At 62.6% G+C, this 91,484-nt stretch carries 80 protein-coding genes, 2 tRNA genes and 2 pseudogenes (1 of these 84 cut by a window edge); 45 read left to right on the top strand and 39 right to left on the bottom strand.

What is annotated here, in order from left to right:
- Positions 1–267: 267 nt before the first annotated feature.
- On the top strand, positions 268–1,452 hold the full coding sequence (gene pobA / locus G7026_RS15390; protein ID WP_181071793.1) for a 4-hydroxybenzoate 3-monooxygenase: 1,185 nt from the start codon (positions 268–270) through the stop codon (positions 1,450–1,452).
- On the opposite strand, the gene G7026_RS15385 is transcribed toward pobA, so the two are convergent.
- The 7 genes from G7026_RS15385 to G7026_RS15355 form a co-directional block, all read right to left on the bottom strand.
- Complete coding sequence (locus G7026_RS15385) at positions 1,434–2,324, bottom strand: helix-turn-helix domain-containing protein (RefSeq protein WP_181071792.1); 891 nt, start codon at positions 2,322–2,324, stop codon at positions 1,434–1,436. The two genes, pobA and G7026_RS15385, sit on opposite strands and share 19 nt — an antisense overlap.
- A gap of 13 nt (positions 2,325–2,337) precedes the next feature.
- Positions 2,338–2,730: a 4-carboxymuconolactone decarboxylase gene (pcaC, locus tag G7026_RS15380; protein WP_181071791.1), complete on the bottom strand. Its 393-nt coding sequence runs from the start codon at positions 2,728–2,730 to the stop codon at positions 2,338–2,340.
- 17 nt (positions 2,731–2,747) lie between these two features.
- Complete coding sequence (gene pcaD / locus G7026_RS15375; RefSeq protein ID WP_181071790.1) at positions 2,748–3,536, bottom strand: 3-oxoadipate enol-lactonase; 789 nt, start codon at positions 3,534–3,536, stop codon at positions 2,748–2,750.
- A 10-nt stretch (positions 3,537–3,546) separates the two neighbouring features.
- Positions 3,547–4,908: a 3-carboxy-cis,cis-muconate cycloisomerase gene (locus tag G7026_RS15370; protein ID WP_181071789.1), complete on the bottom strand. Its 1,362-nt coding sequence runs from the start codon at positions 4,906–4,908 to the stop codon at positions 3,547–3,549.
- A 75-nt stretch (positions 4,909–4,983) separates the two neighbouring features.
- Complete coding sequence (pcaF, locus tag G7026_RS15365) at positions 4,984–6,189, bottom strand: 3-oxoadipyl-CoA thiolase (RefSeq protein ID WP_181071788.1); 1,206 nt, start codon at positions 6,187–6,189, stop codon at positions 4,984–4,986.
- A complete protein-coding gene (locus G7026_RS15360; protein WP_181071787.1) occupies positions 6,186–6,968 on the bottom strand; it encodes a CoA-transferase subunit beta in 783 nt (260 codons plus the stop codon). The genes pcaF and G7026_RS15360 overlap by 4 nt, the downstream gene beginning before the upstream one ends.
- Positions 6,968–7,825 carry a CoA transferase subunit A gene (locus G7026_RS15355; protein ID WP_181071786.1) on the bottom strand — a complete coding sequence of 286 codons (858 nt, stop codon included), beginning with the start codon at positions 7,823–7,825 and terminating at the stop codon, positions 6,968–6,970. The genes G7026_RS15360 and G7026_RS15355 overlap by 1 nt, the downstream gene beginning before the upstream one ends.
- A 387-nt stretch (positions 7,826–8,212) precedes the next feature.
- On the opposite strand from G7026_RS15355, the gene aroQ reads away from it, so the two are divergent.
- On the top strand, positions 8,213–8,653 hold the full coding sequence (aroQ, locus tag G7026_RS15350) for a type II 3-dehydroquinate dehydratase (RefSeq protein ID WP_181071785.1): 441 nt from the start codon (positions 8,213–8,215) through the stop codon (positions 8,651–8,653).
- 2 nt (positions 8,654–8,655) lie between these two features.
- Positions 8,656–9,501: a shikimate dehydrogenase gene (locus G7026_RS15345; protein WP_181071784.1), complete on the top strand. Its 846-nt coding sequence runs from the start codon at positions 8,656–8,658 to the stop codon at positions 9,499–9,501.
- Positions 9,502–9,586: 85 nt separating this feature from the next.
- Here the strand turns inward: G7026_RS15345 and G7026_RS15340 are convergent, their stop codons facing one another.
- The 3 genes from G7026_RS15340 to G7026_RS15330 all read right to left on the bottom strand — a co-directional run bounded on the left by G7026_RS15340 (position 9,587) and on the right by G7026_RS15330 (position 13,300).
- Positions 9,587–10,267 carry a TetR/AcrR family transcriptional regulator gene (locus tag G7026_RS15340; protein ID WP_181071783.1) on the bottom strand — a complete coding sequence of 227 codons (681 nt, stop codon included), beginning with the start codon at positions 10,265–10,267 and terminating at the stop codon, positions 9,587–9,589.
- A gap of 65 nt (positions 10,268–10,332) precedes the next feature.
- Positions 10,333–12,249 (bottom strand): 3-dehydroshikimate dehydratase QuiC, encoded by a 1,917-nt coding sequence (gene quiC / locus G7026_RS15335; RefSeq protein ID WP_181071782.1) that lies wholly within the window; start codon positions 12,247–12,249, stop codon positions 10,333–10,335.
- Positions 12,250–12,415: 166 nt separating this feature from the next.
- A complete protein-coding gene (locus tag G7026_RS15330) occupies positions 12,416–13,300 on the bottom strand; it encodes a DMT family transporter (RefSeq protein WP_181071781.1) in 885 nt (294 codons plus the stop codon).
- Positions 13,301–13,981: 681 nt separating this feature from the next.
- Here G7026_RS15330 and G7026_RS15325 point away from each other — a divergent pair.
- From G7026_RS15325 to G7026_RS15315, 3 genes are read left to right on the top strand one after another with little or no spacing between them, the layout of a single operon-like run.
- Positions 13,982–14,491: a tripartite tricarboxylate transporter TctB family protein gene (locus G7026_RS15325; protein WP_181071780.1), complete on the top strand. Its 510-nt coding sequence runs from the start codon at positions 13,982–13,984 to the stop codon at positions 14,489–14,491.
- Positions 14,492–14,503: 12 nt separating this feature from the next.
- Positions 14,504–16,009: a tripartite tricarboxylate transporter permease gene (locus G7026_RS15320; protein WP_181071779.1), complete on the top strand. Its 1,506-nt coding sequence runs from the start codon at positions 14,504–14,506 to the stop codon at positions 16,007–16,009.
- A 26-nt stretch (positions 16,010–16,035) separates the two neighbouring features.
- Entirely contained in the window at positions 16,036–17,031 is a 996-nt protein-coding gene (locus G7026_RS15315) for a tripartite tricarboxylate transporter substrate binding protein (protein WP_181071778.1), read from the top strand.
- Positions 17,032–17,106: 75 nt separating this feature from the next.
- Here G7026_RS15315 and G7026_RS15310 read toward each other — a convergent pair whose 3' ends face one another.
- The 4 genes and pseudogenes from G7026_RS15310 to G7026_RS22655 form a co-directional block, all read right to left on the bottom strand.
- Positions 17,107–17,940 (bottom strand): IclR family transcriptional regulator, encoded by an 834-nt coding sequence (locus G7026_RS15310; RefSeq protein WP_181071777.1) that lies wholly within the window; start codon positions 17,938–17,940, stop codon positions 17,107–17,109.
- A 147-nt stretch (positions 17,941–18,087) separates the two neighbouring features.
- Positions 18,088–19,668 carry an aldehyde dehydrogenase (NADP(+)) gene (locus tag G7026_RS15305; RefSeq protein WP_181071776.1) on the bottom strand — a complete coding sequence of 527 codons (1,581 nt, stop codon included), beginning with the start codon at positions 19,666–19,668 and terminating at the stop codon, positions 18,088–18,090.
- A gap of 87 nt (positions 19,669–19,755) precedes the next feature.
- The gene (gene araD1, locus G7026_RS15300; protein ID WP_181071775.1) at positions 19,756–20,754 is read right to left on the bottom strand and encodes an AraD1 family protein; all 999 of its coding nucleotides are present in this window, start codon (positions 20,752–20,754) and stop codon (positions 19,756–19,758) included.
- A gap of 532 nt (positions 20,755–21,286) precedes the next feature.
- Positions 21,287–21,408 (bottom strand): annotated as a pseudogene (locus tag G7026_RS22655) (oxidoreductase); the annotation flags it as partial.
- 286 nt (positions 21,409–21,694) lie between these two features.
- Here G7026_RS22655 and G7026_RS15295 point away from each other — a divergent pair.
- The 4 genes from G7026_RS15295 to tal all read left to right on the top strand — a co-directional run bounded on the left by G7026_RS15295 (position 21,695) and on the right by tal (position 25,564).
- Positions 21,695–22,570, top strand: coding sequence for an SAM-dependent methyltransferase (locus G7026_RS15295; protein ID WP_219858454.1), 876 nt, complete (start codon positions 21,695–21,697; stop codon positions 22,568–22,570).
- Positions 22,571–22,729: 159 nt separating this feature from the next.
- Positions 22,730–23,047, top strand: coding sequence for a hypothetical protein (locus G7026_RS22555; RefSeq protein ID WP_219858453.1), 318 nt, complete (start codon positions 22,730–22,732; stop codon positions 23,045–23,047).
- Between the two features lie 425 nt (positions 23,048–23,472).
- On the top strand, positions 23,473–24,498 hold the full coding sequence (gene dusA / locus G7026_RS15290; RefSeq protein ID WP_181071774.1) for a tRNA dihydrouridine(20/20a) synthase DusA: 1,026 nt from the start codon (positions 23,473–23,475) through the stop codon (positions 24,496–24,498).
- A 139-nt stretch (positions 24,499–24,637) separates the two neighbouring features.
- Positions 24,638–25,564: a transaldolase gene (gene tal, locus G7026_RS15285; protein WP_181071773.1), complete on the top strand. Its 927-nt coding sequence runs from the start codon at positions 24,638–24,640 to the stop codon at positions 25,562–25,564.
- Here the strand turns inward: tal and rssC are convergent, their stop codons facing one another.
- Both rssC and rssB read right to left on the bottom strand, forming a co-directional pair.
- Entirely contained in the window at positions 25,565–26,047 is a 483-nt protein-coding gene (gene rssC / locus G7026_RS15280) for an anti-sigma factor antagonist RssC (RefSeq protein WP_178078479.1), read from the bottom strand. It abuts the gene before it with no gap.
- The gene (gene rssB / locus G7026_RS15275; RefSeq protein ID WP_181071772.1) at positions 26,044–27,228 is read right to left on the bottom strand and encodes a two-component system response regulator RssB; all 1,185 of its coding nucleotides are present in this window, start codon (positions 27,226–27,228) and stop codon (positions 26,044–26,046) included. The genes rssC and rssB overlap by 4 nt, the downstream gene beginning before the upstream one ends.
- A gap of 206 nt (positions 27,229–27,434) precedes the next feature.
- Between rssB and G7026_RS15270 the strand changes: the two genes are divergently transcribed.
- Positions 27,435–27,734, top strand: coding sequence for a PilZ domain-containing protein (locus G7026_RS15270; protein ID WP_181071771.1), 300 nt, complete (start codon positions 27,435–27,437; stop codon positions 27,732–27,734).
- A 60-nt stretch (positions 27,735–27,794) separates the two neighbouring features.
- Here the strand turns inward: G7026_RS15270 and G7026_RS15265 are convergent, their stop codons facing one another.
- Positions 27,795–28,493 (bottom strand): MlaA family lipoprotein, encoded by a 699-nt coding sequence (locus tag G7026_RS15265; RefSeq protein ID WP_181071770.1) that lies wholly within the window; start codon positions 28,491–28,493, stop codon positions 27,795–27,797.
- Between the two features lie 273 nt (positions 28,494–28,766).
- On the opposite strand from G7026_RS15265, the gene G7026_RS15260 reads away from it, so the two are divergent.
- Complete coding sequence (locus G7026_RS15260; RefSeq protein ID WP_181071769.1) at positions 28,767–29,036, top strand: DUF4404 family protein; 270 nt, start codon at positions 28,767–28,769, stop codon at positions 29,034–29,036.
- Positions 29,037–29,073: 37 nt separating this feature from the next.
- Here G7026_RS15260 and queF read toward each other — a convergent pair whose 3' ends face one another.
- The 3 genes from queF to G7026_RS15245 form a co-directional block, all read right to left on the bottom strand.
- On the bottom strand, positions 29,074–29,904 hold the full coding sequence (gene queF, locus G7026_RS15255; protein ID WP_181071768.1) for an NADPH-dependent 7-cyano-7-deazaguanine reductase QueF: 831 nt from the start codon (positions 29,902–29,904) through the stop codon (positions 29,074–29,076).
- Between the two features lie 167 nt (positions 29,905–30,071).
- Positions 30,072–30,851, bottom strand: a complete 780-nt coding sequence (locus G7026_RS15250) for an ABC transporter permease (protein ID WP_181071767.1) — start codon at positions 30,849–30,851, stop codon at positions 30,072–30,074.
- The gene (locus G7026_RS15245; protein WP_181071766.1) at positions 30,848–31,780 is read right to left on the bottom strand and encodes an ABC transporter ATP-binding protein; all 933 of its coding nucleotides are present in this window, start codon (positions 31,778–31,780) and stop codon (positions 30,848–30,850) included. The genes G7026_RS15250 and G7026_RS15245 overlap by 4 nt, the downstream gene beginning before the upstream one ends.
- 244 nt (positions 31,781–32,024) lie before the next feature.
- Here G7026_RS15245 and G7026_RS15240 point away from each other — a divergent pair, with 244 nt between their 5' ends.
- Both G7026_RS15240 and G7026_RS15235 read left to right on the top strand, forming a co-directional pair.
- Positions 32,025–34,472, top strand: coding sequence for an acyl-CoA dehydrogenase (locus G7026_RS15240; protein WP_181071765.1), 2,448 nt, complete (start codon positions 32,025–32,027; stop codon positions 34,470–34,472).
- A gap of 64 nt (positions 34,473–34,536) precedes the next feature.
- Positions 34,537–34,944: a PA2817 family protein gene (locus G7026_RS15235; RefSeq protein ID WP_181071764.1), complete on the top strand. Its 408-nt coding sequence runs from the start codon at positions 34,537–34,539 to the stop codon at positions 34,942–34,944.
- 137 nt (positions 34,945–35,081) lie between these two features.
- On the opposite strand, the gene G7026_RS15230 is transcribed toward G7026_RS15235, so the two are convergent.
- Genes G7026_RS15230 through G7026_RS15220 form a run of 3 tightly spaced genes read right to left on the bottom strand, consistent with a single transcriptional unit; the run spans position 35,082 to position 38,193 of the window.
- Positions 35,082–35,873, bottom strand: coding sequence for an SDR family oxidoreductase (locus tag G7026_RS15230; protein WP_181071763.1), 792 nt, complete (start codon positions 35,871–35,873; stop codon positions 35,082–35,084).
- An 11-nt stretch (positions 35,874–35,884) separates the two neighbouring features.
- Positions 35,885–37,210: an MFS transporter gene (locus G7026_RS15225; RefSeq protein WP_181071762.1), complete on the bottom strand. Its 1,326-nt coding sequence runs from the start codon at positions 37,208–37,210 to the stop codon at positions 35,885–35,887.
- Positions 37,211–37,254: 44 nt separating this feature from the next.
- Positions 37,255–38,193 (bottom strand): BKACE family enzyme, encoded by a 939-nt coding sequence (locus G7026_RS15220; protein WP_181071761.1) that lies wholly within the window; start codon positions 38,191–38,193, stop codon positions 37,255–37,257.
- Here G7026_RS15220 and G7026_RS22550 point away from each other — a divergent pair.
- Positions 38,141–38,317, top strand: coding sequence for a hypothetical protein (locus G7026_RS22550; RefSeq protein ID WP_219858463.1), 177 nt, complete (start codon positions 38,141–38,143; stop codon positions 38,315–38,317). The genes G7026_RS15220 and G7026_RS22550 overlap by 53 nt on opposite strands.
- A gap of 35 nt (positions 38,318–38,352) precedes the next feature.
- Positions 38,353–39,381, top strand: a complete 1,029-nt coding sequence (locus G7026_RS15215) for an AraC family transcriptional regulator (RefSeq protein WP_181071760.1) — start codon at positions 38,353–38,355, stop codon at positions 39,379–39,381.
- A gap of 221 nt (positions 39,382–39,602) precedes the next feature.
- On the opposite strand, the gene G7026_RS15210 is transcribed toward G7026_RS15215, so the two are convergent.
- Positions 39,603–40,790 (bottom strand): XylR family transcriptional regulator, encoded by a 1,188-nt coding sequence (locus G7026_RS15210; RefSeq protein WP_181071759.1) that lies wholly within the window; start codon positions 40,788–40,790, stop codon positions 39,603–39,605.
- A gap of 166 nt (positions 40,791–40,956) precedes the next feature.
- Here G7026_RS15210 and xylA point away from each other — a divergent pair, with 166 nt between their 5' ends.
- The 4 genes from xylA to G7026_RS15190 all read left to right on the top strand — a co-directional run bounded on the left by xylA (position 40,957) and on the right by G7026_RS15190 (position 46,239).
- Complete coding sequence (gene xylA, locus G7026_RS15205; RefSeq protein ID WP_181071758.1) at positions 40,957–42,273, top strand: xylose isomerase; 1,317 nt, start codon at positions 40,957–40,959, stop codon at positions 42,271–42,273.
- A 167-nt stretch (positions 42,274–42,440) separates the two neighbouring features.
- Entirely contained in the window at positions 42,441–43,442 is a 1,002-nt protein-coding gene (gene xylF, locus G7026_RS15200) for a D-xylose ABC transporter substrate-binding protein (protein WP_181071757.1), read from the top strand.
- Positions 43,443–43,545: 103 nt separating this feature from the next.
- Positions 43,546–45,102, top strand: a complete 1,557-nt coding sequence (xylG, locus tag G7026_RS15195) for a D-xylose ABC transporter ATP-binding protein (protein ID WP_181071756.1) — start codon at positions 43,546–43,548, stop codon at positions 45,100–45,102.
- Positions 45,103–46,239: a sugar ABC transporter permease gene (locus G7026_RS15190; RefSeq protein ID WP_181071755.1), complete on the top strand. Its 1,137-nt coding sequence runs from the start codon at positions 45,103–45,105 to the stop codon at positions 46,237–46,239.
- A 202-nt stretch (positions 46,240–46,441) separates the two neighbouring features.
- Here the strand turns inward: G7026_RS15190 and G7026_RS15185 are convergent.
- Both G7026_RS15185 and G7026_RS15180 read right to left on the bottom strand, forming a co-directional pair.
- A tRNA-Gly gene (locus tag G7026_RS15185) sits at positions 46,442–46,517 on the bottom strand.
- Between the two features lie 4 nt (positions 46,518–46,521).
- Positions 46,522–46,597 (bottom strand) — tRNA-Glu (locus tag G7026_RS15180).
- A gap of 215 nt (positions 46,598–46,812) precedes the next feature.
- Here G7026_RS15180 and G7026_RS15175 point away from each other — a divergent pair.
- Positions 46,813–47,583 (top strand): hypothetical protein, encoded by a 771-nt coding sequence (locus G7026_RS15175; protein ID WP_181071754.1) that lies wholly within the window; start codon positions 46,813–46,815, stop codon positions 47,581–47,583.
- A 57-nt stretch (positions 47,584–47,640) separates the two neighbouring features.
- A complete protein-coding gene (locus G7026_RS15170) occupies positions 47,641–48,315 on the top strand; it encodes a glutathione S-transferase family protein (RefSeq protein ID WP_181071753.1) in 675 nt (224 codons plus the stop codon).
- A 13-nt stretch (positions 48,316–48,328) separates the two neighbouring features.
- Here G7026_RS15170 and G7026_RS15165 read toward each other — a convergent pair whose 3' ends face one another.
- Positions 48,329–49,219, bottom strand: a complete 891-nt coding sequence (locus tag G7026_RS15165; RefSeq protein WP_181071752.1) for an ATP-binding protein — start codon at positions 49,217–49,219, stop codon at positions 48,329–48,331.
- Between the two features lie 101 nt (positions 49,220–49,320).
- On the opposite strand from G7026_RS15165, the gene G7026_RS15160 reads away from it, so the two are divergent.
- Positions 49,321–51,243 (top strand): ATP-binding protein, encoded by a 1,923-nt coding sequence (locus G7026_RS15160; protein ID WP_181071751.1) that lies wholly within the window; start codon positions 49,321–49,323, stop codon positions 51,241–51,243.
- A 6-nt stretch (positions 51,244–51,249) separates the two neighbouring features.
- On the opposite strand, the gene G7026_RS15155 is transcribed toward G7026_RS15160, so the two are convergent.
- Together G7026_RS15155 and msrB are read right to left on the bottom strand one after the other, a co-directional pair.
- Complete coding sequence (locus tag G7026_RS15155) at positions 51,250–51,738, bottom strand: glutathione peroxidase (RefSeq protein ID WP_181071750.1); 489 nt, start codon at positions 51,736–51,738, stop codon at positions 51,250–51,252.
- Between the two features lie 24 nt (positions 51,739–51,762).
- Positions 51,763–52,161 (bottom strand): peptide-methionine (R)-S-oxide reductase MsrB, encoded by a 399-nt coding sequence (gene msrB / locus G7026_RS15150; RefSeq protein ID WP_181071749.1) that lies wholly within the window; start codon positions 52,159–52,161, stop codon positions 51,763–51,765.
- 190 nt (positions 52,162–52,351) lie between these two features.
- Between msrB and G7026_RS15145 the strand changes: the two genes are divergently transcribed.
- From G7026_RS15145 to G7026_RS15130, 4 genes are all read left to right on the top strand, one after another.
- Entirely contained in the window at positions 52,352–53,563 is a 1,212-nt protein-coding gene (locus G7026_RS15145) for a pyridoxal phosphate-dependent aminotransferase (protein WP_181071748.1), read from the top strand.
- 7 nt (positions 53,564–53,570) lie between these two features.
- Complete coding sequence (locus tag G7026_RS15140; RefSeq protein WP_181071747.1) at positions 53,571–54,026, top strand: hypothetical protein; 456 nt, start codon at positions 53,571–53,573, stop codon at positions 54,024–54,026.
- A gap of 100 nt (positions 54,027–54,126) precedes the next feature.
- Positions 54,127–55,014, top strand: coding sequence for a protease HtpX (gene htpX / locus G7026_RS15135; protein WP_181071746.1), 888 nt, complete (start codon positions 54,127–54,129; stop codon positions 55,012–55,014).
- 87 nt (positions 55,015–55,101) lie between these two features.
- A complete protein-coding gene (locus G7026_RS15130; RefSeq protein WP_181071745.1) occupies positions 55,102–55,749 on the top strand; it encodes a DUF2959 domain-containing protein in 648 nt (215 codons plus the stop codon).
- On the opposite strand, the gene G7026_RS15125 is transcribed toward G7026_RS15130, so the two are convergent.
- Positions 55,746–56,399: a thiopurine S-methyltransferase gene (locus G7026_RS15125; protein WP_181071744.1), complete on the bottom strand. Its 654-nt coding sequence runs from the start codon at positions 56,397–56,399 to the stop codon at positions 55,746–55,748. The two genes, G7026_RS15130 and G7026_RS15125, sit on opposite strands and share 4 nt — an antisense overlap.
- 150 nt (positions 56,400–56,549) lie before the next feature.
- On the opposite strand from G7026_RS15125, the gene G7026_RS15120 reads away from it, so the two are divergent.
- From G7026_RS15120 to G7026_RS15075, 10 genes are all read left to right on the top strand, one after another.
- Positions 56,550–57,758, top strand: a complete 1,209-nt coding sequence (locus G7026_RS15120; RefSeq protein WP_181071743.1) for a CmpA/NrtA family ABC transporter substrate-binding protein — start codon at positions 56,550–56,552, stop codon at positions 57,756–57,758.
- Between the two features lie 16 nt (positions 57,759–57,774).
- Positions 57,775–58,353, top strand: a complete 579-nt coding sequence (locus G7026_RS15115; RefSeq protein WP_181071742.1) for an ANTAR domain-containing response regulator — start codon at positions 57,775–57,777, stop codon at positions 58,351–58,353.
- Between the two features lie 695 nt (positions 58,354–59,048).
- Positions 59,049–60,422: a CmpA/NrtA family ABC transporter substrate-binding protein gene (locus G7026_RS15110; RefSeq protein WP_181071741.1), complete on the top strand. Its 1,374-nt coding sequence runs from the start codon at positions 59,049–59,051 to the stop codon at positions 60,420–60,422.
- Positions 60,423–60,661: 239 nt separating this feature from the next.
- Complete coding sequence (locus tag G7026_RS15105) at positions 60,662–61,651, top strand: ABC transporter permease (protein WP_181071740.1); 990 nt, start codon at positions 60,662–60,664, stop codon at positions 61,649–61,651.
- Positions 61,652–61,661: 10 nt separating this feature from the next.
- Positions 61,662–62,456 carry an ABC transporter ATP-binding protein gene (locus G7026_RS15100; protein ID WP_181071739.1) on the top strand — a complete coding sequence of 265 codons (795 nt, stop codon included), beginning with the start codon at positions 61,662–61,664 and terminating at the stop codon, positions 62,454–62,456.
- A 38-nt stretch (positions 62,457–62,494) separates the two neighbouring features.
- Positions 62,495–63,616: a methyl-accepting chemotaxis protein gene (locus G7026_RS15095; RefSeq protein ID WP_219858451.1), complete on the top strand. Its 1,122-nt coding sequence runs from the start codon at positions 62,495–62,497 to the stop codon at positions 63,614–63,616.
- A 2-nt stretch (positions 63,617–63,618) separates the two neighbouring features.
- A complete protein-coding gene (locus G7026_RS15090; RefSeq protein WP_258190294.1) occupies positions 63,619–64,314 on the top strand; it encodes a hypothetical protein in 696 nt (231 codons plus the stop codon).
- Between the two features lie 224 nt (positions 64,315–64,538).
- On the top strand, positions 64,539–64,982 hold the full coding sequence (locus G7026_RS15085; protein WP_181071737.1) for a thioesterase family protein: 444 nt from the start codon (positions 64,539–64,541) through the stop codon (positions 64,980–64,982).
- A 331-nt stretch (positions 64,983–65,313) separates the two neighbouring features.
- Positions 65,314–66,525, top strand: coding sequence for a nitrate/nitrite transporter (locus G7026_RS15080; protein ID WP_181071736.1), 1,212 nt, complete (start codon positions 65,314–65,316; stop codon positions 66,523–66,525).
- Positions 66,526–66,576: 51 nt separating this feature from the next.
- Entirely contained in the window at positions 66,577–68,250 is a 1,674-nt protein-coding gene (locus tag G7026_RS15075; protein WP_181071735.1) for a bifunctional protein-serine/threonine kinase/phosphatase, read from the top strand.
- Between the two features lie 6 nt (positions 68,251–68,256).
- Here the strand turns inward: G7026_RS15075 and G7026_RS15070 are convergent, their stop codons facing one another.
- The gene (locus G7026_RS15070; protein WP_181071734.1) at positions 68,257–68,562 is read right to left on the bottom strand and encodes a class I SAM-dependent methyltransferase; all 306 of its coding nucleotides are present in this window, start codon (positions 68,560–68,562) and stop codon (positions 68,257–68,259) included.
- A 484-nt stretch (positions 68,563–69,046) separates the two neighbouring features.
- Here G7026_RS15070 and nirB point away from each other — a divergent pair.
- From nirB to cobA, 4 genes and pseudogenes are all read left to right on the top strand, one after another.
- A pseudogene (gene nirB, locus G7026_RS15065) lies at positions 69,047–71,496 on the top strand (nitrite reductase large subunit NirB).
- Between the two features lie 34 nt (positions 71,497–71,530).
- Positions 71,531–71,857: a nitrite reductase small subunit NirD gene (nirD, locus tag G7026_RS15060; protein ID WP_181071733.1), complete on the top strand. Its 327-nt coding sequence runs from the start codon at positions 71,531–71,533 to the stop codon at positions 71,855–71,857.
- Between the two features lie 61 nt (positions 71,858–71,918).
- The gene (locus G7026_RS15055; RefSeq protein ID WP_181071732.1) at positions 71,919–74,618 is read left to right on the top strand and encodes a nitrate reductase; all 2,700 of its coding nucleotides are present in this window, start codon (positions 71,919–71,921) and stop codon (positions 74,616–74,618) included.
- Between the two features lie 46 nt (positions 74,619–74,664).
- Positions 74,665–75,402, top strand: a complete 738-nt coding sequence (cobA, locus tag G7026_RS15050; protein ID WP_181071731.1) for a uroporphyrinogen-III C-methyltransferase — start codon at positions 74,665–74,667, stop codon at positions 75,400–75,402.
- A 118-nt stretch (positions 75,403–75,520) separates the two neighbouring features.
- On the opposite strand, the gene rpsA is transcribed toward cobA, so the two are convergent.
- From rpsA to mtnA, 8 genes are all read right to left on the bottom strand, one after another.
- Entirely contained in the window at positions 75,521–77,203 is a 1,683-nt protein-coding gene (gene rpsA / locus G7026_RS15045; RefSeq protein WP_138409244.1) for a 30S ribosomal protein S1, read from the bottom strand.
- Between the two features lie 172 nt (positions 77,204–77,375).
- The gene (gene cmk, locus G7026_RS15040) at positions 77,376–78,062 is read right to left on the bottom strand and encodes a (d)CMP kinase (protein WP_181071730.1); all 687 of its coding nucleotides are present in this window, start codon (positions 78,060–78,062) and stop codon (positions 77,376–77,378) included.
- A complete protein-coding gene (locus G7026_RS15035) occupies positions 78,059–80,290 on the bottom strand; it encodes a bifunctional prephenate dehydrogenase/3-phosphoshikimate 1-carboxyvinyltransferase (protein ID WP_219858450.1) in 2,232 nt (743 codons plus the stop codon). Before G7026_RS15035 ends, cmk begins: the two co-directional genes overlap by 4 nt.
- Before the next feature lie 8 nt (positions 80,291–80,298).
- Entirely contained in the window at positions 80,299–81,408 is a 1,110-nt protein-coding gene (gene hisC / locus G7026_RS15030) for a histidinol-phosphate transaminase (RefSeq protein ID WP_181071728.1), read from the bottom strand.
- 105 nt (positions 81,409–81,513) lie between these two features.
- Entirely contained in the window at positions 81,514–82,611 is a 1,098-nt protein-coding gene (gene pheA / locus G7026_RS15025) for a prephenate dehydratase (RefSeq protein ID WP_181071727.1), read from the bottom strand.
- Complete coding sequence (serC, locus tag G7026_RS15020; protein WP_181071726.1) at positions 82,611–83,696, bottom strand: 3-phosphoserine/phosphohydroxythreonine transaminase; 1,086 nt, start codon at positions 83,694–83,696, stop codon at positions 82,611–82,613. The genes pheA and serC overlap by 1 nt, the downstream gene beginning before the upstream one ends.
- 120 nt (positions 83,697–83,816) lie before the next feature.
- Entirely contained in the window at positions 83,817–86,639 is a 2,823-nt protein-coding gene (gene gyrA / locus G7026_RS15015; RefSeq protein ID WP_181071725.1) for a DNA gyrase subunit A, read from the bottom strand.
- 133 nt (positions 86,640–86,772) lie between these two features.
- Entirely contained in the window at positions 86,773–87,849 is a 1,077-nt protein-coding gene (mtnA, locus tag G7026_RS15010; RefSeq protein WP_181071724.1) for an S-methyl-5-thioribose-1-phosphate isomerase, read from the bottom strand.
- 154 nt (positions 87,850–88,003) lie between these two features.
- Here mtnA and G7026_RS15005 point away from each other — a divergent pair, with 154 nt between their 5' ends.
- From G7026_RS15005 to G7026_RS14990, 4 genes are all read left to right on the top strand, one after another.
- Complete coding sequence (locus G7026_RS15005; protein WP_181071723.1) at positions 88,004–89,338, top strand: TRZ/ATZ family hydrolase; 1,335 nt, start codon at positions 88,004–88,006, stop codon at positions 89,336–89,338.
- Between the two features lie 112 nt (positions 89,339–89,450).
- On the top strand, positions 89,451–90,149 hold the full coding sequence (gene ubiG / locus G7026_RS15000; protein WP_181071722.1) for a bifunctional 2-polyprenyl-6-hydroxyphenol methylase/3-demethylubiquinol 3-O-methyltransferase UbiG: 699 nt from the start codon (positions 89,451–89,453) through the stop codon (positions 90,147–90,149).
- Positions 90,149–90,820, top strand: coding sequence for an N-acetylmuramic acid 6-phosphate phosphatase MupP (gene mupP, locus G7026_RS14995; protein WP_181071721.1), 672 nt, complete (start codon positions 90,149–90,151; stop codon positions 90,818–90,820). Before ubiG ends, mupP begins: the two co-directional genes overlap by 1 nt.
- A 49-nt stretch (positions 90,821–90,869) precedes the next feature.
- On the top strand, positions 90,870–91,484 hold the 5' portion of the coding sequence (locus tag G7026_RS14990) for a YciK family oxidoreductase (RefSeq protein WP_181071720.1). Its footprint extends 126 nt past the window's final position; 615 of the gene's 741 nt are visible here — the first part of the coding sequence; the start codon lies at positions 90,870–90,872; its stop codon lies off the right edge, out of view.

Here is a 91,484-nt window from a genome sequence, read left to right as displayed (position 1 = left end):
CAACAACGAGTTCGACGAGAACCGCCTGATCTTCAACTACCCGTTGTCGATCCTGTAACACCGCTTCACCCGTTTGCTCCTGTTACGGCATTTCTTTAGCCCGTCCTCGTGACGGGCTTTTTTATGCGGCACAGCTGGCTGGCCGTTAATCGCACCGAATCATCAAAAGTCCAGATCTGCTTCGTAAAACTCCCTTCTTGCCCCGCCATTCGGCAGCGAAAAATACAGGCCAACGGCGGTACAGCCGCTCTAGCCGAGATAACAACAATGAAAACCCAGGTAGCGATCATCGGTGCCGGTCCGTCCGGCTTACTGCTAGGCCAGTTGCTGCACAAGGCTGGCATCGACACCGTGATACTCGAACGGCAAACACCGGAATACGTGCTGGGCCGGATTCGCGCGGGCGTCCTCGAACAGGGCATGGTGGACCTGCTGCGCGAAGCCGGCGTGAGCGAGCGCATGGACAGGGAGGGGCTCGTTCACGAAGGGGTCGAACTGGTCTTCGCAGGTCGACGCCAGCGGCTCGATCTCAAGGCCCACAGCGGCGGCAAAACGGTCATGGTCTACGGCCAGACCGAGGTGACCCGCGACTTGATGCAAGCACGTCAGGCCAGCGCCGCGCCGACCGTTTACGAGGCGAGCGACGTCTGGGTACACGATGCAAAAAGTGACGCGCCCTACCTCACCTACCGCAAGGATGGCGAAGCACTCCGGCTCGACTGCGACTACATCGCCGGCTGCGACGGCTTCCACGGCGTCGCCCGCCAGTCGATCCCCGATGGCGTGCTGCAGACCTTCGAACGGGTCTACCCGTTCGGCTGGCTGGGCCTGCTCAGCGACACGCCGCCGGTCAATCATGAACTGATTTACGCCCACCACGAGCGCGGCTTCGTGCTCTGTAGCCAGCGTTCGGAGACCCGCAGCCGCTATTACCTGCAGGTGCCGCTGGATGAGAAGGTCGAAGACTGGCCGGACGAGCGTTTCTGGCAGGAATTGAAAATCCGCTTGCCGCGGGACATCGCTGACAGGCTGGTCACCGGCCCTTCCCTGGAAAAGAGCATCGCCCCGCTGCGCAGCTTCGTCGTCGAGCCCATGCAGTACGGTCGGCTGTTCCTGCTTGGGGATGCCGCGCATATCGTGCCGCCGACCGGTGCCAAGGGGCTCAACCTCGCGGCGAGCGATGTCAGCACGCTCTATCGCATCCTGCTCAAGGTGTATCGAGAGGGCCGCGCCGACTTACTCGAACGCTACTCGCAGATCTGCCTGAGACGAATCTGGAAGGCCGAGCGGTTCTCCTGGTGGATGACCCAACTGCTGCATAAATTTCCGGAAAAGGACGGCTTCGACCGGCGCCTGCAAGAGACCGAACGCGATTACTTCCTCAACTCCGAAGCCGGCCGCATGACCATCGCCGAGAACTATGTGGGCCTGCCCTACGAACCGATCGACTGACCCGGCATGGCGACTTTGCGAAAGGCATTGGGGCTCTGTCCGGTCAGCCGCCGGAAGTAGCGAGAAAAATAGGCAGGCTCGGAAAACCCCAGGTAATCGGAAATCTGGTTGACCGTCATCGCGGTGTAGATGAGGTCGCGCTTGGCCTCGAGCAGCAGGCGCTGGTGGACCACCTGCAAGGCACTCTGCCCGGCCAGGCGACGGCACAGGCCATTGAGGTGCGCGGCGGAAATGTCCAGCTCGCGCGCATACCGCTCGATACCCCAATGCTCGCGGTAATGGGCTTCGACCAGGGCGCCGAACTGTGCCAGCAACCCGTGTCCGCGCGGCAGGGTTCCACGCCGGCCCGCAGGCTCGGACACACCCTGGCGCGCGACCCAGACCATCAGCAGCGTCACCAGCGAGCGCAGCGACAGATCCCGCCCGGGCGCACGCTGCTGGTACTCGCGCTGCAGCGCGGCCAGCAGCAAATCGAGTTGCACCTGGTCGTCGCCCAGCAGATGACAGGCCGGTTGCGACGCGAACCCCATTGCGCCGTCCAGCGATCCTCGCAACGACTCGAGCAATGGCGCGGACAGCGTGACCACGTAGCCCTGTATGTCGGCCGAAAAGCGAAACCCGTGGATGGCCAGCGGCGGCACGACCTGCAACGCGGGACGCTCGATGCGGTGCCTACGCCCTTCGATTTCCACATTGGCCTGCCCCTGCTGCACATAGAGCAGCTGCAGCAGATCGCCATGCCGATGGGGCTTGATCTCCCAACCGTGCTGGCTGCTGCGCTGGGGAATCGACTCGCAATGCAGCAGGTCTTCGGTCGGCCAGTCCAGTTGCTCGCCGTACAACTTGAAGACCGGCACACCTTGCGAGGCCATGACTATGGCCGGGTCACTCGAGCGACTCGACGCCCATCTCGTCCCACACCTGCTCGGCGAGATGGAAGGTCGCGTTGGCCGCCGGGATGCCGCAGTAGATCGCGCTCTGCATCAGCACTTCCTTGATCTCGTCCCGCGTCACGCCGTTGTTCTTGGCCGCCTTCAGATGCAGCTTGAGCTCGCCCTCGCGGTTCATGCCGATGAGCATGGCGATGGTGATCAGGCTGCGGGTGTGCCGTGGCAGACCCGGTCGCGTCCAGATGTCACCCCAGGCGTGGCGGGTGATCATTTCCTGGAATTCCTGGTTGAACGGCGTGATGTTCTCCAGGCTGCGGTCGACATGAGCATCGCCCAGTACCGCACGGCGTACCTGCATGCCAGCCTCGTAACGCTGTTTTTCGTCCATCGTCGATCCTTTGAAAGTCAGTGGCCCAGGAACGCCAGCACCCGGGTGGTGAAGGCATCGCCCGCTTCCACGTTGGACAGATGCGCCGCGGGGAACTCGACCAACTCGGCGCCGGCGATGCGTTCCTGCATGAAGCGGCCGTGTTCGGGAGTGGTCACCGCGTCCGCGCTGCCGCAAACGATCAGCGTCGGCACGGTGATGCGCCCCAGTTGCTCGCGATAGTCGGCATCGCGCACCGCCGCGCAATTGGCGGCATATCCCTCGGGCGAGGTCTGCGCGAGCATCTCGACGATCGGCTCGACTTTCTGCGGTTCGACGCTGGCGAAGGCTGGGGTAAACCAGCGTCCGATCGAGGCGTCTCGCAGATCGCGCATGGCCTGTTGGCCGCCGGCCAGAACGGTGTCGATGCGGCCGTTCCAGACCTCGTCGGAGCCTATTTTCGCTCCGGTGTTGCACAGCACCAGCCTCTCGAGCCGATCGCCGGCGTTTATGCCAAGCCACTGACCAATCAGGCCGCCCATCGACAGGCCGCAAAAGCTCACCTTGGCGATGTCCAGCGCGTCGAGCAGCGCCAGTGCATCCTGCCCCAGCTGCTCTATGGTGTAAGGACCGGGCGTGACCAGCGAAGCGCCGTGGCCGCGGGTATCGAAGCGCAGCACCCGAAAATGCTGGGCGAAGGCGCCAAGCTGGGCATCCCACATGCGCAGGTCGGTGCCCAGCGAGTTGGACAGCATCAGCACTGGGGCGTCGTCCGGGCCGTCGAGCCGGTAGTTCAGGTCGCCATCGGCGAGCGTTACGAAAGGCATTGCAGAATCCTCAACGAGACAGGGCGTGATGGTCGGCCAGCGCGCGCTCGACCCAGCGGCGCGCCTGGCCCAGGTAATTAGCCGGGTCCAGCAGGCGGTCCAGCGCCTCGGGCGAAAGCTCGGCACTGACTTGCAGGTCGTCCCCAAGCACCTCGCGCAGGTGACGCCCCTCGGCGACGGCGCGCTTGCAGCATTGTTCGACCAGATGATGCGCGGCGTCGCGGCCGATGCGCTGGGCCAGGACGATGCTGACCGCTTCGGCCAGCACCAGGCCCTGGGTCAGTTCCAGATTGCTGCGCATCCGCGCGGCATCGACTTCGAGTTCCGGGACGACCTGGAGTGCCTGCTGCAGCGCACCGCCGACCAGACAGCACAGCTCGGGCAGCGTGTCCCATTCGGCGTGCCAGAGGCCGAGGCTGCGCTCGTGCTCCTGAGGCATCGCCGACAGCATGGTGGAGACCAGGCCCGGTGCGCGGGTCGCTGCGGCGATCAGCACCGCGGCGCTGACCGGGTTGCGCTTGTGGGGCATGGTCGAAGAACCGCCGCGCCCCTGCCCCGCAGGCTCGAACACCTCGCCGGCCTCGGTCTGCATCAATAGCGACAGGTCACGGCCGATCTTGCCCAGGCTGCCGGCAATCAGCCCCAGCAGCGTGCCGAACTCAGCCAGACGATCACGCTGGGTATGCCAGGGCTGATCCGGCAGAGCCAGCCCGAGCTCCTCGGCCAGCGCCTGGCTGACCGGCCAGGCCTGCTCGCCCAGTGCGGCCAGGGTGCCGGACGCGCCGCCGAATTGCAGCGCCAGCAGGCGAGGCTTGAGCTCCTCGAGACGCTGGCGATGGCGGTTGAGCGCGCCAAGCCAACCGGCGAGCTTCATGCCGAGCGTGACGGGCGTGGCGTGCTGCAGCCAGGTCCGGCCGGTCATCGGCGTATCGGCGTGGCGCTGGGCCTGATCGGCAAGCGCGCCACCCAACTGTGCAAGATCCCGTTCCAGCAGGCCGACGGCGCGCCGCAGCTGAAGGACCAGCCCCGTGTCCATCACGTCCTGGCTGGTGGCGCCCAGGTGGACACTGCGCTCGGCCTCGGGGTCGCCCTGCGCGACACGTTTGCCCAGCGCCTTGACGAGTGGAATCGCCGAGTTACCGGACTTGAGGATCGCCTGCTGCAGCGCATCCAGATCGTAGAGTTCGACCTGGCAGGCCGCTTCGATCGGCTGCACCGCTTGAGCTGGAATCACCCCGACCCGCGCCTCGGCGCGCGCCAGGGCGGCTTCGAAATCGAGCATGCCCTGTAGCCGACCGTGATCGGAAAACACCTCACGCATGGCTGCGCCGGTGAAATAGGCATCGAATAACTGGTGGGACGAACGTTGCACCTGCGTTCTCCATGGTTGAACAGAGCACACCCCTGCCGGCTGCGAGTCTAGCCGCAAGCAGGGGTGACAGGCGGGTCAGACCCGTTCGATGGCCATGGCGACGCCCTGGCCGACACCGACACACATGGTCGCCAACCCCAGGCGCCCGCCGTTCTTTTCCAGCCAGTGCACGGTGGTCATGACGATGCGCGTGCCGCTCATGCCCAGCGGATGACCCAGGGCGATACCCCCGCCCTGCGGATTGACCTTCTCGCTGTCGTCCGGCAGGCCGAACTCACGCACGCAGGCCAACGCCTGGCTGGCGAAGGCTTCGTTGAGCTCCACCACGTCGAAGTCCTCGACGCGTTTGTCCAGCCGCGCCAGCAATTTGCGCACCGCCGGCACCGGGCCAACGCCCATGATGCGCGGAGAAACGCCGGAGGCGGCCATCCCGAGCACCCGAGCGCGCGGCGTGAGGCCGTACTTCTCCACCGCCTCGCGCGAGGCCAGGATCATCGCCGCAGCGCCATCGTTGACGCCCGAGGCGTTGCCGGCGGTGATGGTCTTGTCCGGGCCGTTCACCGGCTTGAGCTTGGCCAGGGTTTCAGCCGTGGTGTCTGGGCGCAGGTGTTCGTCGCGATCGACGACGGTTTCGCCCTTCTTGGTCTTGATCACCACCGGCACGATCTCTTCGGCGAAGAAGCCCGCTTCCTGGGCCGCAGCGGCGCGCTGCTGGCTACGCAAGGCGAAGGCGTCCTGATCGGCTCGGCTGACGTTGTACTCGTCGGCCACGTTGTCGGCGGTCTCGGGCATCGAGTCGACACCGTACTGCTGTTTGATCAGCGGATTGATGAAGCGCCAGCCGATGGTGGTGTCTTCGAGCTTCATGTTGCGGGAAAAGGCGGTATCGGCCTTGCCCATGACGAAGGGCGCGCGGGACATGGATTCCACCCCGCCGGCAATCGCCAGGTCGATCTCACCGGCGGCGATCGAACGGAACGCCGCGCCAACGGCGTCCATACCCGAGGCGCAGAGGCGGTTGAGGGTCAGCGCCGGGACGTTGTCCGGCAGGCCCGCCAGCAGCGCCGCCATGCGGGCGACGTTGCGGTTGTCCTCGCCGGCCTGGTTGGCGCAGCCCATATAGACTTCGTCGATCTCGTCCGGCTTCAGCCCCGGGTTGCGCTCGAGCAGCGCCCGTAGCGGGATGGCGGCAAGATCGTCGGCACGTACCGCCGACAGAGCGCCGCCGAAGCGGCCAATAGGTGTACGTACGGCATCGCAGATAAAGACTTCACGACTCATTCATCACTCCCCTTCTGCCCATGAGCGGCAGCGGTACGGGCCTCCAGATCACGCAGCGCCACGAGCTCCGCCTCGGTCGGCTCGGCGGTGGTCTGCACGTTGTCGGCAAAACGGATGGCCCAACCGGTGGCCTCGATTACTTGCTCGCGGGTGATACCCGGGTGCAGCGAGGTCACCACGAATTCGTTGGACCCGGCTTCCGGCTCCATGATGCACAGGTCGGTGATGATCCCCACCGGGCCGGCGCCCGGCAGCCCGAGGCGCTTACGCGCATCGCCGCCCTCGGCGTGTCCCACCGAGGTGATGAACGCCAGCTTGTCGACAAAGGTGCGGTGCGACTGCTTGAGGATGATCAGGACCTGCTTGGCCGAACCGGCAATTTCCGGCGCGCCGCCGGCCCCTGGCAAGCGGACTTTCGGTTGGTGATAATCGCCGATTACCGTGGTGTTGATGTTGCCGAACTTGTCGACCTGGGCCGCGCCGAGGAAACCGACGTCGATGCGTCCGCCCTGCAGCCAGTAGCGGAAGATCTCGCCGGTAGGCACTACGGTGTCCGCGGTTTCGGCCAACTCGCCATCGCCGATCGACAGCGGCAACACGCTGGGCTTGGCGCCGATCGGACCCGATTCGTAGATCAGCACCACGTCCGGGGCGTGGGTCAGGCGAGCCAGGTTGGCGGCCTTGGATGGCAGGCCTATGCCGACGAAGCAGACGCTGCCATTGCCCAGGCGGCGGGAGGCGGCGACGGTCATCATTTCATTGGTGGAATAGCTGCCCATCATTTGGCCTCCTGTGCTGCGGCCAGCTTCTGCTGGAACTCGTTGAAGTCGCTCGTGCCACGGATGTATTCATCGATCCAGGCATTGAAGCTTTCACGGTCGCGAGCGATCGGGTCCCAATCCTGATAGAAGCGGTTGTCGCGCTCGTAATAACCGTGGGCGTAGGACGGATGCGCGCCGCGCGGCACCTCGCAGACAGCCGTGACCGCCCAAGTCGGCAACACGCAGGCGTTCATTGGGGCCTGGAGGTCGTCGACGATCTCCTCGACCGTGACGATGCTGCGCCTGGCCGCCAACGCCGCCTCCTTCTGTACGCCGAGGATGCCCTGGATCAACACGTTGCCTTTGCGGTCCGCCTTCTGCGCGTGGATCACGGTGACGTCAGGGCGTACCGAAGGGACCGCCGCCAGGCGCTCGCCGGTGAAGGGGCAGTCGATGAACTTGATCAGCGGATTGACCTTCGGCAGGTCCGAACCGAGGTACGCACGCAGCACGGCAAAGGGCAGACCCGAGGCGCCGGCGACGTACGCGTTGGCGAGGTCCGCATGGCTGTGTTCCTCGATCTCCAATGGCTGCGGCCATCCCTTCTCGACCGCGTCGCGCAAGCGATGCAGCGAACCGACCCCCGGATTGCCACCCCAGGAAAAGATCAGCTTCTTGGCACAGCCGGCACCGATCATGAGGTCATAGACCAGATCCGGCGTCATGCGCACGAGCGTGAGGTCTTTCTTGCCCTGACGGATGATTTCGTGGGATGCGGCAGTCGGGATCAGATGGGTGAAACCTTCGAGGGCGACGGTGTCGCCATCGTTGACGAAGCGCTGCACCGCTTCGCGCAGGGAAATCAGTTCGGCCATTGTTGGGTACCCGTCTATTTATTCGATCCTCGCTGGGAGCGAGGCGGTAACCAAAAGTACGGCGATGAGCTCGTCAGAACAATCCGATAATCGACTATTCGGTCGATTATCGAACGATTCCGATGAGTTTCATCGGGGTACGCATATTCGCCCGATACGCGCCCCGCCGTGACGTGCTGCGTTCGATTAACGAACGGTATTTCGCTCCCTATAAGCGGGTAGTCAGACCGTGAATATTCTGCGCAACCGCCCGGCCTCCCTGGATCGTGGAGCCTGACGGGGTACTCAGCTCGCTTGGTATATATCGTCAGGGGCTGGGCACTCAATTGACGTAACTAACTAGTTGGTACATTTTCTGGCCAGCCAATAAAACAATGAGAAATGCCTATGCCTCATACCCTTCTGGTGCTCAACGGGCCGAATCTGAACATGCTCGGCACCCGTGAGCCGGCCACCTATGGCCACGAGACCCTTGCCGACATCGCCGAGCTGTGTCGCCGTACCGGCGAACTGCTCGGCCTCTCGATCGAATTTCAGCAGACCAACCATGAAGGCCAGCTGATCGAGTGGATTCACCAGGCGCGCGGCCGTTGCGCCGGTATCGTCATCAATCCAGCTGCCTGGACCCACACCTCCGTTGCGATTCGCGATGCGCTGGCGGCCGCGGAGCTGCCGGTCATCGAGGTGCATCTGTCCAACGTGCACAAACGCGAGGCCTTCCGGCATCACTCCTACGTCTCACCGGTCGCGGTCGGTGTGCTGTGCGGTTTCGGCAGCCACGGTTATCGGCTGGCCATCGAACACTTCGCCCACCTCCTGGAAGGCTGAACATGACTCAACGCAGCATTCTTGCCGGCCTGATTGGCAAAGGTATCCAGGCTTCCCGAACGCCGGCGATGCACGAGCGCGAAGGGGACGCTCAGGGCTTGCGCTATCTCTACCGGCTGATCGATCTGGACGCCCTCGGGCTCGATACCGACGCCCTCCCCGAGCTGCTCACCGCCGCCGAGCGCATGGGCTACACGGGGCTGAACATCACCTTTCCCTGCAAGCAGCTGATCATCCCGCTGCTCGACGAGCTGTCGCCCGAAGCGAGCGGTATCGGCGCGGTGAACACCGTGGTGCTCAAGGATGGCAAGCGCATCGGCCACAACACTGATGCCCTGGGCTTCGCCGAAGGCTTCCGGCGCAACCTGGACGACGCGCCTCGCCGCCGCGTGGTGCAGATGGGCGCCGGCGGTGCCGGGGCCGCCGTCGCCCATGCGCTGCTCAGCGAAGGGGTGGAAACGCTGAGCATTTTCGATGTGGAAACGGATCGGGCCAAAGCCCTGGTCGACAGCCTCAACGAGAGCTTCGCCGCCGAGCGCGCGCGCCCGGGTACGGACCTGACAGCAGCCATGGCCGAGGCCGACGGGCTGGTCAACACCACCCCGGTCGGAATGGACAAGCTGCCAGGCACGCCGCTGCCGCCCGAATTGCTGCGCCCTGAGCTTTGGGTAGCCGAGATCATCTACTTCCCGCTGGAGACCGAACTGCTCCGGCATGCCCGCGCGCTGGGCTGCCGTACCCTCGACGGCGGCAACATGGCAGTTTTTCAGGCGGTCAAGGCGTTCGAGTTGTTCAGCGGCAAGCAACCGGACGCCGAGCGCATGCTCGCCCATTTCGCAAGTTTCTAGAGCGCTGACGCAGACGCCCGGTCATGCGGCGTCTGCGCCGACCTGCATAGGCTGCGCGGACAAACAAAGCTGACGATGACGCTCGCTACTCGGGCTCGACGGTCACGTAACGCAGCACCACGTCGCAGATCATCTGCTTGTGGCGTTCGCGATTGGCCGCCGCGGCGAGATCGATATCGAAAATCCAGCCGAAGGTATGCCGGTTCGATACCCGGTAGAAGCAGAACGAGCTGATCAGCATGTGTACGTCCAGCGCGCTCAATCCCTCGCGAATCACACCTTGCGCCCGACCTCGCTGCAAGACGTCGTCGATGATCTCCAGAATCGCGCTGCTCTGGGAGCGAATCACCTGGGATTCGGAAACGAACTGCCCGTAGTTGATGTTCTCGATGCTGACGATGCGTACGAAGTCGACGTTGTGGTCGTGGTGATCGAAGGTGAACTCCGCCAGCCGGCGCATCGCGTCGAGCGGCTCCAGCTCCCTCAGGTGCAGCGTACGTTCGGTGCCACGGATGTCGCCGTAGAGCTTTTCCAACACCGCCAGATAGAGCTGCTCCTTGCTGCTGAAGTAGTAGTAGATCATCCGCTTCGAGGTTTTCGTACGCTCGGCGATGGAATCGACCCTCGCGCCGGACAACCCTTGCTGGACGAACTCGCTGATGGCCGCCTGAAGGATGTTTTCCCGTGTCTGTTCCGGATTGTTCTTGCGGCCTTTGCGAGGCGCCTCGGCTGACTCGTTGGTAGGTGAAAGCACAGGCTCGTTCATGACTGTTCTTCTTGTGGTTCAAGACAGGCGGCGCCCGAGGCGCCGCCGTGACGCAGAGGTTGACGCTAGATACGCGGAGCGCGAGCGCTAGCCGCCGCGCTGCGCGCCTTGGCCATCGCTGCCAGGCGCACCGCTACGTTGGCCGCACCGTAGCCGATATAACCATTCTTGCGTTGCAGGACTTCGAAGAAGAAGCGGTCCTCGAATGCCTCGGTATAGACGTGGAAGAGCTCTCCGCCCTGGTTGTCGCGGTCGTAGAGCACGTTGTAGTAGGCCAGCTCGCTCAGGAATTCATCGTCGAAATCGAAGCGTGCGGCCAGGTCGTCATAGTAGTTCAGCGGGATTTCCAGCAGCGGAACGCCGGCCTCCTTGGCCCGCGCCACCTCAGCGAAGATGTTCTCGCAGCTAAAGGCGATGTGGTGCACACCCGAGCCACGGTAGTTGGACAACGCGTGGGAAATCGCGGTGTTGCGGTTCTCCGAGATGTTCAGCGGCAGGCGGATCGAACCGCAATGGCTGCGGATGGCGCGGCTCTTCACCAGACCGTAAGGATCGGGCAGCACCACTTCGTCGTCGGCTTCGAAGTCGAGCAGGGATTTGTAGAACAGCACCCAGCTGTCGAGGCTGTCGGCGGGCAGCGCCATCGCCATGTGGTCGATCCGTTGCAGATTGCCGGTGGCCTTCGCGCCCGTATCCAGATGGAAGTCCGTGTCATAGATGGTCTGCTGCGAATCGCCCTGTTCCACCAGATAGATCAGACTGCCATCGGGTGCGCGCACAGCCGGGATCTCACGCTCGTTCGGCCCGACCAAACCGCGGTACGGTTGGCCACCGAAGGCCTGGGCGCGATCAAGCGCGCTGCCGGCATCGCGTACGCGCAGCGCCGTGGCACACAGCGAGGCGCCATGGGCTTCGAGGAAGTTGTGCGCGAATGAGTATGGCTCGGCGTTGAGCACGATGTTTATCTCGCCCTGACGCATCAGCCTCACGCCTTTGGAACGATGCTGGCCGGCGCGTGCAAAGCCGAGCCGCTCCAGCCAGCCGGCCAGTTTGGCGCCCTGCCCTTCGTCCACCGCGAATTCGAGAAACTCGACGCCGTCGTAGCGGCTCGCCGGTGGCGGCGCGAACAGGATGTCCAGGTTCTCCGGCGGCGTAGCATCTTGCGCCAGCAGCGTCCGGGTCTTTTCTTCGAGGTAGAGCAGCGAGCGCAGGCCATCTACGGCATTGGCCCGGGGCGGCGCCGCGCGAAAGCCGTCGTTGAAGATCTCCAGCGACAATGGCCCGCGGTAGCCGGTACGGATAATCGGTGCGAGAAAGCCGGGCAGATCGAACTCTCCCTGACCCGGGAAGCAACGGAAGTGGCGACTCCACTCCAGCACGTCCATCGACAGCAGGGGCGCATCGGCCATCTGCACGAAGAAGATCTTGTCGCCCGGAATCTGCTCGATAGCTGCCGGGTCGCCCTTGAGCGACAGCGTGTGGAAACTGTCCAGGATCACCCCGAGGGCCGGATGGTCGGCCTGACGGACGAGGTTCCAGACCTGCTGGTAGGTATTGACGTGGCGACCCCAAGCGAGCGCCTCATAGCCGATCCGCAAGCCTCGCGCAGCGGCGTGCTCAGCCAGCAGTCGCAGGTCCTCGACCAGGATCGCCTCATCTCCCAGCGCATCGGCGGCCACGTTGCTGCATACCAGCACCAGATCGGTGCCCAGCTCCTGCATCAGGTCGAACTTGCGCTCGGCGCGGTCGAGGTTGCGCGGCAGGCGGTCGCGGCGGCATCCCTCGAAGTCACGAAACGGCTGGAACAAGGTGATCGCCAAGCCCAGGTCGCTGCACAGCTTGCGGATCGCTCGCGGGCTGCCGTCGTAGTAAAGCAGGTCGTTTTCGAAGATCTCGACGCCGTCGAACCCGGCGGCGGCGATGGCCTCGAGTTTTTCCGGCAGGGTTCCGCTGAGGGACACGGTTGCAATCGAACGGTGCATGCAGGACTCCATTTGAACAGACGGCTCGGCAGGCGGCCGCTTATTGTTATCCGGCCGTTAGGCCCATCCGTAAAATGTAGCGCGATGCTCCCTGTTTGAAGCGACGACAGGCTCGAAAATGTACGAACCGGTTAGTTTTTTGTTCGATTACCGCACAGGTTCGCTTTCAGGCATGCCGTCTGCGTTGCATCAGCGCCGCACCCAGGCCGCTGAGGCAGATGATCGCGATGCCATACAACGAGATCGCATCCGGCACGTGACCGAAGAACAGGGCGCCGAGCAGCCCGGCGAATACGATCTGCCCGTAGCCGAAAGGTGCCAGCAGAGCCGGTGCGGCATGCCGAAACGCCTGGGTCAGCAACAGATGGCCGAGCATGCCGCAGGTACCCAGCGCCACCATGAACAATGCCCCGATGACATCCGGTACCTGCCAGAAGAAGGGCACCAGTGCGCTGACCGCCAGCGTATTGAACAACCCGGTGAAGAAGTTGCTGGTGGTCGGGCTGTCGGTCTCGCTCAGTTTGCGGGTCAGGATCTGGTAGGTGCCGAAGCAGATGGCCGAACCTAAGGGAAACAGCACCGCCGGCGTAAACATCGCGCCGTCCGGGTGCACCACCAACAGCACGCCGGCGAAGCCCACCAGCACCGCAGCCCACTGAGCACGGCTGACCTTCTCGCCGAGCAGCGGAACCGACATCGCCGTTACCAGCAAGGGCGCGAGAAAGTTGACTGCCGTCGCTTCGGCGATTGGCAGGTAAAACAAACCGGTGGTAAACAGCAAACTGGTGCCGAGCAGGCAGCACGCTCTCGCCGCCTGCAGCAGCGGGCGCCGGGTGCGCAACACGCGTAGCCCCGACTGCGGCAGGAAGATAACCCCCATCAGCAGCGTGTGGACCACGTAGCGGGCCCAGACCACCATCACAATCGGATACAGGCTCGACAGGTACTTGGACAGCGCATCGTGACTGGCGAACAGGAAGGTCGCGCAGAGAATGAGCGCGATGCCCATGAAGGGGCGGTTCACGCCCGACAGCGGATTACTCGAACTCATCGACTTCCCTTCTAACGGCTCGCACCGGTCAATCGCGAACGATCACGCTCGGTCTTCACTATAACGACTCGAACTGCGCCACATGCGCGCAGTTGTCTTGTGGCATGGGCTACGAGGTCGCGTGGGTATCTCCAGTCAGCGCGACACTCTGCGGCGCGTCGGCAGCAGAACGAGCAAATCACAATCGCTCTCGTCAGGAAAGCACCTGTCACGGCGCGTCAGCCTTGGGATGAAATCCTTATCGTTCGGCCGTGCCCCGGCCGCCCGCGCAACGGACAGACCCGAGGGCCCATGCCTGCAGCCGCGAGCCGGAGCGGCCGAAATGAAAAGACATGACCGGCGCCTCAGCGTTTCGCCTTTGCTCCCTCGTGGCCTTCGAAGGCGACAAAAATGTTCTAACTAGTTAGTTTTCTGTTCGATAATCGGGCATCGCCAATTGATTGGTTCGTTCGTTGGTACCACTATCGGCTCCACCCCGCTTCGGTCACCGAAGCGCCAATAAATAAAAAAGGGTCCTTGCGATGTTCACTTCCCTGTCAGAGCGCGCCCTCGGACGTGCCTCTATCTGCGCGCCGCTTGGCGGTTTGCCAGCCATCGATACCCTCGATTCCTCTATCCGAGCCGGCCACGGAACGCTTCCGTCGCACGCCCTTCAACCTCATGTCGCGCGAGGCTGAAGTCATGGAACAGACCGAGTCGCTAGCCGAGCACCACGAAACCCGTGCAGAGACGCCGAAAAAACGGGTCGGCGAAGTTGCTTTCAGCGTGCTGCTGCTGTTATTCAGCGCGGCGGTACTGATCGCCGCGTACCAGATCGCGGGCTTCACCTCCATCAGTTCGCCAGGCGCATTTCCACTTGGCGTCGGGCTGGTCCTGCTGCTCTCCTCGGGCAAGATTCTGCTCGAACTGCGCCACAAGCGCGCCTCGGACGAACCCAGTTGGGCAGGCTCGTGCAAGCGCTTCTGTGCCGAGCATTTCCCGCTGCGCAACGTCATCCTGATCCTGCTCGCGGTGCTCTATCTTGCCGCGATTCAGTGGGCGACCTTCTATGTCGCGACCTTCGTTTTCCTGTTGCTGGCGATCACCTTTCTGCGCAAGGGACGGCCGGTCAGCGCGTTGCTGATCAGCGCACTGTCGGTGGGCCTGATCTACCTAATGTTCACCCTCGCCTTCAGCGTCTACCTGCCTTAGAGAGCCTGCCCCATGAGCGAAACCCTCTCCTATCTGCTGATGGCCTGGACCACGCCGGAGCTGATGCTGCTCACCGCGCTCGGCACGTTCGCTGGCATCTATATCGGTGCCATTCCCGGTCTGTCGGTCACCATGGCCGTGTCTATTCTGGTGTCCTTCACCTTCGCCTGGGATGTCAACGACGCCCTGGCGCTGATCGTCGGCATCTTCATCGGTGGCGTCTATGGCGGCTCTCGCAGCGCCATTTTGCTTAACATTCCAGGCGCGCCCTCCTCCATTTCCACAGCCTTCGACGGCTATCCGCTGGCCAAGCTGGGCGAAGCCGGGCGCGCCATCGGCCTGAGCACGGTGATGTCGGTGATCGGCGGCCTGGTCGGGGTGATCGTGCTGGCCTGTGCGGCGCCGGTGATCGGCGATCTGGCGCTGAAATTCGCCCCGCGTGACTACTTCCTTATCGCCGCGATCGGTCTGTTGCTGGTCGGCAGTCTGGCCGCCGGTTCACTGGCCAAGGGCATCTTCGCGGCCAGCCTCGGCGCGGTGATCGGCCTGGTCGGAATGGACCCGGTCACCGCCCAGGGCCGCTTCACCCTAGGCCAGGTGGAACTGATGGGCGGCATCCACTACGTGGTGGTGATGATCGGCCTGTTCGGCGTCGCCGAGGCCTTCTACCAGTTGCACAACCTGGACGTGGCGCCGGTGCGGCAGAAAGTCGACAAGATCATTCCCTCCATCGCGATGGTGCTCAAGTACCTGCCGCTATCGATTCGCACCTCGGTCATCGGCGTGCTGGTCGGCGCACTGCCGGGAGTCGGCGGCGATATCGCGGCGCTGATGGCCTACGACCATGCCAAGCGCACCGTGAAGAACCCCAGCCGGCCCTTTGGCGAAGGCGCCTACGAAGGCCTCGTTGCGCCCGAGACGGCCAACAGCAGCGCGGTTGGCGGCGCCTATGTACCGATGCTGACGCTTGGCATTCCCGGCGATGCGGTGACCGCGGTGATCATCGGCGCACTGGTGATCCACGGCCTCAATCCCGGCCCGATGCTGATGGTCGAAAGCCCGCATATCTTCTGGTTCACCGTCGGCAATCTGGCCCTGGCCAACATCTTCCTGTTGATCTTCGGGCTGATGGGCATCCGCTTGTTCGCCAAGATGGTGGAGATGCCCAAGGCCGTATTGATTCCCCTGATTCTGGTGCTCTGCGTGGTCGGTTCCTACTCGATCAACAGCAGCATGACCGAGGTGTACTGGATGCTCGGCTTCGGCCTGCTCGGTTACTTCCTCAAGGCCTATGGCTTCCAGGTCGGGCCGGTCATTCTCGGTGTGATCCTCGGCCCGATGATGGACACCTCCTACCGCCAGGCCATGGCCTCGGTGGGCGACAGCCCGGTCGAGCTGGTCAAGGAACTGCTGACCAACCCGCTGTCGCTGCTGCTCACCCTGGGCATCGTGCTGATTCTGCTCAGCAAGACGCCACTGATGGGCCTGATCAAGAAACGCAAGACCGCACACGGCTGAAAACAACAACAACCTGGAGTGACACCATGATCAAGAAACTGCTCGTTGCGCTATCCCTGTCCGCTGGCGTACTCGCCACCGCGGCCCATGCCGATTATCCCGATCGCAGCATCCAGGCCGTGATTCCCTGGGGCGCCGGCGGCGCAACCGACAACGTGATGCGCAGCCTGACGCCCTACGTGGAGCAAGAACTGGGCGGCAAACTGGTCCTGAACAACCGCCCCGGCGGTACCGCCGTGATCGGCAGCACCTACGTCCGCAGCCAGCGTCCGAACGGCTATACCGTGCTGCTCGGCGCGGAAAACCCGCAGCTCTACCCGGTGCTGGGCCTGGCCGACTTCGATTACAGCGACTTCCATACCGTGAACGTCATCGGCCAGAACGTCGTCGTCATCGCCGCCAATGCCGACGCCCGCTGGAACACCCTGCGCGAGCTGCTCGCCGAAGCCCATGAAAAGCCCAACACCCTGCGCATGGGCAGCACCGGCGCCGGCGGTCTGCCAAGCACTGTCAACGCCATGATCAATGCGGTCGACAAGCTGGAAGTACGTGAAGTGACCTTTGGCGGCGACGGCCCTGGCATCACCGCGCTGATGGGCAACCACATCGACTTCATGTCCCTCAGCCTGGCGGCCGCCAAGGAGCTGATTCGCACCGGCAAGCTCAAGGCCCTGGCGGTTCTCAGCGCCGAGGAAGTCCCGGAGCTGCCCGGCGTCGAGCCGATCACCACCGCTCTGCCGGCTATCGCCGAATACCTGCCGTGGGGTCCGTTCTGGGGGGTGTTCGTACACAAGGACACGCCGGACGACATCAAGCAGAAGCTGGGCGATGCCTATGCCAAGGCCGTGGCCAACCCCGAGTTCCAGAGCTTCCTGAAGAACTTCGGCGCCCACTCGCTGAACCTGCAGGGCGAGGAAGCCGAGCAATTCCTCAAGCGCTGGCAGTCGGTCACCGCCTGGTCGATGTACAAGGCCAAGGCCGTCGAGATCTCGCCGGACAGCGTGGGTATCGAAAAGCCCTGACCGTCGATAGGAAGAAGGCCCGGTCCGGCGGGCCTTTTTTTGCCTGGCGCTCGCCGGCGAGCGCCGAAAGCGGGGTCAGTGAAACAACTGGGCGCTGAGGTCCTGGCTGGCGGACAGCAGGATCGGCAGGAAACGTTTTTCCAGCTCGCTGGCGAGCACCCGGCTGGCATGGGTGCTGATGTTCATGGCGGCCAGCACGTGTCCCGTCGAATCGTAGACCGGCACGGCGATCGAGCGCAGGCCCTGCTCCAACTCCTGGTCGACAAGACACCAGCCCTGCTGACGTACCGTCTGCAGGCAGTCCCAGAGCTCGTCCGGACGATGCAGCGTGCGGCTGGTCTTGGGCTGAAGCTCGGCGTTTGCCAGGTAATCGCGCAGGCTCTCGTCATCCATCGCCGCCAGCAGAATCCGGCCCATGGAAGTGCAGTACGCCGGCAGGCGGCTGCCGACACTCAGATCCACCGAAATGAGCCGCTGTGGAATCGCCGAGCGCGCCAGGTACAGCACCTGTTCGCCTTCCAGCGTGGCCAGATTGCACGCCTCGTGCAGCCGCTCGCTGATCCGATCGAGAAACGGCTGGGCCGACACCGCAAGGGGCGTCGATGACAGATACGCATGGCCCAGCGTCAGCACCTTGGGCAGCAACGAATAGGTGCGGCCGTCGGTGGTCACGTAACCGAGCTGCATCAATGTGTAGAGGCAGCGCCGCACCGCCGCGCGCGGTATCTCGGTGCGATGGCTGATCTGGGCGATGGTCAGGTGGCGTTTGCGTTCCTGGAACGCATTGACCACGGCCAGCCCTCTCGCGAGCGAGGCCATGAAATTCGGGTCACCCGCGAACTGCTCGATGCGCTTGGCCGGCGAAACATAGGCCGGCGGTGCCAGCGGGGGCGTGCGATGTTCATCCATGGCGTGGCTCCAACAGGACTGACCGATCATGCGATTATCGAACGAGCGTTCGATAATCGCAACCTGTCAGCGGAACCCTGGCACGCCTGCCACCCGGTTCTCAAAAAAGGCCCGCATACCTGCGGGCCCTGCATACCGCCCGAGTTCTTAGAGCGCTGCCCGTGTCGTCTCACCGTCCACCAGGCGGTGGATGCCCAACGGATTGGCATTCTTGAGCGCATCGGGCAATAGCTCATCGGGGAAGTTCTGATAGCACACCGGACGCAGGAATCGGTCGATGGCCAGAGTTCCTACCGAAGTACCACGCGGATCGGATGTCGCAGGGTACGGCCCGCCATGCACCATTGCGTCGCAGACTTCGACGCCGGTCGGGTAGCCATTGAGCAACAGCCGTCCGACCTTCTGCTCGAGCAGCGCCACCAGATCGGCGCTGTCAGCCAGATCGACCGTTTCGGCGATCAGCGTTGCCGTCAACTGGCCACGCAACCCTTGCAGCGCGCGTATTAGTTCGGCCCGGTCGGCTACCTCGACCACCACCGTGGCGGGGCCGAAGATTTCCTCCTGCAGCAACTCCTCACCCTCGATCAGCAAACGCGCGTCCGCCTTGAAGAGCTGCGGCTGCGCCTGGTTCCCCTGCTGCTCCTGACCGACCAGATGCGTAATGCCAGGTTGTCCGCGCAGATGGGCAAGACCCTTGCGGTAGCTGTCCAGCGTGCCGGCGTTGAGCATCGCCTGGGCCGGCTGGTCGGCCATGAAGCCCGCCAGTTTCTCCAGGAAACGCGTGAGCTCGGGCGAACGCATACCGATGACCAGCCCCGGGTTGGTACAGAACTGACCGCACCCCAGTACCACCGAGGCCGTCAGCTCGTTGGCGATGAGATCGCCGCGCTGCTTAAGCGCCTCGGGCATCAACAGCACCGGGTTGATGCTGGACATCTCGGCGAACACCGGAATCGGCTGCGCGCGGGCGGCTGCCATGTCGCACAGCGCGCGACCGCCGCGCAGCGAACCGGTGAAGCCCACCGCCTGGATCGCCGGATGCTTGACCAGCCACTCGCCGACGCCTGCGCCGTAGATCATGTTGAAGACGCCCTTGGGCATGCCGGTTTTTTCAGCCGCGCGAATGATCGCGTCGGCCACGCATTCGGCCGTCACCATGTGCCCGCTGTGCGCCTTGAACACTACCGGACATCCTGCCGCAAGGGCTGCGGCGGTATCGCCACCGGCGGTGGAAAACGCCAGCGGGAAATTACTGGCGCCGAACACCGCGACCGGCCCCAGCCCCATGCGGCACTGACGCAGGTCCGGGCGTGGCAGCGGCCTGCGCTCGGGTTGCGCACGGTCGATGCGCGCGCCCAGGAAATCGCCACGGCGCAGCACCTTGGCGAACAATCGCATCTGGCCGCTGGTACGCCCGCGCTCGCCCTGGATGCGGCCGGTCGGCAATGCGGTTTCGCGGCAGACCAGCGCGACGAAATCCTCGCCAAGCGCGTCGAGTTCGTCAGCTATGGCGTCGAGAAATGCCGCGCGCAATTCGGCAGGCAATGCGCGGTAAACCGGATAGGCAGCGGCGGCGGCCTCGGCAGCGGCGTTCACCTCGTCCTCGGTCGCCTGATGAAATTCGTAAGGCAAGGCTTCGCCCGTGCTGGCGTCGAGGCTTTGAAGAGTGGCGGTGCCAGTGGCACTGCGCCCGCCGGCGATGTAGTTGTGGCCGAGGATATCGGTCATGGGTATCTCCTTGTCTGGTTGAGGATCGAGGCCTCCGTAATTGGAAACCGATCAACGCCGTACCAGGCGCTGAGATGAGGCGATGGCTCAGAGCGCGCTCACCTCGCCCGGCGCGATGCCGGCCTGATGCACGCGAATGCCATTGATCAATGGAGCGCCAAAGGCGTCGAGACTGACCTCGAAGCGATCACCCGGCTGCGCCTTGACGCCATCGGCAAAGGACAGCGTAGCCGTCCCGAAAAAATGCACATGCACATCGCCCGGCCTAAGGAACTGCGCGTATTTGAAATGGTGGTACTCGAGGTTCTCCAGGCTGTGGCACATATTTTCCTCGCCGGAGAGAAACTCTTTCTCCCAGAGCACCTGTCCACCCCGCCGAATACGGCTGATGCCGGCAAGGTGCGCGGGCAGCTGCCCGACACGCAATTCCGGGCCGAATGAGCAGAAGCGCAGTTTGGAGTGCGCGAGGTACAGATAATTCTTGCGTTCGAGTACGTGATCGGAAAATTCGTTGCCCAGGGCGTATCCCAGCCGATAAGGGCGACGGTCGTCACCTATCACATACAGGCCGGTCAGTTCGGGTTCCTCGCCGAAGTCCTCGGCAAAATCGGGCACCGGCAGATCAGCGCCCGGTCGCACCACGATGCTGCCATCGCCCTTGTAGAACCATTCCGGCTGCGCCCCGACGCACCCGGCGCCTGGCCTGCCGCCCTGCATGCCCCAGCGGAACATCTGCATGCTGTCGGTGAGCGTGTCCTCCTCCTGTGCCGCAGGCTGCTGATGCATCTTGTCCCGCGTCGCGGCGCTGCCCAGATGGGTCAGGCCCGTGCCGCTCACCAGGCAATGGGCCGGGTCGTCATGATCCAGCGGCGGCAGCACCAACCCGGCATCCAGCACGTCCCGATAGATCGGCCCCGTCTCGCGTTGCAGCGTGCGGACATGGTCGGCCAGGCTCGACTTGGCGGCGATCGCCGACAGTGCCAACTCACGGGTGCTGCGCACCCCACGCAACACCTCGATGCGCGGCTCGCCAATCAGCCCGACCTGACGCTGGCCCTGCCTATTCTCGAACTGGATCAACCGCATGGACGTGTCCTCTTCAGTGGCACCTGCGAGCAGGCTTGTCGCAGCACTGTAGGAAACGCCCCATGGCGACGCCTAATGAAAGCTGATGATGCGGAGATAACGGCCGGTTATCTCGATGCGATGGACTGAAGGCCGAGTGGACCGAAAACGGTGCTGCCTTCGGATCCGGCAGGCAGAACGGCCAGGTATCGCTATCGAACCGTCCTCATTACAACTTGGCGATGGACACCTCGGTGAACTTGACGAAGGCAATCACCTCGCTGCCCTATCGTCGTTTCTTGCCGATGGCCCTGGTGGTGAAGGCCTCGTCGAGCGGGAAACCTCATATCCGCCCTCGCCCGACGTTGGCGTGGACGTATCAGTATCAGCGCAACGGCCTGGCAGGTCTTCGGGTTACCGGACGCTAAATCCAGCCGTGATGAGCCTGCCGATACTCGGCAGCCTGGGCATCGGCAGGCTGCGGTGGACGCCACCGGCCGGATCGAACCGCTGTTCCTGCTCGGTTCGCCACACCTTCAGCGCACGGGATTTCCTATAGATCCAGCACCAGCCGCGCGCTCTTCGACGCGAGTAGCACAACGTGAACTGGTCGTTCGCCGCCTGTTCCACGATCAGGAACAAGTCGCGGTGATCTGGATCGCTCTCCAGAATACGGGCTGCGCTCGCTCGCCGAGCGCGGATCCTCGGCGATGAGCCGGTCGAGGATCTTGCGCGCCTGGACGCCTCCGGTATCGATGCTGATGCTCCGCCATCTAGGTTCCCTTCAGTCGCTCAGCATCATCTATACATATGAGGGGCGTACAAGCTACCCCTCTCCATCGCTGCTGACCTCCACCAGCAGGTGGAGGTAGGGTCTCTTGCTCAATACCCTGACGATACTGACTTCGAGTACAGCATGGACCGAAGCCCGCGATAGGCGGAAAGGCCAAAAGCAAACGCGATGAACTATTACCTATCAGTTCAGATGTTTTACTCAGATGAATCACAACTTAAGGAAGAAATCGTGAGATCTCAGCTCTGCACTCAGGAAAAGCTTGCCTCCGAACAATTCCAGAAGTGGGCGGCAATATTCGGCGAATCCGGACACATGCACCGAAAGGTCTGGGAATGGGTATTCATCTGCGAATCCCTCGACTCCCTTGGTTTCCTAAAGCCTGGAATGGCCGGCCTTGGGTTTGCTGTGGGAACAGAACCATTAGCCTCCGTTTTCGCATCCAAAGGGACCAAAATATTAGCTACCGATCTGGATACGAAAAGCGCTCAGGAAAAAGGCTGGCTGAAAAATAACGAGCACGCTGCGAATAAGGCAGCACTCAATCAGCGTGGACTTTGCCCTGCCGAAAAATTTAATAGTCTCGTCAATTTCCAATTTGCCAATATGAATTCCATACCGCCTGAATTTGAAGGGCATTTCGACTTCACATGGTCATCGTGTGCTTTTGAGCATCTAGGCAGCCTTGAGCATGGAATTGATTTCGTCTGCAACGCAATGAAGGTACTTAAGCCCGGCGGCGTTGCAGTACACACAACAGAGTTCAATGCCTGCTCAAACGATGAAACTATCGAGACCGGCGACACGGTTCTATATAGGAAAAAGGATATAGAGCAGTTAGTGTCAAAACTGAGAAATCAAGGGCATATTGTCGAGGATATGGATTGGAACTATGGCACCCATCCACTTGACTACTTTGCAGACATGCCACCATACAAGCACAATCCACACTTAAAGCTGAGATTCGGAGACTTCCTGATAACGTCTATAGGGATAATCATCAAGAGACCTCAAGTAAAAATACTCGACTATCCCGATCTGTAAACTACAAGAGCAATTCCAGCACTAAGTCGCCACCCTGACAGCACTTTCCCAAGACGTGCGCAACTGTTATTGTCCGGAGATGCAGTTTCTCGATCTCGAGGGAGTGGCATGCGCAAGTAAATAACGCGCAACCCTAGGCATGGATTGAAGGACTCAACCATGCCTCAGGCATATAGCACCAGACGTCATTGCATGTTTCTGGGCAGGGCTCTTCTTATCCATAATCAAGGGAGCCTGCCGGCTTTCGTACAGGGGTATTCTCTTCCTGGCACGGCCGAGAAACAGGACGAACCCAACCACCTTGACCATCTCGATCTGCTGCTTACGCTGGTCATGCATCTCGCCGAGGTCAGTACCAATCTAGGTCGTCCAGCGCCGACCGTCTTGATCGCTCCTGCTTTTGCTGACAGCACCATCTTGCGTAGCGCAGCAGTCGCCGAGTGTCAGGCAGGCATTGCAGTCGGATCGATGTCGTAGCCCCAGCTGGCTTTGTTACAGCAAGCAAGCGCGGCACGCTGTGCGCGAGATCTTTGTTAACCGTCTACGCCTGATCCGCCCTCTTACATGTAGCGGTTGCCGTATTGGACCAGAGCCTGGCTGTTATCTCCGAGTTTTCTCGCCCAGCCACGGTTCGCCTTTGCTATCGCTCGGGCTAAGCCATTTCCGTCTCACGTTTTCTTTAATACCCGCGCGGTAGGTTGGCGATCAAAATGTCTGGCTCACCGTGTAAACTGTCACGCCCTTCTGCATGATGCGTATCTGCGCGGTATACCGGGACGACCCGTCCTTGCGCTTGCGTGTTGTGATGGTGCCCATTGCTTTTGCTACATGGCCGGAACGACTTGCTACATTGTAGCAACGCGCCTTCAGAAATAAGCGAAAACGGCAGGAAATGGTAGTAAATGAGACAAGCGCAGAGCCCCGTAGAAAGAGCCTCAAAGCCAGAAACCACGCCGGATACCCCATCCCGCCGCTTCTCCGTCGCCCCGATGATGGACTGGACGGACCGCCATTGCCGGTTTTTCCTGCGGCTGCTATCCAGACACGCGTTGCTCTACACCGAGATGGTCACCAGCGGCGCGCTGCTCAACGGCGATGCGCCGCGTTTTCTGCGCCACGACGAGACCGAACACCCTCTCGCGCTTCAGCTCGGCGGCAGCGTGCCGGGCGAGCTGGCGCGCTGCGCGCGGATGGCCGAGGACGCGGGTTACGATGAGGTCAACCTCAACGTTGGCTGTCCCAGCGACCGCGTACAGAACAACATGATCGGTGCCTGCCTGATGGCGCACCCCGCGCTGGTGGCCGAGTGCGTGGCGGCGATGCGCGACGCGGTGGACATCGAGGTCACGGTCAAGCACCGGATCGGCATCAATGGCCGCGACAGCTACGCGCAGCTGCGGGACTTCGTTGGCCAGATCAGCGAGGCCGGCTGCCGCAGCTTCACCGTGCACGCGCGGATCGCTATCCTCGAGGGCCTCTCGCCGAAGGAAAATCGCGAAGTACCGCCCCTGCGCTACGACGTGGCCGCACAACTCAAGGCGGACTTTCCGGACCTCGAAATCATTCTCAACGGTGGCATCAAGACGCTCGAACAGTGCGCCGAGCATTTGCAGCGCTTCGACGGTGTGATGCTGGGGCGTGAGGCCTATCAGAACCCGTATCTGCTGGCGGAAGTTGACCAGCGCGTGTTCGGTAGCAGCTCGCCGGTCATCAGCCGCACGCAAGCCCTGGAACGTCTGCGTCCCTACATCGAGCGCCACCTGGCAGAAGGTGGCTCGATGCACCACATCACCCGTCACGTACTGGGTCTCGCCCAGGGATTTCCCGGCGCGCGGCGCTTTCGTCAGCTACTTTCCGTCGATGTACACAAGACCGACGACCCGCTGGGGCTGTTCGATCAGGCGATCGGACTGCTCGACGGTCGTTAGAAAGCTGCGACCGAACGCATCGCCAAGGAACACCGAGGATGCGAGCCGATCAAAGCCCAGTCGCGTCCCATCCGGCGCCCGTTGAGCGGGTCGAACGGGTCGGGTAAGGTCAAGCCACTCACAGCACAGAGCACCCTCGATGACTTCCAAGCTGGAACAACTCAAGCAATACACTACCGTCGTTGCCGACACTGGCGATCTTGACGCGATCGAACGCCTCAAGCCGGTCGACGCCACCACCAACCCGTCGCTGCTGCTCAAGGCCGCTTCCCTGCCCCGCTACAACGACCACCTGAAGGCTGCCATGAGCCGCTGCGAAGGTGACATCGGCATGGCGTGCGACCTGTTCGCCGTCGCGGTAGGCCAGGAAATCCTCAAGCTTATCCCGGGCCGCATATCGACCGAGGTGGACGCGCGCCTCTCGTTCGACACCGAGGCGATGCTGCAGCGCGCAGAGCGCCTGATCGGTCTATATGAGCAGGCGGGCATCGGTCGTGACCGCGTGCTGATCAAGATCGCCTCCACCTGGGAAGGCATCCGCGCGGCTGAGCAATTGGAAAAGGCCGGCATCCAGACCAACCTGACGCTGCTGTTCTCCTTTACCCAGGCAGTGGCCTGTGCCGAGGCCGGGGTGTTCCTGATCTCCCCCTTCGTTGGCCGCATCTACGACTGGTACAAGAAGGCCGAGGGCCGCGATTACGTCGGCGCCGAAGACCCGGGCGTACAGTCGGTCAGCCGCATCTACGACTACTACAAGACCCACGGCTACAACACCGTGGTGATGGGCGCGAGCTTCCGCAACATCGGCCAGATCGAAGCGCTCGCCGGCTGCGACCGCCTGACCATCAGCCCCGAACTGCTTGGCCAGCTGGCCGACGAGCAAGGCACCCTGGAGCGCAAGCTGTCACCCGCAAAAGGCACCCAGGCACGTATCAGCCTCGATGAGAGCGGCTTCCGTTGGGGCTTGAACGAGGATGCGATGGCCACCGAGAAACTGGCCGAGGGGATTCGCCAGTTCGCACGTGATCAGGAAAAACTCGAGGCGCTGCTGCCAGGCAAGGCCTGATCAGGTTCGTTCCAGCGCACTGACGAGGTCACGGAAGGCCTCGCGGTTGGATTCGTTGAGGCTCATCAGGATACGGTGGGCCTCCAGCACTTTCGCCTTGACCACCTCTTCGGATTGGTCCTGCGTCGGCAGGTCAGCCAGGCATTCGGACCTCGGCAACGGACGGTCGATGATGTTGAACACCTGGTCGAATCCCATCGATTGCAGCAGGCGCGTGATGTCCTCATGGGTGGTCACCACCGTGGGCAGCAAGCCAACCTTTTGCCGCGATAGGATCGAAAGCTTGGCCAGCAGGCCTAGCGTCGTGCTGTCGATACTGCGCGTCTCGGTCAGATCGATGACGATCGACGAGAAGTTGAGCGCAGTGAAGATCTTTTCGATCGTGGCATCCAGCGCCGAGCAGAGCGTCAGGCGGATTTCGCCGACGAACTTCAGGACGAAGGTGCCGTCCAGTTCGGCGAACTGGATTTTACCGGTACTCATGCAAGGTTCCTGCTCAACACTAGCAAGGCGATATCGTCGGGCATGTCCCTAAGATCGGCTAAACCGAACACCCGACGCAAACCATCCAGCGTGCCGCCCGCGGATGCGATTAGGCCGGGCAGTGCGGATTCCTTTTCTTTGAGTGTCTCTCCTGGCAAAAGGTCCAGAATGCCATCAGAAAGCAACGTCAGGCTGAAGGACTCCGGCAGCTCTAGCTCGTAGTCTTCATAGGTCGCTTCATTGAACAAACCCACCGGTAGCCCCCTGCCCTGCAGGTAACTGCCGCCGCCGTTGGTGAACATCACCGGCAATGGCAGATGCCCGCCGATGCTGTAGTGCAGGATGCCGCGCTCTTCGTCGATGACGCCGCCGAGCATCGTCACGTGCTTGCCCAGCTTGCAATTGATCAGCCCGCGGTTGATGTGATCAAGCACCTCGGACGGCTTGAATTCGCGCAACACGCCATTACGACGCGACTCGTAGAGCAACCGGGTGGTCATGAACTTGAGCAACACCGTCACGAATGCCGAGGACGCGCCATGGCCGGAGACGTCGGCGAGGTAGAAGACGATCCGCCGGTCATCGACCCTGAAGTAGTCAACGAAGTCGCCCGACAGGTACAGCGACGGGATGATCTGGTGAGCGAAATGAAACGCGTCGGCCGCCCAGGGCGTGACCGGCAACATGTTCATCTGCACCTGACGCCCGGCGTTCTGGTCTTCCTGCAGCAGGTTGAGGCTGGCCTGGAGGTCGCGGTTGGCCGATTCGAGCTGCTCGCGGTAGCGGCGGTTCTCCAGACGCAGCCGCGAACGATCCAGCGCGCGACGCACCGAATGCTCCAGCATGGCCAGGTCTTCGAGGGGCTTGATCAGATAGTCGGCGGCGCCGAGGCGCAGCGCCTCGACCGCATCGCTCATCACACCGGCGCCAGAGACGACGATCACCGGCAGGTCGGCCTGCCGCTCGCTGACCAGACGGATGAGTTCGAGGCCATCCATCTGCGGCATGCGCAGGTCGCAAATCACCAGATCGGGATGCTCGGCATCGAACAGCTCAAGCCCCTTGGGGCCGTTAGCAGCCTGCAGGACGCGAAATCCACTGTCATCCAGATAGGCCGCCAGACTGGCTCGGACCACATCGTCGTCATCTATGATCAGGAGCGTGGCGCTTGGGTTGTGCATGTTCCTACCAGGCGGAATTCGCCAGGACGCTTGGCGAAAGCATCGGCCCCACGGCAGACGCCGGGCCGGGTTCGTTTCAAGGCGCAGACGGTACTCCCATACGATCGGTGTTTCAAGCGTGCGCCAGTGCTCGGAGCGTGGGTTTACAGCGGCATTTGGCCAAGGTTATAACCCTCCGCCAAGGCGCTTAAACAAGAGGAAACATCATGAGCCAGGGTGAAAGGGACTATAGCGAAAAGCGGGACTTCATCCGCATGCGCATCGAAACCACGGTGGTTTTGCTCCAGGAAGATCAACGCATCGAGGCGCTCTGCCTGGATCTTTCCAGCACCGGAATGCAATTGGAGGCGCCATCGAGTCTCAAGATGGGTGACAAGGTCCGCGTACTGATTCCATCGGAACACAGCGAGCTAAAGGGCCTGGACGCACAGACCGAGGTGGTCCGGGTGCAGGCACTGGATGATGGACGTCAAAGTCTGGGACTGGCCATCTTGGCCATGGTCTGAAAATCTCGATGAGCGTGACCTCTCACGCGCATCCCTTCCCCGCTACGCCCCGCCAATCGGCTAGAAGTCGTCTTCCACTACGCCATCGTTGACCCGAAATTCGCGGTTCTGCAGATAGGCGTTTCGTACGAAAATGTAACGATCTCCGCGAATCATCCGCTCCGCCTGCAGCAGGCCTGCGCGCGTATCAACGGTATTGACCGCGATGGTGACATTGCGGGTCGGCACGTGATCGATGTACGGATAAGGCTGCAGGAAACTATCGGGCACGCGGCCGAAGGTATCGCGAACCGAGCTCGGGCCGAGCAACGGCAGCACCACGTACGGCCCGCTGCCAAGTCCCCAGGCACCCAGCGTCTGGCCGAAGTCTTCGTCGTTCTTCTGCAGCCCCATGTGGCTGGCCACATCGAAGAAGCCGAGCACGCCGAAGGTGGTGTTGAACAGGACACGGCTGGTGTCGATGCCGGCATCCCTGACCTTGCCCTGCAACAGGTTGTTGGTCAGCACCACGACATCCCCGAGGTTGCTGAACACATTGCCGATGCCGTCTTCGAGAAACTGCGGCGTGACCGCCTGATAGCCTCGCGCCAGCGGCTTGAGCGTATAGGTATCGACCTTGTCGTTGAAGGCGAATACCGCACGATTGACGCCTTCCCAGGGGTCCTGTTCGGCCGCCTGCAGCGAAGAGCCTACCGTCGCCAGGGAAAGGATCAACGCGGCCTTGATATAACCGACCCAGCCAGAACCCGTCGTGATCATTGCAATTCCCCTTTGGTTAATAGTGTGGCGACGCCAAGCGAAGGCGCGATTATAAGGCCAACAATGGCGGCGTAGCAGTACGTGTCCTGCAGATATCCGCGAGCGGGTTTCCAATACAGCCCGATCAGCTGCATTCACCCCACCGCCTCTCTCTGGCCGTGAAATGCCTGGTTGCAAAGATGCGAGGCGGCGGGTCGGCGCTGGATTACGCTAGTTCAAAGCGGACCTTTGCGCATCCTCAGCTGTCCATCAGCTAACCAGGAGGGAAGCACCATGCCGAGACAAGAATTACGCGTCCAGCTCGAGGAGCTGCGAAGCCAGCTCGCTCAGGACACGCCGATGAGCGAAGAAGAACGCGCTTCGCTAGAAGCGCTTACGCAAGACATCGAGTTGCGACTGGCCAATGAGGAAGCCGCACCCGTGGCAGACGATTCGCTGGTCGACGGAGTTAACCTGGCGGTCGAGCGATTCGAGGTCAGCCATCCCAACACCGCCATGACCCTGCGCAACATCATGCAGAGCCTGGTCAGCATGGGTATCTGAAGCCCCTGGCGTTCCGCCCGCAGGCGGAACGCCTTTCTTATTGCCGTGCGAACCGCCCGTTTTCAACCGGCGACGCATGGGTACTGCGATACGGATTGATATCCAACCCGCCACGACGCACATAGCGCGCATAGACCGTCAGACGATCGGGTTTCAGCAGACGCTGCAAATCGAGAAATATCCGCTCCACGCATTGCTCATGGAAGTCGGCGTGCTGGCGAAAGCTCACCAGGTAGGCGAGGAAGCTGGCGTGATCGAGGGCAAAGCCCTGATAGTCCACGACCACCGTTCCCCAGTCCGGCTGCTGCGTCACCGGGCAGTTGGACTTGAGCAGATGGCTATGGAGCACGTCCGCGATACGCACCTGATCATTGCAGCGCAGCAATTGCGGGCGCGGCTGATCGTATCCCGGCACTTCGATGTCCAGTTCGTCGATGCATACCCCAGGCGCCCGGACCAGAGCCATGTCATGGGCCTCGTCCAGGCTGCGCACGCGTACCTGCACGGCTGCGCCTGCGGCAGTCGAGAGGTCGGCCGCCAGCGTGGCCTCGAGCTGCGCACGATCGCTGAAAACGCTCTGGTTCAACGAGTTGAGGTAGAGCTTGAATGACTTGGATTCGATGATATTCGGCGAGTCGGCAGGTATCGCGAACTCACCGATCGCGACCACCGGCTTGCCCGACGGCGTGAGCCATGACAATTCATAGCAATTCCACAGGTCGACGCCCTTGTAAGGCAACGTCTGGGCAGTCAGCCCCAGCTCTGCCCACTTGGTGGCCCGGGCAATGGGAAATAGCAGCCCCGGCGTGTAGCGCGAGACGTATTCGCTGGACTTGCCCAGCGGCGATTGTTCGGCGGGATGTTGCATGGAGCGGGCCTGGCGATGCTGAAAGGGCGTCAGTATACCGCCCTCCCTCAGCCGTGCAGCCCACCGCTGTCGGTGCGCGGACGGAAATACGATCGCCTGCTGGCGCGCTGTAATCTTGGACCTGGCAGGAAGAGCCTAATGCTCGCCCTGCCAGGCTGAGCGCGTCGTTACTGGCGCATCCCCCGTCCGCTCTTGAGCAGGCGAATGCACAGCACATAAAGCGCGATGACAGCAGTCAACATGAACGCGATGGCGATGCCGATTCGAATGTCCGACACCCCCAGAATTCCATAGCGGAAGGCGTTGACCATGTGCAGGATCGGGTTGGCGAGCGACAACGTCTGCCATAAGGGTGAGAGCAGGTTGATCGAATAGAACACCCCGCCCAGGTAGGTCAGGGGCGTCAGCACGAAGGTCGGGATGATCGAGATATCGTCGAAGTTGCGTGCGAACACTGCGTTGACGAAACCGCCCAGGGCAAAGATCGTCGCCGTCAGGATGATGACCAACAGCGTCACGCCCAGGTGATGGACCTGCAGATCGGTAAAGAACATCGACAGCAACGTGACGATGAAAGCCACCGCCAGCCCACGCGTGATACCGCCAAGGGCGAATCCGATCAGAATCACGTGAGGCGACACCGGCGACACCAGCAGCTCTTCGATGGATCGCTGGAATTTGCTGCTGAAGAAGCTCGACACCACGTTGCTGTAGGAGTTGGTGATGACGGACATCATGATCAGCCCCGGCACGATGTAGTCCATGTAGCTGAACCCGTCCATCTCGCCGATGCGGTTGCCGATCAGGCTGCCGAAGATGACGAAATACAGCACCATGGTAATCGCCGGCGGCAGCAGCGTCTGTGGCCAGATGCGGGTATAGCGGCGGACCTCCCGGTGAACGATGGTTTGCAGGGCGACAAGGTTGTAGCGAACTTCGTTGCTCATTTGGCCACCTTGTCCAGATTGTTCTCCACGAGAGACACGAAGAGCTCCTCCAGCCGGTTGGTCTTGTTGCGCAGGCTCAGCACCTCGATGCCCTGCGCGGCGAGCAGGCGAAACAGCTCGTTCACGCCCTGGGTCTTCTCGACCTGCACTTCGAGGGTGTGATGATCGACCAGGCGCGAGGTGTAACCGGTCAGGTGCGGCGCCACCAGCTGCGACTCCTTCAGATCGAGCAGGAATGTTTCTACATGCAGCTGCTTGAGCAGTTCGCGCATGCTGGTGTTCTTGACGATCTGGCCGCGGTCGATGATGCCGATGTTGCGGCAAAGCTGTTCGGCTTCTTCCAGATAGTGGGTGGTCAGAATGATCGTGATGCCCTCTCGGTTGAGTTCCGTCAGAAACCCCCACATCGAGCGGCGCAGTTCGATGTCCACGCCCGCGGTGGGTTCGTCGAGAATCAGCAACCGCGGCCGATGGATCAGCGCGCGGGCGATCATCAGGCGCCGCTTCATGCCGCCGGACAGCATCCGCGAGGACACGTCACGCTTGTCCCACAGGCCCAGCTGCGTCAGGTACTGCTCGGCGCGCTCCTTGGCCACCTTGGCCGGGATGCCGTAGTAACCGGCCTGGGTGACGAGGATATCGAAGGCCTTCTCGAACTGGTTGAAGTTGAACTCCTGGGGAACCACACCCAGGCAGCGCTTGAGGCCGGACGGATCGCGATCCAGATCATGACCGAACACGTTGACCGTGCCGCCGGACTTGTTCACCAGCGTGGAAAGGATGCCGATAGTAGTGGACTTGCCGGCCCCGTTGGGCCCGAGCAGCGCGAAGAAATCGCCTTCGGCTACGTCCAGATCGATGCCCTTGAGGGCCTGGAAGCCATTACCGTAGGTCTTGGTAAGCTGCCGAATTGACAGAGCAGAACTCATAGAAGATGCACGCAACGCAGAAGGAAGCCTTCTACATAAGGGCGGCGTTTGGCAATTGCAACCGCAGGTTTCGGCCGAATGGTGGCGCGGCGGCCAATCGACGCGCCAGGGCGCCGCGGACGAACTCAGCCAGGGGCAGCGGGTCATTATCCTATCCGCGAGTCGTCGCCATCGGCCGCCACCCGCCGCACCATGGCGGGCCCCGGCGGCTCGCCATCCACGCCTCGCCCACAAGGAGAACTGCATGACCCTGATATGGTTGCTCGCCCTTTTGCTTGGTATCGCCGTCCTCGCCCACCTGCGGGTTTCGCCGCTGCCAGCCCTGGCGATCGTCGCCGTCTACCTGCTGGTGATGGGCTCGGCGTACGAAACACCCATGTGGCTGATGGTGATTCTCTGGCTCGTGTGGCTTGCGGTCGCGGTACCGCTGCTGATGCCGGATCTCCGTCGACGCCATTTCAGCGCACCGATGTTCGACTGGTTCAAGAAGGTCCTGCCACCGATCTCCAGCACCGAGCGCGACGCCATCGACGCCGGCACCGTCTGGTGGGACGGCGAGCTGTTCAGTGGCCGTCCCGCCTGGGACACCCTGCTCGGCTATCCCGCGGCGCGCCTGACCGATGAGGAACAGGCCTTTCTCGATGGCCCCACCGAAACCCTCTGCGCCATGGTCAGCGACTGGGACATCGCCCAGCGCATGGACCTGCCCGAGGAAGCCTGGGCCTTCATCAAGGAACAGGGTTTCTTCGCTCTCATAATCCCCAAGGAATATGGCGGCAAGGGTTTCTCGGCCTATGCCCATTCGCAGATCGTGATGAAGCTCGCCACCCGTAGCGGCGACCTGTCGACCACCGTAATGGTCCCCAACTCTCTCGGCCCGGCCGAGCTGCTGCTGCACTACGGCACCGATGAGCAACGCAACCATTACCTGCCGCGCCTGGCCAACGGCACCGACATCCCCTGCTTCGCCCTGACCGGCCCGTATGCGGGCTCCGACGCCGGCGCGATGAACGACAGCGGCATCATCTGTCGTGCCCTCTGGCAAGGCGAGGAAACCATTGGCCTGCGCCTGAACTGGGAAAAACGCTACATCACCCTCGGTCCTGTGGCGACGCTGCTCGGCGTGGCCTTCAAGACCTACGACCCCGACGGCCTGCTAGGCGACGAAGTCGAGCTGGGTATCAGCCTGGCGCTGATTCCCACCGACACTGAAGGCGTGCAGATCGGCCGTCGCCACCTGCCCCTGGGCGCCGCGTTCATGAACGGGCCGAACTGGGGCAAGGACGTCTTCGTGCCGCTGGACTACATCGTTGGCGGCCGCGACATGATCGGCAAAGGCTGGATGATGCTGATGAACTGCCTCTCGGTCGGGCGCTCCATCTCCCTGCCGGCGATGGGCACCAGCGCGGCCAAGACCTGCAGCTACGTCAGCGGCCGCTATGCCTCGATCCGCGAGCAGTTCAACGTCCCGCTGGCCGCCTTCGAAGGCATCCAGGAACCGCTGGCGCGCATCGGCGGTAACGCCTGGCTGATGGACAGCGCCCGCATCCTCACCGCCAATGCGGTCGACCTTGGCGAGAAGCCCTCGGTGCTCTCGGCAATCCTCAAGTATCACCTCACCGAACGCGGACGCGATTGCATTTCCGACGCCATGGACATCCATGGCGGCAAGGGCATCATCTCGGGGCCCAACAACTACCTGGGTCGCGCCTGGCTCTCGGCGCCGATCTCGATCACCGTCGAGGGCGCGAACATTCTTTCGCGCAATCTGATGATCTTTGGTCAAGGCGCGATCCGTTGCCATCCGTTCGTGCTACGAGAAATGGAACTGGTCCACGAGCCGGATCGTGAGGCCGCCATCGTCAAGTTCGACGAACTGCTGATGCAGCACATCGGTTTCGCAGTGAGCAATACCGCCAGCACCCTGGTGCTCGGACTCACCTTCGGCGTTGCAGGGCGCGTTCCTGGCAACGCGCTGGTACGTCCCTACTTCCGCGCGCTGAACCGGCTCGCGGCGGCGTTCGCCATGCTCGCCGACCTGTCGATGATGCTGCTTGGCGGCGAACTCAAGCGGCGCGAGCGGTTGTCCGCCCGGCTCGGCGACGTGTTGAGTCACCTGTACCTCGCCTCGTCGGCGCTCAAGCGTTACCACGACCTGGGCTATCCGGCAGACCAGGAAGCCCTGCTGCGCTGGGGGCTGGAAGACAGCCTGGCCAAGGCCGAACAGGCGCTGGCCGGCATTCTGTCGAACTTCCCGAACCGTCTGCTCGGTGGCCTGCTGAGCCTGCTGGTATTTCCGTTTGGCGCTCGCCACAAGGGACCGTCCGATGAGCTCGACGCCGAGGTCGCTGCCATCCTTAGCCGTACCGAGGGCGATCCGGCCCTGGAACAGATTCTCGAGGGCGTCTATCGGCCCCAGGATCCGCAGCAGCCGCTGGGCGCGTTGCGACATGCCTTCGAGCAACTGGCCGCGAGCCAGGGCATTTCGCGCAAGCTGCACAAGGCGCTCAAGAGCGGCACGCTGAAGCCCTCGCCCGGCGAGGACCCCATCGCCGCGGCGCTGCTCGCCGGCGTCATCACCGATGCCGAAGCGTTGCAGCTGACGGCCGCCGAAGCGGCGCGACGCACCGTGATCAGCGTGGACGATTTCGCCAAGGAGGAGCTCGAACTCAGCCCGGGGCGCGTACGCTAGCCCTCTCACCCATACCCGGGCGCGCATGCCTATAATCGCGCCCCTCACACGACAGAGGTGCCCAATGGCCAATCCGTATCTTGATCATCACCTGGCCCTGCTGGCCCACCTGCGCGGCATCCTGCTCGCCATGGGCGAGAATGAACAGGTCTCCGAGGAGAGCCATGCCTTGTTCTTGGAGCGCTTCGACGAGCTGCTCACCGCCTTGCCGAACGTGCCGGAAGAACGCCACCTGGGTCAGGATATGATCTGCCAGGTATTCCATCGCTACCCGCAGATCGCCCATCTGGTGCCGCGCGACCTGCTGTGGTTCTTCGGCGGCGACTGCCTGCACTACATGCCTGACGACGAAATCGCGGTGTTCCAGGAACTCGAGGAACGTCGCTACGAAGCGGAACAGAACGATGAGCCGTTCGACTGGAACCGGGAAAAGCAGCTGCTGGCCTTGCCCGAACAGAGCCCTCGGCACTGACATGAAAAAGCCCGCGCAAGCGGGCTTTTTCATCCAAGCATCGGTGGCCGGAAAACGAAACGCCGCTCTTCAAAGAACGACGTTTTCGTAGATTGACAGCTCATATCAGGCGGCCAGGCATGGTCGACAGCGCGCCCTCACAGGTACTCGACATTCCCATCGACGCTGATCGCCTGCCCAGTAATGTTCACAGCAGCCTGTGACGACAGGAACAGCGCCATGGCTGCAACGTCCTCCATCGTCACCATCCGACGCAGCGAGATCTTCTCCAGGTACTGCTCACGCATGGACTCGAAGCTGACGTCCATCGCCTTCGCCCGCGCATCGATCACTCGGTCCATCCGCTCGCCCGCCACGACACCGGGCAGGAGCGCGTTGATGCGAACGTTGTGCGGTCCCAGTTCGTTGGCCAGCGACTTCATCATCCCGACGATGGCCCACTTGCTCGAGGCATAGGGCGCCCTGAAGGGATACCCCAGCCGGCCGGCCACCGAGGACATGGCGATAATGTGAGGGTTCTGCTTCGACGCCTTCAATAACGGAACCGCCTTTTTCAGGAAATAGAACTGGCTGTTGAGGTTCGTCGAAATCGTCTGTTCCCACGCATCGGCCTCCAGCTCTTCGATATTCCCTGTCGGGCCGGCAATGCCCGCATTGTTGACCAGCACATCTATCCCGCCGAGCAGAGAGACCGCCTCGTCCATGATGCGGTCGACATCTCGCTTGTCGCCGACATCTGCCACACCGGCGTTGATTCCGGGGTAGTCGAGTTTCATCCGCTCGACCGCGCTCGGGTTGATGTCGCAGATGTAGACCTGCGCATTCACCTCATGGAATGCCCGGGCAATGACGGCGCCGATCCCCGCAGCGCCTCCGGTGATGACCACTTTCAAGTTCGCTGGCGGTGTCAGCAGATCGACGATCTTCATAAGCTCTCCTTTTATTGGGTAACGGGTTCAGCTATCAGCGGGCTCGATTCGGCATCGATCGCCTTTGCCAGCAGCGGCACCAGCAGCAAACCCAGCACCGCGGCGGCCACGATCACCTGGAAACCGGACGAGCTTGAACCCGACGCCTTTTCCATCAGTCCGAACAGGTAAGGTCCGACGAAGCCGCCCAGCAGACCGATGGTGTTGATGAATGCCAGACCGGCGGCTGCCTGGATGCCCTGCAGACGTTTCATGGCGATGGCCCAGTAGATCGGCAGCACGCCGCCGGCGAAGAAGGCCGTCGCGGTGAACAGCGCGATACGTACCGGCGGCTCATCGAACAGGGTGAAGGCCATGGAGCTCGCAATCAGGCCGCAGGTGAACAGCGCCAGGCAAAAGCAATCCCGACCGATCTTGCAATGAATCCTCGGCAGCACCAGCACACCGGCGAAAAAGCCGATCCCGACGCTGCTCGACAGCAGGCCGACGGTCAATGGCGAGGTGATCTGCATCTGCTGGATGATCGATGGCGTAAAGAACACCAGCCCCACGAACGCCACCTGATTCAGGAAGTAGATCAGACCGATCAGGATAGTCGTCGGTCGTTTCAGCGCCTTGCCCCAGTGGCCGGAATATTCGTGGGACTGGGCATGGCCGGGAAGCAGTGCATGGGCCTCGAGGGACTCAGCCTGGGCCTGGGTCAGCCAGCGTGCGTCACGAGGACGCTCGGGCAGCTTGAACCAGAGGACCACGCCGAGGATGACGCTCGGCAGCCCTTCGATCAGGAACATCCATTGCCATCCGTGCAGCCCGCCGATGCCGTCCATCTTCATCAGCGCACCGCCGATGGGGTTGCCGATGACCAGCGCCAGCGCCGGCGCCAGATAAATCCAGCCGATGGCAATGGCGCGATCCTTGGGCGCGAACCACAGGGTGACCATGTACATGAGCGCGGGAAACAGGCCCGCCTCGGCGATACCCAGCAATAGCCGAAGCATGTAGAAGGACCACTCGCCCTGGACGAACATCATCGCTGAAGACAGGGTGCCCCAGGACACGGCGATCCGGGCGATCCAGCGACGCGGCCCGATGCGGTGGGCGATCAGGTTGCTGGGCACCTCGAGCAACGCATAGCCTAGAAAAAAGATTCCCGCCCCGAGGCCGTAGGCGGCCGCGCTGATGCCGAGGTCGGCATTCAGGGCCTCCTTGGCCAGCGCGACGTTCGTGCGGTCCAGATAGGACATGAAGTAGATGGCGCACATCATCGGTATGAGCCGGGTCATCGCGCGCCGGGTGGCCAGCCAATGGGTGTCCGCTGTATCGAGCATGGATGTCATGGTGAAACCTCTTTTTATTTTTTTGGCGGGTTCGAACAACGAACTCAAAGGTGAACGTTGTGCTTGCCCTTGAGGCCGAGCATCTGCCGGGCGTCCTCGGGCGTCGCGATCTCGAAGGACAGCTCTTCGAGAATGTGGCGGATCTTGCGGACTTGCTCCGCATTGCTCCGGGCCTTTACGCCCTTGGCCCGGTAGATGCTGTCTTCGAGGCCGACGCGCACGTTGCCGCCCATGATCGCGCCCATCGTCACGAACGGCAGCTGGTGCCGTCCGGCGCCCAGAATGGAAAACGCGTAGCTCTCGCGCCCGAACAGGCGGTCGGCCGTGGCGCGCATGATCGTCAGGTTTTCCGGGTCCGCTCCCAGGCCGCCGAGAATGCCGAAGCAGGACTGGATGAACAGCGGCGGTTTGACCAAGCCCTGCTCAACGAAATAGGCCAGGTTGTACAGATGGCCGACGTCATAGCATTCGAACTCGAAGCGGGTCCCGTACTCGCCGAGCTCCAGCATGATTTCCTTGATGTCCTTGAAGGTATTCTTGAACACGACATCTTCCATGCCTTCGATGTGTTCCCTTTCCCAGTCATGGTTCCAGGAGGAAATCTTCCGGGCGATCGGGTGGATCGAAAAGTTCATCGAGCCCATGTTCAGCGAGCAGAGTTCCGGTTTGGCGATCAGGGGATAGGCGAGTCGCTGCGCCAGCGTCATCCGCGTACTGCCACCGGTGGTGATGTTGATGATGGCGTCGGTTGCCCGGGCGATCGCAGGAACGAACTGGCTGAACACCTCCGGGTCCGGCGTCGGGCGCCCATCCAGAGGATCGCGGGCATGCAGGTGCAGGATGGCCGCTCCGGCGGCGGCCGCTTCGATCGACTGTTTTTCGATTTCGTCCGGCGTGACCGGAAGGTATTCGGACATCGACGGCGTGTGCGTGGCACCCGTGATCGCGCAGGAAATGATGACTTTTCGGCTCGGCTGGCTCATTGACGTGACCTGTATTGTTATTGGATTCGCAGGCGCGCTCGAGATCGACGGCATGCTCGAGCGCTTTCTTTACGGAGCAGCTTATGGAATTTTCAATACACAGGAAGATCATTACCGGACATAAATGAATCCCTAAGGGACACCGACAGGAGTCACCCGATGCCGCTGAAACCGCCGCTGTTCAATGAACGTATCTATGCCCCCTACAAGATCGCCGCGCTGGTGGAGGTACTCAGCGAGCAAGGCATCGCACCGGCTGATAGCTTGCGAGGCAGTGGCGTGAATGAGGATGAGATTAATGACGCGACAGCGCTGACGTCGGTCCGCCAGTACGCCACCGTGTGCGGCAATGCGGTGTCCCTTTCCAAGGACCCTGCCACGCCTTTCAAGACCGGAGCCCGCCTCCACCTGTCCGCCTATGGCATGTATGGCTATGCGCTGATGTCCTGCCTTTCGCTGCGGGACTATTTCAGGTTGGGTGTGAAATACCATTCGCTGGCCACGCCGACGCTGACGATCGAATGGCAGGAATACGAAGACGAGGCCGTATGGACCTTCCCTGATGCGTCCACCCCGAGCCCCTCTAGGGAAATAAAACAGTTCTGGATCGAACAGCAATTTACCCAACACGTCACTCATCTACAGGACGTGTTCGGACGAAGCTGCCCGCCAACCAAAGCCTGCTTTTCCTACCCGGCACCGGCCCATGCGGAGATCTATCCGCAATACCTGGGTTGCCCGTGCATTTTCGATCACGACCAGTGCGAGCTGCACTACGACAGCTCGATCCTCGACCAGAAACCTCATCTGGCCCACCGCCTGACGGCGACCGTGCTGCAGGATACCTGTGACCGACTGATCGGCCAGGCCAAGGTGGATTCGGGGGTTTCAGGCGAGGTCTATCAGATGATGATGCAAACCCCAGGAGCGTTTCCGAGCATGGACGTGGTGGCTGAAAGGCTGCACATGACCATACGCACCCTGCGTCGCAAACTCCTGGAAGAAGGAACCTCGTTCGTCGCCATTACCGATGACGTGCGCTGCTCGCTGGCCATCGAATACCTCAAGACGACGATCATGAGCACCGACGACATCGCGCTGCTCCTGGGCTTCTCGGAGCCCACCAACTTCCGGCGTGCGTTCAAACGCTGGACAGGAAAGACCACGAAAGACTATCGCCAGGGCTGACGACTGCCGGCCAGCGTCCGGCTGGCAGTGGGAATTCTGCTCCCGCTGGCGGGCGGCACTGCATGGGCCTGAATCGGCGCCGGTCCATTCGCGGTCAAGACTCGGCGTCCCCCACCGCTCCCACAAAAACTGCGGGTATAGCGCCCAGCCGCTGATCGAGCAGACACCGTGGAAGCGGTCTTGACCGCGATCTTTTCAGCAAACCGGCAGACATCTCTTCGTCAATGGATCGCTGCGCCGGCGCCCTGCTGGTACTCCCGTGGCGTGCAGCCGAACTCGCGACGGAACACCGTGTGCAGGTATTGCGCCGATTTGAAGCCGCAGTTCTGGGCAATGTCGGCGATCGCCGAATCGGTGTTTTCCAATCCGCTGGCGGCGGCCGCCAACTTGAAGCGCAGGATCTCGTCGTGCACGCTGCGGCCCCGCACCTTGCGAAAGTGCGACTCCAGCGATGAACGCGAAACGCCCACGTATCCGGCCACCTGCGCGGTCTTGATGCCCTGGCAAGCGTATTGGCGTATGAAGAGCATGGCCTGCATGACGTAGGGATTGCCCAAGGGTTGATGCAGGCTTGAAGCCTGGACATTGATCGCATCCGGCGGCACCAGAATGTGCATGCCCGTAGGCGGCATACCGTGCAGCATCTGATGAAGCAGGCGCGCGGCGGTCCAGCCCATGGTTTCGGTTCCCTGAATCACCGAACTCAGCGGCACCCGCGTCAGGCTGCGGGTCAGTGGATCGTTGTCGATGCCGATCAGCGCCACCTGCTCCGGCACCGCGATGCCGGCGGTCAGGCAGGCTTGCAGCAGCTGCCGGGCGCGCGCGTCGCTGACGGCGATGATGCCGATGGGCTTGGGCAGGCTCTGCAGCCAGGCGATCTGCTGTCCGACCGCGGTGTCCCAGAGCGGCGCGCTGGTACCCAGGCCCCGGTAGATCTCGGCATGCAGACCATCGCGCTGTACCAGGCTACGAAAGGCCTTTTCCCGTTCCTGCGCCCAGCGATTGGCCTGCGCCTCGGGCAGGCTGAAGCAGGCAAAGCGCGTCAGCCCCGCCTCGATCAGGTGCTGGTAGGCCAGCTTCATCAACGCGAAATTGTCGGTGGCGACATAAGGAATGCGCTTCGGATAGGCGCGCTCATCCTGGTACGACCCGCCCACTGCCACCACGGGAAGCCCGATACCGGCCAGCGCCTCGCCAATCAGCGGGTCGTCGAAGTCGGCAATGATCCCATCGCCCTGCCAGCGCTCGATGCCTTTCAAGCGGCAGAGAAAGTCCTCTTCGAGGAACAGGTCCCAGGATGCACGGGTGCTGCTCAGGTAGTTGCCGATGCCGCTGATGATGCCGCGGTCGTAGATCTTGCTGCCATTGAACAACAGCGCAATGCGGTGAACGGGCGGTACGGTTTTCATTGTTTTTACCCTGGGCCGTCAACACAGAGTGGTCGCCACAGGCTAGGCGCGCGGACGAGGAATCTCAATACGCAAAATCGAACTCCGCGTTGGTGATTTTCATAAAAGGCGGGTACAGGGCCATTGCTAGTATCGGGACACAGCCCAGAACAATAAGGAAATACAGATGCCGTACTTCCCCGCCGTCGACAAGATCCATTACGAAGGCCCCGCCAGCCGTTCCCCCCTCGCCTTTCGCCATTACGATGCCAACAAGCTCGTCCTCGGCAAGCCCATGCGCGAGCACCTGCGGATGGCTGTCTGCTACTGGCACACCTTCGTCTGGCCGGGAGCCGACATGTTCGGCGTCGGCATCTTCAAGCGCCCGTGGCAACGCGCCGGGAACCCGATGGAGGTGGCCATCGGCAAGGCCGAGGCGGCCTTCGAGTTCTTCTCCAAACTGGGCATCGACTACTACAGCTTCCACGACACGGATGTCGCCCCGGAAGGCAACTCCCTGAAGGAGTATCGCAACCATTTCGCGCAGATGATCGACCACCTCGAGCGCCATCAGGAACAGACCGGGATCAAATTGCTCTGGGGGACCGCCAACTGCTTCAGCCACCCCCGTTTTGCTGCGGGTGCGGCCAGCAACCCGGACCCGGAAGTGTTCGCCTGCGCCGCCACCCAGGTGTTCAGCGCCATGAACGCCACTCAACGCCTCAATGGGGCCAACTACGTGTTGTGGGGCGGGCGCGAAGGTTACGAAACCCTGCTCAATACCGACCTGAAACGCGAACGCGAGCAACTGGGCCGCTTCATGGGCATGGTAGTCGAGCACAAACACAAGATCGGCTTCAAAGGCGACCTGCTGATCGAACCCAAGCCGCAGGAACCGACCAAGCACCAATACGATTACGACAGCGCCACGGTCTTCGGCTTCCTGCAGCAGTTCGGCCTGGAAAAGGAGATCAAGGTCAACATCGAGGCCAACCACGCTACGCTCGCCGGTCACAGCTTCCAACACGAAATTGCCACGGCGGCCTCGCTGGGAATCTTCGGCAGCATCGATGCCAACCGCGGCGATCCGCAGAACGGCTGGGACACCGACCAGTTCCCCAACAGCGTCGAGGAAATGACCCTAGCCACCTACGAAATCCTCAAAGCCGGGGGTTTCACCAATGGCGGGTTCAATTTCGATTCCAAGGTTCGGCGCCAGAGTGTCGAGGAGGTCGACCTGTTCCACGGCCACGTCGCCGCCATGGACGTGCTCGCCCTGGCCCTGGAGCGCGCAGCGGCCATGCTGCTGGACGATCGACTCCAGCAATTCAAGGAGCAACGCTACGCCGGCTGGCAGCAACCGTTCGGGCAGGCGGTGCTGGCCGGTGAGTTCAGCCTCGAATCACTGGCCGAACATGCCTTATCCCAGGAGCTGAATCCGCAACCTGTCAGTGGTCGGCAGGAGATGCTGGAAAGCGTCGTCAACCAGTTCATCTATCCCTGACCAAGGGCAAATCCTTGGCCGCCCGGTTGAGCTCGCTGCCGCCAACCGCGCGGTTACATTCTCGCGACAATTCTATGCTCGTAGCGCTTTTCGACTCTCTACAGTTCTACCAGTACCACGCTCATCGTCAGGCAGTGTCTCGAACAACAATAAAAGGACGCACCACAATGAAAAAAGTAAAGCTCACGTTGCTCGCCGGGGCCTTGGCCCTGCTCTCGCTTCCGGTCATGGCCGATCCTACCAACCCGAAAATCGGCTTTTCCATCGATGACCTGCGTCTGGAGCGCTGGGCACGGGACCGCGACTACTTCGTCGCGGCGGCGGAGCAGATGGACGCCAAAGTCTTCGTGCAGTCGGCGGACGCCAACGAGCAGAAGCAGATTTCGCAAATCGAAAACCTCATCTCCCGTGGCGTCGATGTGATCGTCATCGTGCCGTTCAACGCCACCGTGCTGACCAACGCCGTGGCCGAAGCGAAGAAGGCCGGGATCAAGGTGGTGTCCTATGACCGGCTGATTCTGAACGCCGATATCGACGCCTACATTTCCTTCGACAACGAAAAAGTCGGCGAACTGCAGGCCCAGGGCGTGCTGCAGGCGGCGCCCAAGGGCAACTACTTCCTGCTCGGTGGCGCCCCAACGGACAACAACGCCAAGGTCCTGCGCGAAGGCCAGATGAAGGTGCTGCAGCCGGCGATCGACAAGGGCGACATCACGATTGTCGGCCAACAATGGGTGAAGGAGTGGAACCCGACCGAAGCCCTGAGCATCGTCGAAAACGCCCTGACCAGGAACGACAACAAGATCGATGGCATCGTCGCCTCCAACGACGCCACGGCAGGCGGTGCAATTCAGGCGCTGGCGGCGCAGAAGCTGGCCGGCAAGGTGCCGATTTCGGGTCAGGACGCCGACCTGGCGGCGGTCAAGCGGGTGATCGAAGGCACCCAAACCATGACCGTCTACAAGCCGCTGAAACTGATCGCCTCGGAAGCCGCAAAACTTTCAGTGCAACTGGCGCGCAATGAGAAGCCGGCCTTCAGCTCCCAGCTCGACAACGGTGCCAAGAAGGTCGACACCATCCTGCTCACCCCTACCCTGTTGACTCGCGACAACATCGACCTGCTGGAGAAGGACGGCTTCTACACCAAGGCACAGATTGCCGGGCAATGATCATCGAGCCGAGCAGACTCGACTGACGACCCGAGCGCGACCCCGTGGATCGGCAGCCCCCCTGCCGACGCCCCGCCTGTTGCCCATCTGTGAGTACCTCTCCGTGTCCGATTACCTGCTGGAAATGAACGGCATCGTCAAAACTTTCGGCGGTGTGAAGGCCTTGAACGGCATCGACATCAGGGTCAGACCTGGCGAATGCGTCGGCCTGTGCGGCGAGAACGGTGCCGGCAAGTCCACCTTGATGAAGGTGCTCTCAGGGGTCTATCCCTACGGCACCTGGGAAGGTGAAATCCGCTGGGACGGTCAGCCGCTCAGGGCGAAATCGATCAACGAAACCGAAGCCGCCGGGATCGTCATCATTCACCAGGAACTGACCCTGGTCCCCGACCTGTCGGTGGCCGAAAACATCTTCATGGGCCACGAACTGACCCTGCCCGGCGGGCGCATGAACTATCCGGCGATGATCCACCGTGCCGAAGCCCTGATGCGTGAACTCAAAGTGCCGGACATGAACGTCTCGCTACCGGTTTCACAGTACGGCGGCGGCTACCAGCAACTGGTGGAAATCGCCAAGGCGCTGAACAAGCAAGCACGCCTGCTGATCCTCGACGAGCCCTCGTCGGCCCTGACCCGCTCCGAAATCGAGGTGTTGCTGGACATCATCCGCGACCTCAAGGCCAAGGGCGTCGCCTGCGTCTATATCTCCCACAAGCTCGATGAAGTGGCGGCGGTGTGCGACACCATTTCGGTGATCCGCGACGGCAAACACATCGCCACCACCGCTATGGAGGACATGGACATTCCGAAGATCATCGCCCAGATGGTCGGGCGAGAGATGAGCAATCTTTACCCCACCGCCCCCCACGACATCGGCGAGGTGATCTTCGAGGCGCGCCACGTCACCTGCTATGACGTCGACAACCCCAGACGCAAACGGGTCGACGATATTTCATTCGCGCTCAAGCGCGGGGAAATCCTCGGTATCGCCGGTCTGGTCGGCGCCGGTCGCACGGAGCTGGTTTCGACGCTTTTCGGCGCCTATCCGGGCCGCTACGAAGCGGAGGTCTTGCTGGACGGCCAGCCGATCGACACGCGCACGCCGCTCAAATCCATCCGCGCCGGACTGTGCATGGTCCCCGAAGACCGCAAGCGCCAAGGCATCATCCCGGACCTGGGGGTCGGCCAGAACATCACCCTGGCGGTGCTGGAGAACTACGCGAGGATGACCCGCATCGATGCCGAAGCCGAACTGAGCAGCATCGACAAGGAAATCTCGCGTATGCACCTTAAGACCGCGAGCCCCTTTCTGCCGATCACCAGCCTCTCCGGCGGCAACCAGCAGAAGGCCGTATTGGCCAAGATGCTCCTGACCCGACCCCGCGTGCTGATTCTCGACGAGCCCACCCGAGGGGTGGACGTCGGCGCCAAGTACGAGATCTACAAGCTGATGGGGGCGCTGGCAGCCGAAGGCGTGTCGATCATCATGGTTTCGTCGGAGCTGGCCGAAGTGCTGGGGGTCTCCGACCGCGTCCTGGTAATCGGCGAAGGCCGGTTGCGCGGCGACTTCATCAACCATCAGCTGACCCAGGAACAGGTGCTCGCCGCGGCGCTCAGCCACCCCGACGGCCATCACGACAATCATCGGACGACCGCGTAGATGAACCAGCTCAAACAACTCTTCGCCCGCTACAAAATGCTCGCCCTGGTGATCGCCGTGGCGGTCATCTGGCTGTTCTTCAGCTGGCAGACCGACGGGGGCTTCCTGACGCCGCGCAATCTTTCCAACCTGCTGCGGCAGATGTCCATCACCGGGATTCTCGCCTGCGGCATGGTGCTGGTGATCATCAGCGGCGAAATCGACCTGTCTGTGGGCTCGATGCTCGGCCTATTGGGTGGCCTGGCGGCGATCCTGGACGTGATCTATAACGTGCCGCTGTTGGCGAACCTGAGCCTGGTCGCCCTGTGCGGGCTGATGATCGGCCTGGCAAATGGCTACATGACCGCCTACCTGCGCATCCCGTCCTTCATCGTGGGTCTGGGGGGCATGCTGGCGTTTCGCGGGATTTTGCTGGGGATTACCGGCGGCACCACCATTGCTCCGGTATCGCCGTCACTGGTCTATATCGGCCAAGGATATCTGCCGCATACGGTGGGTGTGGTGCTCGGTGTGCTGCTGTTCGCCTTGACACTCTTGCTGACTTGGAAACAGCGTCGCAATCGCGCCCTCCATGGCCTGGCGGCACATTCGCTGGTTCGTGACATGTTGCGCGTGGCGTTGATCGGTGCCGTGCTGGCCGGGTTCGTTTACACGCTCAACAGCTACGACGGCATTCCGGTTCCGGTGCTGCTTCTGCTGATTCTGCTCGGCGTGTTCAGCTACGTCACCAGCCAGACCGTCTTCGGCCGACGCGTCTACTCGGTGGGTAGCAACATGGAAGCCACGCGGCTCTCCGGCATCAATGTGCAGGCTGTGAAGCTGTGGATTTTCGGCATCATGGGCGTGATGTGCGCCTTTGCGGGCCTGGTCAATACCGCGCGCTTGGCTGCGGGCTCGCCCTCGGCCGGAAGCATGGGCGAACTCGACGCCATCGCGGCCTGCTTCATCGGCGGCACCTCCATGCGCGGGGGCTCGGGCACCGTCTATGGCGCCCTGCTCGGCGCGCTGGTCATCACCAGTCTGGACAACGGAATGTCCATGCTCGATGTCGACAGCTACTGGCAGATGATCGTCAAAGGCAGCATTCTGGTGCTGGCGGTGTGGGTGGATGTGAGCACCCGGAGCGGGCGACGCTGAGTCATCCGCACCTGATCAGGTGCCAGATACCATCTCGCGCGAACTGCTCCAGCAACAAACCGGTCAGTGCACGTCAGAATCTGGCCTTGAACGCGCTTGATAGCGCTGGGCTTCAGCGTGTTTCCGCCGAAACGAAAAAAGGACCCGAAGGTCCTTTTTTCAATCACTTGCAGAATTCAGTGGAACTCTGCAGTGCCATGTTTGGAGCGGGAAACGAGACTCGAACTCGCGACCCCGACCTTGGCAAGGTCGTGCTCTACCAACTGAGCTATTCCCGCAATATGGCGTCCCCTAGGGGACTCGAACCCCTGTTACCGCCGTGAAAGGGCGGTGTCCTAGGCCACTAGACGAAGGGGACGCAGCCCGGAACTTACAACAGCTTTTCCGGCTTCCAGCGTTTCGCGTTAAGCTTCTCGCTGGAAGTGGCGCGCATTTTATGGAGCGCATCTAGGGTCGTCAACCCTTCGATGAAAAAATTTTTGATTCCAAATCAGCTTCTTATGGCGAGCTATCACCTTGCCATCTGACGCACTACACTCAACTGAAAACTCGTGGCCAGACAGAAGGTGCACCGTGTCCCCGCTTCTTATTACTGGGCTCGTCGTAGCCGGTTTGTTCATCCTGATCTCGATCGGCTACATCAACCACACGGTCGAAAATCGGAAGCTGGAAAAAGCGCGCCTGCGTGCCGAGCTCTCCGACCGCCTGCGCCGCTGCACCCAGCTGTCCGAAGGCTTGCCGGGACAATTGATGACGCCCGCCCTCAAGTTGCTGCTCACCCGCCTGGAACACGAGCTGTGCGATCGCCTGATCCCATTGGAAAAGGGCAACGCCAAACTGCGTGAGCGTAGCCAGAACCTGGCCGCCGAGCTGGCCAAAGGCGAAGCCATCGAAGTACGCAACCCTGTCCAGCCGATCGCCAGCGAAACCAAAGCCAAGGAAGTGCGCTTCATGCTCGAAGATCTGCACGCGCAGGTCGTCCGTGGCGCCAAGGACGGCCAGATACAGGCCGTCGAGGCCAAGCGCTGGCTGCAGGACATCCAGCGCATGCTGGTGTTGCTGCACGTGGAATTCTTCAACACCACCGGCAAGCTGGCACTGCAGAACGGCCAGCCGCGCCAGGCCCGCCTGGCGTTCGAACGCGGCGTTCAGTACCTGCGCAAGCAGCCGGATCCGATTCCATTCAAGACTCAGCTTGGCGTACTGGAGAAAGCTCTTGCCCATGCCGACGCGCTGGTGCTCGAGCAAGGACAACCCACTAAAGACGAGGCCAGCCAGCTCAGCGAGGGCCTCGAGGCCATGGATGGGGATGATCTCTGGAGAAAGAAGAACATCTACGAATGATCCGCAGCGGTCACTATGACGTAATGCGGTCTTTCGCCAACAAGACGGAGAATCCGCATGAACATGACACTTTATGGCGCCCCCCTGTCGCCCTTCGTTCGCAAGGTGCGCCTGTGCCTACTTGAGAAGGGGCTGGATTATCAGCTTGAGGTGGTGATGCCTTTCACCCCGCCGGACTGGTACTTGCAGCTCAACCCCCTCGGGCGCATTCCAGCTTTCAAGGACGGCGATTTCTCTCTGGCCGACTCAAGTGTGATCTGCCAGTACCTCGACGAACGCTACCCCGATACCACCACGCTGTATGGGCGAAACGCCGAGCAGCGCGCCATCGTGCGCTGGCTGGAAAAATATGCCGACTACGAGCTGGCCCCGCTGACCACGTTCTGCATCTTTCGCAACCGCGTGCTCAAACCAAGCGGCGGGCGGCCCTGTGACGAGCAGGCGGTCGACAAGGCGTTGCGAGAAAGCCTGCCGCCGCATTTCGATTACCTGGAAAGCCAGCTGGGAGACAAGCCGTTTTTCATCGGCGATCAGCTGAGCATGGCGGACCTGGCCATCGCCTCCCAGCTGGTGAACATGGGCCATGGTGGCGAGCAACCGGCGGCGCAGCACTGGCCGCGCCTCGCCGCCTTCCTGCAGCGCATGACGGCCCGCCCGTCGCTGGCCGAGTTGCTCGCGCATGAGGCGCGGATGGTGAACAAGCTGCACGACATGGCGGCCGCCCAACGCTGACCGCCCGATTCGCTCAAGCCTTCCCGAGCAATTGAGTACCCACCCACTGCCGGGCGAACTGGTAGGCGCAGCGCCCGTTGCGATTGCCGCGTGCGGTCGCCCAGCGAATGGCCTCCTTCTCCAACCCTTCGTTCCACACCCACCGAAGCTCCAGCGGCGCCGCCAGTGACCCGATCCAGTGATGCACTACCTTCAGGTAGTGCTCCTGGCTGAAAGGATAGAACGAGAGCCACAGGCCGAAACGATCGGAGAGCGCGATCTTGTCCTCGACTGCCTCGTTCGGATGGAGCTCTCCGTCGACCATCTGCCAGTTTTCGTTGTCACTCTGCTTCTCCGGCACCAGGTGACGGCGATTGGAGGTCGCATAGAGCAGCACGTTGTCCGGAGCGCGTTCCAGCGAGCCGTCCAGCACGCTCTTGAGGACCCGGTAGTCGCCCTCGCCCGCCTCGAACGACAGATCGTCGCAGAACACCACGAAACGCTGCGGCATGTCCGCCAGCAGCTCAACCACCCGAGGCAGGTCAGCCAGGTGATCGCGTTCGATCTCGATCAAGCGCAATCCGTCTTGCGCGTGGGCCGCGAGCAGTGCGCGAATCATGGAAGACTTGCCGGTACCCCGGGCGCCCCAGAGCAGCACATGGTTGGCCGGCTTGCCATGGACGAACTGCCGCGTATTGGCCGACAGCAGCTCGCGCTGCCGGTCTATGCCGATCAGATCGTCCAACGACAGGTCCAGGTCGACCTTGAGCGGCATCAGGTAACCGCCTGCGCGGGATTCACGCTGCCAGCGCGCCGCGACGGTGGTGAGCCAGTCGATTGGCGGCCGTTGCGCCGGCAACAGCGGTTCGAGACGAACCAGCAGCGTGTCCACACGCTGCATGAAAGCCTTCAGCTCAGCATCCATAACGGCTCCAGATGTTTGGAATGAGACGGCGCACGCTGCCATTGGCTGACAGCCGTGGGCTATGCTTCGCGCATTCGGGAAAGAGGTCTGCGTTGCATTTCATGGCTATTTCGTTGACGCAGCGGCTGTCGTTCAAGCAGGCCAGGCTGACCGTACTGGTCGCGTTCGCAATCGGTACGCTGCTCAGCCTGATCCAGGTGGCCGCCGATTATGCCAGTGCCGACGGCGCCATCAATCGCGAATTTCGCGTACTGCTGGGGGTCAGCCACGATCCGGCAGCGCGCATCGCCTATAACCTGGACGCCGAACTGGCGCAGGAAATGGTACGTGGCCTGCTGCGCTCGCCGGCAGTGATCAGAGGCCAGCTGACGGCGGTCATCAACCAACAAATGGGGCGCATCAGCGAAGAGATGTCTCGCCGCCGACAAGCCGAAGACCGTCTGACCGAACATCTGGGCGCTCTGGAAGCGACGGTCGCGGCCCGAACGGCGGCGCTGGAGGCGAGCAATGCGCAATTGGTTGCTACCAACCATGCACTGGACCGCGCCCGCGCTGCGGCGCTTGAGATGGCACAGGCGCGTGCCGCCTTTCTGGCGAGCATGAGCCACGAGATCCGCACGCCACTCAACGGCCTGTTGGGCATGCTCGGCCTTGCGATGGATGGCCCGCTCTCCGCCGAGCAGCGTAAGCAACTGAGCATCGCCCATTCCTCCGGCAACGTGTTGATGGAACTGCTCAACGATATTCTCGACCTGTCGAAGTTCGAGGCCGGCCAGCTCGAACTCGACGCCATTCCCTTCGACCTCGGCGCGCTGGCCGAGGAAACTGCCAGCCTGCACTCCCAGGGCGCCGCACCGGAAGTCGAGCTCACCTGCCTGGTCTCGCCCGACCTGCCCCACCTGCTGCTCGGCGACCCCAAACGCGTCCGCCAGATCATCAGCAACCTGCTGTCCAACGCACTCAAATTCACTCTGCAAGGTCAGGTCACCCTCGAGGTGCGCCCTTCCGGCGACGGCGTAGTGGTGCTCGTCGAGGACACAGGCATCGGTATTCCGGACACGGTGCGCGTACGCATCTTCCAACCCTTCGTCCAGGGAAACTCCGGCGTCAGTCGCCAGTTCGGCGGTACCGGCCTTGGGCTCGCCTTGACGCGACAGCTGTGCCAGGCGATGCAAGGCACCCTGGAGCTGGAATCGAAGCCTGGCCGTGGCGCACGCTTTACCGTCACGCTGCCCTTGGCCAAACAGGCTGACAGCCGCCCCCCGGCCACGCCTACCCTGATCGGCTGCGCCATGCTGGTTATCGATCACGACAGTGGGCTGGCGCGCCTCCTCCAGCAGTGGCTGCCGACCTGGGGGTTGCAGCCGATGCCGGGCGATCTCGCCGGGCTTGGCAAGCGGAAGCCCTCGGTCATCATCACCCATCGCCACGACGACCTCAGCGCCATTCGAGCCGCCAGCCAGAGCCCGATCATCCTGATAGCCGCCTACAGCCATTTTCTCTCGGTCGACCAACAGGCCGCACTGCAGCCCTTCGTGCAACTACCCCAACCGGTCACGCGCGAGGCGCTGTATCAGGGCTTGCGAGCATTACTCAAGTCAGCGGGCACCGAGACGGGAGCCCGAGCCGAGCCGGCCGCGCTTTCGGCGGCCGAGCGCATGCGCGTTCTGCTGGTAGAGGACAATCCCGTCAATCAGATGGTGGCCAAGGGCATGCTCGCCAAACTCGGCTATGACGTGGTGCTCGCCACCCACGGTGCCGAAGCGCTGCAGAAGCTGCAGTCCGAGCCGCTCGATCTGGTGCTCATGGACTGCAACATGCCGGTGATGGATGGCTACGAGGCCAGCCGGGAGATCCGCCGCAGCGGCCGATGGCCGGACCTGCCGATCATCGCGCTGACCGCCAATGCGCTGCCCGAAGACCGGGAACGCTGCAGAGCCGCGGGAATGAGCGACTACCTGGCCAAACCGTTTCGCCAGCACGAGCTGGGCGAGGTGCTGGACCAGTGGCTGACGGAGTCCTAGGGGCAGTCATGCGCCGAGCAGTCGCTGGACCTCATCGCGCAACGCCTCGGGCTTGGTGGTCGGGGCGAAGCGCTTGACCGCCGAACCATCGCCCGCAATCAGGAACTTGGTGAAGTTCCACTTGATCGCCTTGCTTCCGAGCAGGCCAGGCGCGCGTTCCTTGAGCTGAGCGAACAGTGGATGCGCCTGCTCGCCGTTGACCTCGACCTTGGCGAACAGCGGGAAACTGACGCCGAAGTTGAGCTCGCAGAACTGGCCGATCTGCGCCTCGTCGCCGGGCTCCTGATGGCCGAACTGGTTACAGGGGAACCCCGCTACCAGCAGCCCCTGATCGGCGAATTCCTTCCAGAGTGCCTCGAGGCCCTGGTATTGCGGGGTGAACCCGCACTTGCTGGCGGTATTGACCACCAGCAGTGCCCGGGCACCGAACTGCCCAAGAGTCTTTCGCTCGCCATCGAGCGTCACGCAGGGAATGTCCAGCAGGGGGTCGGTCATGGCGGCTTCCAGGCAAAGGATGGGTCAGGCTTCGTGCGGCTTCAGCGCCAGCGAGGCGGAGTTGATGCAATAACGCAAGCCCGTCGGTTTGGGGCCATCGGGAAAAACATGTCCCAGATGGGCATCGCATCGCGCGCATTTGACTTCGATGCGATGCATGCCATGGCTGAAATCGTCCTTACTGGCGATCGCGGTATCGCTGACCGGCTGGAAGTAGCTCGGCCAGCCGCTGCCGGAGTCGAACTTGGCGTCGGAGTCGAAAAGCGGTGCGTCGCAACAGGCGCAGTGATAGATGCCCGGCGTCTTGGTGTCGTTGTACTTGCCGCTGAAGGGACGCTCGGTGCCGCCCAGGCGGCAGATGTGAAACTGCTCGTCCGGCAGCTCTTCGCGCCAGGCATCCAGGGGTTTCTCAAGCTTGTCCATTGGTACACCTCATGGGCTGTAAAAAGGCCGATCTGTACCTTTTCCGGTGATCGGGCCGCACGTATGATGCGGACCTCTTGGACGCCTAGTCTGGCAGCAGGGTTTCACCCTGCCAAGGCGCAGGAACCCACGCCAGGCCCACCTGTATTCGTCAGGACGCGGCGCTGCACACATCAGGACACTCAGGATCATGCAGGTCAGCAAATCGAACAAGCTCGCCAATGTCTGTTACGACATCCGTGGGCCCGTGCTCAAGCACGCCAAACGCCTGGAAGAGGAAGGCCATCGCATCCTCAAGCTGAACATCGGCAACCCGGCGCCGTTCGGTTTCGAAGCCCCGGAGGAAATCCTCCAGGACGTGATCCGCAATCTGCCCACCGCCCAGGGTTACAGCGACTCCAAGGGTCTGTTCAGCGCCCGCAAGGCGGTCATGCAGTACTACCAGCAAAAGCAGGTCGAGGGCATCGGCATCGAGGACATCTACCTCGGCAACGGGGTGTCCGAGCTGATCGTGATGAGCATGCAGGCGCTGCTCAACAACGGTGACGAGGTGCTGATCCCGGCGCCCGACTATCCGTTGTGGACCGCCGCCGTCAGCCTCGCCGGCGGCAAGCCGGTGCACTATCTGTGCGACGAGCAGGCCAACTGGTGGCCGGATCTGGAAGACATCAAGGCCAAGATCACGCCGAACACCAAGGCGATGGTCATCATCAACCCGAACAACCCGACCGGCGCTGTGTATTCGAAAGAAGTCCTCGAAGGCATGGTCGAGCTGGCGCGCCAGCACAACCTGGTGCTGTTCTCCGACGAGATCTACGACAAGATCCTCTACGACGAAGCCGTCCACATCTCGACCGCCTCCCTCGCGCCCGATGTGCTGTGCCTGACGTTCAACGGGCTGTCCAAGTCCTATCGCGTGGCGGGCTTTCGCTCCGGCTGGGTGGCGATTTCCGGGCCCAAGCAGCGCGCGCAGAGCTATATCGAAGGCATCGACATCCTGGCCAACATGCGTCTGTGCGCCAACGTGCCGAGCCAGCACGCGATCCAGACGGCGCTAGGTGGATACCAGAGCATCAACGACCTGGTATTGCCGCAAGGGCGTCTGCTGGAGCAACGCAACCGCACCTGGGAACTGCTCAACGACATTCCCGGGGTCAGCTGCGTCAAGCCGATGGGCGCGCTGTACGCCTTCCCGAAAATCGATATGAAGGTTTGCCCGATCCACAACGACGAGAAGTTCGTCCTCGACCTGCTGCTGTCCGAAAAGCTGCTGATCGTTCAGGGCACCGCCTTCAACTGGCCGTGGCCGGATCACTTCCGGGTGGTGACGCTACCGCGGGTCGATGACCTCGAGCAGGCGATTGGCCGTATCGGTAGTTTCCTCAAGACCTACCAGCAGTAATCCGCCGATGGATCTGCAGATCGATGACTTCTACAAGGATGCTGCGGCCGGCCTGCTGATGCTCTACCAGGCCTTTCCGCGCAAAGTGGCGCTCTATGTCGAGGATCTGATCGGGCAGGAAGAGCCTGACGAGTTCGGCCTGCCGAGCAAACGTCACCAGAGCTGCCTGGGCGCCCTGCTCTGGCTTGCGGACGAGGGTTACGTCCGCTACGAGACGACCATTCAATTCCTGGCGCTCGACCAGGCCGTGCTGACGGAAAAAGGCTTCATTCGCCTGACCCGTAGCGTCCCCCATCTGTCGGCCGATGCTGACCTGCCTCCGAGTGTCAGGCGCATGCAGGGAACCCTAGCCTACCAACTCCGCGATGCGCTCAAGAGCGGGCACGGCGAACGCCTCGCCAGGCTTGCCCGTAGCCTGTTCGAGAGCGGCAGCGCTACGGTTGATAGCCACCTGCAGCACTAGCGACACAGCTTGAAATAGTACCTGGGTTGAATACGCCCAGGTCTCCCCTTATATACGCGGCAGAGCAAACCGCCCCGCGTTTTAGGAGACCGTTTTACCCATGATGCGCATTGTGCTGTTCCTGGCGACCAACTTGGCCATCCTGCTGATCGCCAGCATTACCCTGAGCCTGCTGGGCTTCGGCGGTTACATGACGCCGGACCGCACGGGGCTTGATCTTCAGCAGTTGCTGATCTTCTGCGCCGTGTTTGGGTTCGCGGGCTCGTTCATCTCGCTGTTCCTGTCCAAGTGGATGGCGAAGATGAGCACCCGTACCGAGATCATCAGCCAACCGCGCACCCGCCACGAGCAGTGGCTGCTGCAGACCGTCGAGCAGCTGTCCCGCGAAGCCGGCATCAAGATGCCGGAAGTCGGGATATTCCCGGCTCATGAGGCCAATGCCTTCGCGACGGGCTGGAACAAGAACGATGCGCTCGTCGCGGTCAGCCAGGGCCTGCTGGAGCGCTTCTCCCCGGATGAAGTGAAGGCGGTCCTGGCACACGAGATCGGCCACGTAGCCAATGGCGACATGGTCACCCTGGCGCTGATCCAGGGCGTGGTGAACACCTTCGTGATGTTCTTCGCACGCATCGTCGGCCACTTCGTCGACCGCGTGCTGCTGAAGAATGAAGAAGGTCACGGCATCGGCTTCTACGTTGCGACCTTCGTAGCGGAGATGATGCTCGGCCTGCTGGCGACCATCATCGTCATGTGGTTCTCGCGCAAACGCGAATTCCGTGCCGACGATGCCGGTGCCCGTCTGGCTGGTACCGGTGCGATGATCGGTGCGCTGCAGCGCCTGCGTGCCGAACAGGGCTTGCCGGTAAACATGCCCGATAGCCTGACCGCCTTTGGCATCAATGCCGCGAAGAAGTCGGGCCTGGCCGGTCTGTTCATGAGCCACCCGCCGCTGGAGGAGCGCATCGAGGCGCTGCGTCGTCGCGGCTAAGCGAGCGAAACGGCACAAGGGGCGACGCAAGTCGCCCTTTTTGTTTGTCTATCGTTCGTCATCCAGATCATCCACAAGGAAGCCCCCATGCGCCGATTCGCCGTCATTGCCCTGAGTCTTCTGATGCTGTCGGGATGCCAGAGCGCCTACTACTCGGCCATGGAAAAGGCCGGCGTCCACAAGCGCGACATCCTCGTCGACCGGGTAGGCGATGCGCGCGATTCGCAGCAGCAGGCGAAGGAGCAGTTCAAGGACGCGCTGGAGCACTACCGCAGCGTCGTGCAGGTCCAGGGTGGAGAGCTGGAAAAACGCTACGAGGCGCTTAACCGTGAGTACGAGGCCAGCGAGAACAGTGCGCGCACCGTTCGTGCACGCATCCAGGCCGTCGAAGACGTCGCCGATGCCCTGTTCAAGGAGTGGGATCAGGAGCTCAAGCAATACAGCAACAAGAGCCTGCGCGACGCCAGCGCCAAGGAGCTGTCCCGCACCCGCGCCGAATACCGCATCCTGCTGCAGCGCATGAAGGCCGCGGAGAAGCGCATCGACCCGGTGCTGGACGTCCTTCGCGACCAAGTTCTGTTCCTCAAGCACAACCTCAACGCCCGGGCGATCAGCTCGTTGCACGGCGAATACCAGACGCTGCAGACCAACGTCGACCAATTGCTGGCCGACATGCAGCGGGCCATCGATGAAGCGGACGTGTTCATCCGCCGTCTGCAGGCCGCCAACGACTAACGCTTGAGCAGGCGGAAAACGCTTTCCCGCAGCCAGGGCACGCCGCGCTGGTGGAACTTCCGGTTCTCCGCCAATACATCGGCCTGTGCCAGCCGCTCGGGTTGCCACTCTCGCAGCAACGCATAGACTTCCGCGTCAGGCACCGCGAAAGGCGGGCCATCGATCTGCTGCTGGTCGTAATCGAGCGTCACCAGCAGCCCCTGGGTGCCGTGCGGCAAGCACTGCGTCAGGATCGCCGCATAGCGACGACGCATGTCGGCAGGCAAGGCGATCAGCGCGGCGCGGTCGTAGTACGCACGGCAGTCGGCCAGGTCTTCGGCGCCAAGGTCGAAGAAATCGCCACACCAGATCTCGATCGACCCTGCCTGGAAAATATCGAACGCGCCCTGTCGCCGCACCGACGGCGTCAACCGATGCTCCTCGAAAAACGCATCGACCGCCGTCCGCGCGAGCTCCACCCCCATGACGGCGAATCCTTGCCCGGCCAGCCAGGCGAGATCCAGGCTCTTGCCACAGAGCGGCACCAGCACCCGACTGCCCTGCGGCACTTGCAACCCGGGCCAGTGCGAAAGCAAGTAGGGGTTGACGCGATCCAGGTGAAAACCGATCTGTTGTTGTGCCCAGCGCGCCTGCCAGAACTCTGCCTGCACGATTAATCCCCAGTGTTTGATAATCGTCCGAGCTTAGCAAAGCCAACTACAACGCGGTGGTGTAACCCTGTAGCCTTATTCGCTGGCACGCCACTTGCTCAGCACTTGGCGACGCCATGGCAAGGCAATCGAAAAGGTAGATCCGACAGCATGACCGACTCGCAAGACAAATCCAGGGGTGATGCGCTGGCCTGGGTAGCCGGCAGCGATGCGCCGGAAAAATCCGTCGTCAACCTGGGGTTCATGGCGCTGACCGATGCCGCGTCGGTCATCGTTGCCGCCACCCAGGACTTCGCCCGCCCCTACGGCCTGACCATCAACCTGCAGCGGCAATCGTCCTGGTCCGGTCTGCGCGACAAGCTCGTCGATGGACAACTGGACGCGGCGCATGCGCTGTACGGGCTGATCTACGCGACCCACCTGGGCATCGGCGGGCGTGCGCCCACTGACATGGCGGTACTGATGGGGCTGGCGCAGAACGGCCAGAGCTTCAACCTCTCGACCGAACTCAAGCGGTCGGGGGTCATCGATGCCGAGACGCTGCGCGCCCGGGTCACCAGCGGTGAGCCGCTGACCCTGGCACAGACCTTCCCCACCGGCACCCATGCGCTGTGGCTCTACTACTGGCTTGCCGCCCATGGCATCCACCCGCTGCAGGATGTCCGGACCGTGGTGGTACCGCCCGCGCAGATGGTTGACCATTTGCGCGCCGGCCGGATCGACGGTTTCTGTGCAGGCGAGCCCTGGGGCGCTCAGGCCATCGCCGAAGGCACGGGCTTTACCCTGGCGACGACGCAGTCGATCTGGCCGGACCATCCGGAGAAGGTCCTGGGCTGCACCCGTGCGTTTGTTGAGCAATACCCGAACACCGCCCGTGCTCTGGTCATGGCGATTCTCGAGGCGAGCCGCTTCATCGCTGCCAGCGAAGAAAACCGCCGCAGCACGGCGCAGCTGATCAGCGGCCACGACTATGTCGGCGCGTCGCTGGCGGCGGTCGAGCCGCGCTTCCTCGGCAACTACGAGGATGGCCTGGGCAATGCCTGGCGCGACGCCAATGCGCTCCGCTTCTTTGCCGACGGCCAGGTGAACATGCCCTACCACTCCGATGGCCTCTGGTTCATGACCCAGTTCCGCCGCTGGGGCCTGCTGCGCGAGGACCCTGACTACCTGGGCGTCGCCAGCCAGATTCAGCAGAGCGCCCTGTACCGCGAAGCCGCTACAGGACTGGGCATCGAGGTGCCCTCCTCCGTCATGCGTCGCTCCACCTTGATGGACGGCAGCGTCTGGGACGGTTCTGATCCCGCGGCGTATGCGCGCAGCTTTGCGCTGCATGCGCTGACCGACCACCCCGTACTCTGACTCCAGGAGACTGCCCATGCTTCGCGTCCTCCTGATCGACGACACGCCCCGCAAGGTCGGCCGCCTGAGAAGCGCCCTGATCGAGGCTGGCTTCGAAGTGATAGACGAATCCGGTCTTACCATCGACCTGCCCGACCGGGTCGAAGTCACTCGGCCGGATGTCATCCTGATCGACACCGACTCTCCCGGCCGCGACGTCATGGAGCAGGTCGTGGTGGTCAGCCGCGACCAGCCACGGCCGATCGTCATGTTCACCGACGACAACAACCCGGACGCCATGCGCCAGGCGATTCGCGCCGGCGTCAGCGCCTATATCGTCGAAGGCATCCAGGCACAACGCCTCAAGCCGATTCTGGATGTCGCGATGGCGCGCTTCGAAAGCGACCAGGCGATACGCGCCCAATTGCAGGCACGCGATCAGCAGCTGGCCGAGCGCAAGCGCGTCGAGCTGGCCAAGGGCATGCTCATGAAGATGAAGCAGTGCAATGAAGAAGAGGCCTACACCCTGATGCGCCGGCAGGCCATGAGCCGTCAGCAGAAGCTGATCCAGGTCGCTGAGCAGATCATCGCCATGAACGACCTGCTCGGTCAGTGATTCGTTTCAGTCCAGATCACTACGATTCGCAATGATGACGAACCCCGCGCGACGGGGTTCTTTCCAGTAGCTGCGCTCTATAGCCGTTTCGATGCGATGCATCGAGCGTCAGACACCTAGAACCGTCTCATGCTTTCTCCCGCTCCGTAGGGCGGAACTTGTTAGCCCGCCTTTGCAGCATGCAACGACGCTGCCTGTATAAATTTGGCCCTACGGGTGTGTTGGGTAGCGCTGAAGAACGGGGCCACGGCGCATCAGTGACCGATGCGAATAGAGCCCACCGGTACGGCACGTCTGGAAGGTAAATACCCACAACACAAGCTGCACCGGTTATACCAAGCGGGCGCGCTCAACCAGAACGAACCAAACTGGAGCCGAACGCTGGCCAAGCTGCACGCCTATAGTGCCAGCATGGCTGGATCCTAAGGGCCGGTAGGATTGGCGCGCTTGAACCCGCCCCATTACGCATCGACAACCTCTTGTAATTAAAGATGTTTTTTTACCTTCACGCCGGCCTGAACAGCCGCGCTAGCCAGTTGGCAAGCCCCTTGCAATCCCTCCGATACCACGTCTTCGGATCGCCAACGGCGGTGATCGGGACGAATTGACAAAGGCGTCAACGGTGCTCGCTCTGCTTTAGCAGTGGGTGCGTCCGTTACGCCTTTTTTTTCGTTTCACGATTGAGGGATGAATCAATGCGCAAGACCCGCCGTACATTGCTGAAAACTCTGGTGGCGAGCATTGGCTGCTCTGCCATGCTGCAGTTGGTGCCGATGGCCGCCTGGGCTGCCGAGCCAGAAAAGGAAGCGCTCAAGCTCGGTTTCATCAAGCTTACTGACATGGCGCCCCTGGCGATTGCCTACGAGAAGGGCTTCTTCGAGGACGAAGGCCTTTACGTCACGCTCGAAGCCCAAGCCAACTGGAAGGTGCTGCTGGATCGCGTCATTGATGGCGAGCTGGACGGTGCGCACATGCTCTCCGGCCAGCCGATCGGCGCCACCATCGGCTTCGGCACCAAAGCCGAGATCATCACTGCCTTCACCATGGACCTCAATGGCAACGCCATCACGATGTCCAACGCGATCTGGGAGCAAATGAAACCCCACGTGCCGATGTTGGACGGCAAGCCTCAGCATCCGGTCAAGGCCGACGCGCTCAAACCAGTGATCGAGCAACTCAATGCCAGCGGTAAATCATTCAACCTAGGCATGGTCTTTCCGGTATCCACGCACAACTATGAGCTGCGCTACTGGCTCGCCGCTGGTGGCATTCATCCCGGCTACTACGCGCCGAGCAAAGGCGACATCAGCGGTCAGATCGACGCCCAGGCGCTGCTCTCCGTCACCCCGCCGCCGCAAATGCCCTCAACCATGGAAGCCGGCACCATCCATGGCTACAGCGTGGGGGAGCCATGGAACCAGCAGGCGGTGTTCAAGGGTATCGGCGTACCGGTGGTCGCCGACTACGCGATTCGCAAGAACATGTCAGAAAAGGTATTCGGCGTCTCCAAGGCCTGGGCCGAAGCGAACCCGGAAACCCACAAACGCCTGGTCAAGGCGCTGATCCGCGCCGGCAAGTGGCTGGATGAGGACAACAACGCCAATCGCCAGGAAGCGGTGGAGATCCTTTCACGTCCCGAGTACGTCGGCGCCGACGCCAAGGTGATCGCCAATTCCATGACCGGCACCTTCGAATTCGAGAAAGGCGACAAGCGCGATGTACCGGACTTCAACGTGTTTTTCCGCTATCACGCCACTTACCCCTACTACTCCGATGCCATCTGGTACCTGACGCAGATGCGCCGCTGGGGCCAGATCGCCGAGGCCAAACCGGACAGTTGGTACCTGGAGATGGCCAAGCAGGTCTACCGCCCGGAGATCTACCGCGAGGCGGCCGCTGAGCTGATTGCCGATGGCCTGCTCACCGCCGAGGACTTCCCGCCAGCCGATGAAGACGGCTTCCGCGAGCCGCTGGCCGACACCATCGACGGCATTACCTATGACGGCCGCACACCCAACGCCTACCTCGAACAATTCGCGATCGGCCTGAAAGGCGATACCGCGCTCTGATTCCGCCCTATGGGAGTCTCACTGCAGGCTGTGTGAAACGTAGCGAGTGAAGGCTAGGCGGGGCCGCCCAGGCAAGGCGCGACGACCAACGGAGTACAGCCAGAGGCTGGCCCCAAGGGCGAACGCAGCGAGTCAAGGTGAGGAAGCGGACTGCGCTCGCATCCAAGCCTGTTTAACGCGGCATAACCGAGCGCAGTAGTTTCACATACCTGCCGGCTCCCCTTTTGGAGAACACGTCGATGAGCAATCCAGCCGTCGTGCAGAACATCAAACAAACCCTCAGGGTCGGCCGTCAGGCCCGGCTCAAGCGTTGGCTTCCGCAAGTCATCATGCCGCTGGTGGGCATCCTCGCCTTCCTGCTGTTCTGGCAGCTGGTGGCGACCAATATCCAGACCAGCCTCGGCCAGTTCCCCGGCCCGGTGCAGGTCGCCGCACAGTTCGACGGCTTGGTCGATGGGCACCTGCGTGAGCGCGAGCGGGCCGCGGCTTTCTACGAGCGGCAGGAGCAGCGCAACGCCGAGCGCCTGGCCAAGGACCCGACCGCCGAGGTGAAGATCCGCCCCTATACCGGCAAGCCGACCTTCTTCGAGCAGATCTTCACCAGCCTCTACACCGTGATGACCGGCTTCGCCATCGCCTCGCTGATCGCGGTCCCGCTGGGCATCGTCTGCGGGCTGAGCAAGCCGGTGTACAACGCCATCAATCCGCTGATCCAAATTTTCAAACCGGTGTCGCCGCTGGCCTGGCTGCCGCTGGTGACCATGGTGGTCAGCGCGGTGTATGTCAGTGACGATCCGCTGATGGCTAAATCCTTCGTCACCTCGGCGCTGACCGTGGCGCTTTGCTGCCTGTGGCCAACGGTGATCAACACCACCGTCGGGGTCGCCAACCTCGACAAGGACCTGCAGAACGTCAGCCGGGTGCTGCGCCTGTCGCCCCTCAGCCACGTGCGCCGCATCGTCCTGCCGGCGGCCATTCCGATGATCTTCACCGGCTTGCGCCTGTCCCTGGCGACCGGCTGGATGGTGTTGATAGCCGCGGAAATGCTGGCGCAGAACCCCGGCCTCGGGAAATTCATCTGGGACGAGTTCCAGAATGGCAGCTCCAACTCGCTCGGCCGGATCATGGTCGCGGTGATCGTCATCGGCCTGATCGGCTTCGCCCTGGATCGCATCATGCTGATGCTTCAGCGCCGCGTGAGCTGGGACAAGAACGCAGACCTGCGCTGAGGAAACCACCATGAACAATGCCCATCTCGAACTCACCGGCGTCGGTATCAGCTTCCCCACGGACAAGGGGCTCTACTGCGCGCTGCAGAACGTCAACCTGCGCATAGCCAAGGGCGAGTTCGTCTCGCTGATCGGACACTCCGGCTGCGGCAAGTCGACGGTGCTGAACATCGTCGCCGGGCTGTATCAGGCCACCACCGGCGGCGTCATCCTCGACGGCCGCGAGGTCAACGAACCTGGCCCGGAGCGCGCCGTGGTGTTCCAGAACCACAGCCTGCTGCCCTGGCTATCCTGCTACGAAAACGTCGAGCTGGCGGTACGGGAAGTATTCAAGGGCCAAAAAAACAGACGCGAAATGCGCGAGTGGATCGAGCACAACCTCGAGCTCGTACACATGACCCACGCGCGAGACAAGCGCCCCAGCGAGATTTCGGGCGGCATGAAACAGCGCATCGGCATCGCCCGCGCGCTGGCCATGCAACCCAAGGTGCTGCTGATGGACGAGCCCTTCGGCGCTCTCGACGCGCTGACCCGCGCGCACCTGCAGGACTCGCTGATGGAGATCCACGCCGACCTCGGCAATACCGTGATCATGATCACCCACGACGTCGACGAGGCAGTGCTGCTCTCCGACCGCATCGTGATGATGACCAACGGCCCCTCGGCAACCATCGGCGAGATCCTGCGCGTCGACCTGCCCCGCCCACGCGACCGCATGGTCCTGGCTCACGACGCTCAATACCACGCCTATCGAGCCCAGGTGCTGGAGTTCCTCTATCAGCGCCAGCAGCGCCCGGCGGCCTGATAGGCAGGCCGCGACGGTAAATGAAAAGGACTATCAGCATGGACAGAGTACTGAGCGGCACGCACCCGGCGCGCTCCGTGCCACAAGCATCGACAGCCGCCTCCCTGCAGCCATACAAGGATTGGTTACTGCTCGCGGCCTGGGCCACGGCCTGTATCACGGCGCTCTGGCAGCAACAGCTGCTGGCACTGGCTCTCGCCAGCATCGCCGCGGGCCTGCAACTGACCGAGCAGCGCAAACGCCGCGCGAGCCAGCGCCATAGTGATCATCTGCTGGCCATGCTCGGTCAGCAGCAGGGGCTCAGCGAGCCACGCGAGGATCTGGTCGCCGCTTTTGGCGCCCAATCCCTGCGCAGCGAACGTCTACGAAGTGAAGTGCAATTCGCCAGCGACGCCCTAGAGCGCATGGCCGGCACAGCCGAGCACAGCAGTGTCGACCAGGCTCAGCGAGTGCTGGCGATCACCGACGCCAGCATGGAGTTAAGCCAGAGCCTGGAGCGCGTCAGCTCGCTGGGTCAGCAAGCGATGCATGCCTTTGCCGAAACCCATAGGGAAAGCCAGGCCGGTCGCGACAGCGCGCTGTTCGTCAGCACCACCATGACCGAAGTGCGCGAGAGCATGCAGCGTACCTCCGATGCGGTCGGCCAACTGCTGCAGGACACTGCTGCCGTGGGCAAGGCCGCATTGAGCATCCAGACCGTCGCCAAACAGACACAGCTGCTCGCCCTCAACGCCTCCATCGAAGCGGCACGGGCAGGCGAGCACGGTCGCGGCTTCGCTGTGGTTGCCGACGAGGTCCGCCAGCTGGCGCTGAGCAGCGACCGCGCCGCCCAGGACATTACCCGCGTGGTCGCCACAACGGGCCACGCGGTGCGCCGTGTCGAAGTCGAAGTCGTTCAGCACCAGCAATTGCTGGAGCAAAGCGGCGAACAGAGCAGCGCATTGGCCGCCGAACTCGATCAGCTGGCGCGACGCAGCCAGCTCAGCCTTGCAGAACTCGATCGCCTGCAAGAGGCCCTCGAAGAGCAGCGACACAGCAACCGCCTGCTGCGCGAACAGCTCGACCACGTCGAAACCGGCGTCGAGCGCCAGCGCACCCAGGCCGAAGAGCTGCACAGCCTGACGCTCTACCTCACGCGCCTCAGCCGTACGGAAGCCTGACCATGGAAGTATCGATCGCCCTGACCTTGGCCGCCTGCCTGGTACTACTCGGCAACCACCTCAGTCGCGTCGCTGCCGTACGGCACCGCAAGCGCCTCACCGCGACCGATGTCCAGGCGCTGCAGCACGTGCTGGAGGTCCTTCAGTTCATGCAGAAGCACCGTGGGCTCGGCGGCCAGCGTGATGCCGCAGCCACAACGCAGCGACTGGAGGTCGCCGCCCGCCTCGACCAGCTTTGGCAGGAGTGGAAAGGTGAGGAAAACCGACCCGCAATGCGCGCTCTATGGCAGCAGATTCGCCAGAACCCGGCAGACTTTGAGCCGCACTGCATCCTCATCGAACAACTGCTCGAAAACATTCATGTGCTCGAACTGCGCCTGGCCTTTCAGGGCAATCCTCAGGTGACCGGGCTGTGCGAAGCGTGCCGTGCACTGGAAGACCTCGGTCGGCTGCGCGGGCTGGCGGTGCGTGCGGCCAACTACGAAAAGTGCCCGCTGGATATGCAGATCCAGATGCGCTATCTCTGCCAACGCCTCGCCGACCCAAATGGTGGCAAAGCTCTAAGCAACTTGATAGCTCATCTAGAGCACAACCTGATCGACGCACCGCGTGTCAGCCTAGCGCCCGCCGAATGTTACGCTTTGATCACGCCGATCATCGACGAACGTTTGCAGGGCATTCGCCACAGCATTGCCTGACCAGTGGCGACGCACGACCATCAGCCGGCTGAATCTTGCTAGGACCTGGAACGCGGACACGTAAAGTCAGCGTTCGCACGTCGCGCTGCTTACACGTAAATCACCTGCGACCTGGCGGGCTGCAGGCTGCGTTCGCCGCTGAGGGCGCTCCATAGACGGGGCTCAAGCCCACGACGTCGAGCGATTCAACTTTTCAAAACACGCTACTAGCCAATGAGAGCACCATGGCCCGCCTGTACCTTCAATTTCCCGAAGACCAATTCTACTTTTCGACCCAGATGACGGTGCGGGTCACCGACATCAACGGGGCCAACCACCTTGGCAACGACTCGATGATCTCGATGATTTCCGAAGCGCGCGCCCGGTTCCTCTATGCCTTTGGCATCCGCGAAACCAACGGCAGGGGCGTCGGCATCATCGTCACCGACCTGGCGACCACCTACCGTGCCGAAGCGCATGCGCGCGACGCCCTGCTGTTCGAGGTTGGCGTGATGGACTTCAATCGCTACGGTGGCGACATCATCTTCCGCATCACCCGCCCTGACGACGAACGCCTGATCGCCATGGCGAAATCCGGGTTCGTCTTCTACGACTATTCGGCCGCGCGCGTCGCGTCGATGCCGGATGACTTCGCCAGCCGCTTCCCCCGCGTCAATCGCCTCGACTGATGCGCCATCAGGAAGCATGACGCGCACAAAGCGCCCCTCTTTCGCGCACAACTCACCCGTCACATCGGTCAAGTGACTGCAGCAAGCGCCGGCTAGAAGGTTAGACGAGTGGCTGGCAGGGATCTTGCTGCGGCTAACCCCGCAGCCAACGACGGTTGCGCCATATGCAGACAAAGGCGTCGCGTCGCTTGCCGGAATTTCCGGCAAGCGCGTGGCGCCTTTTTCGTTTTACGCCCGAAAGCGCGCTTCATGCTGCGACGCGCAGCAAGCGGTGCATCCGGCCAGCGTCGCGCCCAGGCGCTAGTCGGCCCATGACGGAGAGGTGTGCAAGATGAATACGAGTTTCTGGAAAGCAGGCCATGCGCCGACCCTGTTCGTCGCTTTTCTCTACTTCGACCTGAGCTTCATGGTCTGGTATGTGCTCGGGCCGCTGGGGGTACAGATTGCCGCCGACCTCGGGCTTACTACCCAGCAGCGCGCCTTCATGGTGGCCACCCCGATCCTCTCCGGCGCGATCCTGCGCCTCGCGCTCGGCATGCTGGCCGACCGTACTTCACCGAAAACTGCCGGTCTGCTCGGTCAGGTGATGGTCATTGCCGCGCTGCTGCTGGCCTGGTCGTTCGGCATTCGCAGCTATGAGCAGGCACTGCTGCTCGGCCTGTTCCTCGGATTCGCCGGCGCCTCCTTCGCCGTGGCGCTGCCGCTGGCCTCCCAGTGGTACCCGGCCGAACATCAGGGCAAGGCCATGGGCATCGCCGGGGCGGGTAACTCCGGAACGGTGCTGGCGGCGCTGTTCGCCCCGGGGCTTGCCGCACTGTTCGGCTGGAACAACGTATTCGGCCTGGCACTGGTGCCGCTGGTGCTGGTCCTGGTGCTGTTCGCGGGGATGGCGCGCAACGCGCCCAACCGTCCGGCACCCAAGTCCATGGCCGACTACATGAAGGCACTGGGCGACCCGGACAGTTGGTGGTTCATGTTCTTTTACAGCGTGACCTTCGGCGGCTTCCTCGGCCTGGCCAGCACCCTGCCCGGCTACTTCTACGACCAATACGGCTTCGACCCGGTCAAGGCCGGCTACTACACGGCGGCCTGCGTATTCGCCGGCAGCATGATGCGCCCGCTCGGCGGAGCCCTGGCCGACCGTATCGGTGGCATCCGCTCGCTGCTGGTGATGTATACCGTGGCGGCCCTGTGCATCGCCTTGGTCGGAATCAACCTGCCCAGCTCGACCGCCGCGCTGGCGCTGTTCGTGGTCGCGATGCTCAGCCTGGGCGCCGGCAACGGCGCGGTATTCCAGCTGGTACCGCAGCGCTTCCACCGGGAGATTGGCGTGATGACCGGCCTGGTGGGGATGGCTGGCGGCGTCGGTGGATTTCTGTTGACCGCCGGCCTTGGCGCCGTCAAACAGGCCACCGGCGACTATCAGCTCGGCCTCTGGCTTTTCGCCAGCCTCGGCGTGCTAGCCTGGATCGGCCTGTACAACGTCAAGCAGCGCTGGCGGACCACTTGGGGTTCGGCCGCGGTGACCGCCGCCCGGGTCTGATCCTGACGCAGCCGCCGCAACCGGTGGCTGTTGCCCTATGCGGAACTCTCCATGCCCCTGCAACTGACCTTCGGTGAAGCGAGCGCCACTGGCCCGCGCAGCGAAAACCAGGACGCCATCCGTGTCGTCACACCGGCACCCTCGCTTGCCTTGAGCAAGGGCTTCCTGCTGGCGGTGGCCGACGGCGTCAGTCATTGCGCCGACGGCGGTCTGGCCGCCCGCGCGACCCTGCAGGCCCTGGCACTCGACTATTACTCGACGCCCGAAACCTGGGCGGTAACCCATGCACTCGAGCGGCTACTCGCCGCGCAGAATCGCTGGCTACAGGCCAACGGCAACGGCCAGCCGCTGCTGACCACGCTCACCGCCCTGGTGCTGCGCGGCACCCGTTTCACCCTGGCCCACGTGGGCGACTGCCGGGCGTATCGCTGGGCTGACGCCACACTCGAACGCCTCAGTGAAGATCACATCTGGCAGCAACCGGGCATGCAGCATGTGCTCAAGCGCGCATTGGGGTTGGACCAGCATCTGGTGGTCGACTTTCTCGAAGGCCAGCTGCGCGAAGGCGACTGTTTCGTCGTCCTCAGCGACGGCGTCTGGTCGGCCCTGCCCGAGCGCGACATCGCCGAAGTCCTGCAGGCTGAGCCCGACCTCTCCCGCTCCGCCAGCACCCTGGTAAAGGCGGCGCACCTGGCCGGAAGCGGAGACAACGCCAGCGCCGTGCTCGTGCGGGTACAGGCGCTGCCCGAGGCAGGTCTGGCCGACAACCTCGCCCAGCTGGAGCAATGGCCCCTGCCACCGAGACTGCGCGCCGGGCAACGGTTCGAAGGCTGGACGGTCGAGGGGCTGCTCGCCGAATCCCGGCAGTCGATGATCTATCGGGTAACCGATGCCCAAGCACACCCTTGGCTATTGAAAACCCTGCCCCCGAGTCGCAGCGAAGATCCGTCGGCCGGCCCTGCGCTGCTGCAGGAGGAGTGGTTCCTGCGCCGCGTGGCCGGGCGCTGCTTTCCGGAATTGCATAGCCTGGCGCAGCGCCAGCACCTGTACTACGTGCAGCGCGAGTACCTGGGCCAGAGCCTGGCGCAACGGTTTCGACAACAGGGTCCGATGCCGTTGACCCAGTGGCTGGAAACCGCGCCACGGGTAATCCGTCCGCTCGGCATGCTGCATCGACGCAACATCCTGCACCGCGACGTGAAACCGGAGAACCTGCATATGGATGACGACGGCGAGCTGCGCCTGCTGGACTTCGGCCTGGCGTACTGCCCCGGCCTGTCGCGTGACGAGCCCAACAGCCTGCCGGGCACGCCGAGTTTCATCGCTCCGGAAGCCTTCAGGGGCGAGCCGCCAAGCCCCCGGCAGGATATCTATGCCGCAGGCGTGACCCTCTATTACCTGCTCACGGGGCATTACCCGTACGGAGAGATCGAAGCCTTCCAGCGCCCGCGCTTCGGTACCGCCGTGCCGCCGTCGCGCTACCGCCCGGACTTGCCCGACTGGGTGGAAAGGCTGCTTTTGCGGACACTGGCAGCAGACCCTGAGCAACGCTTCGAAACCGCCGAGGAATGGTTGCTGGCCTTCGAACAGGGCGAACAGACGATCGCCCCAGGCGGTACCCGACCGCTGCTCGAACGCGAGCCGTTGAAAACCTGGCGCGCGATCGCACTCGCCTCGTTGTTGCTCAACCTGGCTGGACTTGTCTGGCTGATCGGCAACGGCTGAGCGAGATCAGCGCCGCCGGGTGATCAGCCCCTGCCGTGCCACGCGGGTCAATTCGCGAACGCAATGATCGAGCTCATCGGCTGCGGGCGCCTGCACCACGGCCAGATCGAACGCGTCGTCCGGATACTCGGCCAGCGAACAGGCATCGGCATTGAACTGGATCAGCAGCGCGCGCGGCTTGCCACGGTGCCTGGGCCAGCCGTCAAGGCAACGGAGCAGCGCCGGCTGGTGGCCACCGACCAACAGCACTTTGCGGCTACAAGGGTTCTGCGCGGCCGGGGCCAGGCAAAGGGAAGGAAGTTTTGCGTTCATCGATGGGTTCCCGCCTCGTGGGTTCCGCTGGGCAGCGGTGAGAGGCAACACCGAACCAGCGCTTTAGCGGTATTTCGGGATCTCTCGATCCCTGGCGCCCCGCAAGTAGCTGACTAAATCGGCGCAAGGACCCAACTTTATTTAAACCCAGCGAAGGCTGTCAACGCCCTGATCGAGCGACGCGCACCCCACGCAAACTGCACCATCGCTGCGCAAGGCGCCTCAACGAGGTGCGCCATAATCTCGATATAACATCACCAAAAATCCATAACTTATTGATTTTATGTACAAGTAACCGACTGGCACACCACCTGCATTGGCATCGACGCAATTCACATAAAGCTTGGCCTTCAACGAGGAGGGTCAGGCTTCCCGAGAACGGGACCGGACAAAGGCGTCCTCACTGGGTAACCAGTGGGACGCCTTTTTGTTTTTGCATTTTAGGTACGCCGGAGCAATCGCCGGCGCTCGGTGGGAGATCGGCATGAAGAAACTCAAGCTGGTGATGATCGGCAACGGCATGGCCGGAGTGCGTACTCTGGAAGAACTGCTCAAGCTCGCACCGGAGCTGTACGACATCACCGTCTTTGGTGCCGAGCCGCACCCTAACTACAACCGCATCCTGCTATCACCGGTGCTGGCCGGAGAGCAAAACTTCGAAGACATCGTCCTCAACGACCTGCAGTGGTACCGCGACAACGGCATCGAGCTGCGTGTGAACAGCAAGGTCATGCAGATCGACCGCGCCGGTCGGCGCGTCATCGCCCAAGACGGGAGCGAAGCCGAGTACGACCGGCTGCTGATCGCCACGGGCTCCACCCCCTTCATGCTGCCGGTACCCGGCAACACCCTGCGGGGTGTGATCGGCTATCGCGATATCGCCGACACCCGCACGATGATGGAAACCGCGACCACGCACCGTCACGCCGTGGTGATCGGCGGCGGCCTGCTCGGCCTGGAAGCGGCCAACGGACTGAAACTGCGCGGCATGGACGTCAGCGTGGTGCATATCGGCGAATCGCTGATGGAGCGCCAACTCGATCGCACGGCCGGAAGTTTGCTGCAGGACTCACTCGAAGCACGCGGACTCAGGTTTCTGCTGCCCAAGCACACCGCCGAGCTGCTCGATAATGGCGAAGGACGCGTCTGTGCGGTCAAGTTCACCGACGGTGAGGTGGTTCCGGCAGATCTCGTCGTCATGGCCGCGGGCATTCGTCCCAATTGCGAACTCGCCGAAAGAGCGGGCATTCCCTGCAATCGGGGGATTCTGGTCAGCGATACCCTGCAGACCTACGATCCGCGCGTCTATGCGGTCGGCGAATGTGCCAATCACCGCGGCACGGCTTACGGGCTGGTGGCGCCGTTGTTCGAACAGGCGAAGGTCTGCGCCAACCACCTGGCGATGCTGGGCTTCTCGCGCTACCTGGGTTCGGTGACCTCGACCAAGCTCAAGGTCACCGGCATCGACCTGTTCTCGGCCGGCGACTTCCAGGGCACCGAAGGCACCGAAACCATCACCCTGTCGGACCCCATCGGCGGCATCTACAAGAAGCTGGTGATCAAGGACGACGTGCTGGTGGGTGCCTGCCTCTACGGCGACACCGCCGATGGCGGCTGGTATTTCCGGCAGATTCGCGAGCATCACAATGTCAGCGAAATCCGCGACCATCTGATGTTTGGCGAAGGCGCCATCGGAGACACCGGCCATCAGGGCCAGAACAAGCCATGTCGATGCCCGACGACATGGAGGTCTGCGGGTGCAACGGGGTGTGCAAGGGAACAATCGTCAAGTCGATCCAGGCGCACGGCCTGTTCTCCGTGGACGACGTGAAGAAGCACACCAAGGCCGCGAGCTCATGCGGCTCCTGCGCCGGCCTGGTCGAGCAGATCCTGATGAACACCGTCGGCGGCGCGGCGGACGTCAAGCCCAAGAGCGAGAAAGCCATCTGCGGGTGCAGCGACCTCAACCATGGCCAGGTACGCCAGGCGATTCGCGAGCACCACCTGCTCAGCGTGGCAGAAGCGATGCAGTTCATGGCCTGGAGCACACCCAACGGCTGCTCGACCTGCCGCCCGGCACTCAACTACTACCTGATCTCGACCTGGCCGGGCGAGGCCAAGGACGATCCTCAGTCGCGCTTCATCAACGAGCGGGCCCACGCCAACATCCAGAAGGACGGCACCTTTTCCGTCGTCCCGCGCATGTTCGGCGGCGTCACCAATGCCGCCGAGCTTCGGCGCATCGCCGATGTGGCCGACAAGTACCAGGTGCCGCTGGTCAAGGTGACCGGCGGACAGCGCATCGACCTGCTGGGCATCCGCAAGGAAGACCTGCCGGCCGTGTGGAAGGACCTGGACATGCCCGACGGGCACGCCTACGGCAAGTCGATCCGCACCGTCAAAACCTGTGTCGGCCAGGAGTTCTGCCGCTTCGGTACCCAGAATTCCACTCAGTTGGGCATCGACCTGGAAAAAGCGCTGTTCGGCATGTATTCGCCGCACAAGGTCAAGCTGGCGGTCTCGGCCTGCCCACGCAATTGCGCCGAGTCGGGAATCAAGGACGTCGGCATCATCGGCGTCGATTCCGGCTGGGAGCTTTATATCGGCGGCAACGGTGGCATCAAGACCGAGGCCGGCGAGTTCTTCGTCAAGGTCAAGACGGAGGGCGACGTGGCCGAATACAGCTTCGCATTCCTCCAGCTCTATCGCGAAGAGGCGTTCTATCTCGAGCGCACGGTGCACTACATGCAGCGTGTCGGCCTGGACTACATCAAGAAAATCGTCCTCGGCGACCCGCTGCGCCGAAAGGAGCTGCATCAGCGGCTGATGTTCTCGCTCAGCTTCGAAGGAGACGGCTGGAAGAAGCAGATCGCCGACCAGGCGCTCAAGAAAGAGTACGAGACGATCCGCCTGCAAACGATCGAACCCGCCTGAATGAACGTCGCACGGCTTGCATGAGGACCTACCGATGAATTGGCTCGACATCTGCGCACTGGAAGACATCAACCCGCTCGGCGCGCGCATCGTGGCAGGCCCCGCAGGGGCCATTGCGGTGTTTCGCACCTCGGACGACCAAGTCTTCGCCCTCGACGATCGCTGCCCCCACAAGGGCGGCCCGCTGTCCCAGGGCATCGTCTACGGCCGGCTAGTGGCCTGCCCGCTGCACAACTGGCAGATCAGCCTGGAGAGCGGCGATGCGGTCGCTCCGGACAACGGCTGCGCCCACCGCCACGACGCCAAGGTGGAGAACGGTCGTGTGCTGCTTTCGCTGAACCTGCAGACCGCCCATCCATGACACGCCTCGCGCCAGGCTTTCGCCGCTTCAGACCATAACTTACCTGCCAGGAGATGCCGCCATGCATCAGACAACCGCGTCCACCTGCTGCTACTGCGGCGTCGGCTGTGGCGTTCTGATCGAGCACGACGGAACGCGCATCCACAACGTCAAGGGTGACCCGGATCATCCGGCCAACTTCGGCAAGTTGTGCAGCAAGGGTTCGACGCTGCACCTCACCGGCGATATCGCCGCTCGCGGCCTATACCCCGAACTGCGCCTGGGCAAAGGTCTAGCACGCGCCCGCATCGACTGGGATAACGCCCTGGACCACGTCGCCGACCGATTTGCCGAGGCCATCCGCGAGCATGGCCCGGACAGCGTGGCGTTCTACATTTCCGGCCAGCTGCTGACTGAGGACTACTACGCCTTCAACAAACTGGCGCGCGCCCTTGTCGGGACCAACAATATCGACAGCAATTCGCGGCTGTGCATGTCGTCGGCAGTGGTCGGCTACAAGCGCAGCCTGGGCGCCGATGCCCCGCCCTGCTCCTATGAAGACATCGAGCTGAGCGACTGCCTGCTGATTGTCGGCAGCAACATGGCCTATGCCCACCCCGTACTCTTCCGGCGCCTGGAAGAAGCCAAGGCGAGGCGCCCGGAGATGCGCGTCATCGTGGTCGATCCGCGGCGCACCGATACCTGCGACCTGGCCGATCTGCACCTGGCCATCCAACCGGGTAGCGACGTGGCCCTGTTCCATGGGTTGATGCACATTCTGCTGTGGGAAGGCTGGGTCGACCGGACCTTCATCGACGCTCATACCGAGGGCTTCGAGGCGCTCAAGGCGCTGGTGCGCGACTACAACCCGGCCATGGTCTCCGAACTCTGCGCGATCCCGGTCGAGGCGCTGCAGCAGTGCGCCCGTCTGATCGGCAATGCCCCGAGCTTTCTGTCGCTCTGGTGCATGGGGCTGAACCAGTCCACCGCCGGCAGCGCGAAGAACAGCGCGCTGATCAACCTGCACCTGGCCACCGGCCAGATCGGGCGGCCGGGCGCCGGCCCCTTCTCCCTGACCGGACAGCCCAACGCCATGGGCGGTCGGGAAACCGGAAGCCTGAGCAACCTGCTTCCGGGCCATCGCGAGGCGGGCAATCCCGAACATCGCAAGGAGGTGGCCGCTTACTGGGGCGTCGAGCAGCTTCCGGAAACGCCCGGCCTACACGCCATCGACCTCTTCGAGAAGGTTCGCGCCGGGAAGATCAAGGCGTTGTGGATCGCCTGCACCAACCCCGCCCAGTCGGTGCCGGATCAGCGAGGCGTCCACGAGGCGCTTGCCACCTGCCCCTTCGTCGTCGTGCAGGAAGCGTTCTTCACCACCGAGACGTGCCGCTATGCCGACCTCCTATTGCCGGCGGCGAGCTGGGGCGAGAAAGAGGGTTCGGTCACCAACTCCGAACGCCGCGTCAGCCGGGTACGTAGTGCAGTGCCAGCCCCGGGCGAAGCGCGGGCAGACTGGTCGATCACCTGCGACTTCGCACGGCGCCTGGAAATACGTTTGCATCCGGAGCAGCCAAGCCGCTTCGACTACCAGCGGCCCGACCAGCTGTTCGACGAATACAAGGCACTGACGCGCGGCCGGGACCTTGATCTCACCGGCCTGAACTATGCGCTGATCGAGCGGATCGGCCCGCAGCAATGGCCATTCCCCGACGGCAGCGTAACCGGCACTACGCGACTTTACGCGAACCGGGTCTTTCCCACCGCCAACGGCCGTGCCCGCTTCATTGCCGAGCACTATCAGGCTCCACGGGAACGGCGCGAAGCGCGCTATCCCCTGACGCTCAATACCGGACGCCTGCGCGATCAATGGCATGGCATGAGCCGGACCGGCACTGCAGCGCAGCTCTTCGGTCACGTCGAGGAAGCGCTCCTCGGGTTGCATCCGGACGACATGCGGCGCAGACGCCTGCTCGAAGGTCAGCTGGTACGGCTGCGCAGCCGCCGCGGCAGCCTCATCCTGCCGGTGACCCGGGACGACACGCTGCAGCCTGGCCAAGCCTTCCTGCCAATGCATTGGGGCGATCGCTTTCTCAAGGGCCTGGGATGCAACGTCCTGACGCTGCCGGACCACGACCCCCTTTCTAAACAGCCCGAACTCAAGCACGCCGCGATCGAAGTCGAGCAGGTCGCCCTGCCCTGGCAGTTCTTTGCCCTCGTGGAACACGACGTGCAGCGCCGATTCAACGCGCTGCGCCCGCTGTTCGAAGCGTTCGACTATGCAAGCTTCAGCCTGGCCGGCCGAGACCGCCCTGCGCTGATCATCCGCGCCGCTGCTAACCAGGCACCTGAAAGCGCGCAGTTGCAGCTCATAGACCAGTTGCTCGGCCTCCAGGAAGGTCCGGTTCTGGCCTACGACGACGTCCAACGGTCCATCGGTAAGCGGGTGCGCATCGAAGAAAATCGCATCGTTTCCCTGCGCCTGGCCGGAGAAACGGTGGCGCGCCATTGGCTCAAAGGCTTGTGGCAAAGCGGCAGCGCCGATGCCGAGCTGCGACGCTGGCTACTGGCGCCGCTTAGCGCTCCACCGGGCAAGGCCGGCTCGGCCTGCGACCGAACGCTGTGCAACTGCATGAACGTCAGTCAGCAAGCCGTCGCCAGCGGCATTGCTGCCGGGCTGGATCTTGACGGGCTCAAGCGCGAGCTGGGCTGCGGAACCAGTTGCGGGTCCTGCGTACCGGAAATCAAGCGGATGCTGGCGCGCCAACCGGAGCTGGCATGAGCACTTTCGACATCTTTGTGGCAGTCGTATCGAATGAGGTGAAGCAATGAGCGCAAAAGTCTGGCTGGTCGGTGCGGGCCCGGGCGATCCGGAGCTCCTGACGCTCAAGGCCGTACGCGCCCTGGGCGAAGCCCAGGTGGTAATGATCGACGACTTGGTCAACCCCGCCGTGCTAGAGCATTGTCCGGGCGCACGGGTCATCCGCGTCGGAAAGCGTGGCGGTTGTCGCTCCACGCCCCAGGCGTTCATCCATCGGCTGATGCTGCGCTATGCCCGTCAGGGCAAGTGCGTAGTGCGCCTGAAAGGCGGCGATCCCTGTATCTTCGGCCGCGGCGGCGAAGAAGCTCAGTGGCTTGCCGCCCGGGGTGTCGAAGCGGAGCTGGTCAACGGCATCACCGCCGGGCTGGCCGGCGCCACCCAATGCGGCATATCCCTGACCCATCGCGGCGTCGCCCGTGGCGTGACCCTGGTAACCGCCCATACCCTGGATGATGGTGGCCCTCAATGGCAGGCGCTGGCGCAGACCGGTACCACCCTTGTGGTGTACATGGGCGTCAGCAAGCTAGATCAGGTGCAGAACGGACTGCTTGCAGGCGGTATGGCAAGCGAGACGCCGGTGGCGATGATCGAGAACGCATCGATGCCTGAGCAACGTGAATGCCGTTCGCGCCTGGACGAGATGCTCCTCGATGCACGGGCTTTCGAGCTGAAGAGTCCGGCGATCCTGGTCATTGGTGAAGTGGCCGCACAGACGACCCTGGCCGAAGTGCAGCTGAGCGCCTGAGCCATACAGCAGACCGAAGCCGGCAACGCCGGCCCAGGCAGCGAATGCCAACGGGGATTTTCCAACAAGCACAAAAAAGGGCGACCGAAGTCGCCCTTTTTCTATGGATTACCCGAACTTAGTTCTGGTTTTCCATCTGAGCACGGATCAGATCACCAATGGTGGTCGGGCCAGTGCTTTCAACTTCCTGCTTGGTACGCAGTTCTTTCATCGCGTCTTTCTCGTCCTCGACGTCTTTCGACTTGATGGAGAGATTGATCACGCGGCTCTTGCGATCGATGTTGATGATCTTCGCTTCGACTTCTTCGCCTTCCTTCAGCACGTTGCGGGCGTCTTCAACGCGGTCGCGGCTGATTTCGGAAGCCTTCAGGGTCGCTTCGATGTCATTGCCCAGGTCGATCACAGCACCCTTGGCGTCCACTTCCTTGACGGTACCGCGGACGATGGTGCCTTTGTCGTTCAGGGACACGTAGTTGGAGAACGGATCGTCTTCCAGCTGCTTGATGCCCAGGGAGATGCGCTCACGCTCCGGATCAACCGACAGGATGACGGTTTCCAGCTCGTCGCCCTTCTTGAAGCGGCGAACGGCTTCTTCGCCCACTTCGTTCCAGGAGATGTCCGACAGGTGAACCAGACCGTCGATGCCACCGTCCAGGCCGATGAAGATACCGAAATCGGTGATCGACTTGATGGTGCCGGAGATCTTGTCGCCCTTGTTGAACTGGCTGGAGAAGTCTTCCCATGGGTTGGACTTGCACTGCTTGATGCCCAGGGAGATACGACGACGCTCTTCGTCGATGTCCAGAACCATGACTTCCACTTCGTCGCCGACCTGAACGACCTTCGACGGGTGGATGTTCTTGTTGGTCCAGTCCATTTCGGAGACGTGTACCAGGCCTTCCACGCCCTCTTCCAGCTCGGCGAAGCAGCCGTAGTCGGTGAGGTTGGTGACGCGGGCCATGACGCGGGTGTTTTCCGGGTAGCGAGCCTTGATGGCGACCCATGGGTCTTCGCCCAGCTGCTTCAGGCCCAGCGATACGCGGTTACGCTCGCGATCGTACTTGAGGACCTTGACGTCGATCTCGTCACCAACGTTGACGATTTCCGACGGATGCTTGATGCGCTTCCAAGCCATGTCGGTGATGTGCAGCAGGCCGTCCACGCCGCCCAGGTCGACGAATGCGCCGTAGTCGGTGAGGTTCTTGACCACACCCTTGACTTGCTGGCCTTCCTGCAGGGACTCGAGCAGAGCTTCGCGCTCGGCGCTGTTCTCGGCTTCCAGCACGCTGCGGCGAGAAACGACAACGTTGTTGCGCTTCTGGTCGAGCTTGATGACCTTGAACTCGAGTTCCTTGCCTTCCAGGTGAGTGGTATCACGCACCGGACGGACATCGACCAGCGAACCCGGCAGGAACGCGCGGATGCCGTTGACGTCGACGGTAAAGCCGCCCTTGACCTTGCCGTTGATAACGCCCTTGACCACTTCTTCTGCAGCGAAAGCCGCTTCCAGAACAATCCAGGATTCCGCGCGCTTGGCTTTTTCGCGGGACAGCTTGGTTTCACCGAAGCCATCTTCAACCGCGTCCAGAGCAACGTGGACCTCGTCACCCACCTTGATGGTCAGCTCGCCCTGTTCGTTGTAGAACTGCTCGACCGGGATGACGCCCTCGGATTTCAAGCCAGCATGGACGGTGACCCAGTCACCATCGATGTCGACCACGATGCCGGTGATGATGGCGCCCGGCTGCATGTCGAGGGATTTCAGGCTTTCTTCAAAAAGTTCTGCGAAGCTTTCGCTCATGTTGATTCCTGCTGTTTTCGGGCGAGGATCCGCCCAACTTCCACACCCCAGATGGCATGGGTTCGTTTATATAAAAAAAGGCCTGCGGGACGCTATCTGGTCTCCCGCATGCCTCCTTGTCACCAGGCAGGGCTTTTGCCGCGGCCTGACGGAACGCCTTTCGACGGTCCTTTCACCCGGCGATGCCGCGTTTGGCGACCTCGCTCAGAATGCTGTCCAGTACCTGCTCGATGGAAAGTGAGGTCGAATCCAGCATGATCGCATCGGCGGCTGGTTTCAGCGGCGCAACTTCGCGCCCCTTGTCTCGCTCATCGCGAGCCTGAATCTCATCGAGAAGACTCGCGAGATTAACATCATCCCCACGCCCCTTCAACTGCAGATAGCGTCGACGGGCACGTTCGTCGGCGCTTGCGGTAAGAAAGACCTTGAGCTCGGCGTCGGGAAACACCACGGTTCCCATGTCGCGTCCGTCGGCCACCAGCCCCGGGGCTTCGAGAAATACGCGCTGACGCTGCAGCAGCGCTTCACGCACCGCCGGCAAGGACGCCACCTGGGAAGCGCCGGCACCGATCTGCTCGTTGCGAATCGCATGGGTGACGTCTTCACCTTCGAGGGTGATGCTCAACCCCTGCCCGTCTTTGCTGGAGCCGAACTGCACGTCCAGGTGGGCGGCCAGAACCTTGAGCGCTTCCTCGTTGGTCAGATCGACGCCATGATTGCGCGCGGCGAACGCCAGCAACCGGTAGAGCGCGCCGGAATCGAGCAGATTCCAGCCGAGCTTCTTGGCCAGCAGCGCGGCAATGGTGCCTTTGCCCGAACCGCTGGGACCGTCGATGGTGATGACCGGCGGATTGTTCATGAGTTGTCCTCTTCACCGACATGCATGCCGGCTTGCTTGGCCAAGGCCAGAAAATTCGGAAACGACGTCGCCACGTTGGCGCAATCGTGAATACGGATCGGCGCCCTGGCGCGAAGCGCCGCGACACTGAACGACATGGCGATACGATGATCGCCATGGGACCACACTTCGCCACCTCCGATCGGACCACCCTGAATCACGATGCCGTCGGGTGTGGGCTCGGCGCTGACGCCGAGCGTGCGCAGCCCATCGGCCATCACCTGAATGCGGTCCGACTCCTTGATGCGCAACTCCTCGGCGCCGCGCAGCACTGTCCGTCCTTCCGCGCAGCTGGCGGCGACGAACAGCACGGGGAACTCGTCGATTGCCAGCGGCACCAGATCTTCGGGAATGTCGATACCATGCAGCTGCGCCGAGCGCACCCGAATGTCGGCGACCGGCTCTCCACCGACCTCGCGCAGATTTTGCAGTTCGATGTCAGCGCCCATCAGTTTGAGAATGCTGATCACCCCGGTGCGGGTCGGGTTGACGCCGACATGCTCGAGCAGTAGGTCGGAGCCCTCCGCGATGCTCGCCGCGACCAGAAAGAAGGCCGCCGAGGAGATATCGCCCGGCACTTCGATCCGGGCTGCAGTCAGCCGATGCCCTGGCTCGACCGAGGCGGTCGCACCCTCGACCCTGACCGGGTAGCCGAAGCCGCGCAACATCCGCTCGGTGTGGTCGCGGGTCGGCGCCGGTTCGGTGACGGCGGTTTCCCCAACCGCATAGAGACCGGCCAGCAACAGACAGGATTTGACCTGCGCGCTGGCCATCGGCATGTCGTACTGCATGCCGGACAGTCGCTGGCCGCCTCGGATCGTCAACGGCGGGCGCCCCTCGGGCGCCGTTTCGATGACCGCCCCCATGGCGCGCAGCGGCTTGGCGATGCGGTTCATCGGGCGCTTGGACAACGACGCGTCGCCGGCCAGGACGCTGTCGAAGGGCTGCGCCGCCAGCAGCCCGGCCAGTAAGCGCATGGAGGTGCCGGAATTGCCAAGATAGAGCGGCCCGGGCGGTGCCTGCAATCCGCGCAGGCCGACGCCATGGACGGTGACCTTGCCCTGCTGCGGCCCTTCGATCACCACGCCCATGTCACGGAACGCCTGAATGGTCGCCAGCGCATCCTCGCCCTCGAGAAAACCCTCGACCTCGGTCGTACCCTCGGCCAGCGAACCGAGCATGATCGAGCGGTGCGAAATCGATTTGTCTCCAGGCACTCGCAGCGAGCCGCCGAGTTTCCCGCCCGGCTTGGCGACGAAGATCAGATCGTTCGAATGCATCACATCCACATAAGCCCTGCGAGCCAGAATCTTGCTGAAGTGCTCCCGGGCCGCACGAGCTCGGGTGAAGACGCCCAGCAATTGATGCCCATCTCCTTCGTCCACGGCCGCGCGCAACGCATCGAGGTCATGGCGAAAATCATCTAGCGTGTGCAGCACCGCCTCGCGGTTGGCGAGAAAGATGTCATGCCACATCACCGGGTCACTGCCGGCGATCCGGGTGAAGTCACGGAATCCGCCGGCGGCATAACGAAAAATCTCCAGGTTCTCGTTGCGCTTGGCCAACGAGTCCACCAGGCCGAATGCCAGCAGATGCGGCAGATGACTGGTCGCGGCCAAGACCTCGTCATGATGCCGGACCTCCATGTGCTCCACGTCCGCACCGAGTTGCCGCCACAGCGCGTCGACCCGCTCCAGCGCCCGCGGATCGGTATCGGCCAACGGGGTGAGAATGACCTTGTGTCGGCGGAACAGCGTCGACTTGGCAGCGCGCACACCACTCTGTTCCGAACCGGCAATGGGATGGCCCGGGACGAAACGTCGCGGCATCGAGCCGAAGACCTTCGCCGCACAGGCGACCACGTTGCCCTTGGCGCTGCCCACGTCGGTGAGCACTGCCTGACCGAGGTCCAGCATCGCCAGTTGCGCGAGCAGCTTTTCCATAGCGAGGATCGGCACCGCCAACTGGATCACGTCAGCCCCGAGACAGGCTTCCTGCAACGATTCGGCGCAGCGGTCCACCACGCCAAGCTCGACCGCCAGTGCGCGCGACGAGGCATCCATGTCGAACCCCACCACTTCCGCACAGGCTCCGCTCTCACGCAGCCCCTTGGCGAAGGATCCCCCGATCAGCCCTAGGCCGATCACCACCAGGCGACCAATAATGGGCTCGACAGGTTGCACCGGCATGACATCGCTCACTGGGCGAGCGCCTCGCGCAGTGCCTGAAGGAAGCGACGGTTTTCCGCTTCGGTACCGATGGTCACGCGAAGGTAGGTCGGCATGCCGTATCCGGCCACCGGGCGAACGATCACGCCGGCACGCAACAGCGCCTGATTGATCGGCCCGGCATCGCGAGCGCAATCGACCGCGATGAAGTTGCCCTTCGATGGAATCCAGCCGAGGCCGAGCTCGGCAAAGCCGGCCTCGAGCTGAGCCATGCCGGCATCGTTGAGCGCACGGCTACGCTCCAGATAATCCAGATCGTCGAGCGCGGCACAGGCGGCGGCCTGGGCCAGGGAATTGACGTTGAATGGCTGACGCACCCGGTTGAGCACATCGGCGATGGTCGCCGAGCAGAGCGCGTAGCCCACGCGCAGCGCGGCCAGCCCGTAGGCCTTGGAGAAGGTGCGCGAGACCAGCAGATTGGAATGCCCGGCCAGATAACGCACCCCGTCCGGCAGCTCGCCACCGGTGGCGTACTCGATATAGGCCTCGTCCAGCACTACCAGCACCCGCTCCGGCACCTTGCCGAGGAAGCGCTCGAGCGCCACAGCATCGAACCAGGTACCGGTCGGGTTGTTCGGGTTGGCGATGAATACCACGCGGGTGTGCTCATCGATCGCCGCCAGCATGGCATCCAGGTCGTGACCCCAGTCCTTAGCCGGCACGATCTTGCTCTGCGCACCGACGGCCTGGGTCGCGATGGGATAGACGGCGAAAGCGTGAGCGCTGAACACGGCATTCAAACCTGGCGCCAAGTAGGCACGCGCAACCAGTTCGAGGATGTCGTTGGAGCCGTTCCCCAGGGTTACCTGCGACAACTCCACACCATAGCGTTCGGCCAGACGGCGTTTGAGCTCGAAGCCGTTGCCGTCGGGGTAGCGCGCGAGCTCGGGCAGCGCTGCCTGAATCGCCATCAGCGCCTTGGGGCTGGGGCCGAGCGGGTTTTCGTTGCTGGCCAGCTTGACGATACCGTCCGGATCCAGGCCCAGCTCGCGGGCCAGCTCGTCGACGGGCTTGCCAGGGACATAGGGAGACAGCTTCTGTACGCCCGGCTGAGCCAGGGCGAGAAAATCACACGACATGTTCAGCTCCACTGGAGCTGAAAGCCCGAAGCCCGAAGCCCGAAGCTCGAAGCAATGCGCATGCTCCCGACTTCCAGCTTCCGGCTTCCGGCTTCCAGCTGCTTCTTACAGTACCGCTTTCGGATAGGACCCCAGCACCTTCAACGCCACGGCCTCCTGACCGATGCGCTCGAGCACATCCTTGATCAGGGGGTCCTGGTGGTGGCCCTGGAAATCGATGAAGAACACGTAGGTCCATTTGCCGCTGCGCGATGGCCGCGTCTCGATACGTGTCAGGTCGATGCCGTTGGCGTGGAACGGCACCAGCAGCTCATGCAGCGCGCCCGGCTTGTTGCTCATCGAGACGATGATCGACGTCTTGTCGTCGCCCGTCGGCGGCACTTCCTGGCTCCCGATGATCAGGAAGCGGGTGGAGTTGTCCGGACGGTCCTCAATTTTCTCGGCCAGGCGCGTCAGGCCATAGAGCTGCGCAGCCATATCGCCGGCGATGGCGGCCGAGTTCCACTCGCTCTTGACCCGCTTCGCAGCGTCCGCATTGCTGGAGACAGCGATGCGTTCGACGTTGGGATAATGCGCATCGAGCCACTTGCGGCACTGGGCCAGCGACTGCGCGTGGGAATAGATCCGAGTGATCCGCTCAGTCTGCGTGGTTTCGCCCACCAGCAAGTGATGATGGATACGCAGCTCGACTTCGCCGCAGATGACCATGTCGTGCTCGAGAAAGCTGTCGAGGGTGTGGTTGACGGCGCCCTCGGTGGAGTTTTCCACCGGCACCACACCGAAGTTCACCGCTCCGGCGGCTACCTCGCGGAATACCTCGTCGATCGCCGCCATCGGTTTGCTCACCACCGCATTACCGAAGTGCTTGAGCGCGGCCGCCTGGGTGAAGGTACCCTCCGGGCCGAGATAGGCGACCTGCAGCGGCTGCTCGAGGGCCAGGCAGGAAGACATGATTTCACGGAACAGCCGGGCGATTTCCTCGTTGTCGAGCGGGCCGCGGTTGAGCTCCATGATGTGCTTGAGCACCCAGGCTTCGCGTTCGGGACGGTAGAACACCGCCGACTCGCCTTCGGCCAGCGAGGCGGTCTTGACCCGGGCGACTTCCTGGGCGCAGCGTGCGCGCTCGCTGATCAGCCCGAGGATCTTTTCGTCGAGGCTGTCGATCCGCACACGCAGTGCCTTGAGCTGGTCGGCGTCGCTCATCAGCCGTGCTCCTTCTCGAACTCGGTCATGTAGGCCACCAGCGCCTCTACCGCGTCGAGACCGACCGCGTTGTAGATCGAGGCGCGCATGCCGCCGACCGAACGATGTCCCTTCAGATTGAGCAGGCCCCGCTCGTCGGCACCGGCAAGGAAGGTCTTGTCCAGACGCTCATCACCAAGGCGGAACGGCACGTTCATCCAGGAGCGGGCATTGCTCGAGATCGGGTTGGTATAGAAGGCGCTGGAATCGATGAAGCCATACAGCAGGTCCTTCTTGGCCCGGTTGCGCTGCTCCATCGCCGCGACACCGCCCTGCTCCTTCAGCCATTCGAAGACCAGCCCCGAGAGATACCAGGAAAAGGTCGCGGGCGTGTTGTACATCGAACCATTGTCCGCGGCGATCTTGTAGTCGAGCATGGTCGGGCAGCTGGAACGGGCTCGGCCGAGCAGGTCCTCGCGGACGATCACGACCACCAGGCCACTAGGCCCGATGTTTTTCTGCGCGCCGGCGTAGACCAAGCCGAACTTCGATACGTCGATGGTGCGTGACAGGATATCGGACGACATATCCACGACCAGCGGCGTGTCGCCTAGCTCCGGCACCCACTCGAACTGCAGGCCGCCAATGGTTTCGTTGGAGGCATAGTGCAGGTAGGCGGCGTTGTCGCTGAGCTGCCATTCGTTCTGCCCTGGAATCGCGAAATAATCGTAGTCCCTGGCGCTTGCTGCGACGTTGATGTTGCCGAAGCGGCGCGCTTCGTCGATGCCCTTGCGCGACCAGATGCCAGTGTCGACATAGTCGGCGATGCCGTTTTCAGGCAGAAGGTTCAGCGGGATCTCGGCGAACTGCTGGCTCGCCCCACCCTGCAGGAACAACACCTTGTAGTTCGACGGAATCGACAACAGGTCGCGCAGGTCCTGCTCGGCCTTGCTGGCGATGGCCATGTAGTCGTCGCTGCGGTGACTCATTTCCATCACCGACAGGCCACGGCCCTGCCAGTCGAGAAGTTCGGCCTGTGCGCGCTGCAGCACGGCTTCGGGAAGGGCCGCAGGACCGGCGCAGAAATTAAAGGCGCGTTTGCTCACGTCGTGTTCTCTCAACTCGTCTTAGATCGCCGAGAGTGACCCCGGCTTCCCTTACCGCACGCCCCGTCGACCGGGCGCATCCGCCAGCCGCGCCCCGCTGGACAGGGCGCGGCTGCAGGATCAGTCCTCGTCGTCGGTAGGCACTACATCCGGCGGGACGTCTCCACCGCCGCCGAGCAGCTCGTCTTCGCTCGGCTCAGTGCTGACAACCGGCATTTCCTTCTCCAGCAGCGCCTCGTCCAGCGAGCCTTCGATCTCCTCCAGCTCTTCTTCCATGGAAGGCTCCTGGACCCGCTCCAGGCCGACCAGCTTCTCGTCCTTGGCCAGCTTGATCAGGGTCACGCCCTGAGTGTTGCGGCCCAGCGACGAGACTTCGGCGACCCGGGTGCGCACCAGAGTGCCCTGGTCGGAGATGAGCATGATCTCTTCGCCTTCCTGAACCTGGATGGCGCCGACCAGCTGTCCGTTACGCTCGTTGCTGACCATGGCGATGACGCCCTGGCCGCCACGGCCGCGGCGCGGGAACTCCTCGATTGCGGTGCGCTTGCCGTAGCCGCGCTCCGAAGCGGTGAGGATCTGCGCGTGCGGCTCGGGAATCAGCATGGAGATCAGCTTCTGACCGTCCCCCAGACGCATGCCACGCACGCCGCGTGCGCTACGGCCCATGGTACGGACATGGCTTTCCTTGAAGCGGATGACCTTGCCGCCATCGGAGAACAGCATCACTTCACGCGCGCCATCGGTTACCGCGGCGGCGATCAACGTGTCGCCCTCTTCGAGGGTCAGGGCAATCAGGCCGACGCTGCGCGGGCGGCTGAACTGTACCAGCGGAGTCTTCTTCACGGTGCCGTTGGCAGTGGCCATGAAGATGTAGGCACCAGTGGCCATGGCGGTTTCTTCGACGGAGAGCGTTTCGGAGTCGTCGCCGTCGACCAGCTCCTCGACTTCTTCGCCATCGACCGAAACGATGTCGGCGTCCTCAGCTTCGTCGGCGCCGGCTGGCGCCTGCTGACGCACGGCTTCCAGGTCCACCTGCAACATCGCGGTGATGTGCTCGCCTTCGCTCAACGGCAGCAGGTTGACCAGCGGACGACCGCGCGCGGCACGGGAAGCCTCGGGAATCTCGTAGGTCTTGAGCCAGTACACCTTGCCCTTGCTGGAGAACAGCAACAGGGTGGCGTGGCTGTTGGCGACCAACAGATGTTCGACGTAATCCTCTTCCTTGACGCCCGTGGCACTGCGACCACGGCCGCCGCGACGCTGCGCCTGGTAGGCGGTAAGCGGCTGGGACTTGGCGTAGCCACCATGGGAAATGGTGACAACCCGCTCCTCCTCGGTAATCAGGTCGGCCAGGGTCAGGTCCAGGCGAGATTCCAGGATCTCGGTACGACGCGCGTCGCCGAATTCCTTCCTGACGCCTTCGAGTTCCTCGCGGATGACTTCCATCAGCCGCACGGGATTGGTGAGGATGCGGATCAGCTCGCCGATCTGGGTGAGGATTTCCTGGTACTCGGACAGCAGCTTCTCGTGCTCGAGGCCGGTCAGGCGGTGCAGGCGCAGATCAAGAATCGCCTGGGCCTGTTCCGGCGACAGGAAGTACTTGCCGTCGCGCAGTCCATACTGAGGATCGAGCCCTTCTGGACGGCAGGAGTCGGCACCCGTGCGCTCGACCATCGCTTCCACCGCGCTGGACTCCCAGGCCTTGGCGATCAGCTTTTCCTTCGCTTCGGCTGGTGTCGGCGAGCTCTTGATCAGCTCGATCACCGGATCGATGTTCGACAGCGCGACAGCCTGACCTTCGAGGATGTGTCCACGCTCGCGCGCCTTGCGCAGTTCGTAGACGGTCCGACGAGTGACCACTTCACGGCGGTGGCGCACGAAGGCTTCGAGCAGCTCCTTGAGGTTCAGCGTGCGTGGCTGGCCATCGACCAGGGCCACGACGTTGATCCCGAACACGCTCTGCAGCTGGGTCTGGGCATAGAGATTGTTGAGGATCACCTCCGGCACTTCGCCGCGACGCAGCTCGATGACCACGCGCATACCGTCCTTGTCGGACTCGTCGCGCAGTTCGGTGATGCCCTCGATCTTCTTCTCTTTGACCAGCTCGGCGATCTTCTCGATCAGACGCGCCTTGTTCAGCTGGTAAGGCAGCTCGGTGATGACGATCTGCTGGCGACCACCGACCTTGTCGATGTCCTCGATATCGGCGCGGGCGCGGATATAGATGCGGCCGCGACCGGTGCGGTAGGCCTCGATGATCCCGGCACGACCGTTGATGATGCCAGCGGTCGGGAAATCGGGACCAGGAATGAAGCCCATCAGCTCATCGATGCTGATCTCCGGATTCTCGATCAGCGCCAGGCAGCCATCGATGACTTCACCGAGGTTATGCGGAGGAATGTTGGTCGCCATGCCCACCGCGATGCCCGACGAGCCGTTGACCAGCAGGTTGGGGATCTTGGTCGGCATGACCGCCGGAATCTGCTCGGTGCCGTCATAGTTAGGCACCCAGTCGACCGTTTCCTTGTCCAGGTCGGCCAGCAGTTCATGGGCAAGCTTAGCCATGCGCACTTCGGTGTATCGCATGGCGGCGGCATTGTCGCCGTCCACCGAACCGAAGTTGCCCTGACCGTCTACAAGCAGGTAGCGCAGCGAGAACGGCTGCGCCATACGCACGATGGTGTCGTATACGGCCGAATCGCCGTGGGGATGGTACTTACCGATCACGTCACCGACGACGCGCGCGGATTTCTTGTACGGCTTGTTCCAGTCGTTGCCCAGTTCGCTCATGGCAAAGAGCACGCGGCGATGCACCGGCTTCAAGCCATCGCGCGCATCGGGCAACGCCCGCCCAACGATTACGCTCATGGCGTAATCGAGGTAGGACTGCTTGAGCTCGTCTTCGATATTGACCGGGAGGATTTCTTTGGCCAGTTCGCCCATGGAAGCCTGGTTCCTTATAGTCTGCAGGGTCCTACATTAAGCGCGGGATGGTAACACAAGGGAGGGGCAGGAGGCTGCCGCGGCACGCTTTGAGGTGTCACCTGACACCCTGTCGACGAGGCGCCCGGCGCGATCAGTGCAGCCGGCTCCGACTCATCAGCGCCGCCATCTTTGCTGCATCCGGACGCTCGACGATGCCCTTCTCGGTGACGATGACATCGATCAGGTCGGCGGGCGTGACATCGAACACCGGATTGACCGCCTCGACGTCGGCAGCGAAGCGCTGACCGTTCACCTCGAGCAGTTCATGCCCCGGCCGCTCCTCGATCGGAATGTCCTCACCGCTTTCGAGATTCATGTCGATGGTGGAGCTGGGGGCCACGACCATGAAACGCACGCCGTGGTGCATGGCCGTCACCGCCAGTTGATAGGTGCCGATCTTGTTGGCGACGTCACCGTTGGCGGTGATCCGGTCGGCACCGACGATCACCCAGGTAATGCCCCTGGTCTTCATCAGATGCGCGGCGGCCGAGTCGGCATTGAGGCTCACCGGGATACCCTCTCCCGCCAATTCCCAGGCTGTAAGGCGCGAGCCCTGAAGCCAGGGGCGCGTTTCATCGGCATAGACCCGCTCGACCATGCCTTCCAGATGCGCCGCCCTGATAACACCCAGGGCCGTACCGAAACCACCAGTGGCCAGCGCGCCGGTATTGCAATGGGTCAGCAGATTCTGCGGATTGCCCTGATTCTTGCGAATAAGCTCGGCACCCAGCTGAGCCATGGTCAGGTTGGCTTCACGGTCGCTCTGATGAATGCTGACGGCCATCGACTCCAGCGCTGCCAGTACGTCATCGTCGGGCTTGAGCTTGTCGAGTCGATCGCGCATACGGTTGAGCGCCCAGAACAGATTGACCGCGGTGGGCCGCGAGTCGGCCAGCACCTGGAAATCGGCCTCCAGCGCGGCGCGCCAATCGCCGCCCTCGGCCAGACGAACCCGGGCGGCCAGAACGATGCCATAGGCGGCGGCAATGCCTATCGCAGGCGCACCGCGCACCACCATCTCGCGGATCGCGCCGGCCACGGCAGGCGCATCGCCGTAACTGCGCCAGACTTCCTGCAGGGGCAGCACGCGCTGGTCGAGCAGATGCAACGCATCCTCTCGCCATTCGATCGCCTTGACCTTCTCCGCTGCCAGCAGTCGCTCGCGCATCATTTTCCTCGCCATACGGGCCCAAAAAGCCGGCCATTATACGCACGAAACGGACCTTCCCGAACGTGCATAGTCCACCCTGCTTTTGATCCACGGTTTCCAGCCTTCAGCTGCTTTAATACACTTGATCGCTCGCCCTCTCTGGAACCCACCGATGCCTGACGCCCCGTTCGACCTGATACTCCTGCCGACCTGGCTGGTACCCGTGGAGCCGGCGAGCGTGGTGCTCGAAAACCATGCGCTGTGCATACGCGACGGGCGCATCGCCCTGATCGCACCACGCGAGGAAGCGCTCAAGCATCGGACGCATGAATGCCGCGAACTGCCTGGCATGATGCTCACGCCCGGCCTGATCAATGCCCATGGTCACGGCGCGATGACATTGTTTCGCGGACTGGCCGACGACCTGCCGCTGATGACCTGGCTCAAGGAGCACATCTGGCCGGCGGAAGCGAAATGGGTCGATGAAAGCTTCGCCCGGGACGGCACCGAGCTCGCCATCGCCGAACAGCTGCAAAGCGGCGTGACCTGTTTCTCCGACATGTACTTCTTCCCGGAGATCATCAGCGAGCAGGTCCACGACAGCGGCATCCGCGCCCAGATCTGCGTGCCTATCCTGGACTTCCCGATCCCCGGCGCGCGCACCGCCGACGAGGCCCTGCGCAAGGGCGTGGCGCTGTTCGACGACCTCAAGCATCATCCTCGCATCAACATCGCGCTGGGGCCTCACGCGCCCTACTCGGTCAGCGACGACAAGTTCGAGACGATCCGCGTACTGGTCGCGGAGATGGATGTCGCCATCCACATGCACGTCCACGAAACCGCCCACGAAGTGCAGCAGGCCCTGGCCGATCACGGGGAACGCCCGCTGGCTCGCCTGGCGCGGATGCAACTCCTCGGCCCGCGGTTCCAGGCGGTGCACATGACCCAGGTCGATGACGAAGACCTTCGCTTGCTGGTGGAAAACAACTGCAGCGTGATCCATTGCCCGGAGTCCAACCTCAAGCTCGCCAGCGGCTTCTGCCCGGTCGAGCGGCTTTGGACAGCAGGTGTCAACGTAGCCATCGGTACCGACGGCGCGGCCAGCAACAACGACCTCGACTTGCTCGGTGAAACCCGCACCGCCGCCTTGCTGGCCAAGGCGGTCGCCGGCTCGGCGACTGCACTGGATGCCCATCGCGCGCTACGCTTGGCCACGCTTAACGGCGCGCGCGCGCTGGGTATCGACGGTTGCACCGGCTCGCTGGAGATGGGCAAGTTCGCCGATCTGGTCGCCTTCGACCTTTCCAGCCTCGCCCAGCAACCGATCTACGACCCCGTGTCGCAGCTCATCTATGCCAGCGGACGCAGCTGCGTTCGTCACGTCTGGGTGGGTGGCAAGCAGCTGCTCGATGACAGACGCCTGACCCGCATGGACGAAGCGAAACTGATCGCCACCGCGCAGGAGTGGGGCCGCAAGATCGGCGCCAGCGACCGACCGCGAGTGTGACAAACTGACCTACACGGGTGCGGACACCAGCGTCCCTTCGCCAGCCGTAAGCTGGCAACATGAGCGACTGGAACGCAACGCTTCCCCTTCGAGCTTTCAAACGGAACGAATAATGAGCAACGTCGACCACGCCGAAATCGCCAAATTCGAGGCCCTCGCCCACCGCTGGTGGGACCGGGAAAGCGAGTTCAAACCCTTGCACGAGATCAACCCGCTGCGAGTGAACTGGATCGATGAGCACACCAGCCTGGCAGGCAAGAAGGTGCTCGACGTCGGCTGCGGTGGCGGCATCCTCAGCGAATCCATGGCCCAGCGTGGCGCCCAGGTGACCGGTATCGACATGGGTGAAGCGCCGCTGTCGGTCGCTCGCCTGCACCTGCTCGAATCGGGCCTGGAAGTCGACTACCGGCAGATCACTGCCGAAGCGATGGCCGAACAGGAGCCGGGCCAGTACGACGTGGTCACCTGCCTGGAGATGCTCGAGCATGTCCCCGATCCCGCCTCGGTGATACGCGCCTGCCATGCGCTGGTAAAGCCGGGCGGCCAGGTCTTCTTCTCGACGATCAACCGCAACCCCAAGGCCTACCTGCTGGCGATCGTCGGCGCCGAATACGTGTTGCAACTCTTGCCGCGCGGCACCCATGATTTCAAAAAATTCATCCGCCCTTCCGAGCTCGGCGCCTGGTGCCGCGATGCAGGCCTGGCGGTCAAGGACATCATCGGCCTCACCTACAACCCGCTGACCAAGCACTACAAGCTGAGTCCGGACGTCGACGTCAACTATATGATCCAGACCCTGAAGGAGGCCTGATGCGCCTGCGCGCTGTTTTGTTCGACATGGATGGCACGCTGCTCGACACCGCGCCGGACTTCGTCGCGGTGATCCAGGCGATGCGCGAAGCGCGCGGCCTGCCGCCGGTGGCCGAAAGCCAGGTTCGCGACGTGGTCTCCGGCGGGGCCCGGGCGATGGTGATCAACGCCTTCGACGTCGACCCTTTCGCCGATGAGTTCGAAACCCTCAGGCTGGAGTTTCTCGAGCGCTACCAGGTCGGCTGCGCCGAGCACAGCCGCCTGTTCGACGGCATGGAAACCCTGCTTCAGGACATCGAGAAGGCCAACCTGCTCTGGGGCGTAGTGACCAACAAGCCCGTGCGCTTCGCCGAGCCGATCATGCAGCGGCTCGGTCTTGCCGAGCGTTCGGCGGTGCTGATCTGCCCCGACCATGTCACTCGCAGCAAACCCGATCCTGAGCCGATGCTGCTCGCCTGCAGCCAGCTCGACCTGGATCCTTCCACCGTACTCTTCGTGGGCGACGATCTGCGCGACATCGAGTCGGGCCGCGCCGCCGGCAGCAAGACCGCGGCGGTACGCTATGGCTATATCCACCCCGACGACAATCCCGACCATTGGGGCGCCGATGTCGTCGTCGACCATCCCCTGGAATTGCGTGCCGTGCTCGACCGAGCGCTGTGCAGCTGCTGAATGCCCCCACCCGCATTCGCGGGACGCTTGCCTTGAACGAGAGATGACGATGTTCGATTACAACGCCCCAGCCAACCTGCTCGATGGCCGGATCATCATGGTCACCGGTGCCGGACGCGGCATCGGCGCGGCCGCCGCCAAGGCCTACGCGGCCCACGGCGCGACAGTCCTGCTGCTGGGCAAGACCGAAGAAAACCTCAACCGCGTCTACGACGAGATCGAAGCGGCGGGCCACCCTCAACCAGTGGTGATCCCGTTCAACCTGGAAACGGCACTGTCCCACCAGTACGACGAACTCGCGGCGATGGTCGAAGCCGAGTTCGGGCGGCTCGACGGCCTCCTGCATAACGCCTCCATCCTCGGGCCGCGCACACCCCTGGAACAGCTTTCCGGCGACAACTTCATGCGGGTGATGCAGGTCAACGTCAACGCGATGTTCATGCTGACCAGTACCCTGCTGCCGCTGCTGAAGCTATCGAGCGACGCCTCGGTGGTGTTTACCTCCAGTAGCGTTGGCCGAAAGGGGCGCGCTTATTGGGGCGCCTATGCGGTGTCCAAGTTCGCCACCGAAGGGCTGATGCAGGTACTCGCCGATGAGCTCGACGGCACCAGCTCGGCTCGCGCCAACAGCGTGAACCCCGGCGCCACCCGTACCGACATGCGC

Source organism: Stutzerimonas azotifigens (assembly GCF_013522725.1).
GTDB classification, from domain to species: Bacteria; Pseudomonadota; Gammaproteobacteria; order Pseudomonadales; family Pseudomonadaceae; genus Stutzerimonas; species Stutzerimonas azotifigens_A.
The sequence above is the reverse complement of the archived record's forward strand: the minus strand, read 5'-3'. Positions and strand labels throughout refer to the sequence as shown.

What these genes read in the sequence shown, in the direction of transcription:
- pobA (WP_181071793.1), top strand. Translation starts at nt 268, where the DNA reads ATGAAAACCCAGGTAGCGATCATCGGTGCCGGTCCGTCCGGCTTACTG.
- G7026_RS15385 (WP_181071792.1), bottom strand. Translation starts at nt 2,324, where the DNA reads ATGGCCTCGCAAGGTGTGCCGGTCTTCAAGTTGTACGGCGAGCAACTG.
- pcaC (WP_181071791.1), bottom strand. Translation starts at nt 2,730, where the DNA reads ATGGACGAAAAACAGCGTTACGAGGCTGGCATGCAGGTACGCCGTGCG.
- pcaD (WP_181071790.1), bottom strand. Translation starts at nt 3,536, where the DNA reads ATGCCTTTCGTAACGCTCGCCGATGGCGACCTGAACTACCGGCTCGAC.
- pcaF (WP_181071788.1), bottom strand. Translation starts at nt 6,189, where the DNA reads ATGAGTCGTGAAGTCTTTATCTGCGATGCCGTACGTACACCTATTGGC.
- G7026_RS15360 (WP_181071787.1), bottom strand. Translation starts at nt 6,968, where the DNA reads ATGGGCAGCTATTCCACCAATGAAATGATGACCGTCGCCGCCTCCCGC.
- G7026_RS15355 (WP_181071786.1), bottom strand. Translation starts at nt 7,825, where the DNA reads ATGGCCGAACTGATTTCCCTGCGCGAAGCGGTGCAGCGCTTCGTCAAC.
- aroQ (WP_181071785.1), top strand. Translation starts at nt 8,213, where the DNA reads ATGCCTCATACCCTTCTGGTGCTCAACGGGCCGAATCTGAACATGCTC.
- G7026_RS15345 (WP_181071784.1), top strand. Translation starts at nt 8,656, where the DNA reads ATGACTCAACGCAGCATTCTTGCCGGCCTGATTGGCAAAGGTATCCAG.
- G7026_RS15340 (WP_181071783.1), bottom strand. Translation starts at nt 10,267, where the DNA reads ATGAACGAGCCTGTGCTTTCACCTACCAACGAGTCAGCCGAGGCGCCT.
- quiC (WP_181071782.1), bottom strand. Translation starts at nt 12,249, where the DNA reads ATGCACCGTTCGATTGCAACCGTGTCCCTCAGCGGAACCCTGCCGGAA.
- G7026_RS15330 (WP_181071781.1), bottom strand. Translation starts at nt 13,300, where the DNA reads ATGAGTTCGAGTAATCCGCTGTCGGGCGTGAACCGCCCCTTCATGGGC.
- G7026_RS15325 (WP_181071780.1), top strand. Translation starts at nt 13,982, where the DNA reads ATGGAACAGACCGAGTCGCTAGCCGAGCACCACGAAACCCGTGCAGAG.
- G7026_RS15320 (WP_181071779.1), top strand. Translation starts at nt 14,504, where the DNA reads ATGAGCGAAACCCTCTCCTATCTGCTGATGGCCTGGACCACGCCGGAG.
- G7026_RS15315 (WP_181071778.1), top strand. Translation starts at nt 16,036, where the DNA reads ATGATCAAGAAACTGCTCGTTGCGCTATCCCTGTCCGCTGGCGTACTC.
- G7026_RS15310 (WP_181071777.1), bottom strand. Translation starts at nt 17,940, where the DNA reads ATGGATGAACATCGCACGCCCCCGCTGGCACCGCCGGCCTATGTTTCG.
- G7026_RS15305 (WP_181071776.1), bottom strand. Translation starts at nt 19,668, where the DNA reads ATGACCGATATCCTCGGCCACAACTACATCGCCGGCGGGCGCAGTGCC.
- araD1 (WP_181071775.1), bottom strand. Translation starts at nt 20,754, where the DNA reads ATGCGGTTGATCCAGTTCGAGAATAGGCAGGGCCAGCGTCAGGTCGGG.
- G7026_RS15295 (WP_219858454.1), top strand. Translation starts at nt 21,695, where the DNA reads ATGAACTATTACCTATCAGTTCAGATGTTTTACTCAGATGAATCACAA.
- G7026_RS22555 (WP_219858453.1), top strand. Translation starts at nt 22,730, where the DNA reads ATGCCTCAGGCATATAGCACCAGACGTCATTGCATGTTTCTGGGCAGG.
- dusA (WP_181071774.1), top strand. Translation starts at nt 23,473, where the DNA reads ATGAGACAAGCGCAGAGCCCCGTAGAAAGAGCCTCAAAGCCAGAAACC.
- tal (WP_181071773.1), top strand. Translation starts at nt 24,638, where the DNA reads ATGACTTCCAAGCTGGAACAACTCAAGCAATACACTACCGTCGTTGCC.
- rssC (WP_178078479.1), bottom strand. Translation starts at nt 26,047, where the DNA reads ATGAGTACCGGTAAAATCCAGTTCGCCGAACTGGACGGCACCTTCGTC.
- rssB (WP_181071772.1), bottom strand. Translation starts at nt 27,228, where the DNA reads ATGCACAACCCAAGCGCCACGCTCCTGATCATAGATGACGACGATGTG.
- G7026_RS15270 (WP_181071771.1), top strand. Translation starts at nt 27,435, where the DNA reads ATGAGCCAGGGTGAAAGGGACTATAGCGAAAAGCGGGACTTCATCCGC.
- G7026_RS15265 (WP_181071770.1), bottom strand. Translation starts at nt 28,493, where the DNA reads ATGATCACGACGGGTTCTGGCTGGGTCGGTTATATCAAGGCCGCGTTG.
- G7026_RS15260 (WP_181071769.1), top strand. Translation starts at nt 28,767, where the DNA reads ATGCCGAGACAAGAATTACGCGTCCAGCTCGAGGAGCTGCGAAGCCAG.
- queF (WP_181071768.1), bottom strand. Translation starts at nt 29,904, where the DNA reads ATGCAACATCCCGCCGAACAATCGCCGCTGGGCAAGTCCAGCGAATAC.
- G7026_RS15250 (WP_181071767.1), bottom strand. Translation starts at nt 30,851, where the DNA reads ATGAGCAACGAAGTTCGCTACAACCTTGTCGCCCTGCAAACCATCGTT.
- G7026_RS15245 (WP_181071766.1), bottom strand. Translation starts at nt 31,780, where the DNA reads ATGAGTTCTGCTCTGTCAATTCGGCAGCTTACCAAGACCTACGGTAAT.
- G7026_RS15240 (WP_181071765.1), top strand. Translation starts at nt 32,025, where the DNA reads ATGACCCTGATATGGTTGCTCGCCCTTTTGCTTGGTATCGCCGTCCTC.
- G7026_RS15235 (WP_181071764.1), top strand. Translation starts at nt 34,537, where the DNA reads ATGGCCAATCCGTATCTTGATCATCACCTGGCCCTGCTGGCCCACCTG.
- G7026_RS15230 (WP_181071763.1), bottom strand. Translation starts at nt 35,873, where the DNA reads ATGAAGATCGTCGATCTGCTGACACCGCCAGCGAACTTGAAAGTGGTC.
- G7026_RS15225 (WP_181071762.1), bottom strand. Translation starts at nt 37,210, where the DNA reads ATGACATCCATGCTCGATACAGCGGACACCCATTGGCTGGCCACCCGG.
- G7026_RS15220 (WP_181071761.1), bottom strand. Translation starts at nt 38,193, where the DNA reads ATGAGCCAGCCGAGCCGAAAAGTCATCATTTCCTGCGCGATCACGGGT.
- G7026_RS15215 (WP_181071760.1), top strand. Translation starts at nt 38,353, where the DNA reads ATGCCGCTGAAACCGCCGCTGTTCAATGAACGTATCTATGCCCCCTAC.
- G7026_RS15210 (WP_181071759.1), bottom strand. Translation starts at nt 40,790, where the DNA reads ATGAAAACCGTACCGCCCGTTCACCGCATTGCGCTGTTGTTCAATGGC.
- xylA (WP_181071758.1), top strand. Translation starts at nt 40,957, where the DNA reads ATGCCGTACTTCCCCGCCGTCGACAAGATCCATTACGAAGGCCCCGCC.
- xylF (WP_181071757.1), top strand. Translation starts at nt 42,441, where the DNA reads ATGAAAAAAGTAAAGCTCACGTTGCTCGCCGGGGCCTTGGCCCTGCTC.
- G7026_RS15190 (WP_181071755.1), top strand. Translation starts at nt 45,103, where the DNA reads ATGAACCAGCTCAAACAACTCTTCGCCCGCTACAAAATGCTCGCCCTG.
- G7026_RS15170 (WP_181071753.1), top strand. Translation starts at nt 47,641, where the DNA reads ATGAACATGACACTTTATGGCGCCCCCCTGTCGCCCTTCGTTCGCAAG.
- G7026_RS15165 (WP_181071752.1), bottom strand. Translation starts at nt 49,219, where the DNA reads ATGGATGCTGAGCTGAAGGCTTTCATGCAGCGTGTGGACACGCTGCTG.
- G7026_RS15160 (WP_181071751.1), top strand. Translation starts at nt 49,321, where the DNA reads ATGGCTATTTCGTTGACGCAGCGGCTGTCGTTCAAGCAGGCCAGGCTG.
- G7026_RS15155 (WP_181071750.1), bottom strand. Translation starts at nt 51,738, where the DNA reads ATGACCGACCCCCTGCTGGACATTCCCTGCGTGACGCTCGATGGCGAG.
- msrB (WP_181071749.1), bottom strand. Translation starts at nt 52,161, where the DNA reads ATGGACAAGCTTGAGAAACCCCTGGATGCCTGGCGCGAAGAGCTGCCG.
- G7026_RS15145 (WP_181071748.1), top strand. Translation starts at nt 52,352, where the DNA reads ATGCAGGTCAGCAAATCGAACAAGCTCGCCAATGTCTGTTACGACATC.
- G7026_RS15140 (WP_181071747.1), top strand. Translation starts at nt 53,571, where the DNA reads ATGGATCTGCAGATCGATGACTTCTACAAGGATGCTGCGGCCGGCCTG.
- htpX (WP_181071746.1), top strand. Translation starts at nt 54,127, where the DNA reads ATGATGCGCATTGTGCTGTTCCTGGCGACCAACTTGGCCATCCTGCTG.
- G7026_RS15130 (WP_181071745.1), top strand. Translation starts at nt 55,102, where the DNA reads ATGCGCCGATTCGCCGTCATTGCCCTGAGTCTTCTGATGCTGTCGGGA.
- G7026_RS15120 (WP_181071743.1), top strand. Translation starts at nt 56,550, where the DNA reads ATGACCGACTCGCAAGACAAATCCAGGGGTGATGCGCTGGCCTGGGTA.
- G7026_RS15115 (WP_181071742.1), top strand. Translation starts at nt 57,775, where the DNA reads ATGCTTCGCGTCCTCCTGATCGACGACACGCCCCGCAAGGTCGGCCGC.
- G7026_RS15110 (WP_181071741.1), top strand. Translation starts at nt 59,049, where the DNA reads ATGCGCAAGACCCGCCGTACATTGCTGAAAACTCTGGTGGCGAGCATT.
- G7026_RS15105 (WP_181071740.1), top strand. Translation starts at nt 60,662, where the DNA reads ATGAGCAATCCAGCCGTCGTGCAGAACATCAAACAAACCCTCAGGGTC.
- G7026_RS15100 (WP_181071739.1), top strand. Translation starts at nt 61,662, where the DNA reads ATGAACAATGCCCATCTCGAACTCACCGGCGTCGGTATCAGCTTCCCC.
- G7026_RS15095 (WP_219858451.1), top strand. Translation starts at nt 62,495, where the DNA reads ATGGACAGAGTACTGAGCGGCACGCACCCGGCGCGCTCCGTGCCACAA.
- G7026_RS15090 (WP_258190294.1), top strand. Translation starts at nt 63,619, where the DNA reads ATGGAAGTATCGATCGCCCTGACCTTGGCCGCCTGCCTGGTACTACTC.
- G7026_RS15085 (WP_181071737.1), top strand. Translation starts at nt 64,539, where the DNA reads ATGGCCCGCCTGTACCTTCAATTTCCCGAAGACCAATTCTACTTTTCG.
- G7026_RS15080 (WP_181071736.1), top strand. Translation starts at nt 65,314, where the DNA reads ATGAATACGAGTTTCTGGAAAGCAGGCCATGCGCCGACCCTGTTCGTC.
- G7026_RS15075 (WP_181071735.1), top strand. Translation starts at nt 66,577, where the DNA reads ATGCCCCTGCAACTGACCTTCGGTGAAGCGAGCGCCACTGGCCCGCGC.
- G7026_RS15070 (WP_181071734.1), bottom strand. Translation starts at nt 68,562, where the DNA reads ATGAACGCAAAACTTCCTTCCCTTTGCCTGGCCCCGGCCGCGCAGAAC.
- nirD (WP_181071733.1), top strand. Translation starts at nt 71,531, where the DNA reads ATGAATTGGCTCGACATCTGCGCACTGGAAGACATCAACCCGCTCGGC.
- G7026_RS15055 (WP_181071732.1), top strand. Translation starts at nt 71,919, where the DNA reads ATGCATCAGACAACCGCGTCCACCTGCTGCTACTGCGGCGTCGGCTGT.
- cobA (WP_181071731.1), top strand. Translation starts at nt 74,665, where the DNA reads ATGAGCGCAAAAGTCTGGCTGGTCGGTGCGGGCCCGGGCGATCCGGAG.
- rpsA (WP_138409244.1), bottom strand. Translation starts at nt 77,203, where the DNA reads ATGAGCGAAAGCTTCGCAGAACTTTTTGAAGAAAGCCTGAAATCCCTC.
- cmk (WP_181071730.1), bottom strand. Translation starts at nt 78,062, where the DNA reads ATGAACAATCCGCCGGTCATCACCATCGACGGTCCCAGCGGTTCGGGC.
- G7026_RS15035 (WP_219858450.1), bottom strand. Translation starts at nt 80,290, where the DNA reads ATGCCGGTGCAACCTGTCGAGCCCATTATTGGTCGCCTGGTGGTGATC.
- hisC (WP_181071728.1), bottom strand. Translation starts at nt 81,408, where the DNA reads ATGTCGTGTGATTTTCTCGCCCTGGCTCAGCCGGGCGTACAGAAGCTG.
- pheA (WP_181071727.1), bottom strand. Translation starts at nt 82,611, where the DNA reads ATGAGCGACGCCGACCAGCTCAAGGCACTGCGTGTGCGGATCGACAGC.
- gyrA (WP_181071725.1), bottom strand. Translation starts at nt 86,639, where the DNA reads ATGGGCGAACTGGCCAAAGAAATCCTCCCGGTCAATATCGAAGACGAG.
- mtnA (WP_181071724.1), bottom strand. Translation starts at nt 87,849, where the DNA reads ATGCGCGAGCGACTGCTGGCAGCGGAGAAGGTCAAGGCGATCGAATGG.
- G7026_RS15005 (WP_181071723.1), top strand. Translation starts at nt 88,004, where the DNA reads ATGCCTGACGCCCCGTTCGACCTGATACTCCTGCCGACCTGGCTGGTA.
- ubiG (WP_181071722.1), top strand. Translation starts at nt 89,451, where the DNA reads ATGAGCAACGTCGACCACGCCGAAATCGCCAAATTCGAGGCCCTCGCC.
- mupP (WP_181071721.1), top strand. Translation starts at nt 90,149, where the DNA reads ATGCGCCTGCGCGCTGTTTTGTTCGACATGGATGGCACGCTGCTCGAC.